This window comes from Amycolatopsis vancoresmycina (assembly GCF_000716785.1).
GTDB lineage: Bacteria > Actinomycetota > Actinomycetes > Mycobacteriales > Pseudonocardiaceae > Amycolatopsis > Amycolatopsis vancoresmycina.
In genome coordinates this window covers 1199501-1280405 of record NZ_JNYY01000001.1, presented here as the reverse complement: position 1 = coordinate 1280405, position 80905 = coordinate 1199501, and the positions used below count along the sequence as shown (strand labels likewise).

Below are 80905 nucleotides of genomic sequence, written 5' to 3'. Positions count from 1 at the left end.
GCGCTGGGCATGACCGTCCGCTTCGACCCAATCCCCACCTGACACAAGACCAGACCAACCCCATCTCCACCAGCGAGTCTCGTTCATCTTCGTGTCAGTCCTGTTCCTTGAGGCTGCCGATACCGAGCGAGGCGTCGGCGGGACGGTCGCCGAGCTCCTGCTCGACGTACTCCTGCGGGTCGAGGTCGCTGACGTCGAGGTCGCGGGCGCCTTCGTGCTGCCGCTTGAACTCGAGGAACCGCCGTCCCAGCTCTTCGCGCAGCCCCGGGTCGGCGTGCCGGCGGAAGTCGGCGAGGCCCTCGTCCTCCTCCTCGGCCATGTGCTCGCTGTTGGCGAACCGGGCCTTGTTCACCGCTTCCTGCCACGCGGTGCTGCCGACGGGGTGCAGGGCTGCCTCGTGCACGCCGTCGCGGATGTCGTTGTGGTCGCCGATGGCATCGAGGGTCTCGGCCTCGGCGTCCTCACCGCGGCGCAGCAGGTGGGGGTAGAAGATCTCCTCCTCGGCGCGGGCGTGCACGTCGAGCAGGTCGGCCAAGGGCTGCCAGACCTCCGCCAGGTCGGCGGGGTCGGTGAGGTCGTCGAGCCGGGCGAACTGGCGCCGGAACCAGTCGTGGTCGTCGAGGATGAGGCTGGTGATGTCGGCCATGCCGCTCTCCTACCCCGGATGGGCGGTCCGGGAAACCGGGACACGTCCCGAAGTTCACCGGTCCGGGTTACGGCCGGGTTCCGGCCCGGACATCCCGCTCGCCGGGGCGCCGTTCATCATCTTGAGCATCGGCAGGCCACCGGTGCGGGCGAACCGGACCAGCAGGAGCCCGGCGAGCAGCAGGAAGGCGATGTTCAGCCAGGTCGTGTAGTTCCACGAGATGCCCCGGTCCAGCACGGTGGCGTCCCGCGCCTCCGGGGTGAGCCCGGTGACGCCGAAGAGCAGTTCGACGGCGTAGCCGGCCACGACCATCGCCGCGTAGAAGGTGCCGAGCAGCACCAGCATCATGCGGGTGCCGTAGTACTTCCGGTAGATGTTGAGGATCGGCAGGATCAGCAGGTCGGCGAAGAGGAACGAGACGACGCCGCCGAAGCTGATGCCGCCGTTCCACAGCACCGCCGCCAGCGGCACGTTCCCCACCGAGCAGACGAACGACAGGATCGCCACGACCGGTCCGATCAGCGGTCCCCACACCGCCGACAGGACGGGGTGGCCTTCGAAGAACAGGGCGTGCCACCACGAGTCCGGCACCCACGCCCCGACCGCGCCGGCGATGAGCAGTCCGACCAGCAGATCGCGCAGGATCGCCGCCCACTCCATGACGAACACGTGCGCCACGGCGGTGAAGCCGTCGCCGGAACCCAGCCGGGACAGGAACGACCCCTCGCGCCGGACGGACATGTCCATGGCCGCGTGGCCTTCCATCGACCCGGCCAGGCCGCGCTCGGCCTGTTCGCGGGCCGCGTCGAGCAGCCGTTGCCGGACGAACAGCCGGAACAGCACGGCCAGCGCCACGATCATGATGGGGCCGCCGAGGAACTCGGCGAGGGTGAACCGCCAGCCCAGCAGCAGGGCGAGGATGACGCCGAGTTCGGCGACGAGGTTGGTGGAGCCGATCTCGAACGCCATCGCCGCGGTGAAGTGTGCGCCCTTGCGGAACAGCGAGCGGGCCAGCGCTACCGCGGCGTAGGAACACGACGACGAGGCGGCGCCCAGCCCGGCAGCCACCGCGAGGGTGCGTGGCCGGTCGTCGCCGAGCAGGTTCGCGACGGTCGTCTTGCGCACCACGGCCTGCACGACCGCGGACAGCGCGAAGCCGAGGATCAGGGCCCACAGGATCTCCCAGAGCATCGAGCCCGTCATGGCCAGCGCGCGGCCGATCGCGGTCCACATCTGTCAGTGCGACCCGGTGACGACGTGGACGACCGCGGCCATGTCCTCATCGCCGTGCTCGTCCTCGGCGGCGGCGTACTGGGCGTGCATGGCGGCCATCAGCCGGTCGTCGACACCGGCTTCGCGCATGGCGTCGAGGATGAGGGCGCTGTCCTTGACCGCGCCGCCGAGACCGAACGACGGCTCGAGCTCGTCGGAGATCATGGCCTTGCCCTTGAGCTGGGCGTAGGCGCAGTCGAGCGGACCGCCGGCGATCACGTCGAGGAACCCGCCGGGATCGATGCCGAGGCGGTCGGCGAGCGCGACGCTCTGCGCCGTGGCGGCGGTGACGGAGAGGACCCAGGCGTTGGCGGCGAGCTTGAGGCGGTGCCCGTCGCCGGGCTGCTCGCCGACCCAGACGGTGCGGGCGCCGACGGCGTCGAAGACCGGGTTCACGGTGTCCTGGAGGCCGGCGGGGCCGCCGGCCAGGACGATGAGCTTGCCTTCTTCGGCCGGTTGCCTGGTGCCGAGGACGGGGGCGTCGACGAACGGGGTGCCGTGCTCGCGGGCCAGCTCGGCGAGGCGGGCGGTGCCGGCCAGGCCGACGGTGCCCGACTGGACCCAGACGGTGTCCGGCCCGAAAGCGGGCAGGGCCCGGCTCATGACGCCGGCGACCGCGTCGACGTCGAAGAGCATGGTGAGCACGACATCGGCGCCCGCCACGGCTTCGGCCGGGTCCTCGGCGACGGTGATGCCGGCATCGGCCAGGGGGCGGGCCTTTTCGGTCGTGCGGTTCCAGGCGGTGACGTCGAATCCGGCGCCGGCGAGGGTGCGTGCCATGCCGCTGCCCATGAGTCCCGTGCCGAGCACGGCTGCGGTCTTGGTCATGCTTCGGCGGTACCCGCCTCGGGCGTGGGGAAACCCGGTCGTCAATCGATCCAGACGGTCTTGGCGTTGACGAAGGCCCGCGGGCCGAAGCCGGCCAGCTCGCGGCCGTAGCCCGAGTTCTTCACGCCGCCGAAGGGCACTTCCGGCGTCGACTCGGTGAACCTGTTGATGTAGATCATCCCGGTTTCGACTTCGGTCACGAACCGCTGCTGCTCGGCTTCGTCGCGGGTCCAGGCGCTGCCGCCGAGGCCGAAGGCCGAGTCGTTGGCGATGCGGATGGCGTCGTCGGCGTCGCGGGCGGTCCACAGCAGCGCGACCGGGCCGAAGAACTCCTCGCGGTGCCCGGGGGACCCGTCGGGGATGTCCGTGAGCACGGTGGGCTCGAAGTAGTTGCCGGGCCGGTCGATCGGGTGGCCGCCGGTCAGCAGGCGGGCGCCGGCCGCGACGGTGTCCGAGACCTGCTTGGCCAGCGTCTCGACGGCGTCCGGCGAGGACAGCGGGCCGAGGTCGGTGTCCTCGGCCATCGGGTCGCCGATGCGCAATCCCGCCAGTTCGGACACCAGGCGGCGGGTGAACTCCTCGGCGACCTGCTCGTGCACGATGAAGCGCTTGGCGTTGATGCACGACTGGGCGTTGTTGAGCATCCGCGAGGTGACCGCACCGTCGACAGCGGCGTCCAGGTCGGCCGACGGCATGACGATGAAGGCGTCGCTGCCGCCCAGCTCCAGCACGCTGGGCTTGACGTTCTGCCCGGCGCGGGCGCCGACCTGCCGGCCGGCGGGCTCACTGCCGGTGAGGGTGACCGCGCGGACGCGGTCGTCGTCGATGATCGCTTCGATCTTCTTCGAGCCGACGAGCAGGGTCTGGAAGACCCCTTCGGCGAAGCCGGCGCGGCGCAGGACGTCCTCGATGGCCAGCGCCACCTGCGGCACGTTGGAGGCGTGCTTGAGCAGGCCGACGTTGCCGGCCATCAGGGCCGGGCACGCGAACCGGAAGACCTGCCAGTACGGGAAGTTCCACGGCATGACGGCGAGCACCGGGCCGAGCGGTTCGTACCGGGTGAAAACCTTCGCGCCGGCGTCTCCGACGTCGTGGGGTTCGTCGGCGAGCAGGGCTTCGGTGTGGTCGGCGAACCAGCGGCAGCCCTTCGCGCACTTGGCCACTTCGGCCTTGGCGGAGGCCAGTGTCTTGCCCATCTCGAGGGTGGCCAGGCGCGCCAGCTCGTCGGTCTCGGCTTCGAGGATGTCCGCGGCTCGCCGCAGCCGCTCGGCCCGCTCGGCGAACGACGTGCGGCGGTGGTCCCGGAAGGCGGCCGCGGCTCGCCCGATCTTCCGCTCGACCTGGGCGTCGGTGAGCTCGTCGAAGGTGCGCAAGGTTTCTCCGGTGGCCGGGTTGACGGACGCGATGGCCACGGGGGCCTCCTCGGATCGGGGTACGGTTCGCACCCCGGGTTCCCTCGGGCGCCGAGCGGAAACCGTGCCCGCCCTCGCCGTCAGCGGAACAGCCGGAAGAACCCGCGCACCTGCTCGATCAGCGACTCCGGTTGCTCCAGCGCGGCGAAGTGGCCCCCTCGCGGCATTTCCTCGAACCACCGCAGGTCGGTGAACCGCAGCTCGGCTTCCCGTCGCGACGGGCGGGTGATGTCGCGGGGGTAGATCGACAACCCGGAGGGCGCGGTGACCTTGTCCCGGAAGCGCGCGAAGCTCTCCCAGTACAGGCGCGCCGAAGACGTGGCCGAGGCGGTGAACCAGTAGACCGAGATCTCGTCGAGGATCTTCTGCCGTGACACCGCGTCCTCGTGGTCGCCGTCGTGGTCTGTCCAGGCCTGGAACTTTTCGGCGATCCAGGCGGCCTGGCCGGCGGGGGAGTCGGTGAGGCCGTAGCCGAGCGTCTGCGGCCGGGTCGCCTGGATCGCCGAGTAGCCGCGTTCGGTGCGCTGGAATTCCCTTTCGGCCTCGAGGTTGGCCAGCTCCGATGGCGTCGGGTCGTCGAACGTCCCGGCCGCGACGGAACCCAGGTTCAGGTGCACGGCGGCGACGCGCTCGGGCGCCACTTCGCCCAGCGCGCCGGAGACGGCCGAGCCCCAGTCGCCGCCCTGCGCGCCGTAGCGGTCGTAGCCCAGCGACGTCATCAGCGTGTCCCAGGCGCGGGCGATGCGGGTGACGCCCCACCCCGTCGTCGACGGCTTGTCGCTCCAGCCGTAGCCGGGCAACGACGGCGCGACCACGTGGAACGCGTCCGCCGGATCGCCGCCGTGGGCGCGGGGGTCGGTCAGCGGGCCGAGGACGTCCAGGAATTCGAGCACCGAACCCGGCCAGCCGTGGGTGAGCACGAGCGGGAACGCGCCCGGTTCGGGCGAGCGGACGTGCAGGAAGTGGATGCCCAGCCCGTCGATCGTGTCGCGGTACTGCGGGAAGGCGTTCAGCCGGGTGGCGAATCCGAAGTCGTAGTCCTCGGCCCAGCTGCGGCACAGCTCCCGCGTGTAAGCCAGCGGGATTCCCTGTGACCAGCCGGCCACCGGCTCGGGCTCGGGCCACCGCGTCCGGCGCAACCGGTCACGCAGGTCCGCGATCTCGGCTTCGGTCACGCTGACCTCGAACGGCTCGGCGGTCATGGCGCGGCTCCTTTCGTCGGCCGGCGCAGCCCGCGGTGCGAAGAAAGTGGCAGCATCGACCAGCGTCACTACGATACTGCCATGACCCGGCACCGGATGGTGGTCGTCCTGCTCGAGGACGTCCTGCCCCTCGACTACGCGATCCCGATCCACGTGTTCGGCCGCGAGGCGCCGGAGGCGTACGACCTCGTGACCGTGTCCGTCGGCGGCGGTCCGGTGCCGGTGGCCGGCGGGACCACGGTGGTGCCGGACGGCGGCCTGGAGCTGCTGCGCCGGGCCGGCACGATCGTCGTGCCGGGTTACGCCGACGCCGCGGGGCGTGAGCTGCCCGGTTCCCTGCTGCGAGCCCTGGCGGGCGCGCATCGGCGGGGTGTCCGGATGGTGTCCATCTGCTCCGGGGCGTTCGCCCTGGCGCGGGCCGGTGTCCTCGACGGGCTGACCGTGACCACCCACTGGTCGCTGTGCGCGGACCTCGCGGAGCGCTTCCCCGCGGTCACGGTCGATCAGTCGGTGCTCGTGGCCGGCACCGGGTCGGTCCTCACCTCGGGTGGGGTGACCGCGGGCGTGGACCTGTGCCTGCACCTGCTGAACGCCGACCTGGGGCCGGCGGCCGCGCGGCACATCGCGCGGCGCATCGTCATGGCGCCGCGGCCGGCGAACGGGCAGCAGCCGTTCGTGGAGAAGGCCGCCGTCCCGCCCGGTGACGACGTCATCGCCCAGGCCCAGCAGTGGATGCTCGTGTCGCTGGAGCGGCCGCTGTCGGTGAAGGAGGTCGCGACGCGGTTCGCCCTGTCGGAACGGACGTTCCACCGGCGGTTCCGCGAGAAGGTCGGCCTTCCTCCGTTGACGTGGCTGCGCGATCAGCGCATCGCCAGGGCCAAGGAACTGCTGGAAGGCACCGAACTGTCCATAGAGGACGTCGCACGCCGGGTCGGGCTCGGCACGGCGGCCAACCTGCGCGTGCAGTTCCGGAGCGTGACCGGTGTTTCGCCACGGGAGCACCGGAAGTCCTTCACCTTCGGTGCGTGACGATGGCGGGAAGCTTTCGATAGTCGGCAGTAGTGCCAGTGTCCGCGGGTTCGGGCCGAGCCCAGACTGGAGGCATGAACCAGCCGACCTTCGTCCTCGTCCACGGCGCCCTGACCGATGCTTCGGTGTGGCGCCGGGTTTCCGTGCGCCTGCAGGACGCCGGGCGCACCGTCATCGCGCCGTCGCTGCCCATGCGGGACTTCGACGGCGACATCGCCTACCTCAAGCAGTTCCTCGGTACGCTCAGCGGCCCGCTCGTGGTCGCCGCGCATTCCTACGCCGGATCCGTCATTTCGGCCCCCGGTGCCCTGACCGACAGTGTCCGCTCGCTCGTCTTCGTCACGGCTTTCCAGCAGGACGCGGGCGAGACGGCCGGGGCGCTCAACGGGAAGTTCCCGGGCAGCCTGCTGACCCCGGAGAACCTGGTCGTCCGCGCATACCCCGGTGGCGTGGAGGTCTACCTGCGGCCGGACAAGTTCGGCGAGGTCTACGCCGGCGACGCCGGTGCGCGTGACCAGAAGGTCCTCGCCGCCGCGCAGAAGCCGTTCGACCCGGTGACCCTGGAGGGCAGCTTCGCGAACGCAGCCACCTGGCACACCGTGCCGTCGTGGGCGGTGGTGTCCACACAGGACAACTCCATTCCCGCCGAGGCGCAGCGGTGGATGGCCGAACGAGCCGGTTCCACCGTCGTCGAGGTCGATTCTTCGCACGCCGTACCGCTGGTGCATCCCGAGGTGGTGGCCGAGACCATCCTCAGCGCGGCGCGGCGGTGAGGGAGGTGCCTCGCGGCGATGTTTACCTCCGAGGGAATTGGTTCGGCGCACGCGGTGCTGCAAACTCCCAGCCATGACCACTTACCGGATCCACACCGCCGACACTGCCGACGAGGCCGCGAAGGAGCCGCTCGAGGTCCTCGAAAGCGCTTTCGGATTCGTGCCCGCCGCCGCGGGACTCATGGCGAACTCGGCGGCGTTGCTCAACACCTTCTTCTCCGCCTTCGGGCACTTCCGGGGCGGAGGCACGTTCGGCCCGGACGAGCGGCAGGTCCTGCTGCTGTCCAACGCGGTCGCCAACCGCAGCGCGTGGGCGGTGGCGTTCCACACGCTGGAGTCGCTCCAGGACGGCGTCGAGCCGGCGGTGGTCGAGGCGATCCGCCGGGGGGAGGTGCCGCCGGACGAGCGGATGGCGGCGTTGTCGGCGTTCACCCGGTCGCTGATCGAGAAGCGGGCCACGTCGGCGACGCGGAGGTGCAGGCGTTCACGGCGGCGGGCTTCACCGAACCGCAGGTCTTCGAGGTGATCACCGCGGTGGCGATCTCGGCGATGACGAACTACACGGCGAACCTTGCCGAGCCGCCGCTGGAGGACGCCGTGCTGCCCCACGCCTGGAAGACGGGATACTGAACGGGTGCCTGAGGTAGGGCCCCTGCTGAAACACTGGCGCGCCACCCGGCGGCTGAGCCAGCTGGCTCTGGCCGCCGAGGCGGCCGTGTCGGTCCGCCACCTGAGTTTCGTCGAGACGGGACGGGCGAACCCGAGCCGCGCCATGGTGCTGAAGCTCGCGGAAGTCCTCGACGTCCCGTTGCGGGAGCGCAACACGCTGTTGCTGAGCGCCGGGTTCTCGCCCGAATACGCGGAGTCCGCATTGGACGCACCGGCTCTCGCGGCGGTGCGAGAAGCGCTGGAGACCATTCTCGCCCAGCAGGAACCGTTCCCGGCGCTGGTGATGGACCGCAGCTGGGACATCCGGCACACCAACACCGCCGCCCGGCGGTTCTTCGCGTTCCTGCAACGGGGGCAGCCGGGGAACCCGCCGGGGCCGGCGAACGTGCTCCGCAGGATGTTCCACCCCGACGGTGTGCGGCCGCACGTCACGAACTGGCTGGAGGTCGCCGAAGCGCTGGTGCGGCGAGCCCGGCGGGAGGCGATCGGGGGTGTCCTCGACGAGCGGGCCCAGGGGATTCTCGACGAGGTGCTGGCCTACCCGGGCGTGCCGTCCCACCTGCGGGTGGTGGACGCGACGACGCCGGTCCTCCCGATCGTGCCGATCCGGTACGAGCACGCCGGCCGGCGGTTCGACTACTTCTCCACGGTGACCACACTGGGCACGCCGCAGGACGTGACCCTGCAGGAGCTGCGCATCGAGTGCTTCTTTCCGACGAACGACGAGACCCGGGAGCACGCCCGCGAGCTGGCCGCCCCGGGACGGTCGAACGGCGATTGATCACGACCGGCCCGTCGAACCGGCCGGGCCGAGCTTGCCTCGAACCTTGCGTCCCTTCCGGAGCCGAAGGGTCGAACCTCCGGCCCCGGAAGGAAGAGGGCGCGGCTCAGTACCAGTGCGCGCGTCCGCCGATCTTGCGGCCGGTTCCGCCGAGGATGGCCAGGGCGACACCGGCGACGGCGAGGACGATGCCGATCGTGTACAGCACGGGGATGCCGATCACGAAGCCGAGGATGAGCAGGATGACGCCGAGGATGATCACGGTGGGGGAGCTCCTTTTCCGAGAGGGCGGCGCCCGGGGTGGGTGCCGGCTCGACTCGGCCCGGGAGTGCCCAGGACCTCGTCCGTCCAAACAGGTGTTTTCACCCTGGTGAGGTGCGTCAAATCCGGCGGTAGCGGCTTTCGAGCAACGCGAACACGCCGAAGACGGCGATCCCGGCGGCCAAAGCCAGCAGCAGTGCCTGGCCGTACGGCTGCACCGCGAGTGTCTTGAGCGCCGGGTCCAGGCCGCCGGCTTTGGCGGGGTCGTAGTCGACCGCGGCCACGATGAACATCGCGCCCACCGTGCCGTAGGCGAGCGCCATCGCGGACCAGCCCACCTGGCCGAGTCTTTCCGCCGACCGCCGGACCGTCCGGGACGTCCCGGCGAGGTCGAGGTCGTGGACGAACTTCTTCCTGATCCCGCGGTAGCCGAGGAAGGCCGCGACCGCGATGACGCCGCCGCCGGCCGTGATCACCGCGGCGGCTCCCCAGGGTTCGGCCAGCACCGTGGCCACCACCGAGCCCGCTTTGCCGGAGCCGCCGATCGCGGTCTTCCCCGCGCTGTAGGCGACGAGGCCGTACAGGACGACCTCGACACCGCTGGCCGTCCGCCGCACCCACCGCCGTCGTGGTGCGGCGTGCCGGTGGCCCGTGATCGCCTCGGCGAGTTGCCACAACGCGAGCAGCCCGGTGCCGGCGGCGATCAGCCACAGCAACCACGCCCCGCCGTTCGACGCGACGATCTGCAGGGCGCCGGCCTTGTCGGCCTTCTCGTTGTCGCCGAGGGCCACCTGCGCCGCCAGCCACGCGACGACGAGGTGCACGAAGGCGTAGCAGGTCAGGCCGATCCGGGCGATCAGGGTGAAACCTCTGAATTCGGGCACCCGGGGATCCTCGTCCATCCCGGCCCGGATGACCAGGCGTCTGTGCGGAGGCCACAGCCCGGCGGGCGGCCCCGGTCCCGGCGTGTGCGCCGCTGTGCGCGCTTGACACCCCGTACCAGCGCTGTGTGCGCGCCGTGAGCGCGGCCCACCGCAGCCTGAACCGGTCGCCGAGATCCGGCTGCGGAAGGGGATTCTCATGCATGACGTGGTGATCGTGGGCGCCGGGCCGGTCGGGTTGTTCCTGGCCTGCGAACTGGGCCTCGCGGGCTGCTCGGTCCTGGTTCTCGAGCGGGAGCCCGAGCCCGGCGCCCCCTGGCGGACGGCCCCGCTCGGGCGGCGCGGCCTGTTCGCCGCTTCCGTCGCGGCGTTCCACCGGCGCGGGCTGCTGGAGCCGCTGCTGGCCGAGGCCGGCCCCGCGTTCGGCGCCGCCGAGGATGACGACCCGGCTCGGCCGCGCTTCGCCGGGCACTTCGCCGGGATCATGCTCGACGGGGCCGACGTCGACCTCGCCGCCCTGCCGCTCCGGCTGCCCGGCTCGGTGCCGGACGCCGTCATGACCAGCCTCGACACGGTCGAGGCGGTGCTGTCCGAGCGGGCGGCCAAGCTCGGGGTCGAGATCCGCCGCGGGGTCGCCGTGGACGGCCTCACCCAGGACGACGAGCGCGTCGTCGTGCGCGCCGGCGCGCGGGAGTACCCGGCACGCTGGGCCGTCGGCTGCGACGGCGGGCGGAGCGCGGTGCGCCGGCTCGCGGGCTTCGAGTTCGCCGGCACCGAGCCGCAGTTCACCGGGTACGTCGCGCTCGCCACCATCCCCGACGTCGAAAAGCTGAACCCGGGGTTCACCCCGACGCCGCGCGGCGTGTACCTCCGGATGGCCGCGGACGGGCACATCGGCGTGATGGACTTCGACGGCGGCGCGTTCGACCGCTCGCAGGAAGTCACCCGCGAGCACCTCCAGGAAGTGCTGCGGCGCGTCTCCGGCACCGACGTGACGCTGACGGAGGTCCACCTCGCGTCGAGCTACACCGACCGCGCGATGCAGGCGACGACCTACCGGCGGGGCCGCGTCCTGCTCGCGGGCGACGCCGCGCACATCGTTTCGCCGCTCGGCGGGCAGGGGCTCAACACCGGCATCGGCGACGCCGTCAACCTGGGCTGGAAGCTCGCGGCGACCCTGCGCGGGCAGGCGCCGGACGGGCTGCTCGACACCTACACCCGCGAGCGCCACCCCGTCGGTGCCTGGGCGCTCGGCTGGACGCGGGCCCAGGTGGCGGCGATGCGGCCGGATCCGCACGCCCAGGCCGTCCAAGGCGTGCTGCGCGACCTGCTCCGGACCCGGAACGGAACGACCTACGTGTTCGAGAAGCTTTCCGGCATGTCGGCCCGCCACGACCTCGGCGACGACCGGCCGCTGGTCGGCCGCGTCGCGCCGGACTTCCGGCCGGCGGACGGCACGACCCTCGCCGACCTGATGCGGGACGGCCGAGGCGTCGTCCTCGACTTCAGCGCCGATCATCACCTGCGCGCTTCCGCGGCGGCTTGGGAAAGCGAGCTGCGGTACGCCGCGGGCACCGCGGAAAACGACCTCGGCCTCGGCGCGGTCCTGGTCCGCCCCGACGGGGTCGTCGCCTGGGCCGGAGAGCACGTGCCCGATCGCGGCTCGTTCGAACGAGCCGCCCGCCGGTGGTTCGGCGACGCGAGCGTCTAATGTGGACCGAAGGGTCCGGCGGGCCCCGCCGGACGATGGGCCGGGTATCGCCCGCTTGCCGGCGGTCCGACCCGGTCGGGTGAATGCGTGAACACGTTCGGACGCGGCGCGAACAGGGCTGCTCAAGGTACTCTCATTGCTCGCTGTCGACGGTGGGCATCCGCGCAGAGCGCTGATCGTGGCAACTCGCGGACTCCGGCAGGACGGGAGTGGCGAGATGCGGCTGTCGGACCAGGTTCCCCGGGTGGTCGTCGTCGGTGCGGGTCTGGGCGGCACCGCCACCGCGGTCCGGCTGCTCCAGTTCGCGCGAGAGCCCCTGCAGGTGGTGCTGGTCGAGCGGCTCCCCGGGTACCGCAGCGCGGGCGTGGCCTACCACCGGGCGGGGAACCACTGGCAGCACGTCTTCAACATCCAGGCGGGCCGGATGTCGATGTTCCGCGAGGACGTCGACGATTTCGTGGACTGGGCGAACAGCGAGGCCGACCGGGCCGGCTGGCCCACGGAGTGGAGCGGCTTCACGTTCACCGAGTCCGGGCCCGCGCCGCGCCGGATCTACGCCGACTACCTGGCCGAGCGCCTGGCTCAGGCCGCGCGGGAGGCGGCGGACGGCGTGAGCCTGGTCGAAGCCGACGGCGAGGTGGTCGACGTGGAAGCCGCCGCCGGCGGGCACCGCGTCGTCGTCGACCGGTTCTGCCTGCCCGGCGGCGCTGCCGAGCCCGGGCGCGTGACTCTCCGGGCCGACCACGTCGTCATCGCGACGGGCTTGGAGGAACGGGATCTCCCCTTCGCGGCCGAAGTGGTGGACCACCCGGCTTTCGTGCGGCGCCCGTACTCCGAAGCGGGGATGGCGCGCATCCTCGGCACCGGGCCGGACGCGACCGTCGTCATCATCGGCACGTTGCTCACCGCCTACGACGTGGCCGCGTTGCTGGTGCGGCGCGGGCACCGGGGAAAGATCGCCATGGTCTCCCGTTCCGGCCGGATGCTGCGGACCTACCCGCCGGACCACCGGCACCGCGTTCTCGATCTGCCGGCGCCCCGGCTGCACCGCGAAGGCTACGAAGGCCGCCAGCACCTGCTTCTGCGCTTCGTGGCCGAATGGGAGCGGGCGTGTGCGATCGTCGCTCGCGAGCACCCCGACGTTCCGGCTGCGGTCGTGCCGGAACGGGTCTCGAAGTCGTGGGAGCCCCACCTGCCCCGGGTCCTGGCCCGGATTCCGTCCGCCGACCTGCGGGGGCTCCTCGACCAGTACGGGACGCTGCTGGCCACCCTGCGGGTCGGCGCTGTCGCTTATACGACCGAGATCGTCGACGCGGCGATCGACGCCGGCGGGCCGGTCACCCTCGTCACCGGGAAGGTGGACCGGATCGCCGGCACCGAGGCAGGCACGCTGACGGTGTCGGTGGCCGGAGCGTCGTCGTCGCAGACCCTCGAAGCGGACCTGGTGATCTCGAACTTCGGACGGGAGCCGGACTACGGGCGAACCGGGTCGGCGCTCTGGGCGGCGCTCCTGCGGAAGGAGATCGCGGTGCGGCACCGGCGTACCGGGCGCGGTGTGGAGGTCGACGGGTCCGGTGCCCTGCTCGGGCCGTCCGGGCTCCCGTCCGGTCCGGTCTCGGTGATCGGCGGTCCCCGGGAGGGCGACGAGATCGTCCGGAACGGCCGGGTCGGCGCGTTCACGTTCAACCTCGCCGCGATCAAGAACCATTCGGTCGGTGTCGCCGCGGCTGTGCTGCGCCGGCTCGAATCCTGTTACGACGACCGTGCCGGGAACCTGGCCGCGATCTTGACCGGAGATCCCGGCACCCGGGAGGCGTTCGCGGCTTCGGTCATGCTCGAGGTGCGCCGGATGACCGCCCGGCGCGGGCGCGACCGGGAAGCCCTGGTGGACCGGCTCGAGGTGAGCTTGAAGCCGGTTCGTGACGCCGCTTCCGGCCGCGAGATCCCGTGGACCGACAGCGCTCTGCGAGCCGCCGTGAACACGACCGCCACGACGAAGCTCAACGACCTGTCCGTGACGCCGCGCGAACTGCGGGGCTTGCTCGGCCTCGACGAGCCACCCGAAGCGTCCACATCGGACTGATGAGCCCGCGGGCTCGCGCCGACGGGCCGATTCCCTCAGTCTTCGGGAATCTGCTTGTTGGAGTAGTAGGGCTGCTTGAACGGCAACTCGGTCATCCAGTGCTGCAACGCGCGGTACGCCTTCTCGTAGTACCCCTTCTCGTAAGCGTCCGGGGTGACCCACCAGCTGACGTCCACGTCGTGCCCGAGCAGCTCCTCGGTCAGCGTCGTCCGCCGTCCCATGGGGTAGAGATAGCAACACCCGAGATACCGATTTTCCGAATCCCAGATGCAGTAGGCGAAAGACCCCATGTCCCGGAACTCGCACTCGTGCCACACGAGGTCGACGTAGTTGAACTCCTCGGTGACCGCCTCGGTCGGCCACCCGCCACCGCGGGTCCGCGGAATGAGGTCCAAGCTGGCGTTGATTCCGCGCACGTCCTCGGCCAGGTCCGCGCGGGTGATCGCCCGGATCTCGATGTCCTCGAAGCTCAGCTTGGCCGGCACGGAACCGTCCGGTATGTCGAAGCCTTTGACGAACAGGCTGTAATCCACCACATTCTCCTCAGCGCAGGTCGGTAGGAATCTCGAGCCCATCATGCGCGTGCGCACATCGGCAGTCTTCCTGAGCCCCCAGTGAAGCAACAGTCCGCAACACGAGCTCCCGCAGCCGCGAGATGTTCTCCGAGAACACCCGGAACACCGACTCCTGCTCCACCGCACTCTCCTCGTCGAGCCCGGCGTCCAGGTCCGTGACGAGCGCGATGGACGTGTAGCACATGGCCAGCTCACGCGCCAGCGCGGCTTCGGGCAACCCGGTCATGTTGATCAGCGACCACTCCTGCCGAGCGTAGTAGACCGACTCCGCACGGGTGGAGAACCGCGGCCCGTTGATCACCACCATGGTTCCGCCGTCGACGACAGCCTGGTCCAGCTCGCCGGCGGTCTTCAGCACGGCCGCACGCCCGTCGGGGCAGTACGGGTCGGCGAACCCGACGTGCACCGCGCCGGTGTCGAAGTACGTCGAGATCCGCCCGGAAGTCCGGTCGACCACCTGGTCCGGCACGACAAAAGTCCCCGGGCCGAGCGACGCCTGCAGCGATCCGACCGCGCAGGGCCCGAGCACCTGCCGCACCCCGAGCGACCGCAACGCCCACATGTTGGCCCGGTAGTTGATCACGTGCGCCGGATGCCGGTGGCCGCGACCGTGCCGGGGCAGGAACACCACCTCACGCCCGCCGACCGCCCCACGCACCAGCGAATCGGACGGCGCACCGTACGGTGTCGGGACGTCGACGAACGAGGCGTCCTCCAGCAGTTCGTACAGTCCGCTGCCACCGATCACCCCGACTGGCGAGTTGCCCATCACGCCGCTCCTTCCCGATGTGTGCCGGCGGCGAATCCGGCCAGCCTGGCGGCCGCGGTGGCGATGACCGCGGGACTCTTGCAGAACGCGAAGCGGACGAACTCGCGCCCGCTCGCCGGATCGGCGTAGAACGCCCCGCTGGGGATCGCCACCACCTGGGCTTCGGTCGCCAGGTCGTGACACAGTGCCGTGCCGTCGACGTAACCGACCGATCCGGCGTCCACCTGCAGGAAGTACGTCCCCTGGCACGCGAAGCACCGCCAGCCGGTGGCGGTGAGCGTGTCCCGCAGGGTGTCGCGGGTGGCGGTCAGCCGGGCCCGCAGGCTGTCCAGCCACCGGTGCCGGTCGGGCAGCACGGCCGCGACCGCGTGCTGGAACGGCGTGCCGCCGGCGAACGTGAGGTACTGCTTCACCGTCCGCACGGCCGCGACCATCGGCGCGGGCCCGCAGATCCAGCCGACCTTCCAGCCGGTGGCGTTGAAGGTCTTGCCGGCGGACGAGATCGTGAGCGTCCGGGCCGCCATCCCGGGCAGCGAGGCCAGCGGGACGTGCCGGACCCCGTCGAAGACCAGGTGCTCGTAGACCTCGTCGGTGATGGCGATCAGGTCGTGCCGCTCGCAGAGTTCGGCGACGGCCGCCAGCTCGGCGGCCGACAGCACCGTTCCGGTCGGGTTGTGCGGGGTGTTCACCAGGAACGCCCGCGTCCGCGGCGTCACCGCGGCGGCCAGCTCGCCGGGGTCGAACGTGAACCGGTCGCCGGCCGGGCGCAGCCGCACGGTCCGGCGGACGGCGCCGGCGAGCGCGATGGCCGCGCCGTAGGAGTCGTAGTAGGGCTCGAACACCAGCACCTCGTCACCGGCCGGGACCAAAGCGGCGATGGCGGCGGCGATCGCCTCGGTCGCGCCCGCGGTCACCAGGATCTCGGTGTCGGGGTCGTACGGCGTGCCGTAGTCGGCGGCACGCTGCTCGGCGATGGCGGTGCGCAGCGCGGGCACGCCGGGCAGCGGCGGGTACTGGTTGTGCCCGGAGAGCACCGCCTCCGCGGCGGCGGAGAGCAGCTCCGGCGGCCCGTCGCTGTCCGGGAACCCCTGGCCGAGGTTGATCGCGCCGGTGCGCTGGGCGAGCGCGGTCATCTCGGCGAAGATCGTACTGCGGAACGCGGCGAACTTCCCGACGAGCGGGTCCTCGCTGATCATGACGCCACCTCCCGTGCGGTGCCGAACTCGGTGAAGTCGGCGATCGCCCGGTGCGTGCCGAAGTCGGTGGTGCAGCCCGGCCGGCTCACCCCGATGGTCGCCCAGCCGGCGGTCCTCGCGGCGTCCAGCTCGGCCCGGCTGTCGGACAGGAAAAGGACGTCGCGGGCCGGTGTGCCGATCGCCCGCCCGATGCGCCGGTAGGAAGCGGGATCCTGCTTCGGCCCGCCGGTCAGCGTGTCGAAGTGGCCGGCCAGGTAGCCCCCGAGATCCCCCTGGTCGCTGCGGGAGAACCACAGCCGCTGGGCGAGCACCGAGCCGGAGGAGTAGATCCAGCACGGTGTTCCCCGCCTGCGCCATCCGGCCAGCGCGGGTGGCACGTCCGGGTAGATCACGCCGGACAGCTCGCCGCCGAGGAAACCGCGTTCCCAGACGAGTCCGTGCAGTGTCTTGAGTGGACTGTGCTTCGCGTTGCCGTCGTGCCATTCGAGCAGGGTCCGCACCACGTCGTCGAGGTCGGCGTGCCCGCCGAGCACCGCCCGCACCTCGTCCACGACGGCCTGCGTGCCGGGCCGGTCCTGGCGCACCCAGCTTTCGAGGCGTTCGCGCGCGTAGGGGAACAGCACGTCGTGCACGGCCGACAGCGGGCTGACCGTGCCCTCGATGTCGAGAACGACCGCCAGGGTCACGAGCGCGGTTCCGGTGCGACGAGCTCTTCGAGCGTCGGCATCCCGGCGGAGATCGGGTCGCCGGTGAAGCCGGCGATCCAGCCGTCCTCCTCCTGGAAGAACCGGATGGCGCAGAAGTACGGTTTGGTCCCCATGTCGAACCAGTGCGTGGTGCCGGCCGGCACGGACATCAGGTCGCCGGCGGTGCAGACCACGGCGTACACCTTGCCGCTCAGGTGCAGGTAGAAGCACCCGCTGCCCTCGACGAAGAACCGCACCTCGTCCTCGTCGTGGGTGTGCTCGTCGAGGAACTTCGCCCGGGCCGCCTCGGCCTTGGCAGGCCACTCCGGATCGGCGTCGTCCGGCACCATCCGCACGACGTCGACGAGCGGGTACGGGCCTTCCGCCGACACCCGCTCCACTTCGGACGCGTAGGCGGCGAGCACCTCCGCCTGCCCGGCGTCGCCGGCGAGCGGCACGGTCGCCCACCGCTCGAGCCGGATGCCGTGCGGGGCGAGCTCCGCGGCGATCTCGGCGAGGTCTTCGGTGCGCAGCAGCACGTTCGCGGCGTCGTCCGCCGGCATGACCTGGAGCAGGGTCATCGTGTTCTCCTTGTCACGGGATGGCCCGGTCGACCAGCAACGTCAGCCGGCACAACGCTTCCAGGCACTCCATGCGGTTGCGGGCGATGTCCAGCGTCGGCCCCCAGGTGGTGGCACCGTGGTTGCCGATGAGCATGACGGGCGGCGCGTCGGCGGCGAGCCGCTCGGTGACGTCGCCGGCGATGCGGGGCACGTGCGCGTGGTTCTCGAAGACCGGAACGACCACCTTGGACGGATCGGTCAGCCCGAGTCCCTTGATGATCTCGAAGTCGGTGAACGTCACGGTGCCGGCGCCGCGCCGGGCGGCCAGGATCGCGACCGCGGTGGCGTAGGGCGGATGCGCGTGCACGACCGCGTGCGAGCCGGGTGACAACCGGTACAGCGCCGTGTGGATCGTGGTCTCGGCGGACGGGCGCGGCGCGCCCGCACGCACCGGCCGCGAGTCGGCGATGCCGACCTCGACCACGTCGGCCGCGGTGATCTTCCCCTTGCTGACGCCGCTCGCGGTGATCAGCGCGCGGTCCCCGGGCAGCCGGACCGACAGGTTCCCCGCGGTCCCTTCCAGCCAGCCGCGCGCGTAGAGCCCAGCCGCGGTCTCGGCGAGCTCCGCGCCGCTCATGACGCCCGCTCCTCGGCCGTCCCGGTGGGACGGAACACGCCGGACTCGGTGACCACGGCGGTCACCAGCTCGGCCGGTGTGACGTCGAACGCGGGGTTGAACACCCCGGTGCCCGGCGGGGCGACCTCGACGCCGCCGAACGCGGTGACCTCGGCCGGAGCGCGCTCTTCGATGACGATGTCCGCGCCGCTGCGCAACGTCGTGTCCAGGGTGGACTCCGGGGCGACGACCACGAACGGCACCCCGGCCCGCGCCGCGGCCAGCGCCAGCGAGTACGTGCCGATCTTGTTGGCGACATCGCCGTTGGCGCACACGCGGTCGGCGCCGACCAGCACGCAGTCGACCATGCCGGCGGCCAGTGCGGCCGGCCCGGCGGAGTCGACCAGCATCCGGTGCGGGATGCCCGCCTCGGCCAGCTCCCACGCCGTGAGCCGCGCGCCCTGCAGCAGCGGCCGGGTCTCGCCGAACAGCACCTCGGTCACGTGTCCTTCACCGGCCAGCAGGCGGATGGCGCCCAGCGCGGTGCCCCAGGCGACCGTGGCCAGCCGGCCGGTGTTGCAGTGGGTCAGCAGCCGCAGCGGCTCCGGCCCGCACAGCCGCCGCACGAGCTTCGCGGCTTCGCCCGCTGCGGCACGGTTGCGTTCCTCGTCCTCGACGAGGATGGCGACGGCTTCGGCGAGCACGGCGTCCGCGCCGCCGCCGAGCTTGTCGACGACCCGGCGCACCGCCCAGCTCAGGTTGACCGCGGTCGGCCGCGCGTCGGCGATCCGCCGCGCCTCGGTGCGGACCGCGATCTCGTCGCAGACGCCGTCGCGGGTGTGCGCACGGGCCGAGAGCGCCACGGCGAGGGCGCCGGCCACGCCGATGGCGGGCGCGCCCCGGATTGCCAGGCGCTGGATCGCGTCGATCACTTCATCCACAGTGGACAGGCGCAGCGTCCGGTATTCGTGCGGCAGCGCGCACTGGTCGACGGCCTCGATGGCGCCGTCCTGCCAGGCGATGGAGCGCGTCATGCGCCCAGCGTCGCAGTCCGTCGATCACCCGGGCATCCTCGATCGTGCGGGCCGGCACCGCTTCTCCGAGAATGCGCCGCTGGTGGTCGACCCTCGCCCGGGCGGCCGCGCGCCCCTACCGTCGTAGTGAGGAATGTCCGCCGCACGGAGGAGCTTCGATGACGCTCGCCCGGAAACCCGAGGCCCAGCCTCATCCGCCCACGGTGTTCGACACCGACGAGTGGCTGGCGGCGTGGACGCGGGCGACCATCGAGCGGCAGCGCGTGCTCGATCCCGGCCGCGCGCCGCGTTACCTGCTCGAGCACTCCCCGTTCTGGCAGGGCTACGAAGACGAGACCGGAAGCGGACCGGTGTTCGACCGCCCGGTCCTCACGATCGGCTCGGTCTACTCGGTCTACGGCCCCGCGTACCTGGCCGGCGACAGCGCCGCCGTGGCGACCCTGGTCGACGACGCCCGCGCGCAGGCACGGGACCTGGGCGCGGCCGGCGTGCTGGTGTTCAACCTGCCGCCCGAGCCGGCCCGCCAGTGGGCCGCCGTCCGCCCGCCGGACGTCTTCGCCCGGCTGGACACCGCGTACTACAAGAACCCGGGCAGCGGCCCGGACCCGGTGATGGGCGCGGTGCCGCGCCGCAAGCGCACCGACTGGCGCCGCCGGTGGCGCCGGGCCACGGAGAAGAACGTGAAGCTGGTCGAGGACACCGGCCCCGCCGCGGCCGCGCACATCGACCGGGTGCTCGAGCTGTGCAACGGCTCGGCGGTCAAGCACGGCTGGCCCGGGCTCTACGACGCCCCGACGCTGGCGGCCGTGCTGGAAACGCCGTACGCCAGCGTGATCCGCGCCGAGTGGGAGGGCCGCACGATCGGCGCGTTCGTCGCGCTGGAGCACGACCGCCGGCTGTACCTGTGGGCCGGCGGCACGGACCCGTCCGTCTACGGCGAGGTCAGTGCGTACCCGTTCATGCTGTACGAAATCATGGCGCAGGGCGTCGACCGCGGCTGGGACATCGTCGAGTTCGGCCGGGGCAACGACCGGTTCAAGAAGCAGCACGGCTTCGGCGGTCTGCACCTGTGGGGCCTGTGGTACTCGGCCGAGCCGGGCGACGTCGAGGTCTACGGCCCGCGGCTGACGGCGGTGCACGACGGCCTGGTCACCGAGGCCGGCTACGAAGGGCTGGAGCAGCGCCCGTGACCGCCCCGCGGCAGTCCGGGATCGGAGCCCTGCTGCTGTCCGCGGCGATGATGAACGTCGCGTACACGATGCTGGTGCCGCTGGTGCCCGAACTGACCGGCCGGTTCCAGATGTCGGCGCTGGAGGTCGCCGCGGCCTTCAGCGGGTTCGCGCTGGCCAAGGCGCTGGCGCAGCCCATCGGCGGCATCCTGGTCGACCGCACGTCCCGGCCGCAGCTCATCGGCTTCGCCGGCCTGACCCTGACGGCCGCGACGGTGGTCGGCCTGGCCTTCGCCACCGCGGGCTGGCAGGTGCTGAGCTGGCGGCTCGCGTGGGGCGTGGCCGAGGGCATCACGATGCCGGTGCTGTACCAGCTGGCCAGCTCGCTGGGCGGCAGTTCGCGGTTCGGCACGGCCCGGGTGATGGGCTGGTTCGGCGGCTGCTGCACGGCCGGCATGGTGCTGGGGCCCGCGGTCGTCGGCCTGCTGCACCCGTTCCTGGGCTTCACGGGCGTCTTCCTGGCCGGCGCGGCGGTGACCTTGACCGGTGGGCTGCTGTTGCTGGGCCTGCGGGCTGCCCCGGAGCCCGTGGCCCCGCCGCCACCGGTACCGGCCGACCGTGGCCGCGCGGTGCGGACGCTGGTGCTGCTGGTCGGCCTGTTCGCCGTCGTCGACCTGGTCAACAACGCGTTGTTCGCGGCCCTCGAACCGGTGCTTCCCCTGCACCTCGACGACGTGACGGGCAACGGCGTCGCCTACACGTCGCTGCTCTACACCGCCGGGCTGGCGGTGTTCATGACCGTGGCCATGACGTGCGCCCGGTTCGTGGAGTCCCGGCCGCTGCTGGTGATCTCGGCGTACGCGTTCGGCGCCGAGGCGATCGGGTTGACCGCGGTCGGGCTGTTCGACGGCGTGGTGGCGATGTGCGCCGGGCTGCTGCTGTTCATGACGGCCCAGCCCGTGCTGTACCTGGTCGCCCGGCAGGGCGTGAACCTCGTGCCGAGGCACCAGCTCGGGCGCGCGTTCGGCGCCTTCGGCCTGGTGTCCGACATCGGGTTCATCCTCGGGCCGGTGCTGGGCGCCGTCGCGTACGCCGGCCTCGGCACGCCCGCGTTCCTCGTCATGGCCGTGGTCGCGGCCGGCTCGGCCGTGGGGGTCGCCCTGCTGCGCACCCTGCCGGGCAGGCTCCTCCCCACCCGCGAGCCCGTCGACGCCTGACGTTCTCGAGACGATGTGGCAAAGGGGCGCTCACCGGACGGTGAGCGCCCCTCGGGCATGGTGGCCGGTCAGCCGGCGATCGCCGAGGCGATGGCGTCGGCCAGGCCTTCGAGCTGGACGGCCCGGTCGCCGATGTAGAGCCGGAGGAACAGCGGCTCGTCGTCCGTCGCCGGCACGTACTTGCGCTCCGCCTCGGTCGTCCCCACGTCCTGCGCCCAGACGCGCGGCACGGAGTACCCGAAGCTGACGCCCTTGGTGACCTGCACCCCGGACTGCTGCGCGTGCACGAGGATCTGGTCGACCACCGCGTTGAGGTTGTTCCAGTCGTTGCGGCTGCGCTCGTGGTACAGGAACGTCACGATCCCGCTGCCGTAGGGCAGGCTGTGCGCGAGCAGCACGTCCGGGTGGTGCGCCAGCGCGGGGTGGTGCACCTCGCCCGCCGCGGCGACCCGGGGGTCGGCCAGCAGCAGCTTGGCCAGCCGCTCGGCGTTCGTCCAGATGCGGCGCATCCGGCGGCGGTGCAGGGCGGTCTCGTACCGGGGGAACAGCTCGGCGTTGTGCCGCGCCAGCACCGCGCCGGTGTTGCGGCGGAGCATGTCGAACAGCTCGGTCAGCTCCGCCGGGTACACCACGAGCCCGCCGAGGGCGAAGTCCATGCCCAGCTGGAGGTACTTGGTGCAGCTCTCGTAGTAGATGATCTCGAGCCGGTCGTCGCTCGCGAAGAGCTCCGGCTGCAGTGACGCGCCGATCATCGTGCCGTCGACGACGACCGTGAGGCGCTCGGTCACCACCTCGCGCAGGCGCCGGTAGAGCTCCGGCAGGTCGAACATCCGCTGCCGCACGTTGTTGGCCAGCGGGTCGACGAAGACCACCTTGGGCCGGTGGCGCACGACGTCGGCGACGATCTCCTCGACCAGGTAGCCGCCGGCGCGCTCCGACCTGATGTGCGGCAGCGCGGTCAGCTGCTGGGCCACTTCGTAGTAGATGTAGGGCGCCAGGAGGATGCTGTCGCCGGCGTTCAGCCGGTAACGCAGCAGGAACGCCTCGATCCACGTGAACGCCGCCATGCCGGACGACGTGACGCCGATGCCGTAGCCGTCGTCCGGCAGGCCGAGCACGTCCAGCAGCTGCCGCTCCACCCGGGTGACCGACGCGTGCGAGCCGTTGCGGTCGTAGTTCATCGTGGGCCAGGACTCCCGCTGGGTCCCGAAGAACTGCACCTGCCGCGACTGGCCGTAGGACTTGGCCGTCCACTCCAGACCGTTGCGCACGTAGGACAGCGTGGACAGCCCGAACCGCAGCACCGCCTCGGCGGCCGACAGCTCCGTCGCCGAGTCCGCGATGGACACTTCGTCCAGCTCGCGCCGGGCGATGGTGAGCCGCAGCCAGGCCTGCTCGGCGGACGTCGTCATGTGCGCGAGCACCGGAGCGTCCGCGTGCAGGTCGTTCTGCGCGCAGTACGCCGCGTAGTCCTCGATCTCCCGCCTGGTGGCCCGCAGCTCCCGCAGGCAGGTGTCGAACCCCTCCCGCAGATCGGCGACCTGCGTCGCGACCACGTCTTCGATCGACTCCGACAACGCGGCGCGCCACGCCGGCGCGTCGATCGCTTCGGACGGGATATCACCTGGCTCAGTCATGGTGCTCCGTCTTGCCGCTGGTTTCGGGTCCCGGCTCGCGTAGAGCTCGTCGTCACCAGGGTGCGCTGCCCGGTGCCGGCCGCCGTCTCATCGCGTGCTGTTCCGGATCGGCAAGGCGGGAGAAGTCCCTTTTGCGGCGATACTCGCTGATGGGCCGGGTCGTACCGTCCAAACGGGACCTCGCCGGGCCGGCGGAGCCGCACTGCGCGAGAAGCCAGTCACTCCGGCCCGAAGCTACGGTGGTCTCCACGCGGAGCCCGGGCCGGGCACCGCCGGAGTTCGAAGTGGACTCCTTCATGGGGAGCTGGGGTCACTGGTTGGCGCGCGAGGGGTGGTTGCCGCGCGCCCGGCTGGGTTGGAGAGCATGTGCCGTACTCGCGTTCGCTGCTCGGCTGTCTGGCCGACTTCGCCCGCAACCGGCCGGAGTCGGCCGCGCTGGTCATGGGCGGCGACCGGGTGTCGAACGCCGAACTGTGCGCCATGACGATGTCGGCCTACAACGGGCTCACGGCGCTGCAGCTGCCGGCCGACGCCCGCGTCGCGCTGCACGCCGCGAAGACGCCGCGCACCGTCGCGCTGATCGTCGCCTGCCTGCTGGCGCGCCGCCCGTTCATGCTGCCCTCCACCGAGCTCGGCCTGACGGCACTGGAAGAGCTGCTGCGGAAGGCGGACTGCACCGACGTGCTGACCGCGGAGCCCGGCGCGGACTTCGGCGGGCTGCGGGTGCACAAGATCGACACCGCCACCGTGCCGCCGGACGGCGACCTCGCCGGGCTCGACGACATCACCGGCCCCGACGTCAGCCCCGACGCGACGTCGTTCATCTTCACCACGTCCGGCTCCACCGGGCTGCCGAAGGTGGTGCCGCTGAGCTTCCAGGCGGTGGAACGGTTCACCGAGTGGGCGATCACGAAGTTCCGCCTCCGGCCGGGCACCGTGGTGCTGAACTACGCGCCGTTCAACTTCGACCTGTGCCTGCTCGACCTGCGCGCGACGTTCAAGGCCGGCGGTACGGCGGTGCTGGTCGAGCCCGAGCGGGCGACCAACGGCAAGCACCTCGCCGAGCTGATCCGCACCGAGTCCGTCGAGGTCGTCCAGTCCGTCCCGATGCTCTACCGGCTCCTGGCCGACGCCCACGACGGCGAGCCGTTCGAGACGGTGAAGCACGTGATCGTGACAGGGGACAAAATGCCGGCGAAGCTGCTGCCGGAGCTGCCGAAGCTGTTCCCGAACGCCCGGTACTACAACCTCTACGGCGCCACCGAAACCAACGACAGCTTCATCCACGAGATCACCGGCGACCCGACCGCCGCGGACCCGCTGCCGATCGGCCGTCCGCTGCCCGGCGTCGACGCCCTCGTGCTCGACGCCGACGGCGAGGTCGCCGACGGCCCGGCCACCGGTGAGCTGCTCGTGTCGACGCCGTTCCAGACGGCCGGGTACGCCGTCGGCGGCAGCGCGGACAAGTTCGTCGAACGCGACGGCGGCCGCGTCTACTTCCGGTCGGGTGACCTCGTCCACCGCGACGCCGAGGGCGTGTTCACCCTCGTGGGGCGCACCGACTCCCAGGTCAAGGTCCGCGGCGTCCGGGTCAACCTCGAGGAGATCGAGCAGGTCCTGCTCCGCCACGAGCGGATCGCCGGCGCGGCGGTGGTCGCGGTGCCCGACGACGTCGCGGGGCTCGTCATCCACGCGGTCGTCGTCCGCCGCGACCCGGCCGAGCCGCTCGGGGTGCTCGCGCTGCGGCAGTTCTGCCGTGAGCGGCTGGCGCGGGCTGCGCTGCCCTCCACGATCCGCGTGGTCGACGACCCGCTGCCCACGACGCCGACGGGCAAGACCGACCGCAAAGCCGTCATCCGAGACCTGTTGAACGGGAGCTGACATGAGCTGTTCCGAGCGGATCAAGCAATACGTCCTCGACGAGTTCCTGCCGGGCGTCGGCCCCGAGGAACTGGAAGCCGACTACGACCTGCGCGCCAACGGCGTGATCGACAGCCTGGGCCTGCTGCGGGTGGTCACCTGGCTGGAGGCCACGTTCGAGATCCCGATGGAAGAGGTCGAGATCGTCGAGCAGGACTTCACCTCCCTCACCTCGATCACCCGGTTCGTCGAGCGGCACTCGGCGGCCGGTCAGTCCGATGTGGACTCGCTCGGAAAGGCGGCCTGAACCTTGATCATCCGCAAACTCTCGGAAACCGAAGGCGTCGAGTGGGGCAACGGCCTGAGCCACCGCTTCCTCACGCTGCGCGACGGCATGGGCTACACCGTCACCCACACCGTCGTCCGGGCCGGCAGCGACTCGGCGCTGGAGTACCGGAACCACCTCGAGGCGTGCTACTGCATCGCCGGCAGCGGCAAGGTCATCGACTCCGCCGGTGACGAGCACGTCATCGAGGTCGGCACGCTCTACGCCCTCGACAAGCACGACCCGCACCACCTGATCGCGTCGCCGCACGAGGACATGGTGCTGGTCTGCATGTTCACGCCGGCCCTGATCGGCGACGAAGCGCACGATTTCGAGTCCGAGTACTCCAACTACTGACCCGGAGCTCCGCCGATGCAGCAGTGGACCGACAAGCAGCAGGCGCTGCGGAACGGCTACACCGAGGTCTTCCGGGCCTGGGGCGCCGACCACCTCCGGCGTGACCGCGAGGCGGAGTTCGCCGGCGCGCTCTGGCCGGAGATCGGCGCGTCGGGGCTGTTCGGCCTGCCCTTCGGCACCGAGCACGGTGGCGGCGGGCACGACCTGCCGACCACCATGCACGTGCTGGAAGGCCTCGGCTACCACTGCCGCGACGGCGGGCTGAACTTCTCTGTCTCGACCCAGCTGGTCAGCACCGGCGTGCCGATCCAGCGCTTCGGGAGCCAGGAGGTCAAGGACCGGTTCCTGCCGCGGGTGATCGACGGCTCGGTGATCGGCGCGCACGCGATCACCGAGCCGGACGGCGGCTCCGACGCGGCCGCCATGCAGACCACGGCGGAGCCCCGCGGCGAGGACTACGTCCTCAACGGCCGGAAGTGTTTCATCACCAACGGTCCCGTCGCCGACGTCGTCCTGGTGTACGCCCGGACGTCGCCGGGCACCGGCCCGCTCGGCATCAGCGTGTTCGCCGTCGAGCGGGGCACGCCGGGGTTCGAGGCCGGCCCGCCGGTCGACAAGATGGGCCTGCGCACGTCGCCACTGGGGACCCTGACGTTCACCGACTGCGTGGTGCCCGCGGCCAACATGGTCGGCCGCCGGGGCAAGGGCTTCCTGCTGCTCGACTACGTGATGAAGTGGGAGGTGCTCCTGTCCTTCGCGATCAGCCTGGGCGCCATGGAGTTCCGCCTGGAGCAGAGCGTCGACTACGCGAAGACCCGCAAGCAGTTCGGGGCGCCGATCGCGTCCTGCCAGCTGATCGCGGCCAAGATCGTGGAAATGAAGATCGACCTGGAGACCACCCGCACCTGGTTCTACGACACCGCCCGGCGGTTCGAGGCCGGCGAGGACGTGATGGTCGACGTGGCCATGGCGAAGGTGCTGGCCAGCGAGGCCAACGTCCGGTCCGCGACCAACGCCGTGCAGATCTTCGGCGGCCGCGGCTACCTCAGCGAGTTCGGGATCGAAAAGGAACTGCGCGACGCCACCGGCGGCACGATCTACTCGGGCACGTCGGAGGTCCAGCGGGACAAGGTCGCCAGAATGCTCGGAGTGCGCTGACAGCGCCGGAAACCGGAAGAAGGACGACATGGCGGCCGAGACGCACCCGCGAGACCTGCTCGGGGCGACGCAGTTCTTCGACTACCACCACCCGGTCGTGCAGGAGTTCGTCGAGCAGGCGCTCGGCGACGTCGAGCGCACCCAGACCGAGAAGGCGGTCGCGCTGTACTACGCGGTCCGCGACAAGCTGCACTACGAGGTCTACGGCGCGGCACTGAGCCGCACCGGCCTCAAGGCCAGCGCGATCATCAGCCGCGGCCGCGGTTTCTGCGTGCACAAGTCGATCGTGTACGCGGCGGTCTGCCGGGCGGTGGGCGTCCCGAGCCGCGTCGCGCTGACGGACGTCCGCAACCACCTGGCCTCCCCGAGACTGCGCGAGCTGGTGGGCGGCGACGTGTTCCGCTTCCACGCGCTGAACTCGGTGCACCTGGACGGCAAGTGGGTCCGCGCCACACCGGTGTTCAACAAGCTGCTGTGCCGCCTGTACGGCCTCACCCCGCTGGAGTTCGACGGCACGGCGGACAGCATGTCGCACCCGTACGACAGCAAGGGCCGCAGGTACATGGAGTTCCTGCACGACTACGGCGACTTCGACGACTTCCCGTACGAGCTCGTGGTCGAGGGCATCCGCTCGGCGCACCCGCTGCTGTTCGCGAGCCGCTACGAGACGGCCGGTGGGTCCCTGGTCGACGAAGCCGGAGAACTGGGCAAGCCCGCTTAGCGCCGTGGCCACTGATGGCCACCGTGAGTCTGCCGCGTGCCGGGACGGGTCGCGCCGCCGCCGCGCTGCGGTTCGCGCTCGCCCGTGCCACGCTGGTGTCCCGGCACGGGGAGGCTCCTTGTCCGCGACGGGGGTGGCATGGACGGCCAGAGCGAGAGCCCGGTCGAGGTCGCGGCCTCCCGGGTCGGCGAGGCGATGGTCGTGCGGTTGACGGGCCAAGTCGATGCCTGCAGCAGCGTCACCGTGACGGAGCTGATGCGTGCCTCGGCGGCCGAGCCGCCGGTACCGCCCGTCGTCGTGGTCGACCTGTCCGGCCTCGGGATGCTGGGCGCCGCCGGAGCGCGGGCGCTGGCCCAGGTCATGGTGACGTGCGCCGGCCGCGGTTCGGCCGTGCGCGTCGTCGCCGGCCCCGGCGGGATGGTGCGGCGCGTCCTCGATATCGCCGGCTTCGGCACCGTCGCGGCCGTCTTCGACGATCTTGAGCAGGCTCTGCGAGCGGGCTGAGCCGGTCAGCTGTTCCAGCTGGCGTTCACCCGGCTGAGGAAGGACGTGCGGCTGCCCGCGGACAGCGCGGCGGATCGGGTCGGGTAGCAGTCGAGCCCGATCTCGTGCAGCACCCGGTTCGCTGCCCGGCTCTGGCCGGTGACGATCCGCAGCCGGGTCGCGCTCGCCGAGTCGTGGGTCAGCCGGAGCGCCCGCGCGGACGAGGGCGCTGGTGAGCTTCGGCGCCGTTCCGGCGTCCAGCTCGCCGGACAACGCCAGTGCCACGATTCCGTTGCTCGTCCCGGTTCGATTGAGATGCCCACCGCCGCCACCTCCCGCTTTCGGCAACCTGACGGAGCCTTTCGCTCGTGGCGTGCTTACCCGCAGTCACACCCCGGACGCTTACCGGATGGCTCGTGCGGGCGACGCAAGCACGGCCCAGACGACCTTGCCGCCCGCCCACGCTCGGCTGCATCCCCAGCGCCGCGCGATGTGCGCGACGATCCGAAGGCCGAGGCCCGGGTCGGCGAAGCCGATGCGTTCGCGCAGCACGGCCGGTCGGGGGTCGTCGTCGCTGACCGCGACGGTGAACATGCCGCGGCGGAATTCCAGCCGGAGTTTCGGCGGTGAATGGGTGTGCTGGACGGTGTTCTCGACGAGTTCGACGGCGATGGTCGTGGCGTCTTCGGTGAACTCCGGTAGCGACCACCGTGCGCAGATTTCCTCGACGAACCTCCTGGCGAGCATCGAGGTGGCCGCCGAGGGCACGAACTCCCGGACGGCCCGCTTCCGCGGTGCCTGGTCACGAGCTCGTTCGGCAGTGACGACGTCGGGGTGCACGGCGACGAACAGGTCGATCGACTTCGCCCGCAGGCCGGACAGGTGCTCGGCGCGATCTGTCACCACGGCGAACGAGATGCCGGGCCAGTCCCAGAGGCGTGCGGCGAGCACGGAGAACACGCTGAGGAGCCAATCGTGCTCGATGGTGAGGTCGCGGATGTCGGCGATCACGCATTGTGGGGCGTCGGTCGCGACTTTGAGCACGCCGTCGCGCAAGGCAGGCGAACTGGCCAGCGAAAGCAGGCCGCTGACCGCCATCACGGTGGACGCCTCGCGGAACTCCGGGACGAGGAGCAACCCGGCCGAGGCTTCCTGCTCCCGGGCCACGAGCGTTCCTCCTCACGCATTCCGCGATTTCGGCGCGTCGGTTACCCGGGGCGAAACCGGACTAACATCCTCGGCAGCCCGAGCGCGGGCAACGGGGCTTGGTGGTCGGCCACGATGCGCAAACCCCAGCCCCGGATCACGGGCGTCGGCCAGTTCGAGCAGCACCGCGGGCCGGTCGCTGCCATCGGCGACGCCCACGGACAGCAGCTGCCGACGCAGTTCGAGCCGGAGGTCGGGTTCGGAGCGGGTGTGCTCGGTGGCGTTGCGGACTGGCCGTCACCAACGCGCTGTTCGGACGCTGAGTCACCTCGAGCGCTAGGTCGATCGTCACACCGCCTCCGTCTGTCCGCCGGCTCGCCTGACGGAGGCGTAGGGGAGATTGCCTGCAGGCGCAGCACCTACGCCCCAGAGGGCCGACGGTAGTCGACCGGGTCCGTTCCAGCCAGGCCGGAAAATCTCGCGTTCCGTCAGCGCGAGGTGCGGCGCTCCAGCTCCGCCAGCACGGTGCTGCTCGATGACGGGCTGCGCACCCGTGAAGGGTTGGCCACGCGGCTGCGTAGTTTCCGCATCGATTCTCGCCAAAGTCGGGATGACTGGCCGGTCCACCGGGCGAGGGTTGACTATTGACACGTGGCCAACAACGATCGTGGCATGAACGGTGCCGTCCCCGGTCTGGGCAGGCGTTTCATCGGCGCACTCGGATCGATCCGGGGGCCTGCGTCACCTCGATTGTGGACGCCGGTCCTGCCGCCGGGCAGGCGCATCGTCCTGCCCGGGCGGGGGGAGGCGTTCGTGCGTGACCACCGGCCCGCGGGCGTGGCCGGGCCGCCGGTGCTGTTGCTGCATGGCTGGACCTGGTCCCTCGACGTCAACTACTTCGCCGTGATGCCGGAACTGGTCGCAGCGGGGATCCCGTTCGTCGGCTTCGACCAGCGGGGACACGGCCGGGGGCTGCCCGCCGGCCGGCCGTTCGAGGTCGCCGATCTCGCTGCTGACGCCGTTGCTGTGCTCGACCATTTCGGGATCGCCCGCGTCCTCGTGTGCGGCTACTCCCTGGGCGGGCCCGTCGGTTTGCACCTCGCACTGGCACATCCGGAGCGGGTCGCGGGCATGGTGATCGCGGGCGCGGCCTTGAGCTACCGGCAAAGCCTGCGTGACCGCACCGTGTGGCGCGTCCTGAGCGGGGCGGCGCCGCTGGCCCGGCTCGGCGTCGGCTCGTCGATGCCGGCTCGTTACTTCGGTGCCAGCCGGCGCGCGTCGGCCGAGCTGGCGCAGCGGTGGCCGTGGGTGCGCGAGGAACTCGCGCGCACCACGGTCTCCGGTGCGCTGACGATGGCCCGGGCGGTCAGCCGATATGACCTGCGAGATCGCGTTGCGTCGCTGCGCGACATCCCCGTCACCGCGATCGTCACCACGTGCGACACCGTCTGCGCACCCCGCTGGCAGCGTCAGCTCGCCGGCCAGGTCGGGGCCCGCACCGTCGAACTGCCCGATGACCACGACGTACCGGTGGCCCGCCCTGACGCCTTTGCCGCCGCCGTGCTCGGCGGCGTCGGCGGCATCCGGGATCGGCTGCCGGGCTGACGCGCCGAGCCGGTGTTCGACGGCGGGAGGGACACGCTGCGGTCTTCGGCTCGCAGGGTGACCCGCCTGGAAACGCCAACCCGGCGATCAGCCGGTGACGCTCGGAGCGCCGGTTTCGACGTGTCCGCTGAAGCGGCGGAGGAACGCCGGGTCGGCGTCGAGGGTCGCGGACAGGTCGTACCAGCCGTTGCCGTACGCGACCGGGTTCCAGTCGTCGGTCACGGTCTGGCCGGCGGCCAGCGGGTACGTCCACGGGCCGTCGGTGCGGTAGTGGTTCGCGGTGACCGTGACGCGCACGGCCGTCGTCCCGCTGTTGCGCATGGTCAGCCGCAGCTTGTTCTCGTTCGTGTAGCTCCCCAGGACGTCGACGCCCGCGCCGGCGCTGTTCGCGTTCCCGGCCAGGACCCAGCGGAACCGGTTGGGTCCGTGCACCGCGACGCCGTACTTGCCGCCGCCGTAGAGCTGGATCCGCCAGGTGTCGCTCACCTGCGCTCCCGGGGCCACGTCGTAGGGCCACGGGCCGTCGGTCTGGCCGTCGTTGCGGTAGGCCATCAGCTGCACGGCCGCGGTGCCCTGGTTGGCGAACGTCGTCGTGAGGATCTTGCGGTCGGCGCTCAGGGAGGTCGTGACCAGCGGCCGGTAGGGGAGCGCGCGGGCCGGGCGAGTGCCGGCTTCCTGCACGGGGACCTGCTGCTTCCCGGCCGCCGGCGGCGTCGGCTTCGGCAGCTTCTTCTGGGTGTCGTCGGCCTGCTTGCGCAGGGCCGCGGTGTCCGGCAGCAGCGGGATCTGCAGGTTCCGGGCGCCGAAGTCGAAGCACGTCATGAGATCGCCGCAGAGCGCCCGCCGCCACGCGCTGATGTTCGGCTCGGCGACGCCCGTCCAGCGTTCGAGGAACCGGATGACCGAGGTGTGGTCGGTGACCTCGGAGCTGACCCAGCCGCCGCGGCTCCACGGCGAGATCACCGTCATCGGCACGCGCGCGCCGAGGCCGATCGGCTTGCCGCCGATGTATTCGCCGGCGGTGCCGCCCGGTGCGATCGGCGGGGCGACGTGGTCGAAGAACCCGTCGTTCTCGTCGTAGTTGATGAGGACGACCGTGGATTCCCAGAGTTTCGGGTTGGCCCACAGCGCGTTCAGCACGGTCTGGGTGTACGCGGCGCCGTCGACGGGGCGCGCTTCGGGGTGCTCGCAGTAGCCGTAGGGTGCGACGACCCACGAGACGCGGGGGAGCGAGCCGCTCGCGCAGTCGGCCTTGAACTCGGCGAGGACGTGGTCGACGTTCTTGCCCTGTCCCGAGTCCGGGCCCCAGGTCTTGAACACACTGGCGCGTGTGGACAGTTCGCTCGCGTAGTCCTGGTGGTAGGCCTTGAACAGCCACAGCGGGTTGTCGCCGTAGTCGCCCACGAACGAGCCGCCGGCGTCACCGACTTCCTTGTTGGCGTAGACCTTCCACGAAACGCCGTTCTGCTGCAGGCGTTCGGGGTAGGTCGTCCAGCTGAAGACGGGTTTGTAGTCGGCGGGGTTGTAGTTCGCCGGCCCGCCCGCCTTGCCGTCGGCGTCGATCGTGCCGGTGAAGAGGTAGAGCCGGTTGGGTGTCGTGGGGCCCTGCACCGAGCAGAAGTAGTGGTCGCACAGGGTGAACGCGTCGGCCAGTGCCCGGTGGAACGGGATGTCGCCGGAGTCGAAGTGGCCCATGGTCATCTCGCCCTTGGCCGCGACCCACGCGTTGTTCGCGCCGCCGGCGATGGCCTGGTGCTGGTCGGTCCAGCCGTGCCCGAGATCGCCGAGGTCCTGACCGTCCACTTTGGTCGTGTCCACGCGGAACGGCAGCAGGTACTTGCCGTCGCTGCGCCCGGGATCGGGCTGGTGGAGGATGTCCTGGCCGTTCGGCTGCACGATGGCCGAGCGGTCGCCGAAGCCGCGGACGCCCTTCATCGTGCCGTAGTAGTGGTCGAAGGACCGGTTCTCCTGCATGAGGACGACGACGTGCTCGACGTCCGACAGGCTGCCGGAAACGCGGGGTTCGGCGAGGGCCTCGGCCATCCCGGGCGGGAGGGCGCCGAGTGCGCCGGCGGCGGCGACACCGCCGAGGAAGCTGCGTCGGGTGAATTCGTGCGGGTCGGCCATCGCGGGAGCCTCCAGGGAACCTCGGCAGGGCTGCGCCAGCGTAGGTGAGTCCGGCCGTGCGGTGACACCGACGAAGGGACCTAATCACACAGCGTGAAGTTCGCGAGTTGTTCGGTTCGCGGTCCGGCGGCGTGACACTTTCCGGTGACCCGGGGTCGAACGCGTCCAGCGGAGTGCTCACCACGTCGGTCGCGCTCAGCCGGGCACGACCGGCAGGCGGAACCGCATGCGCAGGCCGTGGTCCAGCGGTTCGGCGGCGACCTGCCCGCCGTGGGTCTCCACCACCTGGCGCACGATCGCCAGCCCCAGCCCGGACCCGGGCATCGACCGGGCCTGGGTGGAGCGGTAGAACCGGTCGAACACGAACGGCAGGTCGGCCGCGGAGATACCGGGGCCTTCATCGGTGACCGCGAACTCGCCGTCGGCCACGGTGATCGTGATCTCGCCGTCGGGTGGGCTCCACTTCACCGCGTTGTCCACGAGATTGCCGATGGCCCGTTCGATCGCGTCCGGGTCGACGTGCACGAGGCACGGGGTCAGGGCGGACGTGAACCGAGGGGCCGAGGTTCGCGTGGCGGCCTTGGCGATCACGGTCTTCGCCACCAGGTCGAGCCGGGTGTCCTCGGTGCGGGCGGTGTTCTTGCCGTACCGGGCGAGGTCGACCAGGTTGTTGATCAACGACCGCAGTTCCCGTGCCTGGCCGATCGCGTCCTGCACGAGCGCCGGGGCCTCCGGCGCGCGCAGGCCGTCGCCGTCGGCGAGCAGTTCGAGGTTGGTGGTGAGGCTGGTCAACGGGGTGCGCAGCTCGTGTGAGGCGTCGGCGACCAGTTGCCGCTGCGCCCGCATCGACGCGTCCAAAGCCGTTGTCATGGCGGCGAAAGCCTGACCGAGGTGGCCGATCTCGTCACGTCCGGTCAGGTGGTCGACGGGCGCGGTCAGGTCGTGGGTCGCGGTGATGTGCTCGACGGTCCGGGTGAGCTGCCGGACCGGCCGCAGCACGCGGCGCGCCGCCAGCCGCGCGGTCACCGCGGCCACCAGACCGCCGCCGAGGGTCAGCGCGACCAGCAACGCCGCCAGCGAGGCCAGAATGGCGGTCTGGTCGTCTTGCCGGTGGGCGACCCGCATCAGCCCACCCGGCGGCTTGCCCATCCCGGAGGTGAGGAGGCGGTACTCGACGCCGTGGTAGGTCGTGTCCTGGAAGTACGGGGGCTGCGTGCCGCCGGCGACGTCCGCGTCCCGTGGGGTGATCTCGACGAAGGCCCGGTTCGAGCCGGGATACACCGGGCCGCTGACGAACTGGACCAGCATGCTGCCCAGTTCGACCGGCTCGTCGATGGGGATCTTGTCGCCGGACTCGGCGACCTTCTGCTTGAGCTGGCGGGCGAGGGAATCACCCTCGCTGATGCTCTGCTTCAGCGACGCGTCGACCTGCTGGCGCATGATCGACCGCACGGCCGGGTAGACCACCAACGACGCCACGGCGAGCGCCAGCAGCACGACGACGCCACCCGCGAGGCCGACCCTGGTGCGCAAGGTCATGGTTCTTCCCGCAACACGTATCCCAGGCCGCGCACGGTCTGGATCAGCCGGGGCTCACCGGCGGATTCCAGTTTCCCGCGCAGGTAGGAGATGTAGACCCACAACTGGTTGGACGCGGGTCCGAAGTCATAGCCCCACACCGACTCGAAGATCAGCTCGCGGCTCAGCACACGCTGGGGGTTGCGCAGGAACAACTCCAGCAGCGAGTACTCGGTGCGAGTCAGCTCGATCGCCCGGCCGCTGCGCTGCACCCGGCAGGTGGTGGTGTCCATCTCGATGCCGGCGAACCGCAGCACCTCCTGGACCGCGCCGCTGCGCCGCAGCAGGGCTCGCAGCCGTGCCCGCAGCTCGTCCAGCGCGAACGGCTTGACGAGGTAGTCGTCGGCGCCCGCGTCCAGCCCGGCGACGCGGTCCTCGACCAGGTCACGCGCGGTGAGCATGAGAATCGGCGTCTGGTCGCCACGGCGGCGCAGCCGCCGGCAGATCTCGAGGCCGTTCGGTTCGGGAACCAGCACGTCCAGCACGATCACCTCGGGTCGCGACCGGCCGAGCTCGTCCAGCGCCTGCACGCCGTCGGCCGCGAGGGACACCTGATAGCCGTCCCGGCGCAGCGCATGCTCCAGCGAGCGGCGGACGGCCTCGTCGTCATCGACCACCAGTACCCGCACACGCCCAGTATGGAGCACAACGCGGTGTCCGGACCGGCCGTCGGCCGGCCCGGACACGCCGGCGGAGAGGATCACTTCCCGCTCGGCACCCCATCCTTGGGCTTTCCGCCCTCCTTCTCGGCGAACTCCTCCTTCACCTTGCGCAGCGCGTCCAGCAGCCGCTGCGGGGTGGTCCCCAGGCCCTTGGCGATGGCGATGAACACCGGATCCTTCGTGACGTCGTCGCCCTTGCCGCCGACCTTGTCGAGGTCCTTGAACACCTGCCGGGCCCGGTCCTCGCTGATCTTCAGCTCGGCGGCCAGCAGCTTGACCACCTCGACCGGAACGCCCGCCTCCTTGCCGGGTCCGGGTTTGCCGGGTCCGGGTGTGCCGGACAGTGCCTCCAGCACCTTCTCCGCACGGGCGACCGTGATCCCCAGTTCCTCGGCGAACGCGGCGATGGCCGTGGCCTTGCCGGTCCCGTTGACCACAGCGCGTTTCAGGTTTTCCAAGGCGGTGGTCAGCTGCTTGACCGTCACGTGCAAGCTCGCGGCGACTTTGGCGAGCTGCTGGTCGTTCTTCCTGCCACCGTCCTTCTTGCCGTCGTCCTTCTTACCGTCGGGCCGTGCCGACGACGGAGCTGCCGGAGCCGCTGCCGACGCGGCGGCCGCGCCGGTCACTGCCGTCAGGCCGGCCACGATGGCAGCGGCGACAAGTCCGGTCCGAATCCCCATGTGCGTCCTCGCTCGATGCTGGGCACCGGCCCATCCGGTGCCGCCGCCCCCCACCACACCAACTGCACTTCAGCGGGACTTTCAGCCAACTTTGGAATCACCTAAGGAACGTCGTCGCCGGGTTCGGCAGGGCAGTGCCCGGGTCTACCAACGGCTCGGTTTCCGGTAGGCGAGCCCGAGCTTCTCGGCTCCGTCCTGGGTACCGCCGATGATTTCCGCAGTGGTCTTCGGGTCGGCTTCCCGGATGGACTCGACGATCTCCGCGGCCGTGGCCACCGGATCCCGATCGCGAACGTCGACGACGAGACCGAACTGTACCGATGGTTCGTCGAACGGAGTCCTTCGAGCCGGGTAGCCGAATGTCAGGCGTGCGGTGTCGAAATCCCTCATCCATGCGGTACACCAGCCGGGACGGCAGTTCCACCGGCCGAGGATCGCCGGGTCTGCGCGGAACTGCTCGGCCACGAGCCGGGCGACCGTCCGGGCCGGCCATTCCCAGCTGTGGTCTTGCTCAGCCCGGGTGATCTCCCGGTCGTACTCGGCCGCGTCGAATCGGGTCTCCAGCGAATGGTCGCCGGGCAGCAAGGAGCGCCAGGTCTTCCAGATCACCTCTGGCCCTTCGCGCGTGATCGTGACGTACAGCGCCCCGCAGCAGCCCTCGGTGCAATACGCCTCAGCGAGCCTGACCTCCTGGGGATCGCTCGTTGCGCGTAGCTGCCCGCTGTGGACCAGCTGGTCCGGGCTCCCGGCGGGCCCCTTGTCGAAGGCGTTCGCGACCACCGGCATCCCGTCGATCACGATCCTCGCCTCGACCACCGGAAAGCCGACCGGGTGCGGATCGGGCACGACGACTCGGATGACGAACCGTCCCTCCGGCACACCACCCTTGGCGCTCTCCGCGATGACCCACGCTGCGCGCCTGGCCTCGACCGGATCACCGGACCGCGCGTTGCGGCGCAGGGTTTCCATCCACGGCCGAGAGGACAGCACGCTGCCGATTTGTTCGATGAGGCGGCCACGTGACTCGCCCGCCACCGGGGCGGCCGGGCCGGTGCGCAGGTCCTCGGCGACCGTGGCCAGCAGCGCGGCCCGGCCGAGGGTGGGCGGCCGCCGGTCGGCGAGGGCAACCCAGTGCCGGTAGGCGTCCAGCGCGCCCGGGTAGCGGCCGATCTCGGACCGGTAGTTGCGGGTGCTGGTCATCGCGAGCAGGAGGTTCCCCGCTTGGTCCCACAGCGCATCGTCGACGGGTTGCCCGCTGAGCAGCTCGGCCAGCCCGTGCGCTTCGCTGATCGTCCGCGCGAGGTCGCTGGACAGCAGTTCCCGTGGGGTGGACCGGACCCAGCCCCGGATGACGGGATCCCGGTTGCCGATCAGTGGCTTCACGGCGCGGAGCCGGGAACGGTGCCGTGATCGCTCAGCCAGCCAGATCACGTCCTGCTCCGCGCCGGGGATCTGCGTGAGTGCTTCCAGGGCGAGGTGGTCCGCGAAGCGCAACCGCCCGATGACCTTCAACAGGGGAACGTCGCGCTGTTCGGCGTGGCCGGCCAGCAGGCTCAATCCGACTGTGACGGCCCGCCAAGCCGTGCCGTTGCCGACCAGCCACCGGGCGACCTCCACCAGTTGCGAGGACGGCTCCGGTGCCACCTCCCTGATCCAGGCCGCATACCCGGGGTTGATCGGCAGCCGGGCGCACAAGTCATGCAAATCCCAGGCCGGCAACGACGGGCTGGCAACGATGTCGCGCAGAGCAGCCGTCAGGGCCGGCTTCCGCTCTTCGTCGGGTACCTCGGGCCGGCCGCCGCCGCTATCAGGGAACGGATGCCCACCGTCGGGCAGCGGATCGTCCGGGGTGAGCCGGTGCAGCCGCTGTGCGTGCTCGAACAACGAAACCGGGCGGTCGAGCGCACTGCGCTCGCTGGACACGCTCACCGGCCGAGTACGGACTCGATTCTCTTCGACATACCCGGAACGATACCTGCGCGGCGGTCCATCCGGCCGCACGGGTCAACGATGCCGGCATCGTCCGGCCGTCGTGGTCTCACCGGCCCTTCCCTCGGGAGAGCTCCTCTCGTGTAACCCCTTCCCGTATCTGTTTTGGAGAACCCGAATATGGGAGGTTTCGGAGGAATGAAGACACATCCGAGGCAAGGAAGATCGGGCAGCGGGTCGCCGGCAACCCGCCGACGGGCGGCCGGTGTTGTCGCGGCCGTCATCCTGGGCGCCGCGATGACGCTGGTCAACAGCGTTCCGTCGTGGGCGGCCGGCGCGACCGCGATGATCGATCTGGGGACTCTTCCCGGGGATGTCCTCAGTGCGGCTCAGGGGATCAACAACGACGGCACGGTCATCGGCGCCTCGGAGAGCGCTTCCGGCGCGCTCCACGCCGTACGGTGGAACAGCCGCGGCGCCATCCTGGAATTGCCGACCGTGCCCGGTGACACGTCCAGTCTCCCCAACGCGATCAACGACGCCGGTACGATCGTGGGCCAGTCGGGCGCCGTCCCCACCTCGCCCGCCGCGGTCCGGTGGGACCACGGCACGGCGGTGACCAAGCTGGCGGTGATACCCGGATTTCCGGCCAGCGTGGCGTTCGGGATCAACAACCGTGGTGTGATCGTCGGCTTCGCCGTCAACTCGGCCAACCAGGCCGTGGCCGTGCGCTGGAACCCCGACGGCAAGGTCGCGCTGTTGCCGCCCCTTCCCGGCGACACGTTCAGCCAGGCCCTGGGCATCAACGACGACGGCTCGATCGTCGGCGATTCCGCCTCCGCGCTCGGCGTCGGTGTGCACGCCGTGCGCTGGGGGCGCGACGGTTCGCCGGTCGATCTCGGGGTCCTGCCCGGCGACATCGACAGCGAGGCGTTGCTGATCAACAATCGCGGCACGGTCATGGGGATCGGCGTCACCACGAACACCCAGTTCTCCGCGGTGCGCTGGAATCGCGACGGTGCCATGATCCGGCTCCAAACCCCGCCCGGGTACGCCAACGGCGAGCCCGGCGGGCTCAACAACCGGGGCGCGATGGTCGGCGTGGTGCTCTCCGGCGACCGCCAGAAGGCCGCCGCGGTGAGCTGGAACCCCACGGGATCGGTCACGGCCATCGCCGTGCCGGCCGGCGACGACTACTCGGGGGCGAGTGGCATCAATGACCACGGCACCATCGCCGGGTTCGCCGGGCCGTCCGGAGGCACCACCCACGCGGTCGAGTGGCGCATGCCCGGCAGCGGTACGTGACCAGCCGGGGCGGCCATCAGTCAGGAGCTCCATCCCGCTACCACCCTCGAAAAGGAGGACTGTCCTGTGCGTAAAGCAGCACTGGCCACACTTCGGCACGGCTGGCGGCCGTCACGGCTGATCAGCCTCTCGGCCGCAGTGGTCCTGGCCACCGCCGTCGCGACCGTGCCCAGCCCGGACGGGATCCAGGGCACCGGTCACCACGCGTCCGTTCCGCAAGCCGCGACAGCCATCGAGTACGGCCTTTGACCCGTCGCGATCAACCAGCCGGTTTGGGGGCGGCTCGTCCCGCACGTGGCCGTCCCCGGCCGGCAGGAGCACCGCCGATGCGCGCGGCAGCCGTTCGCCCACCGGCGAACGGCTGTCCGCTGCGAACCGGTCAGGCCGTGAAGCCGCCGTCCACCGGAAGGACTACTCCGCTGAGGTGGCCGGCCCGGTCGCTCAGCAGGAACGCCGCCGCCGAGCCGACTTCCGTGCCCGTGCCCGCCTTGCGCAACGGTGTCGCCGCGATGCGGGCTTCCACGCCGCCCGGGATCGTGCGGCGCAGCTCGGCCAGCATCGGGGTCTCCGTCGGGCCCGGGGCGAGCGCGTTTACCCGGATGCCCAGTGGTCCGAAGTCGTGGGCGGCCGTGCGGGTCAGGCCGATCACCGCGTGCTTCGTCGCCTGGTAGGCGCCCATGCCCGGGCTGCCCCGCAGGCCGCCGATGCTGCTCACGTTCACGATCGACCCGGAGCCCCGGCCCTCCATCGCCGCGACCTCGGCACGCAGGCACAGCCAGGTGCCTTTCACGTTCACCGCCATGATCCGGTCGAAGTCCGCTTCGGACACCCGGTCGAGCCGCCCGCCGCCGCCCATCGCCGCGTTGTTGAACGCCCCGTCCAGGCGGCCGAAGCGTGAGACCGTCGCCGACACGAAACCGTCCACATCGGACGCTGAAGAGACGTCGCCCGTCGTGTACGCGACGTCGTAGTCCGAAAGCTCGGCAGCCAGTTTGGCCAGCGGCTCTTCGTGCCGGGCCACCAGCATCACCGAAGCGCCGTCCGAAGCGAACACCCGCGCCGCGTCCGCGCCGATGCCCGAGCTGGCCCCGACGACCAGGACGACCTTCCCCGTCAGCAAGCTCATGCGTTCCCTCCACGAAGTGCCAGCATCGCGCGCGCGTCGGCGGGTGTGGCGATGGGTTTCCCGAGATCTTCCACCACCGCCCGGATCTTGCGGACCTGCTGGGCGTTGCTCTCCGCGAGCTTCCCCCTGCCGATCCACAGGCTGTCCTCCAGGCCGACCCGCACGTGCCCGCCTAGCCATGCGCTGTGCGTGCCGAAGCTCATCTGGTCGCGGCCGGCGGCGAACGCCGAAAACACGTAGTCGTCGCCGAAGAGCTTGTCCGCGATCCGCACCATGTGCTCGAGGTTCGCGTGGTCGGCGCCGATGCCGCCGAGGACGCCGAACACGCCCTGGATCAGCAACGGCGGTTTCGCCAGGCCGAGCTCGGCGAAGTACGCCAGCGAGTACAGGTGCCCGATGTCGTAGCACTCGTACTCGAACCGGGTCCCGGACTCACCGAGCGTCCGCAGCGTGTGCTCGATCTTGTCGAACGTGTTCACGAACGGCTTCGAGTAGGTGTTGAGCACGTACGGCTTTTCCCAGTCGTGCTTCCACTCTTTCACCTTCTCGGCGATGCCGGAGTAGACGAAGTTCATCGACCCCATGTTCATCGACGCGAGCTCGGGCCGCAGCCGGTAGGCGGCCGCGAGCCGTTCGTCCATCGTCATCGAGGACGCGCCGCCGGTGGTGATGTTGATGACGGCGTCGGTCTCGGCGGTGATCCGCCCGGCGATCTTCTCGAACACGCCGGGATCGGGCGTGGGCCGCCCGTCCGGCTCCCGGGCGTGCAGGTGCACGACGGCCGACCCGGCTTCGACGGCCGCCAAGGCCGCGTCGGCCACCTCGTCGGCGGACAGCGGCAGGTACGGGCTTTGCGACGGGACGTTCACCGAGCCCGTGATCGCGGTGGTGATGATGACCTGTTCGGCCGTGCGCATCAGTTCTCCTTCCGGTGGGCGTACGTCGCGAATGACTCATTGGGGACTTCCGGCGTCCCGAATGAGTCATTCGCGACCCTTGGCCGAGCCGAGCGGGGATCGGCCGCAGGGAGTGCGTCATGCGGTCGCGTCCCGGAACGCCCGGACCAGGCCGCGGGCGGCCTCGGCCAGCATCGTCGTGTCGTTGCTGAGCAGGACGAAGCCGCAGCCGTCGCGCACCGCCTGCGCGGCCTTCTCCGGCACCCCGCCGAACGCCAGCCCGCAGCGCTTCCCGGCGGCGTGCGCGGCCGCGATCGCCGAGGCGATGAGGTCGAGCACGTCCGGCGACGCGGGCGTCGAGCCCATCGACATCGACAGGTCGGCCGCGCCGACGAACACCGCGTCCACCGTGTCGAGTGCGAGCATCTCCGGCGCGGCCTTGACCGCCTCGACGCTTTCCAGCTGCGGGATGCACAGCACGTCGTCGTTGCCCGCCGCCCGGTACTCGGCGTTCGGCCGCAGCCCCCACGCCCCGGCCCGGCTGGTGCCGCCGGCGCCGCGGACGCCGTGGGGCGGGAACCGGCACGCCCGCCCGACCGCCGCCGCCTCCTCGACCGTGTCCACATGGGGCACGAGGATGCCCATCGCCCCGGCGTCGAGGACCTTCTGGATCGTCGACGGCGTCTTGTCCGGCACCCGGACGATCGGCGTCACGCCCAGCGCCGCGGCCGTGGTGATCAGCCGGTAGGCGGTCACCAGGTCGAGGGGAGCGTGCTCCAGGTCGACGACCACGAAGTCGAATCCGGCGAACGCCATGATCTCGGCCGGCTCGGTCGAGGCGATCTTCAGCCACGTGCCCACGGGGGTGTGCGAGCGGGTGAACAGCCCGCCCCCGGTCCGCCCGCTCACGGCATCGGGTAGTCGTCGGCGTTCAGGACCCAGCCGGGTTTCTCCGAGAAGTCCAGGCGCGGCGGGCTGAAGATGTCGATCAGCTGGTTCACGCCCGGGCTGCTCGCTTCGGACGTGTGCACGGTCGGCGGCGGGATGATCGTCACCGACGGGCTCCCGATCCGCACGTGCTCGTCCTCGCGCCAGGCGGTGCGGTCCGGTAGCCACGGCGTGCGGATGTGGTGCACGTATTCCCCTTGCACCGCCAGGGAAAGCTGCTCGAAGTCGTCGTGGTGGTGCGGGGAAAGCCGGTGCGGGTCACGCGGCCCCTCCTGCGGCGGCAGGAAGTTCACCATGAACGACCGCGTCCGGAAGATCCGCCCGAACCGCTTCGGATCGTCCGGCACCTCGGACAACGGGTAGCAGCGGACACGCGGTTCCGCGGGTTCCGGCCAGCGTTCCAGCAGCCTGACGCGCGGGTGGTCCTCGGCGTACGCGTCGGCGTTGGCGACGCGCTCTCGCCACGCCGGTTCGGTCGCCTCGACCAGCCGGACCAGCGGGCCGTCGCCGTGGACGCTGATCCGCGACGCGCCCGGGGGGACCACGACGAGCCCGGGTTCGGTGATCCGGGTGGTGCCCTCGCCGGTCAGCACGGTGAAGGCGGGGGAGGCGTCCGTGACGACGATCGCCAGCTCGCCGTCCAGGGTGCCGTTGTCGAGGTCGTCGCCGTCGCGGGCGTCGGTGTGGACGAGGATGACGTTCTGGGCGCGCACGACCGGGGTCTCCCACAGGTCGAGGTACTGCGCGGGCGCGATCGCGGCGCCGCTGTCGGGGCGGGCCGCGGTGGCCAGGCCGGAGCGAGGATCGTCCTTTTCGTACACGGTCGCGTCCTTTCAGGCGTCGAGGTTCAGCAGGTACGCCGGGTTGTCCCGGACCATCCGCCGCAGGTCCTTCTCCGGCAGCCCGAGGTCGAGCAGCGCCTCGCCGACGCGCAGCCAGGCGTCCACCGGCTTGGGGTTGGCCTGCTGGCCGAAGTCCGAGGCCAGCACGGTGTGCTCGGGGCCGAGCGTTTCGATCCAGGTCAGCAGCTGCTTCGGATCCCATTTCTGGGTGCCTTCGGGGTCGTACATGCCGACCTCGTGCTCGATGAACGCGCCGAGCTCGATCAGCTCGCGGCACAGGGCCGGATCGGCGCCGATGACGAAGTCCGGGTGGCTGACGACCATCCGCTTCAGGCCGCGCTCGTGGGCCTCCTGGAACAGCGTCTTGATGTACTCGGGGTACATGTGCCCGCCGTTGAGGACGGCCTGCTGCTCTTTGATCTCGTCGAGGATCTCGATCGCTTCGGGCTTGAGGGCGCCTTCGCCGTCGACGATGTCGATGCGCTCGAGCGTCAGCGGGACGGTGGTGGTCGGGAAGGCGCCGTCCTCGGGGTGGCAGTCGAGGTGCCGTCCGGAGGAGATGGTCGGGAACCAGACGACCTTGCCGCCCATGCGCAGGGTCATGCGCACGGCGTGGACGTTGAGCCCGCCGACCGTGCTGTTGAGCGCGATGCCGCCGAAGACCTGCGCCTCGACCTCGGCGAGCCGGTCCGTCATCGCGAGGACGTCCATCTGGGTGTTGTGGTGGTGGGACTTGGCGACCATGGCGCGCATCCCGATCCGGGCCCCGTCCCGCGCGGCTTCGACGTGGTCGAACCGCCGGGGGAACGGGCTGGGGCCGGAGTGGACGTGCATGTCGGCCAGGCCGTCCAGGACGGCGGCGATGGCGGGGCGCGGGCTCATGGGCGGCCTTCCGTTCGCATTATGAAGTCAAAGTTCACTATAAGACCGACTGTCAACCCTGCGACCGCTCTTGTGTCTCGACGGGCGCATATTTAGAGTGTCTGACGTTCACTTCGTGAACATTCAGTTCGGAGCAACGGAGGACGACGATGTCCACACCGCCCAGCGCCGCAGGGACGGCCGCCCGACCCGGTACCCCGCACGGCCCGGACGCGGCCAAGGTGCGCGCCGCGATCCGCGGCGGGACGCTCGCCTACTTCGTCGACCAGTTCGACATCTACCTGCCGATCGTCGTGCTGGCCCCGGCCGCGGCGTACTTCCAGGCGGCCAACCTGAGCGCGAGCACGACCGCGCTGCTGGCGTCCCTGGTGTTCGCGTCGACGCTGATCGGCCGCCCGCTCGGCGCGATCGTCTTCGGCCACTTCGCCGACACGGTCGGGCGCAAGCGGACGACGCTGGTCGCGGTCGGCGGGTTCGGCCTCATCACGCTGCTGACCGCGTGCCTGCCCGGACACGAGACGATCGGGATGTGGTCGGTCGGCATCCTCATCGCCCTGCGGTTCGTGGACGGGATCTTCCTCGGCGGGGAGTACACGACGGCGGTTCCGCTGGCGATGGAGTGGAGCCCGAAGCACAAGCGCGGCCTCTACGCCTCGATCATCACGTCGACCTCGCCCGCCGCGTACGCGGTGATCGCCGCGATCACGCTGCTGATGCTGCAGCTGCTGCCGTCCGCCGGCCTGCACAGCGCGTACGTCCAGTGGGGCTGGCGGATCCCGTTCTTCGTCGGGGCGGCGCTGGCGGCCGTGCTGTTCCGCTACTACCGCAAGCAGGTCCACGAGCCGCCGGCCCGGCTGACCGGCGAGAAGCACAAGCTGCCGTTCCTCCGGCTGCTGAAGAAGTACCCGCGGGCGCTGGGCCAGGTGTTCGTCCTGATGACCGGCACGTGGCTCGCGACCAACATGGAAGCCGCCGTGACGCCCGCGCAGCTGAAGGCCCACCTGGACCTGTCGAGCAAGGAGGTCACCGCGACCATGCTCGTCATCAACGCGGCCGCCGCGCTGTCCTACCCGGTGTTCGGGGTGCTGTCCCAGCGCATCGGCCGCCGGCGGTTCTACATCGGCTACGGCCTGTCGATGGTCGTGCTCGGCGCGGGGTCCTACACGCTGCTGATGGCCTCGAACGGCGGCTTCGGCGCGGCGCTCGGTTTCGGCGTGCTCATCGGGGTGTTCACGGTCGGCACGTTCGGCCCGATCGCGGCGTACCTGACCGAGCGGTTCCCGGCGAGCATCCGCTCGACCGGCTACGGCGTCGGCTACAGCCTCGCGCTGATCGCCCCGGCGTTCTACCAGTTCTACCTGCAGCGGTTCGACGGGATCATGCCCGCGCACCTGGCCCCGGGCGTGCTGATCGTGCTGGCCGGCCTGCTGATCAGCCTCGGCGGTTTCCTCGGCCCGGAGACCAAGGACGTCGACATGTCCGACGACAGCACGATCCCCGCCCTGTCCTGAACGCGCCCTGTCCTGAATGGACGCAGCCGGCCGGGGCTCGCGCAGGCGGGCCCCGGCGCCGGGTGCCGCGAATGACTCATTCGGGACCTCGGACGTCCCGAATGAGTCATTCGCGACGTTCGGACCCTACCCCGCCCGCTGGATGTCGTCGGGACGGTAGTGGCCGCCCAGCTCGTGGGTGAGCTCGCGCGCGGTGTCGACCACGACCCGCAGCTCCGGCGTGTCGTCGCCCATCGACAGGGTGTTGTCCGGGCCCACGATGGCGATCGTGGCGCAGATGCCGTACTCGTCGAAGACCGGCGCGGCCACCGCGACGATGCCGGGCGTACTCATCGCGGAGCAGTGGCCGGCCGCGCGCACGCGTTCGACGTCGGCGCGCAGCTCGTCGCGCGCCGGGCCGGACAGGGTGCCGATCAGGCGTTCCATCGACAGCTGGTCGGCGTGGTAGGCGAGGAAGACCTTGCTCTGCGCGGTGTCCAGCGGCAGGTGGCTGCCGACCCGCACCGACACGATGACGATGGTCGAGGCGTTCTCCTCGACCCGCGAGACGACCGGGCCGGTGAGCCCCCAGAGGCTGAGCACGACGCTGGTCTGCGTGGCGCGCGAGAGCGCCTGCATGTGCCGCGGCGCGAGGTTGACGACCCGGCGGTGCCCGATCGCGAACGCGCCGAGCTGCAGCAGCAGCCCGCCGGGCAGGTAACCGCCGTCGGCGTTGCGTTCCAGCAGGCCGGCCGCGACGAGCGAGGTGCAGTAGCGGTACGCCGTGGTGCGGTTGAGGCCGAGCCGTTCGGCGACCTCCCCGGCGGTCACCTCGGGGGTCGCCGGGTCGAACAGCGAGAGGATCTGGCTGACCCGGCTCACCGCCTGGATGTCCGCCTGGTCCGCGCGGGCCTCCGGGGACCGCGTCGGTTTGGTCACGGGTGCCTCCGCCGGAAGTCTGGAATCACTGTTCACTTCGTGAACACGGAGCTCAGGCTACACGGACCGGAGGGAATGGCCGCCGAAGCCGGAGTGACCTCGGGCGTGAGCGGTCAGTCAGCCGGGCGGAGAAGGGCCGTCCGCAAGGATTCGAGCAGCCATCCTTCGGCCTTGTCGAGGGACCAGTTGTTGTCGTCGGTGAGCATGAAGTACGCCGCGTTGCTGAGGTGGAACCACAGGGTGTCGGTGGCCGATTCGGCGTCGACCCGGTCGCGAAGCGCAGCCAGCTCGGCCAGGCGTCGCGCGGTGAGGTTCAGGCCGGTGCGGAGGCTGGCGTGGGCGGCACGCAGGGCCCGGGCCGCGGCCGGGTCGTGGGGTGCGGTGCCGGTGATCACGCGCATGAGGTCCCGGGCGTTCTCGAACCGGACGCGCGTGGCGTGGGTGATGAAGCGGAGCAACTCGTCGGCGTCGTCGAAGGCGGAGATGCGGGCGTAGGTCTCGTCGACGTCCGGCGCGGTGGTCCTGGCTTCGATGATCGCGGTGAGCAGGCCCTGCTTCCCCCCGACGACGGCGTACACGGAGGCGGGGGCGACGCGGGCGGCCGTGGCGATGTCGTCGACCGTCGTCGCGAAGTACCCCTTGGCGACGAACAGTTCCCGGGCGGCGTCGTGGATGGCCTGGCGGGTCGCTGCGGCGTATTCGGCTCGCCTGCCGCCGGTGTTCCTGGTGGGCACCGTGGTAGCGTAGCTCTCGATTCACTGGAGTGTGACTCCAGCGAATGAAGGGCCACTTTAGTCGGAGGGGGATTCGGTGGACTACGTCTTCGTGCCGGGCGCGTGGCACGGCGGGTGGGCCTGGCACCCGGTGGCGCGGCGGATCGCCGGCGCGGGGCACCGGGCCGTCGCCCTGACGATGCCCGACATGTCGGCGGGGGACGACCCGCGCGAGGTGCGGTTGGCGGACGCCGTGGCGTACCTGGTCGCCGAGGTCGAGCGGCGGGACCTGACCGACGTCGTGCTGGTGGGTCACAGCTGGGGTGGCATCCCGATCGCCGGTGCCGCCCGGAGGCTGGGCGAGCGGCTGGGCGCCATCGCGATGGTCAGCGCGTTCGTGCCGCGGGCGGGGGAGTCGATGGCCGAAGCCATGGGGCCGGAGGTCGGCGCCTACGTCCGCGCAACGATCGAGGGGGCGCCGAACTTCGCCTTCGAGCTGGACTTCGCCGCGTTCCGCGAGTCGCTCATGCAGGACGAGCCCGAGCAGGTGCAGCGGCTCGTCCACGAACTGCTGGTGCCCCAGCCGGGCGCCTACATGCTCGACGCCCTCGCCGAGGTCGGTTTCGCGGGCCTCGACGTGCCGATGACGTACCTCCTCGCCGAGCGCGACCAGGCGCTCGCCCTCCCCGGCGCGGACCTGGCCGCCCGGCTCGGCGTCGAGCCGGTACTGGTGCCGGGAACGCACGAGGCGATCATCACGCACGCCGACGACGTCGCGAAGGCACTCCTGGCGCAGCCGGAGAGGTGAGCACCGGACCGCCGAGAACGGTCAGTGCGGCACAGAGCACCCGCGCGTCCAATTCGGACAGTCGGGGCCGTCACCTCCGGTTCGCGCAGGCGATGCAGATCCGCGTGGCCGGCAGGGCGAGCAGCCGGTCCTCCGCGATCGGACCGCCACAGCGTTCGCAGACCTCGTAGACACCGGCTCCCACCCGTTCGGCGGCCTTCCCGAGGGCCGCGAGGTCGTCCTGCGCCTGCCGCAGCAAGGCCTGGACCTGAGCCCGCTCGAAGGCGATGGTCGCGCCTTCGGGGTCGTGTTCGTCGTCGCCGCTGTCGAACTGCGACGCCGCCACGATGTCGTCGCGTTGCCGCGCCAACGCCGTGGCCAGCCGCTCGGTCTCGGCGCGGGCCCGCCCGATCGACTCCGCCGCGACGCGCTTCTCCACGCTTCCGACGATACGCCTGGCGATCATTGGCCTCCGCTGTCGAGTGCCCAAACCCGGTCCGCGGCGCGGATGTGAGACCTGCCGAGCCGGAGCTCCGGAACGCTCCGGCGCAGCCAACCACCATCAAGCGCTTCGTACGCACGAGGCGGCCTCGCCGGCCAGCACTCGCTCGGCGCGCAACGCGATGCGCAGGTTCAGCCGTTCTCCGGGGTCGTCCAAGGCGGCGCCGAAGAGGGCGCGCAGCCGGTGGAGCCGGTGGCGTGCCGTCTGGGGGTGGATGCCCAGGCGGGCTGCGACTTCGGGTGCGCCGCCGCGGGCGTCGAGGACGGCGCCGAGCGTTTCGGCCAGCTTGCCGCGCCGGTTCGCGGGCAGCCCGGACAGCGGTTCCAGGCTGCGCGTGGCGAGGGCGCCGGTCAGCAGCTCATCGGCAGCCAGCCAGTGGGTGGTCAGGTGGTCGGCCCAGCGGAGGACACCGGTGCCGGGCAGGATGCCACGGCTTCGCAGCTCCCACGCCCGTCGCGCCCAGCGCAGCGACGTGGCCGCCTCGGCCGGCGGGACGGCCGGTCCGGTCGCCGCCGGCCCGGGGCCCAGCAGGCGGGCCGGGTCGGCGTTCGCCGGGAGCAGCAGGCAGGGTGGCTCGGCGGTGAAGTCGGCGAGCAGCCCCGCGCCGAACGGTGCGGTGCGCGCCCCGGGCGCCACGACCACGGCCACCACCCGTTCGGGTGGGCTCCACTTCGCACGCGCGGCCAGGTCGGTCCACGGCCGGCCCGCCAGCAGCTCGTGCAGCAGTTCGCGGCGCAGGTCGGTGGCCGGCAGCGTGCGTGCGGCCCGGAAGGCATCGGTGGACAGGCGGATGAGCACGTCGACACACCGGAGCAGGGCGTCCACGCCGGTGGTGATGACGCTCGGGTGCGCCCGGCGGCCCAGCTCGGCCACGACGGGCAGCGCGCACCGGCCGCCCGCCTGGTACGCGCGGGAGAGGCGGTCGAGGTCGCTGCCCGCCGCGGCGCCGGCCCGGCGGAAGGCGTCCGCGGAGGTGCCGGCCGGTGCCGTCCGGGCGCCCCTCAGCAGCGCGGCCACGAACTCTGCGGCACCCGCGTCGAACAGCGCGGCCTGCTCGGGGACGGCGTGCCGGATACCGGCGACGACCGCTCGGGCGATCACCGCCTCGGCGCCATCGGGCAGGGGCTGGGGGACGGTCATCGTCGACCTCCGGAGCGGGCGGGCATCGCTGGCGCGCCGAGTCTGGCCGGGGAGCGCCGCCGGCCGCGTCGGGGAAAACACGTATCCGCGGCGCATGGACGGCCGTGGGCCGATCGGCGCACCGTGCTGGGCCACATGGACACCGGTGCCGCGACCGATCAAGATGGGGCCGGAGAGCAGGGCGGGTGATGGACGAAAACGGCGTGAGCGCGCGACGGGACCTCACGAGCTACGTGGGCCGCGCCGAGGACGAAGCCCGGCTGCGGCGCCTCCTCGGCGAGGCGCGCCTGGTCACGCTGACCGGCCCCGGCGGCGTGGGCAAGACGCGGCTCGCCGGCCGGGTCGCCAGCTCGATGACCCGGGTGTTCCCCGGCGGCGTGGCCGTGGCCGGCCTCGCCGGGCTGCACGAGGGCAGCATGGTCACCCGCACGCTCGCTGACGGCCTCGGCCTGCACGACACGCCCGCCCGGACCGCCCGGGACGCCCTGCTGGCCCACCTGCGCGACCGGCGAGTGCTCGTGGTGCTGGACAACTGCGAACACCTCGCCGCCGACTGCGCCGAATTGGCCGCCGAGCTGCTGCGAGCGTGCCCGGACCTGGTGATCCTGGCGACCAGCCGGTGTTCGCTGGGGGTCGCGGGCGAGCGGGTCGTGCCGATCGCGCCCTTGGCCGTGCCGCCGTCGAGTGCGCGGACCGTCGAGGACGCCATCGCCTACGACGCGGTGCGGCTGTTCACCGACCGGGCGGCCGAGGTGCTGCCGTCGTTCCGGCTTGCCGGGGAGGACGTGGCGGCCGTGGTTCGGTTGTGCCGGCAGCTCGAGGGCCTGCCGCTGGCCGTCGAGCTGGCCGCGGCGCGCATCCGCGCGCTCTCACCCGGCCAGATCGCCGACCGGATGAGCGACAGCCTCGCGCTGCTGACCACCGGTGCGAGGTCGCTGCCCGAGCGCCACCGCAGCTTGCGCGCGACCATCGACGGGAGCCACGCGCTGTGCACGGGTGTCGAACGCGCCGCGTGGGAGTGCTGCTCGGTGTTCGCGGGTGCGTTCGACCTGGCGGCCGCCGAGGACGTCTGCGCGGTCCCGGGGCTCGCCGGGTTCGCGGTGCTGGACGCCATCGACGGCCTGGTCGACAAGTCGGTGCTGCTGCGCGTCGACGGCGCGACCGGCGTCCGGTACCGGATGCTGGAGGCCCTGCGGGAGTTCGGTCAGGAACGGCTGGTCGCCACCGGGGCCGCCGGCGTGGTGGCCCGGCGGCACCGCGACCACCACGCCCGGCTGCTCGAGCAGGCCGACGCCGAATGGTTCGGCCCCCGGCGCGAGGACTGGTTCGCCCGCTTGTCCGACCGGCACGCGGACGTCCGCGCCGCACTGACCTGGTCCCTGCGCGAACCCGGCGAGGCCGTGGTCGCGCTGCGGATGGCGAGCGGCGTGATCGAGTACTGGATAGCCCGGGGCGCCGCGGGGGAGATCCGGGAGTGGCTCGACCGGGCGCTCGCCCTCGCCGGCGAAGGCACCCCTGGGTGGGCGACGGCGCAGGCCCGGGCGGCCCTGTGCGCCGCTCTCCACTCCGACCTGGACGGCGCCCGGCAACGGCTGGCGCTCGCCGAGACCATCGGCGACGACGACGCGGTACCCGCCATCTGCCACGTGCGGGCCTTCGTGGCCTTGCTCGCGGTCGAGCCGCACGCGCTGGAGAACGCCGCCGAAGCCGTGCGGATCTTCGGCGCTCGGGGCGCCGTCCGCCAGCAGCTGCACCCGATGTTCATCGCGGCGGTGGCCACGGCGTTCCGCCGCGACCTCGCCGGTGCCCGGCGGCTGCTCGCGGAAATGGTGCAGCTGTGCGAAGCGGCGCGCGACGAGTGGTACCGGTCGATGGCCCTGTTCGGGTTGGGCACGGTCGAGATCTTCTTCGGCGGTGACCTCGGTACCGGGGAACGCGCGATGCGCGACGCGCTGCGGATCGACCTGCGGGTGCCCGACGTGCTGTCGGCCGCGTACCGGGTGGACGGGCTGGCGTGGGCGTCGGCCAAACGCGGAGACTGGCCGGCCGCGGCGAGGTTGTTCGGCACCGCGGCGACGTTGTGGGACCGGTGTGGGGCGGAGCCGGACATCGCCGTGTCGCTGGCCCACCGGGAGCTGCTCGCGGCCACTCGCGGCGCACTCGGCGACGCGCGGTTCGAGGAGGCGTTCGCCGAGGGGCGCAGGCGGAACCCGCACGACCTCCTCGCGACACCGGTGCCGGCGAGGCCCGAGGAGCCTGCCGCGGACGCGGTGCTGCCGCCGCTGACCCGGCGCGAGTCGGAGATCGCCAGGCTGGTGGCGATCGGGCTGAGCAACCGCGAGATCGCCGTCCGCCTGGTCATCGCCCAGCGGACCGCGGAAACCCACCTCCAGCACATCCTGAACAAACTGGACTTCGCGAATCGGACACAGGTCGCCGTCTGGGTGAACGAGCGGCTCGTCACCCGGACGGCACCTGGCACCGGGCTGCGGTGACCATCGGATCCGGCGTGGTCGGCGGCAGGCGCGTCGGGGAAAACACGTAACGCGGTCAGGGACCGAACCCGCGTTTGCGGGGGCCTTCGTGGCGGGTACCGGAGGGAAGACGCCGAGCCGGATGGGGGCCTGCCCGATGACGAACGAGCTGCCGGACGTGATCGCCGGGAGGTACGAGACCGGGGCGCTGATCGGCCGGGGAGCAACCGCCGGGGTCTACCGCGCCCTCGACCGGGAGCTCGGGCGCGAGGTAGCCGTCAAGGTCTACGACGGCAACGTGCCGGCCGTGGAGCAGCAGCGCCGGGCGCGGGAGAGAAGGTCGCTGGCCAGTGTCCGGCACACCGGGGTCGTCGCGTTGTTCGACAACGGCACCGAGGGCGACCGGCCGTACCTGGTGATGCAGCTGGTCGACGGGGAGAACCTCGCCGAGCGGCTGTGCGCCGGACCGTTCACCGCGGCGGAAGTGACCGAGCTGGCGATGCGGCTGGCGGACGCGCTGGCCCACGTCCACGCCCGGCAGATCGTGCACCGCGACCTGAAGCCGGCGAACGTCCTGCTCGGGCCCGGCGGCCCGGTGATCACCGACTTCGGCATCGCGCACGAGCTGGACTCCACCCGGATCACCGGCACCGGCCTGGTCACCGGTACGGCCGCCTACCTGGCACCGGAGCAGATCCTGGGGGAGCCGGCCGGGCCACCGGCCGACATCTACGCCCTCGGTCTGATCCTGCTGGAGTGCCTGACCGCGCGGCTCGAGTTCCCCGGCACCCTGGCGGAGTCGGCGACGGCCCGGCTGCACCGGGCGCCGCGCGTTCCCGACGGCACACCTGACCCGCTCGCCGAGGCGCTGACCCGGATGACAGCCCGCGAACCCGCAGACCGCCCGAGTGCCGAGGAGGTTTCGCGGCTGCTGAGCGGACTTCCGGCCACGGCGGTGCGACCCGCCGCGCCGGCGCCCGGACGGCGGCGCGTGGTGGCTGCGGCCGGCGGCTTGGTGACCGTGGCCGCGGCGGCGGTGCTCGCAGCGGTACTCACCAGGCCGGCCGCTCCCGGGACCACGCCGGCGCCGCTGCCCGCGGCGGCTCCGCCGACCAGCTCCATCGTGGTTCCTCGTTCGGTCACACTGGCCCCCGCATCGGCAGTCGTGGTGGCCACCTCGCGAGCCGCCGCGCCGGCGGGCTCGGCCGACGCGGGCCACGCGAAGCCCGGATCGGCGAAGCCGGGTGCCGATCCGCTGCCGCCCGGCGGCGGCCCGGCGAAGCGGGGCGATCCGCGCCCGAACGCGGGGAAGGCCGCGGGACCGGCAGGGACACCGGGGAAGCGGTGACCGCGGAGGGCCATCGCCAACCTCCGGAACCGCAGCCCGAAGCGCAGCTGAGCCGGCGACAACTCGGCCCGGCCCGCTATGCGGGGAAGTCGCCGTGCGCGGTCGTGGGCGGCTGACCAGCGTGAGATCGGTTACCGGTGATGCTTTCCGGAAGCCGCGAAAGCGTGGAGAACAGCTCCCTGGGTGAGTGCAACAGGTGCGGGTTGGCGCGCAGGACGCGCATGGCCTCGGTGGTGGGCACCCAGCAGGTGATCCGGCCGTCGACCTTGACGAGCACGAACGAACTGGTGCAGACGGCGACCTCGTCCTGGGCTTGGCACGCTTCGAGCAACCGGGCGATCGCGTTGGCTTCTTGTTCGCTGGGCCCGGCGCCTGCGGTGTTGTGGTTGAGGTGGATGTCGCGACCTTGGACCACTGAGCCGTTCACCGTGCCGCCCAGGTGGTTGGCCACCGCGGCCGCCACCAGCCGGCCCAGCTCTTCCCCGCCTCGGGAATTCTTCTGCGTGACGAACAGGCGTTGGAACCAAGACCCGTGCTGGGGTACGTCGCCCGAAATGACGTCGAATCCGGCGACTTGCAACAGATCGACCAGGGCGTCCCGGACCTGCTGGCCGTCGTCGCCGGACGTGTGGACCGTGACCTCTTCTTCTGCGTCGCCCGGCGCGGAGTGGTGGAGGGCTTCGACCTGGCGTTGCGTGTCGTCGGCCTCGGCCGCCCGGCCTTGGTCGGTGAAGAGCTTGAGGGCCTCGGTCCAGTACCGCCGGGCCGTGTGGTAGTCACCGACGCCGGCGTGGATTTCGCCGAGGTTGCGCAGGGTGTCGGCGACTTGGTAGTGGTCATGCAGGTCGCGGCGCAGTTGCAGAGCTTCGCGGTAGAGCGTGAGGGCTTGGGAATATTCGCCTGAGTGGTGGGCGAGGTAGCCCAGGGTGTCCAGCGTATCGGCCTCGCCGGCGCGGTCGGGGTGGTAGCGGTGCAACTCCTGTGCCGCTCTGCAGTGGTCGAGAGCTTGGTCGAAATGGCCGAGCTGGGCGGCGTATCGGGCGACGGCGTTGAGGACCTCCGCTTCGGCGAGGCCGTCACCCAGAGAGCGGACGCGGTCGAGAGCCTGAAGGGCGTGGTCGAGAGCTCGTTCGCGGTCACCTTGGCGTTCGAGGATCATGGCCAGCGTCCGGTGGGTTTCGGCTTGGTCGGCGGCCGCGGCCGGATCGGCCAGCCCGAGGCATCGCTGCGCGAGATCGAGAGCTTCGGTGTGCTGCCCGGCGCGGGAACAGGCATCGCCGAGCCGGCGGAGGGCGAGGACGAGCGGAGCCGGGTCGCCGAGGTGCTCGGCTGCCGCGAGCGCCGTCCGCCAGCTTGCGAGCCGGTCGTCCAGGCTGCCCTTGCGCCGGAGGTAAGTGTCCATGGCGACGGCCAGCTGCCAGACTGCGTTGTACCGGCCCGAGGTGGCGGCCATCCGTTGCACCGCGAGCAAGCAGATGTGCTCGGTGTCGAACCACGTCAGTGCCTCGGCCGCGTCCGCCGGGGTGAGGGGAATGGCTCCGGGCACGAGTTGACCGAGTTCCAGGCGGTTTTTGCGCTGCGACAGCTGCTGGTTCGCGTCTTTCGCCGTGTGCAGGTAGAAATCGATCACCCTGTCCCGCGCGTCCGACTGATCGGCCTCGCCGTCGACCGAACGGACGAGCTCGAGGGCGTAGGTGCGAACCAAATCGTGCAACGCGTACCGATCGGGCGTCCGGCGTTCGACGAGATGGGCACCTTCCAGAGCCGCCAGAGCGCGGCGGGTTTCGTCGATGCTCCGGTGGTTCAGGGTGGCAGCGGCGTTCAACCCGAAGTCCGGTCCGGGCGCCAGGCTCATCAGCCGGAAGGGGCGTGCGACGTCGTCGGGAAGGGCTCGGTAGGACCAGGACAACACCGAATACAGGCTCGTATCCGGGTCCAGGTCGTCGAATTCGAGGACGGCAGTGCGAATCTGGGCGGCGATGTCGGCCAGTGCCAGTTGAGGGTGTGCTTGTGCCCGTCCGCCGAGAAGCGTCAGGGCCAGCGGGAGCCCGGCGCCTGCGCGGACGAGTTCGTCGATTGCCCCCGGCTCGGCCGCGGCACGCTCGGCTCCGACAAGGTGTGCCAGCAAGGACCGCGATTCCGGCTCCGGGAGCGTGTCCAGTTTCAGCCGGCTCCCACCGTAGCGGGCGGTCAGTTCGGGGAGGAACCCGCGACTGGTCACCATGACGGTGCACGAGGCGGTTCCCGGCAGCAGCGGCATGACCTGACTGGAGTCTCCTGCGTCGTCCAGGATGATCAGCATCCGCTTGTCCGCGATCAGGGACCGATACAGGCGTGCTTGGCCGCCGGGGTCCTCCGGGACCCGATTCGGGGCCGTGCCCAAGGCGTCGAGAAACCCACGTAGGACAGTGCCGGGCGGCAACGGCTCGCCGGGCGAGTAACCTCTTAGATTGGCGTACAACACTCCGTCGGGAAACCGATCAATTCGCCGCCACGCCCATTCGATGGCCAGCAGTGTCTTGCCGACGCCCGGCATGCCGGTGATCACCACGATCGGCCAGTCAGGGCTACCGCCGGCCGATTGCCTGTCCAACGAGGCAAGTTGCGCTTCCCGCCCGGAAAAAGCCCGGGAGCGGGCAGGCAGCTGTATCGGGACGAAAGGACCTGGCTTGGGCGTCACCGGTTCGTGTTGCATGGCATTCTCCCTCCCGTCGCTCGACCACTATGGCATCGACGAGGCACCGGCGTCGTTTTCCGGCGCTGCGATTCTGTGGCAGAGCCGATCGGTTCGGCGGAGTGGCAGTTCAGTTCAGGAGGTGAGGACACGCAACAGGAAGAACGCGGCTGTCTTCGCCACCGGGGGCCGACCACACCGCCGAGCCCGCGGCTCTCGGTGGCTGTGTCGGGTTCGTCCGCCGGACGGTCCTTGCCGGTCTTGCCTGGACGAGTTGGATCCGGCCGAGGCCGCACGCTGGGCGAAGTCCGTCGACCGTGGTCGAGCCCGGGACGGCGACATCACCGGCGTACCGGCCGAGTTGCGGATCGCGCTCGGCCCGCCCGAAGCGCTCTCCCGCGTTGACGACCGCCTACCCGCTTTCGCCGGCCACGTCACGGCGAACGGCCCGGCGCCGCCGGTCCCGGCGCGCGGCACGCGATAACCGGCCCGTGATCAGCAGGTTCGCGGTTATGCTCGCCGCGTGGCGATCGATTCCCCCGCAGTGAAAACCCGCCGGATCACGCCCCGGGACTGGGTGCCGCAGTGGTCGGCCGGCGCTGTGCTGCGTGCCGTCCGGGCGACGCTGGTGGTGCCCGCTCTCTTCGCGTTCAGCGTCACGGTGATCGGCAACCTGCAGGTGGCGACGTTCGCCGCCTTCGGCGGGTTCGCCACGCTGGTCTTGGCGTCGTTCGGCGGCGACTGGCGGGACAAGCTGCGCGCGCACTTCGGGCTCGCCGTCGCGGGCAGCGTCCTGCTGGTCGTCGGGACCGCCGCCAGCGCGTCGCTGCCGCTGGCGGCGGTCGTGACGCTGGTCGTGGTGTTCCTGGTGCGGTTCAGCGGGGTCGCGGGCCCGAACGCGGCAACCGGCGCCCCCGCCGCGCTGCTCGCCTACGTCCTCCCGGCGGCCTCGCCCGGCACGCTGGGCATGGTGCCCGACCGCCTCGCCGGCTGGTGGCTGGCGTCGGTCGTGGGCACCGCGGTCGTCCTGCTGCTGTCGCCCCGTTCTCCCGCCACCGCCCTGCGGGACGCGGCGTCCCGGTCGGCCGGCACCCTCGCCGGCTACCTGGACGCGGCGTTGCGCGGCGACCCGGACGTACAGGCGGCCAAAGAGGCGGCCGTCGAGGCCAAGCACCGGCTGATCGAGGAGTTCACCGCGACGCCGTACCGCCCCACCGGGCTGGCCGCCGAGGACCAGGCCCTCGACAGCCTGGTGGGCCTGCTCGAATGGTGCTGTTCGGTCATCGCCGACACCCTCGGCGAATACCCGGACCTGAGCCGGGCACCCGAGGTCGAACGCGAACTCCTCGCCGAGACCAGCGCGTGCCTGCGAGCGGTCGCCGGTCTGCCGGCCGGCCGGTCCGGCGCCTTCGACACCGACGAGCTGGACCGCAGGATCCAGGCGAGCGTGGCGTGGCTGCGCGGCATGGGCTCCGGCGATCCCGGCTACGCCGACGCCGTGCACCTGTCCTTCCACGCCCGGACCGCCGCTTTCGCCGCCCGCGCAGCGGCGGTCGAAGCCCGCGCCGCGACGCCCGGCAGCCGGCAGAGACGCTTCCCCGGCAGCCTCTCCCTGACGTCGCTCACCCGGGTCGCGTCGCCCCAGACGAGCCTGCGGTCGGTGTGGTTCGTCAACAGCCTCCGCGGCGCGGTGGCACTGAGCGCCGCGGTCGTGGTCGCCGGCGCGAGCGGCGTCGAGCACGGCTTTTGGGTCGTACTGGGAACGTTGTCCGTGTTGCGCGGCAACGCGGCGGCGACCGGGTCGACCGCGTTGCGCGCGCTGGCCGGCACCGTGCTGGGCGTCGTCGTCGGCGCGTTGCTGCTGCTGGTCATCGGCACCAGTACGCCGGCGCTGTGGATCGCCCTCCCGCTCGCGGTGCTGGTCGCCTCCTACGCGCCCGGCGCTCTTCCCTTCACGGTCGGCCAAGCCGCCTTCACCGTGACGGTGGTCGTGCTGTTCAACCTGCTCGCCCCGGCCGGGTGGCGGATCGGTGTCGTGCGGATCGAAGACATCGCGATCGGCTGCGCGGTGTGCCTGGTGGCCGGCGCGCTGTTCTGGCCCCGCGGCGCCCGGGCCGTCGTCGCCGACGACCTCGCCGACGCGTTCCGCACCGGCGGCGCGTACCTCGCGACGGCCGCGCACTGGGCGCTCGGCCTCCGCCACGACCCGCCGGCCCCGGCCGCGGCGACCGCCGCCGGTGCCCGGCTCGACGACGCGCTGCGCGGGTTCCTCAGCGAGCAGGGCACCAAGCACGTCCCCAAGCCGCTCCTGTGGCGGCTGGTCACGGGCACCGTCCGCGCCCGGCTGACCGCGCACTCACTGGCCGGGCTCCCGAACCCCCACGTCGAACCCGACCCGTTCCGCCGGCTCCTCGGCGAGCAGGCGGGCCAGCTCGCCGCCTGGTACGACCACCTGGCGTCCCGCCTCGACCGCACCGACCACGGCGACGTGCCGATGCTCGCCCCGCCCACGTTTCCGGAGCTCCTCGAGCAGCCGGGTGCCTCGGTGCGCGACCTCGCCTGCGCGTTGTGGGTCCACGAGCACATCAAGCACATCGCCGCCCGGCTCGCCGAACTCGTCGAGCCCGCCGGCGTGGTGGCGGCCCAGCGCCATCGCCCGTGGTGGCGATAGCTGCGGTCGTTGACCGTTGACGGAATCCGCCAGCCCGTCCAGTCCTGCCGGGGTGCGCGGATCGTGAGGATGTCGTCGACGCCGCGCACTGGCTTCCCGGCAAACTTGACTTTCGTGGCGCCGATCAGCCGTTGGCCAACACCTCGAGCAGTGCCGCCGAGAACTCCTTCGGCTTCTCGATGTGCGGGCTGTGCCCGGTGTCGGAGATGACCACCTCGCGGTAGTCGCCGCCCGCGGCGGCGTAGCGGTCGAGGACGGCTCTGGCCTGGGTGACCATCGGCTGCGCGGGGTGGGTGGCCTCGCCCGGCCAGCCGGGCACCGCGCCGAGCCGGCCGAGGTGGGCGAGGTCGAACAGGGAGGTGTCGGAAACGATCTGGTCGTCGGCTCCCCGCACCCAGAGGATCGGGGGCTTGGGCTCGATCGCGTCGAGGTCGTCGAGGCGGAAGTGGCCGGGCGCCAGGGTGTTGAGCACGCCACGGGTGCCCGGCGCGACACCGGGCCACGCGTCGGTCGTGGTGGAGTCGCCGGGGTAGTGGTCGTCGCCGACCCGGGTGGTGAGCATCGACTCGACGAGGTCGTCGAGGCGGGCGGGGTGGAACGGCGGCTTGACGTAGAAGGCCAGCAGCACCTGGCGTGGGGAGAACGGCGACTCGTCCGAGGTGTCGCCGTCCTTGAGCCGGGCGACGAAGTCCGGGTTGGCGCCACCGCCGCCCGAGCCGGCGCCCGCCGCGTCGACCAGCTCGCCGTCCGCGCCCTTGGTGCCGCCGAAGCCGTAGGGCGAGACCGGGTTGACCAGCGTCACGGTGCGCGCGAGCGCGGGGTGCTCGCGCAGCAGCTGCAGCACCACGCCGCCGCCCAGACTCCAGCCGACCAGGTGCGCGGCGTCGATGCTCAGCGCGGCCAGCGTGGCGGCCACGTCGTCGGCGTAGTCGCGCACGCCCCGCGTCGCGTCCACCGGCAAGGGGTCGGTGCCGCCGAAGCCGCGCAGGTCCACCGCGATCGGGCGGTACCGCTCCGGCAGGTCGAGCATCGACTCCTGCCAGAAGGCCGAAGACGAGACGTTGCCGTGGACGAACACGACCGGTTCGCCGTGCTCCCGGCCGGCCACCTCCAGCACGTGCGCGGTCAGCCGGTCGGTCGGCACCTTCGCCGAAGTGATTCCGTCGAGGAGTGTGGTCACTGTCGTCCCTTTCACGCCAGCCAGCTCGTCACCTGGGACATCGAGGCCGACGCCCAGCCCAGCTGCAAGTGGTTCACCGAACCGACCAGCGCGGTCGCGGCGAGGTGGCCGATGCCGGTGCTGTCCAACGCGCTGGTCGTGAACACGATGCCGTCGCTCGGGCCGCGGTTCTCGTTGAACACGCCGACGATGGTGGGCGAGCCGCCGGCCAGCAGGTACACCGAGACGCCGGCCGGGGTGCCGGCGGACTGGATGGTGGAGATCATCGACCCGGCGTCGATCGCGGCCTGGATTCCCGTCCCGTCGGTGTAGAAACCCTGGCCGCCGTAGTAGGTCGTGTACCAGTCCTGCTGCGAGCCGTCGACGCCGAACGCGCTGTCGAAGCGGGCCAGCATCTGCCGCTGCCCGGGGTAGGTGTCCCAGCCGGCGGTGGGGGTGATCGACAGTTCCGGGTGGTAGGTGTACGCGCCGTAGCAGGTCATCCTGGTGTGCGGGCTCGGCGCGTTGATGTTGACGCCGCACTCCGGCCAGATCGACAGGTCGTGCGCGTAACCGTGCGCGAACGGGTAGTCATAGCCACCGTTCGGCCCGCCGAGGGTGATCAGCTTGCGCACGTCGCCGGCGTAGGGCCGCCCCCAGGCGGGCTTCACCGAGGACACGTACATCCGGGTGGACAGCTCGCCCTTGCTCCAGCCGACCAGATCGACCTGGCCCACCCCCAAGCGTGACTTGATCAGCGCGATCGCGTCGCCGACCTGCTGTGCCTGCTGGCGGTTCTCGCCCTGCTTGTGCGCGAAGCCGATGGCGAACACCCGGTACCCGCGCGAGCTGAGGTACTGCATCAGCCCGGTCGACGGGCACGTCGCCGAACCGCACCCGAAGCCGCCGGACTCGTTCGGATTGGCCCAGGCCCGGTCGGGATTGTCGTTGGCACCGTGGACCAGCAGCACCGGCGTGGCCTTCGCGCCGGTCGACCAGCCGGGTGCGGAGTACAGCAGGAACCGCGACGAGGACGGCTGCGCCACGCCGCCGAAGAAGGTCAGCCGCTGCCCGTCCTGGTTGCCCCGTCCGTCCGGCGGATACTGCTCGTCGGCGAATCCCGCTGTGGTGTCGCGATAGCGCTCGACCTTGGCCCACCCGTTGGCGACGGTGCTGAACGTCGCCTCGTTGGTCAGGTAGGCGGGAGCGGCTGCGGCGACCGGCGGTGCCGGCGCGGCGACCTCCACACCGACGACGACGGCGGCAGCGGCCACCAGGCTGAGCAGGCGCACGACGGGCTCCTCACGACACCGGGGGGAACTCCGCAACTATCGGCCACCGGACGAGCCGGGGCAATGTGCGCGGGCCACGCCCCGCGCGGCTCGGACATGGTCGTGGGCACCATATCGAGGGGATGCGGTCACGGGTCGCCGAAGCTGCGCGGTCCGGGGTGCGCGGTCAGGGAACCGGCGAACGCGGCGATCGTGGCGAGGAGGGCGTGATTTTGACGGGCGAAGTCCGGCCGTACCGGTTCTGGGGCGGCCGGGAGCTCTGCGGGTCCGCGAGCGGCCCACCTCGACGGCACGGAGGTCGGCGCGGTCACCGCCAGCCCGTGCAAGACCTGCCTGACAGCCACCTTGGACCCAAGTTCACGCGGTCAGTGATGCGGAAATGCGTGAACGCCGGCCGCTCTAGTTGTCGTGAGGCAGCGGAGAAGGGCGATGGCGCCCATTCCTGGTATGGGTGAGGGTCGGTGTGAAGAACTGTCTCCTTGTATAGGTTGCGCGACGGTGTAGCCGGCTATGGCCGCAAGGGAAGGACCGTTGGCGTTTCAGCTTGACCCGATCGTGCTCGTGACCGAGAGGCTGCGCTCGAGCTGTTCGCCACGCACCGCCTGCACGCGTTCGACATCCTCCGTGGCGACAGTGGTTGAACGAGCCGGTATTGACGACGGTGCCCACCGGCGCGGATCGTGGGCCCATGGCGACACGCATGGGAGCGCGGTTCACCGGAGACCTGGCCGAGTTGCGGTACGAACCGGTGGCCAAGCGGGTACGGGCGGTCGCGAGTGGACGGACGTTCGCCGACTCGCGGCGGGCCGTGCTGGTCTGGGAACCGAAACGGGTGGTGCCGTCGTACGCGTTCGCCCTGTCGGACGTCCGCGCGACGCCGATCCCGTCGGACGACGCACTGGCGGCGGAGAACCCGGTGCAGCTGGCCGAGGGGGGTCCGCCGGTCCTCGACCCGCGGACCGCGTTCGCCGTGCACACCTGCCCGGGCCGGCCGCAGACCCTGGCCGTGGACGGCGTGACCCTGCCGGGCGCGGGCTTCCGGCCCGATGACCCCGACCTCGGGGAGCATGTCATCCTCGACTTCTCCGCCTTCGACGAGTGGCTCGAGGAGGCCGAACCGATCGTCGGCCACCCGCGTGATCCGTTCTCGCGTATCGACATCCGGCGCAGCGACAGCCGGGTGCAGGTCGAGGTCGACGGTGTGGTGGTGGCCGGCTCGGCCGCGCCTCGCCTGTTGTTCGAGACGGGGATCACACCTCGCTACTACCTGCCGCGCGAAGACGTCAGGATGGACCTGCTCACGCCGTCGGACACACGCACCACGTGCGCCTACAAGGGACACGCGACCTACTGGTCGGTGGGCGGGCACCGTGATCTGGCCTGGAGCTACGACGAGCCGCTGTCCGACGCGCGGGACATCGCCGGGTACATAGCCTTTCTCACCGAACGCGTCGACGTCGTCCTGGACGGCGAGCGGTTGCCGCGGCCGATCACGCCGTGGTCATAGCACCAGGTTGGCAGGGCTCATGATCTCCCTGACCTCACCCGCCGACCCAGGTGTTCATCAGGAGCACTGGGCACACCGCCAACGCCGTCGCGAAACTCGTCGGCGGGAATCGAATCGACGACGACGAGTTTGTTGAATAGGTGGCGGGGAAGGTCCACAAAGGAGGCCGGAAGAGTGATGACCATCATGCGATGGTCGCCGACGCCCGCCGACACGGCGCGGCAAACCCCGGCCCAAGAGGGGCCGGACCAAGACTCCTGCGGGCACGAGTTTCATCAGCTCCTTGAAACCAGGACGTGAGAAGGCGTCACTCCGGGTCGCATGGACGACCCGATGGTGACGGTCAGCAGTTCGATCGCTGCCGGATTCGATCTCCAAAAAGCTTGCCGGAACGCGGCCGGATCGTCGGTCTGAGAGGGGCGAGACCGCGATTGCCGGCCCGTGCTACCAGCAGATCGTCGGATCTCGTGACAACGGTGTGTCCTGCGGCTCCTGGTTCGGAGCCGCAGGACACGAGAACGTGTCGGGCCGGCAGGTTCTGGCGGTCAGGCGACGCCGAGCGCCCAGGGGTCTCCCTTCGCGGTGATGGACGCGCCGCTGCCGGTGGCGAGCCAGAGGCTGTTGTTGGCGTCACGTCCCTTCCAGGTCACTTCGAACCCGCCGGTCGCCAGGGTGACGATGGCGGGACTGCTGTTGGCGGCGACACCGAGGGCGTAGGGGTGGCCGCGACACCCAACGCCCACGGGTCGCCCTTCGCGGTGATCGACGCGCCCGTGCCGGTGGCGAGCCAGAGGCTGTTGTTCGCGTCGCGGCCCTGCCAGGCGACCTCGAAGCCGCCACCAGGCAGCGGAGCCAGCGACGGGCTGGTGTTCGGGGCGACTCCCAGGGCGTAGGGATTGCCGTAGGCGGGGCCGCGACACCCAACGCCCACGGGTCGCCCTTCGCGGTGATCGACGCGCCCGTGCCGGTGGCGAGCCAGAGGCTGTTGTTCGCGTCGCGGCCCTGCCACGCCACCTCCCACTGCTTGTTCGGGAGCGCGACGATCGAGGGGCTGGTGTTCGGAGCGACCCCGAGGAGGTAGGGGTCGCCGAAGGAGGTGATGGTGTTGCCCTTACCGGTGGCGATCCACAGGCTGTTGTTCGCATCGCGGCCCTGCCAGGCGGCGACCCAGCTGCCGTCCGAGAGGGTGGCGATCGAGGGCTTGGAGTTCGCCGCGACGCCGAGGGCGTAGGGGTCGCCGTAGGCCGACAGCGTGGTTCCGGCGCCGGTGGCGACCCAGAGGCTGTTGTTGGCGTCACGGCCCTGCCAGGCGGTGGCGAAGCCGCCGGTGGTGTCGGCGGTGAGGCCGGTTCCGCCCTGAAGGAGTGGGGTGCTGCCGCTGTCCTGGCCGGCGCCGGAACTGACGTAGCCGAGCACCCACATCTCGTAGCTCTGGCCGGCGAACAGCTTGTCGTGCGGGTTCCAGGCAGCGCCGTTGCCCTCGTCGACCTTGACGCTGCTGGTGGACCACCAGTTGCCGTTGCCTCCGGGCTGACCGCCGCCTTCGTCGCCGCCGATGTCGGACAGCAGGCCGTTGCTGTAGTCGGTGACGATGGCGATGTGGGAGCCCTCGGTGGGGTAGGTGTCGTCGCCGAAGACGACGGCGTCGCCGGGCTGGGGGACGTAGCCGCTGCTGAGGGAGTGGTAGGCCGAGGTGTTGATCCAGCTGGGCACCGAGGCCGGGCTGGCGGCTGGGACGGACACGCCGGCCTGCTGCCAGACCCAGGCCACGAAGTCGCCGCACCAGAACTCGCCGGCCCCGTTGTTCGCCGAACAGCTGCTGTCGAAGCCCGTGCCGCCGGCGCTGTTGGTGCTGCAGTACCCCTTGCCGAGGTTGGCGTCGGCGATGCTCACGATCTGGGCGCCGGTCGCCGCGGCGGCGGAAGCTGCCCCGGGCCCGAGCAGGGTGGCACCGCTGAGTACGACCGTGATCAGGCCGGCCAGTGGTCGGAGCGTGGTGCGGTTGTGCGAAGAAGACATGGTTGTTCCCCGAATCGTCGTAAAGTGTGGCCGCACGGCCGGGAGCTGCTGAAGCGGGCCGGCCGCCGGGCCGGGGATCACGTCGGATCTTGCGGTTCTCCGCCGGCGGCATGACCGGCGACGGTGGACGTCGGGCTTACGCGGACGTCCCGTGCCGGGCCTCGGTCGGGGCGAAACCCAGCTCACGTGGGCCAACCACGAACGCGGTCCTCGATCTGTAACGCGACATCTGATCTCCCGAGCTCGGCAGAGAGTGCCTGGCCACCTTGCGGGCCGGTGGCGGGAATGCACCCCTGCGGTCGAACCGGCCGACTCGGTGCCGGCCGGCACCTCTCACGTTGTCCGTGCTCGGTACCCGGTCGGTACCCGGCGGGTTCCCTCGGCCCCGCCACGGAGGTCCGGGGTGGCCGGCGGCTGGTCGGCGAGTCGCGCGCGCAGGGCGCCGGCGTCGGGGTGGCGCAGGTCGTCCACGATCAGCAGGGCACTCCGCCGGCAGCGGTGTGCGGAGGGTGGTGGGCGTAGCCGAGGCTGTTCCACGTGTCGGCCTCGCCGTGTCTGCTGCCGACCGCTCGGTACAGCTCGAGCGCTCGGTCGCAGGAGCACAGGGCGTCGGCGTGCCGGCCCAATGTGTCTGCATCCAGCCGATCGCGTTCAGCGCTTCGGCCCGGCCTGCCCGGTGTCCGGCCGCGTGGAACAACGCGTAAGCGGCCTCGCCGTGCACAAACAAACGACGTTGCCGTCCCGCGACGTCGATGCGCGGGAACTTGCGCCGGGCTCGCTGACCAAACTTTCGCCTCGCATGAGTCCGTGCCACCCGGTCAACCGCAGCGTTGGCGTCAGCCCGGAATCGCGGCGGCTCGGACCTGCGCGCTACGTGTCGACCGGACTTGTCCTTTTTGGTCGGTCGAGTTTGACGCCGACCTCGGCGAGCACGGTCGTGATGTGGTGGGCTTCCGGTGTGCCGAGGCGCGTGTACAGGGCGAGTGCCCGGCGCCAATGTGTGCGCGCCGTGGAGGTGTTGCGTTCGGTGTGGTGGGCCTGTGCGAGTCCGGCGTGGGCGCGAGCCTGTTCGTAGTGGTCGCCGACATCGGTGGCGTGGGTGAGTGCGTGGTGGTGGTAGCGGATCGCCTGTGTGGGTTGTCCCAGAAGGCACAGCGTGGCACCGACGTCGTTGAGGGTCACGGCGTCGTATTGGCGGTTCGGGATTTCGCCGAGGATGGCGAGGGCCTGCTGGTGGTGGAGCCGGGCGTCCTGGTGCCGGCCCACCTTGGCGCAGGCTAGGCCGAGTTTGCCGTAAGCGAGGGCGTGGAAGGAACGGCTGCCGGTTTGGTGGAGGAGAGTGACCGATTGCTGGTACTGGTCGAGCGCGTCGTGGTTTCGGCCGAGTTGTTCGTAGAGGATGCCGAGATTGCCTCGTGCGGAGCCTTCGCCGAAGCGGTCGCCGATCTCGCTGTATATGTCGATGGCTCGGTGGCAGTGGTCGAGCGCCGGCTGGTCGTGGCCCAGACGCTGGTGGACAATCCCGAGATTGCCGTGGATCACGGCAAGCGCGTGGCGGTCGTCGGTGTTGCCGAGGTTGTCGAGCATGTGCTGGTAGTGGGTCAGCGTGTCCTGATAGCGCCCGGCGCGCCACAGGACAGTCCCGTATTTGCCCGCTGCCGGGGTTGTGTCGTCGACGTCGGCTGTGTGGAGCGCGGCCGTGTGGAGCTGTTGGGCGTCGGTGCGGTGGGCACCGTTGTCGAGGTAGCGAAACAAGGTGACGGACAGTTGGCTGGTGTAGGTGGGCCACCCGTGGTCGGCGGCGTAGACCGCACTGGTGACGAGGTTGGCGCGTTCGGTGTCCAGCCAGGCCAGTGCCGAGCCCGGGGCGGTGAAGACCGGTCGGTACGGGGTGAGCTGCGGCCCGGCCCGCTGCCGGGTCGGCTGGTAGGGCGCGTAGCAGGTCATGGCGTCGGTGGTGGTGCGCAGGTAGTACTCGAACAGGCGGGTCAGTGCGGCGGACCGGTGGCCGGCGTGGTCGGCCAGTTCGGCTGCATAGGCTCGAAGGAGGTCGTGCATGACGTAGCGGCCACCGGCAGTGCGGTTGATGAGAGAGGCGTCGGCCAGCGCTTGCAGGACCCGGTACGTTTCGCGTTCCGACAGGCCGGTGAGCGCGGCGGCGGCGGGCAGGCCGGTGTCGGGCCCGGGTGCGATACCCAGCAGGGCGAACGCCTGGCGTTGCCGGTCGGTGAGGTGGCTCAGGGACCAGGACAGCGTGGCGGGCAGACTGGCGGTGAGATCGTCGGAGTCCAAGGCGTCCAGGCCACGGGTGCGGAGTTCGCCGACGATGTCGGCCAAGGGCAGCTGGGCGTCGGCGGTGGCGCGGGCGGCGATCACCCCCAGGGCGAGGGGAAAACCGCCGCACAAGCCGATCAATTCCGTGATCGCCTGTGGGTCGGTGTTGGCGCGGTCGGGACCGATGCTGGTGGTGAGCAGGGTGTGGGCTTCGGAGTCGGTGAGCACGTCGAGGTGTAGGGGGTGGGCGCCGTGGCGGGCGGCGAGCCCTCGGAGCTGGTTACGGCTGGTCACTATCACTGTGCAGTGGCCGCCGCCGGGTAGCAGACACGCGACCTGGTTCGTGGTGAAGGCGTTGTCGAGCACGATCAGCAAGCGCTTGCCGGCGAGCAGGCTCCGGTACAGTTCGGCTCGGTGGTCGGGGTCGTCGGGTTGACGGTCGCGGTCGACACCCAATGCGTGGAGGAATCCGTCAAGTACGTCGGTCGGGTGTGCCGGTCGTTCGGTGGGGCTGAAGCCGTGCAGGTCCGCGAATAGCTGCCCGTCGGGGAACCGGTGCAGATTCTCGTGGGCCCACCGGACTGCGAGCCAGGTCTTGCCGATGCCGCCGAGCGCGGAGATCACCACCACATCGCCCTGGTTGCCGGCGGTATCCACGGTGGTGGTGAGTTGGGCGAGTTCGTCCTTCCGGCCGGTGAACAGGCGTGGCGCGGCGGGTAGTTGACGAGGTATCGGCGTCCGCGCCGCGGCGGGCAGGCTGGTCAGGGCCGGGTCGGCGGTGAGGATGCGGTGGTGCAGGTGTTGCAGCGGTGGACTGGGGTTGGTGCCCAGCTCCTCGGCCAGCCGCATTCGGAGTTGCTGGTAGCGGTCCAGGGCATCGGCTTGGCGCCCGTTCCGGTAGAGGGCGAGGATGAGCTGGCCGACGAGCCGCTCGCGCAATGGGTGCCGGGTGGCCAGTTCGGTGAGTTCGACGACGAGATTCTCGTCATGTCCGGCGTCGAGCGCTGTCTCGAAACGCTCCTCCAGCACGTTCAGGCGGAACTCGGTGAGTTTGATGGCCGCTGCGGCGACCATCGGCGTGGGCGGCACATCGCCGAAGGGCGGACCATGCCACAGCTGGTCCGCCTGGCCCAGCAGTGCGACGCGGTCCCGCGGCGAGCCGCCGTTCCGCGCGGCGCGGGCATCGGCGACGAGCCGGTGATAGCGGTAGGAGTCCAGTTCGTGCTCGGCGACTTCGAGCAGGTAGCCGGGCTTGCGGGTGATCAGTCTCCGTGCCGCGGCCGGCCCGGTCGGACCGCTGCGTAGCACCCGCCGCAACCGGGACACGTAGCTGTGCACGAGCGCATCGGCGCCCGACGGCGGCGACTCCGGCCACATCTCGTCGATGATGCGCCCCACGCTGACCAGCTGTCCGGGATCGGCGAGCAGTAGCGCGAGCAACACACGAATACGGGGCGGCCCCACTGCCAGATTCTCGCCGTCGTCGCAAATCGCCAGCGAGCCCAGTATCCGGAAATCCATCACGCCCCCAGAGACAGCTCACCGCGTCCTGGCCACCCTCCGCACAGTCTCCCATCGACAACGCGAGTGGGTCCAGATCGTGGTCAGGTTTCAGCCAGGATGCGGCAAGGGCAATCGGGCAGCATCGACACCACGGCGGATGCAGGGCCGCCGAAGACGACCGGACTGCGCCGAAGAGCGCAGTGACAGGCTTTGTCGCATCGGTGACTGTGCCAAAGGAACCACAAGCCCTGCACCGGTCTCCCTGGAACAGGAGTATTCCGTGATGAAACTCCGTCATCTGCTGACAGCGATCGGCGCCACCTGACATGACCACACCCAACTCGGCACTAGTCCTGCTGGACGACGGCACGGACCGGACGGCCGTGGGACCGGCCTGCTACACCGTGCCGGCGTCGTTCACCCCGGGTGGCGCGATGACCCTGGGCCTGAAGGTGGTCATCGGCAGCACGAGCGACCGCATCACCGTCGGCATGATCGCGATCGGCGGCCTGTCGGAGTAACTCGGCGGAGAACAAATCCCCGGCCTGACACCATTCTGAAAGGGTCGATATGGTGAGAAGAATGACAAGAAGATGGCGACTCGGTGCGACGATCGGGACGCTGGTCCTCACGGTTGCCGGAATTTCTGCTTCGCAGGCTCTGGCCTCGGTACCGAATTCGGCGACCGGCGTCATCACGAGCTGCTACAACACCAGCGGCGCTCTGCGCGTGGTCGACGCTCAGCAAGGCGCGACCTGCGCGACCGGCGAAACCCCGCTGACCTGGAACGGCATGACGATCAGTGCCACCCGGTGGGGATCGGGGGCCGTCGTGCCGCTCATCCGTCGTCCCCACGGGGCGACCCAGGTCGTCCTGCGTCAGCCGGGCAACCCGCTTCCCGCCGGCTCATGGCTTCTGACGGTGGAGGTCATGATCGCGAACAGTGAAGTGGTGACGTCGTTCTGGTGTGGGGTGCAGACGCGCGGAACACTGACGTCCGGCGGTGGGCAGATCCAGGAGTGGGGTAATGCGGACGGCTGGCACCACACCATGGTGATCCCCGGTATGGTCACGATGTCCCAAGCGGACTGGATCGACGTGTCCTGTACCAATGGTGACATGAACACCGACAGCGGTTGGGTCCAAGTCGAGCGCGTGCAGGTCACCGCGCAACGCGTCGCCGCGGTCTTCTAACCGGACACTGCACCCTTCCGCCGGCGGCGAGGAAGAACTCTCCTCGCCGCCGTCGGAACAATCACGGCGATCTGAGGTCCTACACGGAGTTCAACGTCGCTCTGGCTCGACGCACCGGGAAGCGGCAATTCGACTGCTGCCCGGGGTCACCACCGGCCCGCCGATCGACCGCACCCGCTCCTGACCACGCGTCACCTTGCAGGTGAGAGCGGCGATCACCGCTCCGATGACGGTTTCGTCCACGAGGCGCCACAAATTCTTCATCGGATTCCTCTCAGGCACCTGGTGTGGGCGCGGGCATCAGCCCGACCTGGGTCAGGAACCCGGCCAGGTTCCAGTAGTCCCGGTTGTGCGTGATCGCGCCGTTGTGGCGGGTGCCGATCGTGAGCCCGGGAACGGAGAACGCCTTGCCGGTGGCGGGCAGGCCGAGTTCCGGGTTGGCGCGGTCGTGGGTTCCGGACAGCACCCATTCGAACGCGTAGTCCGTCCCCGCGGTGATGGCTTTGCGGACGGTGAACCGGTAGTCGCTGGACAGGCCCGCGTCCATCCCGAGCAGGAGTTGCCGCACCGCGTCGCGGCCGGTGAACTCCCCGCCGAACGCGGTGTCGGCCACCTGCACGTCTTCGGCCATCATCGCGACCACCGCCGCGGCGTCGTGCCGGTTGCAGGCCTCGACGTACTGCTGGATCCAGCCGGGCACCACGGGCTCGCCGGTCATGCGGCGGCCGCCGCGAGGACGGCTTCGACGACCTGCGCGGGCCGGGCGGCGGCGACGTCGTGGCCGCAGTCGGCCTCGATGATCTTCGCGCCGGCCCGGTCGGCCAGGTACCGCTGCAGTTCGGCCGGGACCGCGTGGTCCTCGGTGGCGACGACCTGCCACCGCGGGAGGTCGTCGGCGGGCACGTCCGAGACCACGCCGCCGAGGGCTTCGCTGGTGACGGGACGCTGGGCGAACGCGGCGATCCGGACCTGTTCGGCGCTCAGCCCGCCGGCGTAGACCTCCTCGTAGCGCTCCGGCTTGATGTACAGGTCGGTGCGGCCGTCCGGGGTCGGTACCAGGACGAGGTTGTCCGGGGTCAGCAGCGAACCGGGGTACCGGCCGTTCAGCTCGGCCGAGCTTTCGCCCGCCTGCGGGATGAAGGCGGCGACGTAGACGAGCGCCTTGACGTTGCCGGCACCGGCGGCGGCCTGGGTGATGACCGACCCGGCGTAGGAGTGCCCGACCAGGACGACCGGCCCGGCGACGGCGTCCAGGACCGAGCGGACGTAGGCGGCGTCGGTGTGCAGGTCGCGCAGCGGGTTGGCGACCGCCATGACCGGGAAGCCTGCGCCGATCAGCCGGTCGGCGACGGCGCCGAAGGCGGTGGCGTCGGCGAACGCGCCGTGCACGATGACGATGGTCGGCTCGTCCCCGCCTGCGGACGGGGATGGGTGGCGGCCGAAGATGCCCACGAAGGCTCCTTGAGTCGAGGTGACGTTCTCCCGGCTGGGAGGTACCTCAGAGGTTGGCCTGGGCGCGGCTCGTCCCGCCAATGCTTCTTTCCGCTGCGCTCATGCCTTTCCGGCATGAGCGCAGCGAACGAACCGGCATAAGCTTCCGGCATGTCTCTCGACCTTCGGAAGCTCGGCTACTTCGTTGCTGTCGCCCAGAGCCAGAGCTACGTCCGGGCCGCGGCGGAACTCCACATCACCCAACCCGCCCTGAGCCGGCAGATCCAGGCACTCGAAGAGTCCCTCGGCGTCACGCTGTTCACCCGCGATCGCCGCGGCACCGCCCTCACCGGCGCCGGCCGTCAGCTACTGGAGGACGCGGTGCCGCTGCTGGCCTCCGCCGTCGCCCTCGAACGCCGGGCCCGCGCCGCCGCGCGCCTGGGCAACGAGTTCACCATCGGCTTCATGCCCGGCGTGCCGTTCACCGACCTGCTGGCCGAGTTCCGCGCCGCCCACCCGGAGGTGTCGGTCGACGCCCGTTACGTGCCCATCGTCGAACAGGAGCCGTACCTGCTCGACGGCACCGTGGACGTCAGTTTCGTGTGGCTGCCGTTGAAATCCCGCGAACTGCGGCACGTCGAACTGCTCGATGTGCCGCGGGTGGCCGTGGTCCCGGCCGCCTCGCCGCTGGCCGGAGCGACCAAGCTGACGCTGGAGGACCTGCGAGCCATGCCGCTGGTCGACGACCCCGGTTCCCTCCCGGGCTGGCGCGGCGACAGCGCACCCCGCCGCCGTCCGCTCGTCGCCGTCGAGGAACGGCTGGAAGCTGTGGCCGCGGGGGAGGGGTTTTGCGTTCTTCCCGCCGGTGTCGCCCAGTATCACCGCCGCGACGACCTCGTCGCGGTCGAAATCCACGACGCCGAACCGGTCGTTGTCGCGCTCGCCTACACCCGCCACCGCACGATGCCGGAGATCCAGCACTTCGCGGCCATGGCACGCCGCCACCTCACCCGTCGCCGTGGCGAGTGACCGCCCGACGTTCCGAGGCTCAGACGGCGGCGAGCCGGCGGAAGCGGCTGCCGTGGAAGACCAGTGGTGGGGTCCGGTCGGTGCGGATGCGGTGGATCTTCAGCAGGGCGATCACGTGATCACCGGCTGGGACCTCGTCGTGCATGGAGCACTCGAGCCAGGCACTCGATCCGCTGATGAAGACGCTGTCGTCCGGCCCGGGCTCCCACTCGACGTCGCGGAAGCGGTCGCCCTGCCGGGAGGACAGGCTGAAGCAAGCGTCGTCCTGTCCTTCGGCGAGGACGCTGAGGCCCAGCCGCAGCCGGTTCCGGAGGAGGGGCCAGGTCGACGATGTCCGCTGGATGCAGATCGACACCAGCGGCGGTGCCAGGGAGACCGAGATGAAGGAGCTGGCGGCCATCCCGCGGGGTTGTCCGCCGACGAGGGCGCACACCGCGGTGACGCCGGAGGGGAAGCAGCCGAAGGCTTCGCGCAGGTGGCTCTCGGACGTCACGGACTGGAGGTCGATCATCGGCTTCCTTTCCGAAGCGGGGGGTGCAGTGCCCGCACGCGCGGGGCGGGGCCGGTGAAGCGTTCGACGTCGACGGTGGCGTGCTGGCCGGCGCAGCCCTGCGACAGCCGGGACGAGGGGATGTCGGCGGTCAGGACGTTCGGGTTGCCGTGCGCGCACAGCGGCCCGGTGGGGTGGTCCTCGACCGGGTCGAACCAGGCGCCGGTCGGGAGCTGGACGACGCCGGGGCGGAGGGCGTCGTCGAGGACCGCGCCCGCCAGGCAGGCGCCGCGCGTGTTGAACACCCGGACGACGTCGCCGGTCGTGATGCCGCGGGCCGCCGCGTCGGCCGGGTTCAGGCGGAGCCGCTCGCGGCCCGCCACCTTGCCCGCCTGGCTGACGTCGCCGGCGTCGAGCTGGCTGTGCAGGCGGGTGTGCGGCTGGTTCGCGATCAGCCACAACGGCCCGGACTCGGAAGGCGGCAGCCAGACCGGGTGGCCGGGGCAGTCCGGGTAGCCGAACCCGGCGACGGTCGCCGACGTGATCTCGATGCGGCCGCTCGGCGTGCGCAGGGGGTGCGCGACCGGGTCGGCGCGGAAGTCGGCGAACAGCGTGTGGTGCTCGCGGCCGGGCGGCAGCCGCAGTTCGCCGTCGGCCCAGAACCGATCGAACGTCGGTTCTTCGCGCCAGGAGCGGTACAGGTGTTCCAGCCACTCCCGCGGGGAACGGCCTTCGGTGAACGCCTCGGCGACGCCGAGCCGGGCCGCCAAAGCGGCGAAGATCGTGTAGTCGTCGCGGGCCTCACCCGCGGGCGGCGCGATCCGGTGCATCGCGATCAGGTGGGTGTCCCGGCGGCCCGAGCCGAGGTCCTCGCGCTCCAACGCCGTCGTGGCGGGCAGCACGACGTCGGCGTGCCGCGCGGTCGCCGTCCAATGGGGTTCGTGGACGACGATCGTGTCCGGGCGGGTGAACGCGCGGCGCAGGCGGTTGAGGTCCTGGTGGTGGTGGAACGGGTTGCCGCCGGCCCAGTAGACGAGCCGGGTGTCGGGGTAGCGGCGGACTTCGCCGTTGTAGTCGTACTTGCGACCCGGGTGCAGCAGGAGGTCGGCGATCCGGGCCACCGGGATGAACTCGTCCACCGGGTTCACGCCCTGCGGCAGGTACGGGACGCGCAGCTCGGGGCCGGTGTCGCCGACGTCGCCCATCGAGCCGTAGCCGTGCCCGAACCCGCCGCCCGGCAGGCCGATCTGCCCCAGCATCGCCGCCAGCGCGATGCCCGCCCAGACCGGTTGCTCGCCGTGTTCGGTGCGCTGCAACGACCACGTGACCGTGATCAACGTCCGGTTCGCGGCCATCTCCCGGGCGAGCGCGACGATGTCGGCGGCCGGGATGCCGGTGATCCCGGCCGCCCACTCCGGGTCCTTGTCACGCAGGTACCGCTCGAACTCCGGGAAGCCGACGCAGTAGCGCGCCAGGAACTCTCGGTCGTGCAGACCTTCGACGACGAGCGTGTGCGCCAGCGCGAGCATCAGCGCGGTGTCGGTGGCGGGCCGGACCGGGTACCAGCGGGCGTCCACTGTGGACGGCAAGTCGTCGCGCAGCGGGCTGACGAGCGCGACGCGGGCCCGCAGGCGCGCGAGGTGACCCGGTGTGCCGTGCACGGTGACCCCGCCGGGCGTGACGAACACGTTCTTCTCCGGCACACCGCCGAAGGCGACGATCAGCTCGGTGTGCTCGGCGATCGTGGGCCACGTCGACGCCTGGCGCAGCACCGCGTGCATGTCGCCGACGACGTGCGGCAGCAGCACCGATGACGTTCCGTTGCTGTAGGTGTTCCGCGATCCGGTGAAGCCGCCGATCGTGTTCAGGAACCGGTGCAGCTGGCTCTGGGCGTGGTGGAACCGCCCGGCGCTCGCCCAGCCGTACGAGCCGCCGAAGATCGCCTGGTTGCCGTGCCGGGTCCGGACCCGGTCGAGTTCCGCCGCCAGCCGGTCGAGGACGTCGTCCCAGGGCACCTCGACGAACTCGTCGCGGCCGCGGCGGTCGTCCGGGCCCGGTCCGTCTTCGAGCCAGCCGCGGCGGACCGCCGGCCGGGCCACCCGGCTCGGGTGGTCCAGCGCGGCGGCCAGGTTGCCCAGCAGCGGCGACGGCGCCGGGTCCGCCGGGTGCGGCTCGACGCGCAGCCGGCCGTCGGCGTCGACCTCGGCGGAAAAGGCGCCCCAGTGCGATGTGCTCGGCTTCATGCGCCGACGGTAACCGCGTCCGCGCGCTCCCGGACCAGATTTACGAGCGTGCCGTAGTCGCGGGCGTCGGCCAGCGGCGAGAACCCGCGGATCAGCAGCGTGCCGACACCGAGCCGGACGTAGCCGAGCAGCGAGTCCGCGACCTGCTCGTAGCTGCCGACCAGCGCGGTCGAGTTCCCGGCGGCGCCGGTCGTCTTCGCCACCGCCGTCCACAGCCGTTCGTCCACCACCTCGCCGGTCGCGGCCGCCTCCAGGAGCCGTTGCGAGCCGACGGCCTCGCTCGAATCGCGGCGGCCCTTGAACTCGCCGACGCGCTCCTGCGTCAGCCGCAGGATGTCCCGCGCGCGGTTCCACGCCTCGGCTTCGGTCGCGGCGGGGATGGGCCGCAGGCTGACGCTGAAGGCGATGTCCCGGCCGGCCGCGGCTCGCACCTGCTCGATGCGCTCGGCGATCCCGGCCAGGGGTTCGCCCCAGAACGCGTAGACGTCGGCGTGCTTCGCCCCGACCCGGATGGCGTCGGCCGAGGCGCCGCCGAAGTACACCGGGATCCCGGCGGCCGGGCGGACGTCGGAGCGCGCGCCGCGGACCCGGTAGAACTCGCCTTCGTGGTCGAACGGTTCGGCCGAGTCCCACGTCCGCCGGACCACGGTCAGGAAGTCGCCGGTGCGGCGGTAGCGGGTGGGCTTGTCGGTGAAGTCGCCGTCGCGGGCCCAGCGGGCTCGGCAAGCCACTGGCCACGTTGCCGAGGTTCCAGACCGGGGTCGGCGAGATCGCCGCGCAGATCACCGGGGCGGAGGAGATCCTGTTCGGGCTCGCCCGCCGGGCCGACGAGGGCGACCCGGCCGCGGCGGCGCAGGCGGGGGTGGCGAAGGTGCTCGCGACGCGGCTGCTCATCGAGGCGGTGGAACAGGCCGTCGCGCTGACCGGCAATCCCGGGCTGACCCGGACCAACTCGCTGCAGCGGCACTACCGCGGCGTGTTGTGCAGCCGGGTCCACAACCCGCAGGACGACGCCGTCCTGACCGGGCTGGGCCGGTCCATCCTCGCCTGAACTCGGTCCGGGGAGAAACCCGTGTCCCTTTCCCGCACCGACGTACACCTCGCCACGGGACCATCGCGCAAACCCGCGAGGCGACCCGATCTGCGGCGGTGGATCAGTCCGGTGGTCCGCGTTCGCGGTGTCGCTCGGCCGGGTTCGCGCTCGACGCGGTCGCCGGGGTCCTGCTCGGCATCGTCTCCGGGCTGTCGCGCTGGGGCGAGGCGCTGGTCGACCCGCCGGTGCAGATGCTGCGCACGCTGCGATCAGCGCCACCGTGGTTCCGTTCTGGACATACGCCGGCAGATCGAGACGCAAGCTTCAGCCACGGGAACGTCTATTCGGGCTGGGTGACGGCGATCGTGCGGGGACCACCGCGGACAGCGTGCTCCCCGCACGATCGCGCTCAGCTCAGCGGTACACCCAGCCGGAGGCGAGGAGGTTCCCCGCGTCGTCGCGAAGTTCGACGAGGATCCGGTCGGCTCCGCCGGGGACGTCCGCCTTGAGTTCGAGCTTGACCGGCACCGTGGTGTTGCATTTCAGGCTCGTGCTCCGGTAGTCGAGCCTGTGGCTGGGGCCCGCGTATGTGGCGGCGTAGGCCCGCACGCATCCAACGGCGTGCAGGGTTCCTTCGACCAGGGCGGAGCGCGCGTAGAAATAGGGCGTGAAGTCGAAGTAGCTCTCGTCGGCGGTGCTGGAGCCGACCTCGAGCCGGGTGGCCGGAGCGGCGGCAGCCGTGGACGGGGCCGCGACGGCCGAAGGTGCCACGGAAACGAGCGTTGCCGCCGCGACGGCCGCGGCGACTGCCGCGCGGTGCCGGGCGCTCGGACGGGTGCGGAGTGCGAACATGACGAGTATTCCCCTTCTTTGAAGATCCCGGACATCGATGCCCGGAAAACGAGGTGATCGTGAACCTGTCTCGAGTTGGCTCGTTCGTTCAGGTCACGCCGGAGGTCGCCGCGCCGAGGGAGGCAACCAGGTTCGCGGAGGTCAGCACCACCCCGCATCGCCGGGCGGCGTAGTCCAGGGCCTGCTGGTGCAAGGCGGGGGTGAAGTCCGCGATCGCGTCGGCGACCAGGAACGGCTGGATGTCGTTCGTGAAGGCGTCACAGGCGGTGAGCAGGCAACCGATGTGTGCGTACACACCACAGATGATGAGCTGGTCGCGTCCGCTGCGGTGGAGGAACTCGAGCAGGGGAGTGCGGTGGAAAGCGCTGTAGCGCGTCTTGATGAAGACATGGTCGTGCGTCGTCGGGGTGAGCCGGCCGACGACACGCCGGTGTCGCGGTTCGCGCGACATCCCGGGGCCCCAGAAGTCCTTCAGCAAGCCGCGGTCGGCGTCGCTCATGTCGCCGGGTTGGACGCTGAACGACACGGGCATGCCGCGTTCGGTGCACAGTTCCCGCAACACCTGGATGTTGGAAAGCAAATCGGTTGTCGGGGAGGCGTGCGCCGGGAACGGGTCGAGGAAGTACCGCTGGAGGTCGTGGACCAGCAGCACCGCGCGGTCCGGGTCGACGGTCCAGGTGACCTGGTTGTCCGGCAGCTCGCCGGCCAGTGGCATGGGGTACGGGGCGATCTCGGGGATGCTCATGGGTGATGTCTCCGCGCTCCGGTCGGCTGGTCGTACGTGCGGCCCCAGGCGTCCACGACGAGCATGGCTTGGTGTGGGTTGAGCCGGGGATCGCAGAAACTCGTGTAGTTCTCGGCGCCGTGTGCCGTCGCCGGCTCGTCCGTGACGCACTCGTGGACGGCATCGGGCGTGGTTTCCAGGTGGAGGCCACCGCCGCCGGAAGGTACGGCTTCCCGGAAGGCTCGCACTTCGTGCGTGATGGTCGCCAGGAAGCGGGTCTTGCCGCCGTCCGGTGTGGTGACAGTGTTCCCGTGCATCGGATCACACAGCCAGATCACGGGATGGCCCGCCGCGCGCACGCCGGACACGAGCCCGGGCAGCCGATCGGACACCAGGTCCGCGCCCAGGCGGGCGATCAGCGTCAACCGGCCCGGCTCGCGACCGGGATCGAGCCGCTCGCACAGCGCCACCAGTTCGGCGGAAGTCATGCTCGGGCCGACTTTGCACGCCACCGGGTTGGCCACGCCGGCCAAGAGGGCGACGTGGGCACCGTCGAGCTGCCGGGTCCGGTCGCCGATCCACGGCCAGTGCGTCGAACTGAGAAACAAGCGATCGTCGTCGGTGCGCCGGAGCAGCGGCAGCTCGTAATCGAGCACGAGTGCCTCGTGGCTGGTCCACACCCGGGACGCGGGTACCTCGTCACGCAGCAACCCCACCGCCGTCCTGCTCGCCCAGTAGCAGCTCAGCATTCGCATCGGATCCGGCTGTCTGCTGCGCCGGTCGGGAGCGGGCAGGTTGACCAGGTGGCCGCGAAACGCGGGCAGTTCCACGTCACCACAGCGTTCGGCAGGCCGCGAGCGAGGTTTGGCGAACTGGCCGGCGATCCGCCCGATCCGCAGGACCGGTTTGCCGGTGTGCAAGCGCATCGCGCCGGCCACCGTGTCGAGCAACGCGACCTTTCGCTCGATCGACCGCGGCGTGCACTCCCCGGGATCCTCCGCGCAGTCGCCTGCCTGGATGACCGTGGAATGTCCGGTGTGGACACCGGCGAGGGCGGCGCGCAGCATCCGCACCTCGTCCCACGGCACGAGGCCGGGCAGGTGGGCGATGTCGGACTGGACCTGCTCGGCCAGTTCCGCGTCGGCCCATTCGGGTTGCTGCAGAGCCGGCCTGGAATTGATGTCGTCCAGCTCGCCCGGAGTCAGAAAGGGAAAACCGACTCGATGTCGGGTTGAAATCGTCATAGCGGCTGTCCCGTCGGCTTCCTGCGTTTGTCGACACGGTAACGAGCATCCGGCCGGTCGGCCAACCACTCGCACAGGTAGTTGCCGGACCGGTCGCCGGGTTCGAGGCTTTGGGCATGGGCAAAGGAACCGTGGATCAACTGCTGCGGCGGAACGCACCTTTCGCGCTGCTGCACCGGCCGGCCGTCGGCGGTGGGCGCGAAATCGAGTTCCTCTCCGGCGAGGTGGCCGAGATCCGTTCTCTGCAGGATCTCCCGCCGGCGGGTGAGCGCTCGCGAGCAGGCCATGAGACGCTGGCGATGATCCCGTTCCGGCAGATCGCCGAGCGCGGGTTCGCCTGCGTGGACGACGGTGCGCCGTTGCTCGCCATGCGGGTGCGCGAGCAGGGCCGGATGTCGCTCGATGACGTCTTCCGGTGGCTTCCCGACGAACCCGTCGCCGTGACCGACGGCCGCTTCGACCTGACCGACGACGAGTACGCGGACCTGGCCCGGGCGGTCGTTCGCCAGGAAATAGGAACCGGACAGGGTGCGAACTTCGTGCTGCGGCGCACGTACGCCGCGACCATTGCCGATTTTTCCACCCGGAAAGCGCTGGCGATCTTCCGTCGGCTGCTCACCCACGAGTTCGGCGCCTACTGGACATTCCTTTTCCACACCGGATCGCGGACATTCATCGGAGCCACCCCGGAACGGCACGTCAGTGTCGCCGGCGGGGCGATGATCATGAGTCCGATCAGCGGAACGTACCGTTATCCGCCCACCGGGCCGACCGTTCCCGGTTTGCTGGATTTCCTCGCCGACCAGAAGGAGATCGACGAGCTGTCCATGGTCGTCGACGAGGAGCTGAAGATGATGGCCCGGCTCTGCGTCGACGGCGTCCGCGTCTCGGGCCCCTACCTGCGGGAGATGGCCCGGGTGGCGCACACCGAATACCGGGTGCACGGGCGGACCCCCGGGGACGTGCGCCACATCCTCCACGAGACGATGTTCGCGCCGACCGTCACCGGCAGCCCGCTCGAGAACGCCTGCCAGGTCCTGTCCCGCCACGAACGGACCGGCCGCGGCTACTACAGCGGGGTGGTGGCGCTGCTGGGAACCGGCACGGCCGGTGGACCGGTGCTCGACTCGTCGATCGTCATCCGGACCGCCGAGATCGCTGCGACCGGCCGGTTCCGGATCGGAGTCGGAGCGACGCTGGTCCGGCACTCGTGCCCGCGGAGCGAGGCAGCGGAGACGCGGGCGAAGGCCGCGGGACTGCTGAACGCGATGATGACCGGGGGGAGGGAGGCCCCAGGGCCTGGTCCGGCCGGACTTGCCGAGCTGAGTCCGGCCGTGCACCAGGCCCTGGGTGCGCGCACACCCGACCTGGCGCCGTTCTGGCTGGATCCGGACAGTGGCCGGCGGTCCGGCGACCTCGCCGGTCACACGGCGGTCGTGGTCGACGCCGAGGACACCTTCACGGCGATGCTCGCCTACCAGCTGCGGGCGCTCGGCCTCGCGGTCACGACGCGGCCCTTCGACGATGTCGGTGACACCGACGGCTTCGACCTCGTGGTCGTAGGGCCTGGTCCCGGCGACCCGCGGCACGTCCACCAACGCCGGCAGGCTGCGCTGCGCGCCATCACCGAGCGGCTGCTCGACAGCGGCCGGCCGTTCGTTTCGATCTGTCTCGGACACCAGATCCTGTGCGGGGTGCTCGGCTTTCCGGTCGTGCCGAAACGACCACCCGACCAGGGCCGCCGGATCGGGATCGACCTGTTCGGCCGGCACACGAAGGTCGGGTTCTACAACACGTTCGTCGCGCTCGCGGACCACGTGCCCGCCGTACCGGTCAGCGTGTGCGGGGACGCCGCCACCGGCGAGATACACGCACTGCGCGGCGAACGCTTCCGCAGTACGCAGTTCCACCCCGAATCCGTGCTCACCACCGACGGCGTGGACATCCTCGCCGACATGGTGGCACCGCTGCTGCACGCGACAACCGCAAGGGGAGCAACCCGATGAGCACACTGATCGTCAGCAACCAGCGGTCCGAGGACATGATGGGCGACCCGGAGTCCGTCTCACCCCGGTACAGCCGGTACGTGGGCAACCAGGCGGCCCGGATGGCGTGGTGCCTCACCCCGGGAGACATCCTGGTGCTGCCGATTGCGCCGTGCGAGCCGCACCTCCGCTATGTCCTGGACTTCATGGAAGTGGACCCGGCGACCGTGCACGTGGTCGTACCGCCGCCCGGCCGGTTCGGCGACGGCGTCCTCGGCCGGGACCGCCTCGGCCACCCGGAGTTCCTGGCTCGGCTTCGGGATCTGGTGGCGGCGACCCGGGTCGACACAGTCGTTCCGTTCCACTTCGACGAGGCCGTCATCAAACTGGCTCGCGACCTCGGAATCGGCAGTGCCACACCGGGTTTCGGGTTCCTGGCCCAGTGCGGCGGCAAGCTGCTGAACAGCAAGGCGGCGTTCCGGGCCATCGCATCCGGGATCGAGGTGCCGGTTCCGGAGGGGATCGTGACCGAGCACCGGGCGGACGCG

74 protein-coding genes and 1 pseudogene (1 of these 75 only partly in view) are annotated in these 80905 nt (G+C 71.0%); 30 read left to right on the top strand and 45 right to left on the bottom strand.

The features are described 5' to 3' along the window. Positions 1–94 precede the first annotated feature (94 nt). From OO60_RS05490 to OO60_RS05470, 5 genes are all read right to left on the bottom strand, one after another. Positions 95–646 (bottom strand): hemerythrin domain-containing protein, encoded by a 552-nt coding sequence (locus OO60_RS05490; protein WP_004559799.1) that lies wholly within the window; start codon positions 644–646, stop codon positions 95–97. A gap of 54 nt (positions 647–700) precedes the next feature. Next, positions 701–1879 carry a permease gene (locus OO60_RS05485; protein WP_004559798.1) on the bottom strand — a complete coding sequence of 393 codons (1179 nt, stop codon included), beginning with the start codon at positions 1877–1879 and terminating at the stop codon, positions 701–703. A 3-nt stretch (positions 1880–1882) separates the two neighbouring features. Then, a complete protein-coding gene (locus OO60_RS05480) occupies positions 1883–2746 on the bottom strand; it encodes an NAD(P)-dependent oxidoreductase (protein WP_004559797.1) in 864 nt (287 codons plus the stop codon). A 41-nt stretch (positions 2747–2787) separates the two neighbouring features. Beyond that, positions 2788–4158: an NAD-dependent succinate-semialdehyde dehydrogenase gene (locus OO60_RS05475; protein WP_004559796.1), complete on the bottom strand. Its 1371-nt coding sequence runs from the start codon at positions 4156–4158 to the stop codon at positions 2788–2790. Between the two features lie 80 nt (positions 4159–4238). After that, a complete protein-coding gene (locus OO60_RS05470) occupies positions 4239–5360 on the bottom strand; it encodes an epoxide hydrolase family protein (RefSeq protein ID WP_004559795.1) in 1122 nt (373 codons plus the stop codon). Between the two features lie 81 nt (positions 5361–5441). On the opposite strand from OO60_RS05470, the gene OO60_RS05465 reads away from it, so the two are divergent. The 4 genes from OO60_RS05465 to OO60_RS05450 all read left to right on the top strand — a co-directional run bounded on the left by OO60_RS05465 (position 5442) and on the right by OO60_RS05450 (position 8612). Continuing rightward, positions 5442–6389, top strand: a complete 948-nt coding sequence (locus OO60_RS05465; protein WP_004559794.1) for a GlxA family transcriptional regulator — start codon at positions 5442–5444, stop codon at positions 6387–6389. 74 nt (positions 6390–6463) lie between these two features. Next, positions 6464–7162: an alpha/beta fold hydrolase gene (locus tag OO60_RS05460; RefSeq protein WP_004559793.1), complete on the top strand. Its 699-nt coding sequence runs from the start codon at positions 6464–6466 to the stop codon at positions 7160–7162. A gap of 73 nt (positions 7163–7235) precedes the next feature. Further along, positions 7236–7688, top strand: coding sequence for a carboxymuconolactone decarboxylase family protein (locus tag OO60_RS44425; RefSeq protein WP_240490874.1), 453 nt, complete (start codon positions 7236–7238; stop codon positions 7686–7688). A 108-nt stretch (positions 7689–7796) separates the two neighbouring features. Continuing rightward, complete coding sequence (locus OO60_RS05450) at positions 7797–8612, top strand: helix-turn-helix domain-containing protein (RefSeq protein ID WP_004559792.1); 816 nt, start codon at positions 7797–7799, stop codon at positions 8610–8612. 106 nt (positions 8613–8718) lie between these two features. Here OO60_RS05450 and OO60_RS47060 read toward each other — a convergent pair whose 3' ends face one another. Next, entirely contained in the window at positions 8719–8874 is a 156-nt protein-coding gene (locus tag OO60_RS47060; RefSeq protein ID WP_004559791.1) for a hypothetical protein, read from the bottom strand. 118 nt (positions 8875–8992) lie between these two features. Continuing rightward, the gene (locus OO60_RS05445; RefSeq protein ID WP_004559790.1) at positions 8993–9757 is read right to left on the bottom strand and encodes a DUF1206 domain-containing protein; all 765 of its coding nucleotides are present in this window, start codon (positions 9755–9757) and stop codon (positions 8993–8995) included. A gap of 196 nt (positions 9758–9953) precedes the next feature. On the opposite strand from OO60_RS05445, the gene OO60_RS05440 reads away from it, so the two are divergent. Further along, positions 9954–11465 carry an FAD-dependent oxidoreductase gene (locus OO60_RS05440; protein WP_004559789.1) on the top strand — a complete coding sequence of 504 codons (1512 nt, stop codon included), beginning with the start codon at positions 9954–9956 and terminating at the stop codon, positions 11463–11465. Between the two features lie 217 nt (positions 11466–11682). After that, complete coding sequence (locus OO60_RS05435) at positions 11683–13548, top strand: FAD/NAD(P)-binding protein (protein WP_004559788.1); 1866 nt, start codon at positions 11683–11685, stop codon at positions 13546–13548. 35 nt (positions 13549–13583) lie between these two features. On the opposite strand, the gene OO60_RS05430 is transcribed toward OO60_RS05435, so the two are convergent. The 7 genes from OO60_RS05430 to mtnA are packed head-to-tail and all read right to left on the bottom strand — an operon-like array spanning position 13584 to position 18987. Beyond that, complete coding sequence (locus OO60_RS05430) at positions 13584–14081, bottom strand: GNAT family N-acetyltransferase (RefSeq protein WP_004559787.1); 498 nt, start codon at positions 14079–14081, stop codon at positions 13584–13586. A 10-nt stretch (positions 14082–14091) separates the two neighbouring features. Next, positions 14092–14892 (bottom strand): S-methyl-5'-thioadenosine phosphorylase, encoded by an 801-nt coding sequence (locus tag OO60_RS05425; RefSeq protein ID WP_004559786.1) that lies wholly within the window; start codon positions 14890–14892, stop codon positions 14092–14094. After that, positions 14892–16088 carry a pyridoxal phosphate-dependent aminotransferase gene (locus OO60_RS05420; protein WP_004559785.1) on the bottom strand — a complete coding sequence of 399 codons (1197 nt, stop codon included), beginning with the start codon at positions 16086–16088 and terminating at the stop codon, positions 14892–14894. Before OO60_RS05420 ends, OO60_RS05425 begins: the two co-directional genes overlap by 1 nt. Then, a complete protein-coding gene (mtnC, locus tag OO60_RS05415; RefSeq protein ID WP_004559784.1) occupies positions 16085–16774 on the bottom strand; it encodes an acireductone synthase in 690 nt (229 codons plus the stop codon). Before mtnC ends, OO60_RS05420 begins: the two co-directional genes overlap by 4 nt. Continuing rightward, positions 16771–17355, bottom strand: a complete 585-nt coding sequence (locus OO60_RS05410) for a 1,2-dihydroxy-3-keto-5-methylthiopentene dioxygenase (RefSeq protein WP_004559783.1) — start codon at positions 17353–17355, stop codon at positions 16771–16773. Before OO60_RS05410 ends, mtnC begins: the two co-directional genes overlap by 4 nt. Positions 17356–17368: 13 nt before the next feature. Beyond that, positions 17369–17974, bottom strand: a complete 606-nt coding sequence (mtnB, locus tag OO60_RS46905) for a methylthioribulose 1-phosphate dehydratase (protein WP_004559782.1) — start codon at positions 17972–17974, stop codon at positions 17369–17371. Beyond that, positions 17971–18987 carry an S-methyl-5-thioribose-1-phosphate isomerase gene (mtnA, locus tag OO60_RS46900; RefSeq protein WP_004559781.1) on the bottom strand — a complete coding sequence of 339 codons (1017 nt, stop codon included), beginning with the start codon at positions 18985–18987 and terminating at the stop codon, positions 17971–17973. Before mtnA ends, mtnB begins: the two co-directional genes overlap by 4 nt. Positions 18988–19145: 158 nt before the next feature. Here mtnA and OO60_RS05395 point away from each other — a divergent pair, with 158 nt between their 5' ends. Together OO60_RS05395 and OO60_RS05390 are read left to right on the top strand one after the other, a co-directional pair. Continuing rightward, the gene (locus OO60_RS05395; protein ID WP_004559780.1) at positions 19146–20177 is read left to right on the top strand and encodes a GNAT family N-acetyltransferase; all 1032 of its coding nucleotides are present in this window, start codon (positions 19146–19148) and stop codon (positions 20175–20177) included. Next, positions 20174–21373 (top strand): MFS transporter, encoded by a 1200-nt coding sequence (locus tag OO60_RS05390; protein ID WP_004559779.1) that lies wholly within the window; start codon positions 20174–20176, stop codon positions 21371–21373. The genes OO60_RS05395 and OO60_RS05390 overlap by 4 nt, the downstream gene beginning before the upstream one ends. A gap of 68 nt (positions 21374–21441) precedes the next feature. Here the strand turns inward: OO60_RS05390 and OO60_RS05385 are convergent, their stop codons facing one another. Next, complete coding sequence (locus OO60_RS05385; RefSeq protein ID WP_004559778.1) at positions 21442–23010, bottom strand: PLP-dependent transferase; 1569 nt, start codon at positions 23008–23010, stop codon at positions 21442–21444. 366 nt (positions 23011–23376) lie between these two features. Between OO60_RS05385 and OO60_RS05380 the strand changes: the two genes are divergently transcribed. From OO60_RS05380 to OO60_RS05355, 6 genes are all read left to right on the top strand, one after another. Then, positions 23377–24891, top strand: a complete 1515-nt coding sequence (locus OO60_RS05380; RefSeq protein ID WP_004559777.1) for an AMP-binding protein — start codon at positions 23377–23379, stop codon at positions 24889–24891. A gap of 1 nt (position 24892) precedes the next feature. Next, on the top strand, positions 24893–25177 hold the full coding sequence (locus OO60_RS05375; RefSeq protein WP_004559776.1) for an acyl carrier protein: 285 nt from the start codon (positions 24893–24895) through the stop codon (positions 25175–25177). Between the two features lie 3 nt (positions 25178–25180). Beyond that, the gene (locus tag OO60_RS05370; RefSeq protein WP_004559775.1) at positions 25181–25552 is read left to right on the top strand and encodes an ectoine synthase; all 372 of its coding nucleotides are present in this window, start codon (positions 25181–25183) and stop codon (positions 25550–25552) included. Between the two features lie 15 nt (positions 25553–25567). Continuing rightward, the gene (locus OO60_RS05365; protein ID WP_004559774.1) at positions 25568–26710 is read left to right on the top strand and encodes an acyl-CoA dehydrogenase family protein; all 1143 of its coding nucleotides are present in this window, start codon (positions 25568–25570) and stop codon (positions 26708–26710) included. Between the two features lie 28 nt (positions 26711–26738). Continuing rightward, positions 26739–27431, top strand: coding sequence for a transglutaminase-like domain-containing protein (locus tag OO60_RS05360; protein WP_004559773.1), 693 nt, complete (start codon positions 26739–26741; stop codon positions 27429–27431). 138 nt (positions 27432–27569) lie between these two features. After that, positions 27570–27935: an STAS domain-containing protein gene (locus OO60_RS05355; protein ID WP_004559772.1), complete on the top strand. Its 366-nt coding sequence runs from the start codon at positions 27570–27572 to the stop codon at positions 27933–27935. 5 nt (positions 27936–27940) lie between these two features. Here the strand turns inward: OO60_RS05355 and OO60_RS46335 are convergent, their stop codons facing one another. Both OO60_RS46335 and OO60_RS05350 read right to left on the bottom strand, forming a co-directional pair. Beyond that, positions 27941–28237: a hypothetical protein gene (locus OO60_RS46335; protein ID WP_155849033.1), complete on the bottom strand. Its 297-nt coding sequence runs from the start codon at positions 28235–28237 to the stop codon at positions 27941–27943. 79 nt (positions 28238–28316) lie between these two features. Continuing rightward, positions 28317–29081 carry an ATP-binding protein gene (locus tag OO60_RS05350; RefSeq protein WP_004559771.1) on the bottom strand — a complete coding sequence of 255 codons (765 nt, stop codon included), beginning with the start codon at positions 29079–29081 and terminating at the stop codon, positions 28317–28319. Positions 29082–29711: 630 nt separating this feature from the next. On the opposite strand from OO60_RS05350, the gene OO60_RS44920 reads away from it, so the two are divergent. Beyond that, a complete protein-coding gene (locus OO60_RS44920) occupies positions 29712–30665 on the top strand; it encodes an alpha/beta fold hydrolase (RefSeq protein WP_155849032.1) in 954 nt (317 codons plus the stop codon). Positions 30666–30752: 87 nt separating this feature from the next. Here the strand turns inward: OO60_RS44920 and OO60_RS05340 are convergent, their stop codons facing one another. The 5 genes from OO60_RS05340 to OO60_RS47365 all read right to left on the bottom strand — a co-directional run bounded on the left by OO60_RS05340 (position 30753) and on the right by OO60_RS47365 (position 37641). Further along, positions 30753–32792, bottom strand: coding sequence for a phosphocholine-specific phospholipase C (locus tag OO60_RS05340; protein WP_004559769.1), 2040 nt, complete (start codon positions 32790–32792; stop codon positions 30753–30755). Positions 32793–32987: 195 nt separating this feature from the next. Beyond that, a complete protein-coding gene (locus OO60_RS05335; RefSeq protein WP_004559768.1) occupies positions 32988–34331 on the bottom strand; it encodes a sensor histidine kinase in 1344 nt (447 codons plus the stop codon). Beyond that, a complete protein-coding gene (locus tag OO60_RS05330) occupies positions 34328–34999 on the bottom strand; it encodes a response regulator transcription factor (RefSeq protein WP_033260853.1) in 672 nt (223 codons plus the stop codon). Before OO60_RS05330 ends, OO60_RS05335 begins: the two co-directional genes overlap by 4 nt. Before the next feature lie 71 nt (positions 35000–35070). Further along, on the bottom strand, positions 35071–35712 hold the full coding sequence (locus OO60_RS05325) for a hypothetical protein (RefSeq protein WP_004559766.1): 642 nt from the start codon (positions 35710–35712) through the stop codon (positions 35071–35073). A 144-nt stretch (positions 35713–35856) separates the two neighbouring features. Beyond that, complete coding sequence (locus OO60_RS47365; protein WP_063749374.1) at positions 35857–37641, bottom strand: hypothetical protein; 1785 nt, start codon at positions 37639–37641, stop codon at positions 35857–35859. Between the two features lie 297 nt (positions 37642–37938). Between OO60_RS47365 and OO60_RS44910 the strand changes: the two genes are divergently transcribed. Further along, positions 37939–38946 carry an HAF repeat-containing protein gene (locus OO60_RS44910; RefSeq protein ID WP_004559765.1) on the top strand — a complete coding sequence of 336 codons (1008 nt, stop codon included), beginning with the start codon at positions 37939–37941 and terminating at the stop codon, positions 38944–38946. Between the two features lie 66 nt (positions 38947–39012). Further along, positions 39013–39195 carry a hypothetical protein gene (locus OO60_RS46330; protein ID WP_155849029.1) on the top strand — a complete coding sequence of 61 codons (183 nt, stop codon included), beginning with the start codon at positions 39013–39015 and terminating at the stop codon, positions 39193–39195. A 130-nt stretch (positions 39196–39325) separates the two neighbouring features. On the opposite strand, the gene OO60_RS05310 is transcribed toward OO60_RS46330, so the two are convergent. The 5 genes from OO60_RS05310 to OO60_RS05290 form a co-directional block, all read right to left on the bottom strand. After that, positions 39326–40072: an SDR family NAD(P)-dependent oxidoreductase gene (locus OO60_RS05310; protein WP_004559764.1), complete on the bottom strand. Its 747-nt coding sequence runs from the start codon at positions 40070–40072 to the stop codon at positions 39326–39328. Next, on the bottom strand, positions 40069–40989 hold the full coding sequence (kce, locus tag OO60_RS05305) for a 3,5-dioxohexanoate:acetyl-CoA acetone transferase (RefSeq protein ID WP_004559763.1): 921 nt from the start codon (positions 40987–40989) through the stop codon (positions 40069–40071). The genes OO60_RS05310 and kce overlap by 4 nt, the downstream gene beginning before the upstream one ends. Before the next feature lie 117 nt (positions 40990–41106). Then, positions 41107–41877 carry an HpcH/HpaI aldolase family protein gene (locus OO60_RS05300; protein ID WP_033260852.1) on the bottom strand — a complete coding sequence of 257 codons (771 nt, stop codon included), beginning with the start codon at positions 41875–41877 and terminating at the stop codon, positions 41107–41109. Continuing rightward, on the bottom strand, positions 41874–42737 hold the full coding sequence (locus tag OO60_RS05295; RefSeq protein ID WP_003082480.1) for a cupin domain-containing protein: 864 nt from the start codon (positions 42735–42737) through the stop codon (positions 41874–41876). The genes OO60_RS05300 and OO60_RS05295 overlap by 4 nt, the downstream gene beginning before the upstream one ends. A 12-nt stretch (positions 42738–42749) precedes the next feature. Then, positions 42750–43640, bottom strand: a complete 891-nt coding sequence (locus OO60_RS05290) for a DUF6282 family protein (RefSeq protein ID WP_003082481.1) — start codon at positions 43638–43640, stop codon at positions 42750–42752. A gap of 149 nt (positions 43641–43789) precedes the next feature. On the opposite strand from OO60_RS05290, the gene OO60_RS05285 reads away from it, so the two are divergent. Next, complete coding sequence (locus OO60_RS05285) at positions 43790–45151, top strand: MFS transporter (RefSeq protein WP_003082484.1); 1362 nt, start codon at positions 43790–43792, stop codon at positions 45149–45151. Positions 45152–45277: 126 nt separating this feature from the next. On the opposite strand, the gene OO60_RS05280 is transcribed toward OO60_RS05285, so the two are convergent. Together OO60_RS05280 and OO60_RS05275 are read right to left on the bottom strand one after the other, a co-directional pair. Next, the gene (locus OO60_RS05280) at positions 45278–46069 is read right to left on the bottom strand and encodes an IclR family transcriptional regulator (RefSeq protein ID WP_003082487.1); all 792 of its coding nucleotides are present in this window, start codon (positions 46067–46069) and stop codon (positions 45278–45280) included. A 113-nt stretch (positions 46070–46182) separates the two neighbouring features. Next, positions 46183–46803, bottom strand: coding sequence for a TetR/AcrR family transcriptional regulator (locus OO60_RS05275; protein ID WP_003082490.1), 621 nt, complete (start codon positions 46801–46803; stop codon positions 46183–46185). A gap of 76 nt (positions 46804–46879) precedes the next feature. Between OO60_RS05275 and OO60_RS05270 the strand changes: the two genes are divergently transcribed. Further along, positions 46880–47590, top strand: a complete 711-nt coding sequence (locus OO60_RS05270; RefSeq protein ID WP_003082492.1) for an alpha/beta fold hydrolase — start codon at positions 46880–46882, stop codon at positions 47588–47590. A 70-nt stretch (positions 47591–47660) separates the two neighbouring features. On the opposite strand, the gene OO60_RS05265 is transcribed toward OO60_RS05270, so the two are convergent. Continuing rightward, the gene (locus OO60_RS05265; protein ID WP_240490691.1) at positions 47661–48008 is read right to left on the bottom strand and encodes a TraR/DksA family transcriptional regulator; all 348 of its coding nucleotides are present in this window, start codon (positions 48006–48008) and stop codon (positions 47661–47663) included. Positions 48009–48131: 123 nt separating this feature from the next. Next, positions 48132–49211, bottom strand: a complete 1080-nt coding sequence (locus OO60_RS05260) for a helix-turn-helix domain-containing protein (protein ID WP_033260851.1) — start codon at positions 49209–49211, stop codon at positions 48132–48134. Between the two features lie 203 nt (positions 49212–49414). Here OO60_RS05260 and OO60_RS05255 point away from each other — a divergent pair, with 203 nt between their 5' ends. Both OO60_RS05255 and OO60_RS05250 read left to right on the top strand, forming a co-directional pair. Further along, positions 49415–51706: an ATP-binding protein gene (locus tag OO60_RS05255; protein WP_240490921.1), complete on the top strand. Its 2292-nt coding sequence runs from the start codon at positions 49415–49417 to the stop codon at positions 51704–51706. A gap of 136 nt (positions 51707–51842) precedes the next feature. Further along, on the top strand, positions 51843–53033 hold the full coding sequence (locus tag OO60_RS05250; protein ID WP_033260850.1) for a serine/threonine-protein kinase: 1191 nt from the start codon (positions 51843–51845) through the stop codon (positions 53031–53033). Between the two features lie 76 nt (positions 53034–53109). On the opposite strand, the gene OO60_RS05245 is transcribed toward OO60_RS05250, so the two are convergent. Next, positions 53110–55728, bottom strand: a complete 2619-nt coding sequence (locus OO60_RS05245) for an ATP-binding protein (protein WP_155849061.1) — start codon at positions 55726–55728, stop codon at positions 53110–53112. Between the two features lie 502 nt (positions 55729–56230). Between OO60_RS05245 and OO60_RS05235 the strand changes: the two genes are divergently transcribed. Next, positions 56231–58378: an FUSC family protein gene (locus OO60_RS05235; RefSeq protein WP_033260849.1), complete on the top strand. Its 2148-nt coding sequence runs from the start codon at positions 56231–56233 to the stop codon at positions 58376–58378. Positions 58379–58502: 124 nt separating this feature from the next. Here OO60_RS05235 and OO60_RS05230 read toward each other — a convergent pair whose 3' ends face one another. Together OO60_RS05230 and OO60_RS05225 are read right to left on the bottom strand one after the other, a co-directional pair. Next, positions 58503–59558: an alpha/beta fold hydrolase gene (locus tag OO60_RS05230; protein WP_003069369.1), complete on the bottom strand. Its 1056-nt coding sequence runs from the start codon at positions 59556–59558 to the stop codon at positions 58503–58505. 11 nt (positions 59559–59569) lie between these two features. Next, a complete protein-coding gene (locus OO60_RS05225; RefSeq protein ID WP_003069371.1) occupies positions 59570–60829 on the bottom strand; it encodes an esterase/lipase family protein in 1260 nt (419 codons plus the stop codon). A 688-nt stretch (positions 60830–61517) separates the two neighbouring features. On the opposite strand from OO60_RS05225, the gene OO60_RS05220 reads away from it, so the two are divergent. Next, complete coding sequence (locus OO60_RS05220; protein ID WP_033260848.1) at positions 61518–62336, top strand: DUF427 domain-containing protein; 819 nt, start codon at positions 61518–61520, stop codon at positions 62334–62336. Between the two features lie 630 nt (positions 62337–62966). On the opposite strand, the gene OO60_RS48160 is transcribed toward OO60_RS05220, so the two are convergent. Together OO60_RS48160 and OO60_RS05210 are read right to left on the bottom strand one after the other, a co-directional pair. Further along, positions 62967–64355: a CHAP domain-containing protein gene (locus tag OO60_RS48160; protein WP_033260847.1), complete on the bottom strand. Its 1389-nt coding sequence runs from the start codon at positions 64353–64355 to the stop codon at positions 62967–62969. Positions 64356–65225: 870 nt separating this feature from the next. Then, the gene (locus OO60_RS05210) at positions 65226–68150 is read right to left on the bottom strand and encodes an AfsR/SARP family transcriptional regulator (RefSeq protein WP_244885486.1); all 2925 of its coding nucleotides are present in this window, start codon (positions 68148–68150) and stop codon (positions 65226–65228) included. 308 nt (positions 68151–68458) lie between these two features. Between OO60_RS05210 and OO60_RS05205 the strand changes: the two genes are divergently transcribed. Together OO60_RS05205 and OO60_RS05200 are read left to right on the top strand one after the other, a co-directional pair. Then, on the top strand, positions 68459–68653 hold the full coding sequence (locus tag OO60_RS05205; protein WP_003069386.1) for a hypothetical protein: 195 nt from the start codon (positions 68459–68461) through the stop codon (positions 68651–68653). Positions 68654–68714: 61 nt separating this feature from the next. Continuing rightward, positions 68715–69326: a hypothetical protein gene (locus OO60_RS05200; RefSeq protein ID WP_155848859.1), complete on the top strand. Its 612-nt coding sequence runs from the start codon at positions 68715–68717 to the stop codon at positions 69324–69326. A gap of 274 nt (positions 69327–69600) precedes the next feature. Here the strand turns inward: OO60_RS05200 and OO60_RS44905 are convergent, their stop codons facing one another. Together OO60_RS44905 and OO60_RS05190 are read right to left on the bottom strand one after the other, a co-directional pair. Continuing rightward, a complete protein-coding gene (locus OO60_RS44905) occupies positions 69601–70044 on the bottom strand; it encodes a nuclear transport factor 2 family protein (protein WP_003069392.1) in 444 nt (147 codons plus the stop codon). Further along, complete coding sequence (locus OO60_RS05190) at positions 70041–70778, bottom strand: alpha/beta hydrolase (RefSeq protein ID WP_003069396.1); 738 nt, start codon at positions 70776–70778, stop codon at positions 70041–70043. The genes OO60_RS44905 and OO60_RS05190 overlap by 4 nt, the downstream gene beginning before the upstream one ends. 150 nt (positions 70779–70928) lie before the next feature. Here OO60_RS05190 and OO60_RS05185 point away from each other — a divergent pair, with 150 nt between their 5' ends. Further along, positions 70929–71786 carry a LysR family transcriptional regulator gene (locus OO60_RS05185; protein WP_003069398.1) on the top strand — a complete coding sequence of 286 codons (858 nt, stop codon included), beginning with the start codon at positions 70929–70931 and terminating at the stop codon, positions 71784–71786. 19 nt (positions 71787–71805) lie between these two features. Here OO60_RS05185 and OO60_RS05180 read toward each other — a convergent pair whose 3' ends face one another. From OO60_RS05180 to OO60_RS05170, 3 genes are read right to left on the bottom strand one after another with little or no spacing between them, the layout of a single operon-like run. Next, entirely contained in the window at positions 71806–72297 is a 492-nt protein-coding gene (locus OO60_RS05180) for a flavin reductase family protein (protein WP_003069401.1), read from the bottom strand. Next, positions 72294–74519: a molybdopterin-dependent oxidoreductase gene (locus OO60_RS05175; RefSeq protein WP_033260846.1), complete on the bottom strand. Its 2226-nt coding sequence runs from the start codon at positions 74517–74519 to the stop codon at positions 72294–72296. Before OO60_RS05175 ends, OO60_RS05180 begins: the two co-directional genes overlap by 4 nt. Next, positions 74516–75250 (bottom strand): LLM class flavin-dependent oxidoreductase, encoded by a 735-nt coding sequence (locus tag OO60_RS05170; RefSeq protein ID WP_003090484.1) that lies wholly within the window; start codon positions 75248–75250, stop codon positions 74516–74518. The genes OO60_RS05175 and OO60_RS05170 overlap by 4 nt, the downstream gene beginning before the upstream one ends. Before the next feature lie 8 nt (positions 75251–75258). On the opposite strand from OO60_RS05170, the gene OO60_RS05165 reads away from it, so the two are divergent. Together OO60_RS05165 and OO60_RS48380 are read left to right on the top strand one after the other, a co-directional pair. Further along, the gene (locus OO60_RS05165) at positions 75259–75570 is read left to right on the top strand and encodes an acyl-CoA dehydrogenase family protein (protein ID WP_003090483.1); all 312 of its coding nucleotides are present in this window, start codon (positions 75259–75261) and stop codon (positions 75568–75570) included. Between the two features lie 21 nt (positions 75571–75591). Next, positions 75592–75818, top strand: a pseudogene (locus OO60_RS48380) (ABC transporter permease); the annotation flags it as partial. A gap of 148 nt (positions 75819–75966) precedes the next feature. Here OO60_RS48380 and OO60_RS05160 read toward each other — a convergent pair. The 4 genes from OO60_RS05160 to OO60_RS47660 form a co-directional block, all read right to left on the bottom strand. After that, on the bottom strand, positions 75967–76323 hold the full coding sequence (locus OO60_RS05160) for a hypothetical protein (protein ID WP_155848929.1): 357 nt from the start codon (positions 76321–76323) through the stop codon (positions 75967–75969). Between the two features lie 169 nt (positions 76324–76492). Further along, complete coding sequence (locus OO60_RS05155) at positions 76493–77149, bottom strand: isochorismatase family protein (RefSeq protein ID WP_003090480.1); 657 nt, start codon at positions 77147–77149, stop codon at positions 76493–76495. Further along, the gene (locus OO60_RS05150; RefSeq protein WP_081655880.1) at positions 77146–78372 is read right to left on the bottom strand and encodes a 3-deoxy-7-phosphoheptulonate synthase; all 1227 of its coding nucleotides are present in this window, start codon (positions 78370–78372) and stop codon (positions 77146–77148) included. The genes OO60_RS05155 and OO60_RS05150 overlap by 4 nt, the downstream gene beginning before the upstream one ends. Further along, the gene (locus tag OO60_RS47660) at positions 78369–78995 is read right to left on the bottom strand and encodes a hypothetical protein (RefSeq protein WP_240490719.1); all 627 of its coding nucleotides are present in this window, start codon (positions 78993–78995) and stop codon (positions 78369–78371) included. The genes OO60_RS05150 and OO60_RS47660 overlap by 4 nt, the downstream gene beginning before the upstream one ends. Here OO60_RS47660 and OO60_RS05145 point away from each other — a divergent pair. Further along, on the top strand, positions 78885–80378 hold the full coding sequence (locus tag OO60_RS05145; protein WP_240490718.1) for an anthranilate synthase family protein: 1494 nt from the start codon (positions 78885–78887) through the stop codon (positions 80376–80378). The genes OO60_RS47660 and OO60_RS05145 overlap by 111 nt on opposite strands. Next, on the top strand, positions 80375–80905 hold the 5' end (the start) of the coding sequence (locus OO60_RS05140) for a preATP grasp domain-containing protein (RefSeq protein ID WP_003090472.1). 801 nt of this gene lie beyond the right edge of the window; only the first 531 of its 1332 coding nucleotides appear in the window; it begins with the start codon at positions 80375–80377; the stop codon falls past the right edge of the window. The genes OO60_RS05145 and OO60_RS05140 overlap by 4 nt, the downstream gene beginning before the upstream one ends.

What these genes read in the sequence shown, in the direction of transcription:
- OO60_RS05490 (WP_004559799.1), bottom strand. Translation starts at nt 646, where the DNA reads ATGGCCGACATCACCAGCCTCATCCTCGACGACCACGACTGGTTCCGG.
- OO60_RS05485 (WP_004559798.1), bottom strand. Translation starts at nt 1,879, where the DNA reads ATGTGGACCGCGATCGGCCGCGCGCTGGCCATGACGGGCTCGATGCTC.
- OO60_RS05480 (WP_004559797.1), bottom strand. Translation starts at nt 2,746, where the DNA reads ATGACCAAGACCGCAGCCGTGCTCGGCACGGGACTCATGGGCAGCGGC.
- OO60_RS05470 (WP_004559795.1), bottom strand. Translation starts at nt 5,360, where the DNA reads ATGACCGCCGAGCCGTTCGAGGTCAGCGTGACCGAAGCCGAGATCGCG.
- OO60_RS05465 (WP_004559794.1), top strand. Translation starts at nt 5,442, where the DNA reads ATGACCCGGCACCGGATGGTGGTCGTCCTGCTCGAGGACGTCCTGCCC.
- OO60_RS05460 (WP_004559793.1), top strand. Translation starts at nt 6,464, where the DNA reads ATGAACCAGCCGACCTTCGTCCTCGTCCACGGCGCCCTGACCGATGCT.
- OO60_RS44425 (WP_240490874.1), top strand. Translation starts at nt 7,236, where the DNA reads ATGACCACTTACCGGATCCACACCGCCGACACTGCCGACGAGGCCGCG.
- OO60_RS05440 (WP_004559789.1), top strand. Translation starts at nt 9,954, where the DNA reads ATGCATGACGTGGTGATCGTGGGCGCCGGGCCGGTCGGGTTGTTCCTG.
- OO60_RS05435 (WP_004559788.1), top strand. Translation starts at nt 11,683, where the DNA reads ATGCGGCTGTCGGACCAGGTTCCCCGGGTGGTCGTCGTCGGTGCGGGT.
- OO60_RS05425 (WP_004559786.1), bottom strand. Translation starts at nt 14,892, where the DNA reads ATGGGCAACTCGCCAGTCGGGGTGATCGGTGGCAGCGGACTGTACGAA.
- OO60_RS05420 (WP_004559785.1), bottom strand. Translation starts at nt 16,088, where the DNA reads ATGATCAGCGAGGACCCGCTCGTCGGGAAGTTCGCCGCGTTCCGCAGT.
- OO60_RS05410 (WP_004559783.1), bottom strand. Translation starts at nt 17,355, where the DNA reads ATGACCCTGCTCCAGGTCATGCCGGCGGACGACGCCGCGAACGTGCTG.
- mtnB (WP_004559782.1), bottom strand. Translation starts at nt 17,974, where the DNA reads ATGAGCGGCGCGGAGCTCGCCGAGACCGCGGCTGGGCTCTACGCGCGC.
- mtnA (WP_004559781.1), bottom strand. Translation starts at nt 18,987, where the DNA reads ATGACGCGCTCCATCGCCTGGCAGGACGGCGCCATCGAGGCCGTCGAC.
- OO60_RS05395 (WP_004559780.1), top strand. Translation starts at nt 19,146, where the DNA reads ATGACGCTCGCCCGGAAACCCGAGGCCCAGCCTCATCCGCCCACGGTG.
- OO60_RS05385 (WP_004559778.1), bottom strand. Translation starts at nt 23,010, where the DNA reads ATGACTGAGCCAGGTGATATCCCGTCCGAAGCGATCGACGCGCCGGCG.
- OO60_RS05375 (WP_004559776.1), top strand. Translation starts at nt 24,893, where the DNA reads ATGAGCTGTTCCGAGCGGATCAAGCAATACGTCCTCGACGAGTTCCTG.
- OO60_RS05365 (WP_004559774.1), top strand. Translation starts at nt 25,568, where the DNA reads ATGCAGCAGTGGACCGACAAGCAGCAGGCGCTGCGGAACGGCTACACC.
- OO60_RS05360 (WP_004559773.1), top strand. Translation starts at nt 26,739, where the DNA reads ATGGCGGCCGAGACGCACCCGCGAGACCTGCTCGGGGCGACGCAGTTC.
- OO60_RS05355 (WP_004559772.1), top strand. Translation starts at nt 27,570, where the DNA reads ATGGACGGCCAGAGCGAGAGCCCGGTCGAGGTCGCGGCCTCCCGGGTC.
- OO60_RS05340 (WP_004559769.1), bottom strand. Translation starts at nt 32,792, where the DNA reads ATGGCCGACCCGCACGAATTCACCCGACGCAGCTTCCTCGGCGGTGTC.
- OO60_RS05335 (WP_004559768.1), bottom strand. Translation starts at nt 34,331, where the DNA reads ATGACCTTGCGCACCAGGGTCGGCCTCGCGGGTGGCGTCGTCGTGCTG.
- OO60_RS05325 (WP_004559766.1), bottom strand. Translation starts at nt 35,712, where the DNA reads ATGGGGATTCGGACCGGACTTGTCGCCGCTGCCATCGTGGCCGGCCTG.
- OO60_RS44910 (WP_004559765.1), top strand. Translation starts at nt 37,939, where the DNA reads ATGACGCTGGTCAACAGCGTTCCGTCGTGGGCGGCCGGCGCGACCGCG.
- OO60_RS05310 (WP_004559764.1), bottom strand. Translation starts at nt 40,072, where the DNA reads ATGAGCTTGCTGACGGGGAAGGTCGTCCTGGTCGTCGGGGCCAGCTCG.
- kce (WP_004559763.1), bottom strand. Translation starts at nt 40,989, where the DNA reads ATGCGCACGGCCGAACAGGTCATCATCACCACCGCGATCACGGGCTCG.
- OO60_RS05290 (WP_003082481.1), bottom strand. Translation starts at nt 43,640, where the DNA reads ATGAGCCCGCGCCCCGCCATCGCCGCCGTCCTGGACGGCCTGGCCGAC.
- OO60_RS05285 (WP_003082484.1), top strand. Translation starts at nt 43,790, where the DNA reads ATGTCCACACCGCCCAGCGCCGCAGGGACGGCCGCCCGACCCGGTACC.
- OO60_RS05260 (WP_033260851.1), bottom strand. Translation starts at nt 49,211, where the DNA reads ATGACCGTCCCCCAGCCCCTGCCCGATGGCGCCGAGGCGGTGATCGCC.
- OO60_RS05250 (WP_033260850.1), top strand. Translation starts at nt 51,843, where the DNA reads ATGACGAACGAGCTGCCGGACGTGATCGCCGGGAGGTACGAGACCGGG.
- OO60_RS05245 (WP_155849061.1), bottom strand. Translation starts at nt 55,728, where the DNA reads ATGCAACACGAACCGGTGACGCCCAAGCCAGGTCCTTTCGTCCCGATA.
- OO60_RS05220 (WP_033260848.1), top strand. Translation starts at nt 61,518, where the DNA reads ATGGCGACACGCATGGGAGCGCGGTTCACCGGAGACCTGGCCGAGTTG.
- OO60_RS48160 (WP_033260847.1), bottom strand. Translation starts at nt 64,355, where the DNA reads ATGTCTTCTTCGCACAACCGCACCACGCTCCGACCACTGGCCGGCCTG.
- OO60_RS05210 (WP_244885486.1), bottom strand. Translation starts at nt 68,150, where the DNA reads ATGGATTTCCGGATACTGGGCTCGCTGGCGATTTGCGACGACGGCGAG.
- OO60_RS05205 (WP_003069386.1), top strand. Translation starts at nt 68,459, where the DNA reads ATGACCACACCCAACTCGGCACTAGTCCTGCTGGACGACGGCACGGAC.
- OO60_RS05200 (WP_155848859.1), top strand. Translation starts at nt 68,715, where the DNA reads ATGACAAGAAGATGGCGACTCGGTGCGACGATCGGGACGCTGGTCCTC.
- OO60_RS44905 (WP_003069392.1), bottom strand. Translation starts at nt 70,044, where the DNA reads ATGACCGGCGAGCCCGTGGTGCCCGGCTGGATCCAGCAGTACGTCGAG.
- OO60_RS05185 (WP_003069398.1), top strand. Translation starts at nt 70,929, where the DNA reads ATGTCTCTCGACCTTCGGAAGCTCGGCTACTTCGTTGCTGTCGCCCAG.
- OO60_RS05180 (WP_003069401.1), bottom strand. Translation starts at nt 72,297, where the DNA reads ATGATCGACCTCCAGTCCGTGACGTCCGAGAGCCACCTGCGCGAAGCC.
- OO60_RS05175 (WP_033260846.1), bottom strand. Translation starts at nt 74,519, where the DNA reads ATGAAGCCGAGCACATCGCACTGGGGCGCCTTTTCCGCCGAGGTCGAC.
- OO60_RS05155 (WP_003090480.1), bottom strand. Translation starts at nt 77,149, where the DNA reads ATGAGCATCCCCGAGATCGCCCCGTACCCCATGCCACTGGCCGGCGAG.
- OO60_RS05150 (WP_081655880.1), bottom strand. Translation starts at nt 78,372, where the DNA reads ATGACGATTTCAACCCGACATCGAGTCGGTTTTCCCTTTCTGACTCCG.